General features: G+C 50.2%; 96 protein-coding genes and 1 riboswitch (1 of these 97 running past the window's edge). Of the genes, 38 read left to right on the top strand and 58 right to left on the bottom strand.

From position 1 onward, the window contains the following. Positions 1 to 106: 106 nt before the first annotated feature. Positions 107 to 235, bottom strand: a riboswitch (TPP riboswitch). 83 nt (positions 236 to 318) lie between these two features. Beyond that, a complete protein-coding gene (locus CRO57_RS19235; RefSeq protein WP_097155111.1) occupies positions 319 to 1041 on the bottom strand; it encodes an autoinducer binding domain-containing protein in 723 nt (240 codons plus the stop codon). A 161-nt stretch (positions 1042 to 1202) separates the two neighbouring features. Further along, the gene (locus tag CRO57_RS19230) at positions 1203 to 1670 is read right to left on the bottom strand and encodes an Rrf2 family transcriptional regulator (protein WP_097155110.1); all 468 of its coding nucleotides are present in this window, start codon (positions 1668 to 1670) and stop codon (positions 1203 to 1205) included. 364 nt (positions 1671 to 2034) lie between these two features. Here CRO57_RS19230 and gcvA point away from each other — a divergent pair, with 364 nt between their 5' ends. The 8 genes from gcvA (at position 2035) to CRO57_RS19190 (ending at position 12691) form a co-directional block, all read left to right on the top strand. Beyond that, the gene (gcvA, locus tag CRO57_RS19225) at positions 2035 to 2964 is read left to right on the top strand and encodes a transcriptional regulator GcvA (protein ID WP_097155109.1); all 930 of its coding nucleotides are present in this window, start codon (positions 2035 to 2037) and stop codon (positions 2962 to 2964) included. 283 nt (positions 2965 to 3247) lie between these two features. Continuing rightward, entirely contained in the window at positions 3248 to 4435 is a 1188-nt protein-coding gene (locus CRO57_RS19220) for an acyl-CoA dehydrogenase (protein ID WP_097155108.1), read from the top strand. 163 nt (positions 4436 to 4598) lie between these two features. Beyond that, a complete protein-coding gene (locus CRO57_RS19215) occupies positions 4599 to 5822 on the top strand; it encodes a CaiB/BaiF CoA transferase family protein (protein WP_097155107.1) in 1224 nt (407 codons plus the stop codon). Positions 5823 to 6078: 256 nt separating this feature from the next. Continuing rightward, entirely contained in the window at positions 6079 to 7350 is a 1272-nt protein-coding gene (locus CRO57_RS19210; RefSeq protein ID WP_097155106.1) for an acetylornithine deacetylase/succinyl-diaminopimelate desuccinylase family protein, read from the top strand. Between the two features lie 87 nt (positions 7351 to 7437). Next, the gene (locus CRO57_RS19205; protein WP_097155105.1) at positions 7438 to 8922 is read left to right on the top strand and encodes an ABC transporter substrate-binding protein; all 1485 of its coding nucleotides are present in this window, start codon (positions 7438 to 7440) and stop codon (positions 8920 to 8922) included. A gap of 301 nt (positions 8923 to 9223) precedes the next feature. Beyond that, positions 9224 to 10177, top strand: a complete 954-nt coding sequence (locus CRO57_RS19200) for an ABC transporter permease (protein ID WP_097155104.1) — start codon at positions 9224 to 9226, stop codon at positions 10175 to 10177. Between the two features lie 4 nt (positions 10178 to 10181). Continuing rightward, entirely contained in the window at positions 10182 to 11057 is an 876-nt protein-coding gene (locus CRO57_RS19195; protein WP_244580156.1) for an ABC transporter permease, read from the top strand. Continuing rightward, on the top strand, positions 11054 to 12691 hold the full coding sequence (locus tag CRO57_RS19190) for an ABC transporter ATP-binding protein (protein WP_097155102.1): 1638 nt from the start codon (positions 11054 to 11056) through the stop codon (positions 12689 to 12691). Before CRO57_RS19195 ends, CRO57_RS19190 begins: the two co-directional genes overlap by 4 nt. A gap of 3 nt (positions 12692 to 12694) precedes the next feature. On the opposite strand, the gene pgi is transcribed toward CRO57_RS19190, so the two are convergent. Next, complete coding sequence (pgi, locus tag CRO57_RS19185; RefSeq protein ID WP_097155101.1) at positions 12695 to 14329, bottom strand: glucose-6-phosphate isomerase; 1635 nt, start codon at positions 14327 to 14329, stop codon at positions 12695 to 12697. 267 nt (positions 14330 to 14596) lie between these two features. Between pgi and CRO57_RS19180 the strand changes: the two genes are divergently transcribed. From CRO57_RS19180 to CRO57_RS19170, 3 genes are all read left to right on the top strand, one after another. Next, positions 14597 to 17722: an AsmA family protein gene (locus tag CRO57_RS19180; RefSeq protein ID WP_170956174.1), complete on the top strand. Its 3126-nt coding sequence runs from the start codon at positions 14597 to 14599 to the stop codon at positions 17720 to 17722. 451 nt (positions 17723 to 18173) lie between these two features. After that, positions 18174 to 19139 (top strand): arginase, encoded by a 966-nt coding sequence (rocF, locus tag CRO57_RS19175; RefSeq protein WP_097155099.1) that lies wholly within the window; start codon positions 18174 to 18176, stop codon positions 19137 to 19139. A gap of 100 nt (positions 19140 to 19239) precedes the next feature. Further along, positions 19240 to 19629, top strand: coding sequence for a methylglyoxal synthase (locus CRO57_RS19170; RefSeq protein ID WP_097155098.1), 390 nt, complete (start codon positions 19240 to 19242; stop codon positions 19627 to 19629). A gap of 279 nt (positions 19630 to 19908) precedes the next feature. Here CRO57_RS19170 and CRO57_RS19165 read toward each other — a convergent pair whose 3' ends face one another. The 4 genes from CRO57_RS19165 to CRO57_RS19150 form a co-directional block, all read right to left on the bottom strand. Continuing rightward, positions 19909 to 20346, bottom strand: coding sequence for a universal stress protein (locus CRO57_RS19165; protein ID WP_097155097.1), 438 nt, complete (start codon positions 20344 to 20346; stop codon positions 19909 to 19911). Next, a complete protein-coding gene (locus CRO57_RS19160; protein ID WP_097155096.1) occupies positions 20343 to 22955 on the bottom strand; it encodes a TRAP transporter permease in 2613 nt (870 codons plus the stop codon). The genes CRO57_RS19165 and CRO57_RS19160 overlap by 4 nt, the downstream gene beginning before the upstream one ends. Before the next feature lie 314 nt (positions 22956 to 23269). Continuing rightward, positions 23270 to 24235, bottom strand: a complete 966-nt coding sequence (locus CRO57_RS19155) for a TAXI family TRAP transporter solute-binding subunit (RefSeq protein WP_425291291.1) — start codon at positions 24233 to 24235, stop codon at positions 23270 to 23272. Between the two features lie 46 nt (positions 24236 to 24281). Beyond that, positions 24282 to 25100, bottom strand: a complete 819-nt coding sequence (locus CRO57_RS19150) for a MurR/RpiR family transcriptional regulator (RefSeq protein ID WP_210200943.1) — start codon at positions 25098 to 25100, stop codon at positions 24282 to 24284. 280 nt (positions 25101 to 25380) lie between these two features. Between CRO57_RS19150 and CRO57_RS19145 the strand changes: the two genes are divergently transcribed. Then, positions 25381 to 26700 carry an aspartate aminotransferase family protein gene (locus CRO57_RS19145; protein WP_097155093.1) on the top strand — a complete coding sequence of 440 codons (1320 nt, stop codon included), beginning with the start codon at positions 25381 to 25383 and terminating at the stop codon, positions 26698 to 26700. After that, positions 26700 to 27476, top strand: coding sequence for a beta-keto acid cleavage family enzyme (locus tag CRO57_RS19140; RefSeq protein ID WP_097155092.1), 777 nt, complete (start codon positions 26700 to 26702; stop codon positions 27474 to 27476). The genes CRO57_RS19145 and CRO57_RS19140 overlap by 1 nt, the downstream gene beginning before the upstream one ends. A gap of 61 nt (positions 27477 to 27537) precedes the next feature. Here the strand turns inward: CRO57_RS19140 and CRO57_RS19135 are convergent, their stop codons facing one another. After that, positions 27538 to 29850, bottom strand: coding sequence for a methyl-accepting chemotaxis protein (locus CRO57_RS19135; RefSeq protein ID WP_170956173.1), 2313 nt, complete (start codon positions 29848 to 29850; stop codon positions 27538 to 27540). Between the two features lie 228 nt (positions 29851 to 30078). On the opposite strand from CRO57_RS19135, the gene CRO57_RS19130 reads away from it, so the two are divergent. Together CRO57_RS19130 and CRO57_RS19125 are read left to right on the top strand one after the other, a co-directional pair. After that, positions 30079 to 31920: a type I secretion system permease/ATPase gene (locus tag CRO57_RS19130; RefSeq protein ID WP_097155090.1), complete on the top strand. Its 1842-nt coding sequence runs from the start codon at positions 30079 to 30081 to the stop codon at positions 31918 to 31920. Next, the gene (locus tag CRO57_RS19125; RefSeq protein WP_097155089.1) at positions 31917 to 33335 is read left to right on the top strand and encodes an HlyD family type I secretion periplasmic adaptor subunit; all 1419 of its coding nucleotides are present in this window, start codon (positions 31917 to 31919) and stop codon (positions 33333 to 33335) included. The genes CRO57_RS19130 and CRO57_RS19125 overlap by 4 nt, the downstream gene beginning before the upstream one ends. Positions 33336 to 33506: 171 nt before the next feature. On the opposite strand, the gene CRO57_RS19120 is transcribed toward CRO57_RS19125, so the two are convergent. After that, entirely contained in the window at positions 33507 to 34394 is an 888-nt protein-coding gene (locus tag CRO57_RS19120; protein WP_210200942.1) for a prephenate dehydratase, read from the bottom strand. A 92-nt stretch (positions 34395 to 34486) separates the two neighbouring features. Continuing rightward, complete coding sequence (locus tag CRO57_RS19115) at positions 34487 to 35242, bottom strand: 3-deoxy-manno-octulosonate cytidylyltransferase (protein ID WP_244580155.1); 756 nt, start codon at positions 35240 to 35242, stop codon at positions 34487 to 34489. A 262-nt stretch (positions 35243 to 35504) separates the two neighbouring features. On the opposite strand from CRO57_RS19115, the gene CRO57_RS19110 reads away from it, so the two are divergent. The 11 genes from CRO57_RS19110 (at position 35505) to CRO57_RS24415 (ending at position 48559) form a co-directional block, all read left to right on the top strand. Next, positions 35505 to 36029: a c-type cytochrome gene (locus tag CRO57_RS19110; protein ID WP_097155087.1), complete on the top strand. Its 525-nt coding sequence runs from the start codon at positions 35505 to 35507 to the stop codon at positions 36027 to 36029. Between the two features lie 252 nt (positions 36030 to 36281). Next, a complete protein-coding gene (gene pncA / locus CRO57_RS19105; protein ID WP_425291290.1) occupies positions 36282 to 36917 on the top strand; it encodes a bifunctional nicotinamidase/pyrazinamidase in 636 nt (211 codons plus the stop codon). 47 nt (positions 36918 to 36964) lie between these two features. After that, positions 36965 to 38257, top strand: a complete 1293-nt coding sequence (gene pncB / locus CRO57_RS19100; RefSeq protein ID WP_097155086.1) for a nicotinate phosphoribosyltransferase — start codon at positions 36965 to 36967, stop codon at positions 38255 to 38257. 14 nt (positions 38258 to 38271) lie between these two features. Continuing rightward, positions 38272 to 38742 (top strand): YbaK/EbsC family protein, encoded by a 471-nt coding sequence (locus tag CRO57_RS19095; protein WP_244580154.1) that lies wholly within the window; start codon positions 38272 to 38274, stop codon positions 38740 to 38742. A 175-nt stretch (positions 38743 to 38917) separates the two neighbouring features. Then, the gene (locus tag CRO57_RS19090; protein WP_244580153.1) at positions 38918 to 40900 is read left to right on the top strand and encodes an extracellular solute-binding protein; all 1983 of its coding nucleotides are present in this window, start codon (positions 38918 to 38920) and stop codon (positions 40898 to 40900) included. A gap of 42 nt (positions 40901 to 40942) precedes the next feature. Next, complete coding sequence (locus tag CRO57_RS19085; protein WP_170956172.1) at positions 40943 to 42871, top strand: extracellular solute-binding protein; 1929 nt, start codon at positions 40943 to 40945, stop codon at positions 42869 to 42871. Between the two features lie 168 nt (positions 42872 to 43039). Then, positions 43040 to 44155: a microcin C ABC transporter permease YejB gene (locus CRO57_RS19080; RefSeq protein WP_097155084.1), complete on the top strand. Its 1116-nt coding sequence runs from the start codon at positions 43040 to 43042 to the stop codon at positions 44153 to 44155. Positions 44156 to 44157: 2 nt separating this feature from the next. Beyond that, complete coding sequence (locus tag CRO57_RS19075; RefSeq protein WP_097155083.1) at positions 44158 to 45267, top strand: ABC transporter permease; 1110 nt, start codon at positions 44158 to 44160, stop codon at positions 45265 to 45267. 12 nt (positions 45268 to 45279) lie between these two features. After that, positions 45280 to 46923, top strand: coding sequence for an ABC transporter ATP-binding protein (locus CRO57_RS19070; RefSeq protein WP_097155082.1), 1644 nt, complete (start codon positions 45280 to 45282; stop codon positions 46921 to 46923). Positions 46924 to 46933: 10 nt separating this feature from the next. Next, positions 46934 to 47875: a 2-hydroxyacid dehydrogenase gene (locus CRO57_RS19065; protein ID WP_097155081.1), complete on the top strand. Its 942-nt coding sequence runs from the start codon at positions 46934 to 46936 to the stop codon at positions 47873 to 47875. A 36-nt stretch (positions 47876 to 47911) separates the two neighbouring features. Beyond that, positions 47912 to 48559, top strand: coding sequence for a hypothetical protein (locus tag CRO57_RS24415; RefSeq protein WP_141401278.1), 648 nt, complete (start codon positions 47912 to 47914; stop codon positions 48557 to 48559). Between the two features lie 9 nt (positions 48560 to 48568). Here CRO57_RS24415 and CRO57_RS19055 read toward each other — a convergent pair whose 3' ends face one another. The 3 genes from CRO57_RS19055 to CRO57_RS19045 form a co-directional block, all read right to left on the bottom strand. Next, complete coding sequence (locus tag CRO57_RS19055) at positions 48569 to 49471, bottom strand: C40 family peptidase (protein ID WP_097155079.1); 903 nt, start codon at positions 49469 to 49471, stop codon at positions 48569 to 48571. Positions 49472 to 49606: 135 nt separating this feature from the next. Next, the gene (locus CRO57_RS19050; RefSeq protein ID WP_097155078.1) at positions 49607 to 49957 is read right to left on the bottom strand and encodes a MarR family transcriptional regulator; all 351 of its coding nucleotides are present in this window, start codon (positions 49955 to 49957) and stop codon (positions 49607 to 49609) included. Between the two features lie 191 nt (positions 49958 to 50148). After that, entirely contained in the window at positions 50149 to 51522 is a 1374-nt protein-coding gene (locus tag CRO57_RS19045) for a leucyl aminopeptidase family protein (RefSeq protein ID WP_097155077.1), read from the bottom strand. A gap of 288 nt (positions 51523 to 51810) precedes the next feature. Here CRO57_RS19045 and CRO57_RS19040 point away from each other — a divergent pair, with 288 nt between their 5' ends. Next, positions 51811 to 52593, top strand: coding sequence for a tetratricopeptide repeat protein (locus CRO57_RS19040; RefSeq protein WP_097155076.1), 783 nt, complete (start codon positions 51811 to 51813; stop codon positions 52591 to 52593). Positions 52594 to 52719: 126 nt separating this feature from the next. Here CRO57_RS19040 and CRO57_RS19035 read toward each other — a convergent pair whose 3' ends face one another. From CRO57_RS19035 to CRO57_RS18995, 9 genes are all read right to left on the bottom strand, one after another. After that, positions 52720 to 53691: a type II secretion system F family protein gene (locus CRO57_RS19035; RefSeq protein ID WP_097155075.1), complete on the bottom strand. Its 972-nt coding sequence runs from the start codon at positions 53689 to 53691 to the stop codon at positions 52720 to 52722. 61 nt (positions 53692 to 53752) lie between these two features. Then, complete coding sequence (locus CRO57_RS19030) at positions 53753 to 54757, bottom strand: type II secretion system F family protein (RefSeq protein ID WP_097155074.1); 1005 nt, start codon at positions 54755 to 54757, stop codon at positions 53753 to 53755. Between the two features lie 122 nt (positions 54758 to 54879). Then, a complete protein-coding gene (locus CRO57_RS19025) occupies positions 54880 to 56322 on the bottom strand; it encodes a TadA family conjugal transfer-associated ATPase (protein ID WP_097155073.1) in 1443 nt (480 codons plus the stop codon). 26 nt (positions 56323 to 56348) lie between these two features. Further along, entirely contained in the window at positions 56349 to 57656 is a 1308-nt protein-coding gene (locus CRO57_RS19020) for a CpaE/TadZ family protein (RefSeq protein WP_097155072.1), read from the bottom strand. Then, entirely contained in the window at positions 57653 to 58393 is a 741-nt protein-coding gene (locus CRO57_RS19015) for a CpaD family pilus assembly protein (RefSeq protein WP_097155071.1), read from the bottom strand. Before CRO57_RS19015 ends, CRO57_RS19020 begins: the two co-directional genes overlap by 4 nt. 11 nt (positions 58394 to 58404) lie before the next feature. Beyond that, positions 58405 to 59877: a type II and III secretion system protein family protein gene (locus CRO57_RS19010; protein ID WP_244580163.1), complete on the bottom strand. Its 1473-nt coding sequence runs from the start codon at positions 59875 to 59877 to the stop codon at positions 58405 to 58407. Then, entirely contained in the window at positions 59877 to 60650 is a 774-nt protein-coding gene (gene cpaB, locus CRO57_RS19005; RefSeq protein WP_097155070.1) for a Flp pilus assembly protein CpaB, read from the bottom strand. The genes CRO57_RS19010 and cpaB overlap by 1 nt, the downstream gene beginning before the upstream one ends. Positions 60651 to 60919: 269 nt before the next feature. Further along, complete coding sequence (locus CRO57_RS19000) at positions 60920 to 61495, bottom strand: A24 family peptidase (RefSeq protein WP_141401277.1); 576 nt, start codon at positions 61493 to 61495, stop codon at positions 60920 to 60922. A 163-nt stretch (positions 61496 to 61658) separates the two neighbouring features. Next, a complete protein-coding gene (locus tag CRO57_RS18995; protein WP_097155068.1) occupies positions 61659 to 61832 on the bottom strand; it encodes a Flp family type IVb pilin in 174 nt (57 codons plus the stop codon). A 457-nt stretch (positions 61833 to 62289) separates the two neighbouring features. On the opposite strand from CRO57_RS18995, the gene CRO57_RS18990 reads away from it, so the two are divergent. The 3 genes from CRO57_RS18990 to CRO57_RS18980 all read left to right on the top strand — a co-directional run bounded on the left by CRO57_RS18990 (position 62290) and on the right by CRO57_RS18980 (position 64239). Further along, the gene (locus CRO57_RS18990; RefSeq protein ID WP_170956171.1) at positions 62290 to 62766 is read left to right on the top strand and encodes a pilus assembly protein N-terminal domain-containing protein; all 477 of its coding nucleotides are present in this window, start codon (positions 62290 to 62292) and stop codon (positions 62764 to 62766) included. 364 nt (positions 62767 to 63130) lie between these two features. After that, complete coding sequence (locus tag CRO57_RS18985; protein ID WP_097155066.1) at positions 63131 to 63679, top strand: TadE/TadG family type IV pilus assembly protein; 549 nt, start codon at positions 63131 to 63133, stop codon at positions 63677 to 63679. Positions 63680 to 63696: 17 nt separating this feature from the next. After that, positions 63697 to 64239 carry a TadE/TadG family type IV pilus assembly protein gene (locus tag CRO57_RS18980; protein ID WP_097155065.1) on the top strand — a complete coding sequence of 181 codons (543 nt, stop codon included), beginning with the start codon at positions 63697 to 63699 and terminating at the stop codon, positions 64237 to 64239. Positions 64240 to 64259: 20 nt separating this feature from the next. On the opposite strand, the gene CRO57_RS18975 is transcribed toward CRO57_RS18980, so the two are convergent. After that, positions 64260 to 65333 carry a phosphate/phosphite/phosphonate ABC transporter substrate-binding protein gene (locus tag CRO57_RS18975; RefSeq protein WP_097155064.1) on the bottom strand — a complete coding sequence of 358 codons (1074 nt, stop codon included), beginning with the start codon at positions 65331 to 65333 and terminating at the stop codon, positions 64260 to 64262. Between the two features lie 112 nt (positions 65334 to 65445). Between CRO57_RS18975 and CRO57_RS18970 the strand changes: the two genes are divergently transcribed. Then, positions 65446 to 66060, top strand: coding sequence for an HAD family hydrolase (locus CRO57_RS18970; protein WP_097155063.1), 615 nt, complete (start codon positions 65446 to 65448; stop codon positions 66058 to 66060). A 60-nt stretch (positions 66061 to 66120) separates the two neighbouring features. Here the strand turns inward: CRO57_RS18970 and CRO57_RS18965 are convergent, their stop codons facing one another. From CRO57_RS18965 to CRO57_RS18875, 19 genes are all read right to left on the bottom strand, one after another. Next, a complete protein-coding gene (locus tag CRO57_RS18965; RefSeq protein WP_097155062.1) occupies positions 66121 to 67626 on the bottom strand; it encodes a phosphomannomutase/phosphoglucomutase in 1506 nt (501 codons plus the stop codon). A gap of 93 nt (positions 67627 to 67719) precedes the next feature. Further along, positions 67720 to 68256, bottom strand: coding sequence for a retropepsin-like aspartic protease family protein (locus tag CRO57_RS18960; protein ID WP_097155061.1), 537 nt, complete (start codon positions 68254 to 68256; stop codon positions 67720 to 67722). Positions 68257 to 68444: 188 nt separating this feature from the next. Further along, the gene (gene upp, locus CRO57_RS18955) at positions 68445 to 69074 is read right to left on the bottom strand and encodes a uracil phosphoribosyltransferase (protein WP_097155060.1); all 630 of its coding nucleotides are present in this window, start codon (positions 69072 to 69074) and stop codon (positions 68445 to 68447) included. Between the two features lie 120 nt (positions 69075 to 69194). Continuing rightward, complete coding sequence (locus tag CRO57_RS18950) at positions 69195 to 70220, bottom strand: adenosine deaminase (protein ID WP_097155059.1); 1026 nt, start codon at positions 70218 to 70220, stop codon at positions 69195 to 69197. 71 nt (positions 70221 to 70291) lie between these two features. Then, complete coding sequence (locus tag CRO57_RS18945; protein WP_097155058.1) at positions 70292 to 71533, bottom strand: phosphopentomutase; 1242 nt, start codon at positions 71531 to 71533, stop codon at positions 70292 to 70294. Positions 71534 to 71572: 39 nt separating this feature from the next. Beyond that, a complete protein-coding gene (gene deoA, locus CRO57_RS18940) occupies positions 71573 to 72883 on the bottom strand; it encodes a thymidine phosphorylase (protein ID WP_097155057.1) in 1311 nt (436 codons plus the stop codon). After that, positions 72883 to 73641 carry a deoxyribose-phosphate aldolase gene (gene deoC / locus CRO57_RS18935; RefSeq protein WP_097155187.1) on the bottom strand — a complete coding sequence of 253 codons (759 nt, stop codon included), beginning with the start codon at positions 73639 to 73641 and terminating at the stop codon, positions 72883 to 72885. Before deoC ends, deoA begins: the two co-directional genes overlap by 1 nt. Positions 73642 to 73660: 19 nt before the next feature. Next, positions 73661 to 74479 (bottom strand): purine-nucleoside phosphorylase, encoded by an 819-nt coding sequence (locus tag CRO57_RS18930; RefSeq protein ID WP_097155056.1) that lies wholly within the window; start codon positions 74477 to 74479, stop codon positions 73661 to 73663. Then, the gene (gene cdd / locus CRO57_RS18925) at positions 74480 to 74914 is read right to left on the bottom strand and encodes a cytidine deaminase (RefSeq protein WP_097155055.1); all 435 of its coding nucleotides are present in this window, start codon (positions 74912 to 74914) and stop codon (positions 74480 to 74482) included. Between the two features lie 13 nt (positions 74915 to 74927). Beyond that, positions 74928 to 75899: an ABC transporter permease gene (locus CRO57_RS18920; protein WP_097155054.1), complete on the bottom strand. Its 972-nt coding sequence runs from the start codon at positions 75897 to 75899 to the stop codon at positions 74928 to 74930. A gap of 18 nt (positions 75900 to 75917) precedes the next feature. Further along, positions 75918 to 77033 carry an ABC transporter permease gene (locus tag CRO57_RS18915; protein ID WP_097155053.1) on the bottom strand — a complete coding sequence of 372 codons (1116 nt, stop codon included), beginning with the start codon at positions 77031 to 77033 and terminating at the stop codon, positions 75918 to 75920. Then, positions 77030 to 78571, bottom strand: coding sequence for an ABC transporter ATP-binding protein (locus CRO57_RS18910; RefSeq protein ID WP_244580161.1), 1542 nt, complete (start codon positions 78569 to 78571; stop codon positions 77030 to 77032). Before CRO57_RS18910 ends, CRO57_RS18915 begins: the two co-directional genes overlap by 4 nt. 556 nt (positions 78572 to 79127) lie before the next feature. Next, complete coding sequence (locus tag CRO57_RS18905) at positions 79128 to 80126, bottom strand: BMP family lipoprotein (protein ID WP_210200941.1); 999 nt, start codon at positions 80124 to 80126, stop codon at positions 79128 to 79130. Positions 80127 to 80559: 433 nt separating this feature from the next. Next, positions 80560 to 83019, bottom strand: a complete 2460-nt coding sequence (gene hrpB, locus CRO57_RS18900; protein WP_097155050.1) for an ATP-dependent helicase HrpB — start codon at positions 83017 to 83019, stop codon at positions 80560 to 80562. Positions 83020 to 83094: 75 nt separating this feature from the next. Further along, on the bottom strand, positions 83095 to 83748 hold the full coding sequence (locus tag CRO57_RS18895; protein ID WP_097155186.1) for an ATP-binding cassette domain-containing protein: 654 nt from the start codon (positions 83746 to 83748) through the stop codon (positions 83095 to 83097). Between the two features lie 69 nt (positions 83749 to 83817). Next, on the bottom strand, positions 83818 to 85503 hold the full coding sequence (locus CRO57_RS18890) for an ABC transporter permease (protein ID WP_342068287.1): 1686 nt from the start codon (positions 85501 to 85503) through the stop codon (positions 83818 to 83820). Positions 85504 to 85658: 155 nt separating this feature from the next. Further along, a complete protein-coding gene (locus CRO57_RS18885) occupies positions 85659 to 86852 on the bottom strand; it encodes an ABC transporter substrate-binding protein (RefSeq protein WP_097155185.1) in 1194 nt (397 codons plus the stop codon). A 324-nt stretch (positions 86853 to 87176) separates the two neighbouring features. After that, complete coding sequence (bfr, locus tag CRO57_RS18880; RefSeq protein WP_097155048.1) at positions 87177 to 87662, bottom strand: bacterioferritin; 486 nt, start codon at positions 87660 to 87662, stop codon at positions 87177 to 87179. A gap of 261 nt (positions 87663 to 87923) precedes the next feature. Further along, positions 87924 to 88244 (bottom strand): (2Fe-2S)-binding protein, encoded by a 321-nt coding sequence (locus tag CRO57_RS18875; protein WP_097155047.1) that lies wholly within the window; start codon positions 88242 to 88244, stop codon positions 87924 to 87926. A gap of 216 nt (positions 88245 to 88460) precedes the next feature. Here CRO57_RS18875 and CRO57_RS18870 point away from each other — a divergent pair, with 216 nt between their 5' ends. Beyond that, positions 88461 to 89207 (top strand): SDR family NAD(P)-dependent oxidoreductase, encoded by a 747-nt coding sequence (locus CRO57_RS18870; RefSeq protein ID WP_097155046.1) that lies wholly within the window; start codon positions 88461 to 88463, stop codon positions 89205 to 89207. A gap of 643 nt (positions 89208 to 89850) precedes the next feature. After that, positions 89851 to 90684, top strand: a complete 834-nt coding sequence (locus tag CRO57_RS18865) for a DUF2189 domain-containing protein (RefSeq protein ID WP_244580152.1) — start codon at positions 89851 to 89853, stop codon at positions 90682 to 90684. A 142-nt stretch (positions 90685 to 90826) separates the two neighbouring features. Here the strand turns inward: CRO57_RS18865 and CRO57_RS18860 are convergent, their stop codons facing one another. The 5 genes from CRO57_RS18860 to CRO57_RS18840 form a co-directional block, all read right to left on the bottom strand. Next, entirely contained in the window at positions 90827 to 94222 is a 3396-nt protein-coding gene (locus CRO57_RS18860; RefSeq protein ID WP_097155045.1) for an efflux RND transporter permease subunit, read from the bottom strand. After that, positions 94219 to 95700, bottom strand: a complete 1482-nt coding sequence (locus CRO57_RS18855) for an efflux RND transporter periplasmic adaptor subunit (protein WP_141401275.1) — start codon at positions 95698 to 95700, stop codon at positions 94219 to 94221. Before CRO57_RS18855 ends, CRO57_RS18860 begins: the two co-directional genes overlap by 4 nt. A 359-nt stretch (positions 95701 to 96059) precedes the next feature. Continuing rightward, positions 96060 to 97058 (bottom strand): Hsp33 family molecular chaperone, encoded by a 999-nt coding sequence (locus tag CRO57_RS18850; RefSeq protein WP_097155043.1) that lies wholly within the window; start codon positions 97056 to 97058, stop codon positions 96060 to 96062. 109 nt (positions 97059 to 97167) lie between these two features. Further along, positions 97168 to 98106: an ornithine carbamoyltransferase gene (argF, locus tag CRO57_RS18845; RefSeq protein WP_097155042.1), complete on the bottom strand. Its 939-nt coding sequence runs from the start codon at positions 98104 to 98106 to the stop codon at positions 97168 to 97170. A 20-nt stretch (positions 98107 to 98126) separates the two neighbouring features. Beyond that, on the bottom strand, positions 98127 to 99317 hold the full coding sequence (locus tag CRO57_RS18840; protein WP_097155041.1) for an aspartate aminotransferase family protein: 1191 nt from the start codon (positions 99315 to 99317) through the stop codon (positions 98127 to 98129). Between the two features lie 570 nt (positions 99318 to 99887). Between CRO57_RS18840 and CRO57_RS18835 the strand changes: the two genes are divergently transcribed. The 4 genes from CRO57_RS18835 to CRO57_RS18820 all read left to right on the top strand — a co-directional run bounded on the left by CRO57_RS18835 (position 99888) and on the right by CRO57_RS18820 (position 102238). Further along, entirely contained in the window at positions 99888 to 100403 is a 516-nt protein-coding gene (locus tag CRO57_RS18835; RefSeq protein WP_097155040.1) for a GcrA family cell cycle regulator, read from the top strand. A gap of 156 nt (positions 100404 to 100559) precedes the next feature. Then, on the top strand, positions 100560 to 101096 hold the full coding sequence (locus tag CRO57_RS18830; protein ID WP_097155039.1) for a L,D-transpeptidase family protein: 537 nt from the start codon (positions 100560 to 100562) through the stop codon (positions 101094 to 101096). 334 nt (positions 101097 to 101430) lie between these two features. Then, positions 101431 to 101883 (top strand): Hsp20 family protein, encoded by a 453-nt coding sequence (locus tag CRO57_RS18825; RefSeq protein ID WP_097155038.1) that lies wholly within the window; start codon positions 101431 to 101433, stop codon positions 101881 to 101883. Positions 101884 to 101974: 91 nt separating this feature from the next. Beyond that, entirely contained in the window at positions 101975 to 102238 is a 264-nt protein-coding gene (locus tag CRO57_RS18820; protein ID WP_170956170.1) for a DUF1150 family protein, read from the top strand. Between the two features lie 229 nt (positions 102239 to 102467). Here CRO57_RS18820 and ptsN read toward each other — a convergent pair whose 3' ends face one another. The 8 genes from ptsN to CRO57_RS18775 form a co-directional block, all read right to left on the bottom strand. Further along, positions 102468 to 102932, bottom strand: coding sequence for a PTS IIA-like nitrogen regulatory protein PtsN (gene ptsN / locus CRO57_RS18815; RefSeq protein WP_097155036.1), 465 nt, complete (start codon positions 102930 to 102932; stop codon positions 102468 to 102470). An 84-nt stretch (positions 102933 to 103016) separates the two neighbouring features. Then, positions 103017 to 103580 carry a ribosome hibernation-promoting factor, HPF/YfiA family gene (hpf, locus tag CRO57_RS18810; RefSeq protein ID WP_097155035.1) on the bottom strand — a complete coding sequence of 188 codons (564 nt, stop codon included), beginning with the start codon at positions 103578 to 103580 and terminating at the stop codon, positions 103017 to 103019. A 739-nt stretch (positions 103581 to 104319) separates the two neighbouring features. Next, positions 104320 to 105879, bottom strand: a complete 1560-nt coding sequence (rpoN, locus tag CRO57_RS18800) for an RNA polymerase factor sigma-54 (protein WP_097155033.1) — start codon at positions 105877 to 105879, stop codon at positions 104320 to 104322. A gap of 165 nt (positions 105880 to 106044) precedes the next feature. Then, complete coding sequence (gene lptB / locus CRO57_RS18795) at positions 106045 to 106779, bottom strand: LPS export ABC transporter ATP-binding protein (RefSeq protein WP_244580160.1); 735 nt, start codon at positions 106777 to 106779, stop codon at positions 106045 to 106047. Positions 106780 to 107013: 234 nt separating this feature from the next. Then, positions 107014 to 107622 carry an LptA/OstA family protein gene (locus CRO57_RS18790; RefSeq protein WP_097155031.1) on the bottom strand — a complete coding sequence of 203 codons (609 nt, stop codon included), beginning with the start codon at positions 107620 to 107622 and terminating at the stop codon, positions 107014 to 107016. Next, positions 107619 to 108404 carry an LPS export ABC transporter periplasmic protein LptC gene (lptC, locus tag CRO57_RS18785; protein WP_170956169.1) on the bottom strand — a complete coding sequence of 262 codons (786 nt, stop codon included), beginning with the start codon at positions 108402 to 108404 and terminating at the stop codon, positions 107619 to 107621. The genes CRO57_RS18790 and lptC overlap by 4 nt, the downstream gene beginning before the upstream one ends. A 195-nt stretch (positions 108405 to 108599) precedes the next feature. Further along, entirely contained in the window at positions 108600 to 109220 is a 621-nt protein-coding gene (locus CRO57_RS18780; RefSeq protein ID WP_097155029.1) for a ribonuclease D, read from the bottom strand. A 147-nt stretch (positions 109221 to 109367) separates the two neighbouring features. Next, complete coding sequence (locus CRO57_RS18775) at positions 109368 to 109997, bottom strand: TetR/AcrR family transcriptional regulator (RefSeq protein WP_097155028.1); 630 nt, start codon at positions 109995 to 109997, stop codon at positions 109368 to 109370. 174 nt (positions 109998 to 110171) lie between these two features. Between CRO57_RS18775 and CRO57_RS18770 the strand changes: the two genes are divergently transcribed. Beyond that, positions 110172 to 111101 (top strand): sterol desaturase family protein, encoded by a 930-nt coding sequence (locus CRO57_RS18770; RefSeq protein ID WP_097155027.1) that lies wholly within the window; start codon positions 110172 to 110174, stop codon positions 111099 to 111101. A gap of 25 nt (positions 111102 to 111126) precedes the next feature. On the opposite strand, the gene CRO57_RS18765 is transcribed toward CRO57_RS18770, so the two are convergent. From CRO57_RS18765 to CRO57_RS18755, 3 genes are all read right to left on the bottom strand, one after another. Beyond that, entirely contained in the window at positions 111127 to 112299 is a 1173-nt protein-coding gene (locus tag CRO57_RS18765) for a glycoside hydrolase family 5 protein (protein ID WP_097155026.1), read from the bottom strand. A gap of 6 nt (positions 112300 to 112305) precedes the next feature. Beyond that, positions 112306 to 113106: a WecB/TagA/CpsF family glycosyltransferase gene (locus CRO57_RS18760; protein ID WP_244580151.1), complete on the bottom strand. Its 801-nt coding sequence runs from the start codon at positions 113104 to 113106 to the stop codon at positions 112306 to 112308. A 109-nt stretch (positions 113107 to 113215) separates the two neighbouring features. Continuing rightward, positions 113216 to 115343 carry the 3' portion of a GumC family protein gene (locus CRO57_RS18755; protein ID WP_097155025.1) on the bottom strand. 560 nt of this gene lie beyond the right edge of the window, so 2128 of the gene's 2688 nt are visible here — the last part of the coding sequence; its start codon lies off the right edge, out of view — the gene reads right to left on this strand; the stop codon is at positions 113216 to 113218.

The following is a 115343-nucleotide window of genomic DNA, read 5'->3' as shown; positions in this document are numbered from 1 at the left end:
AGAGGAAACTGAAGATGTTTCTTTATGATCAGACTCGCCTCTTACTGAAACAAGATCGTTTGGTCTGACATAATAAAAGCAAAATCAGAAAATCCGGATGGATAGGTCCTGTATCGCTGCACCGTCCCTACGCCAGTATGAACTGGATCAGGTTCATAGGGTCACTGCGGTGCTTGTCCAACGGACATAGCTAGCAGACTCTCAGCTCCTTACCGGAACCCCCCTGGTGAATGCGCGAAACATGGAACAAAATGACGCAGCTGTCAAATCCAAGATTGCGCTCCGTCAGACGTTTGCAATAGTTGGTAATTTTGGGAATTAACTGATCAAACCCTGACGAAGAGCCTCCGCCACGGCTTGCGTGCGATTGACCGCCCCCAGTTTCTTGGCGGCTGACGCCAAATACCAGTCTGCTGTATATTGGGAGATGTTCAGGATCTGGGAAATTTCCCACGACGTTTTGCCGACCGATGTCCATTTCAGACATTCACATTCACGCGGTGTCAGCTTTTTCTTTGGCTTGTCAGGACTGCTTCGAAGCATGTCTCTTACCCGGTTATGGGCATAAATACCGACTAGATGCAGAGCATGCTTGTCATCGGGACTCAGCTCTACGCCATCTCCACCAAAGGACAGAGCCGCCTGAAAGGCACCGGGTCGATAAACCGGCACACAAAACCCGTCCGGCATGCCAATGGATGCTGCTTCATCCATCACCTGGCGCGCTTGTTTGGAGAGTCGGACCTTGGGGCCACCGACTTCACTCCATTCAAATGGAAGATGAGATGTTCGCACCCGTTCCACGACCGGATCGAAATCAATGAAAGACTGATCAAGATAGCGCACATTCCAATCCTCGGACCAGCCTTGCAACAAGATCAATTCTTCAAGGTTCTCACCAGTATCGGGAATGCCGCACATGATAAAGCCAGTATATCCGAAGTCATTGGATATGCCTTTCAACGCCTCAAGAACGCCATCGACCTGACTTTCATTCTCAATTTTATCAAGAAATCCAAAAATGCGATTCTGCAATTGCATGTCTCGCCTACCAACCAATCAGACCGGTCTGGAAACACAGACCTTATTCTGTAACAACTCATAAACTTGAATTGAAACAGCATAGCCAATCGGTTGGGCGCGGTCAAAAACCAAACCCTAAATTGCTTAATTGCGCACAAGCGCAACCTGGCGTGGTTTTTCTAGTTTAAGACAGGCTTGGCAGAAGCCTTGGGATCTTCAATATGCAGCAAATTGCGCATATCGCCTTCTTTTTGCGTCAGGTCAGCGAGCGTATATTTATCCAGCGCTTTCAAAAAAGCTTCCAGAGCATCATTGAGTGCATGGTTGAAATCACACATGGAGAGCAACGGACAATCGTAGCTGCCTTCATCAAAGCAATCAGCCAAATGGAAATTTTCCTCGGCTGCACGAATAATCTCACCCAAGGTGATGTCCTTAGGTTCTTTCGCCAGTTTCAAACCACCATTGCGTCCACGATGGGTGGTAATGAAGCCATTGGAAACCAGAATAGGCAAAATCTTGAACAGATGATATTCGGAGATATCATATACGCGAGCGATCTCGCTCACTTTGGCGAACTCTTCGCGCTTTGCTGCGCAATACATCAAGATGCGGACAGAATAGTTTGCCTGTTGCGTCAGTCTCATGGTTCAAAACTTCCCTATACGAATTCAAATCCTGCCTGCATTACGCAAGCCACTTGGTCCTGTGCTGATTTGAATGGTCTAGTCTTTATATAAAGGGCAAACGCTTGCAACGCAAATATGTCGCCCCCGTTTCTAATCAATTTAATGACAGAAAAGGCATTTGCAACTGATCAGGGTCAAACAAGCTATTTTTATAAATGTGAAATTAATTTAGCTGACCTTTGTCATGATCAATATACATGCCCTGCATGCCTTAAAATTTTGGTTCTTTGGTGATTTTCCCTCTTTTCATACGAAAAATCATTCTTTACGCTGTCGATCAATAACAAAATCTCCAATGCATCATAACAAAAGCACATGATCCATGCTGAAATATCTTCCCTCACTTAGTGCACTGCGTGCTTTTGAAGCCGCCGCTCGCCATCTCAGCTTCACCAAAGCAGCCAGCGAACTGGGAGTGACTCAAAGCGCCATCTCGCGCCAGATGCGAGCAATGGAAGATCTGCTGGGACTGCGTTTGTTTGAACGCACCGGCCATGGCCTTGTTCTGACCGAAGCTGGAGAGGTCTATGCCCACAAGATCCGCACCAAATTACAGGATATCGAAACCGCGACACTGGAATTATTGGCTTATCGCGGGCAAGGTGGCGAACTCACTATTGCATGCCTGCCCACATTCGGTGCGCGCTGGCTGGTTCCACGTCTGACCAAATTTACCGCAGCACACCCAGAAGTTCTCATTCATATCGTCACCAAGATTGAGCAGTTCGAGTTCATGGGTGAGGATATCGATGCCGCTTTTCATTTTGGTGAAGGTGCCTGGCCAGGAGCCCTGACCGACCCCTTGATGCCCGAATATATCGTGCCACTTGCTCACCCGGATCTTCTAAGGCGCAGGGATGAAATCGGGCTTGAACAACTGCTACTGGAGCAGCCTCTGCTGCAAGCAACCTCGCGCCCCAATCTGTGGAGCCATTGGTTCAATGTCACCGGGCATCATCATCCTAACCCCCATGTTGGCCCACGGTTCGAGCATTTTCATATGGTCATTCGCGCTGCGGCCTCCAAGATGGGTGTCGCACTGCTGCCACGATTTCTGGTTGAAGAAGAAATTGCATCGGGTGATCTGGTTGCGCTGGATAGCCACCTGACCCGTTCCAATGGCGACTATTATTTTGTCTATCCGCAGTCCAAACGTGCCAATCCCAATTTGCAGGTTTTCCGCACCTGGATCATGCGCGAGGCCATCAGCGCCAAAAAGGAAATCAACAAATTGAACAAGCATCAGGACTGATGCTGACACTCCTCAATCTATGCGACAGTCTATCCACCAATATGACACAAATGCATCACACGTCAGCTATACTGGCACAAAACAGTCAATTCTTGCCAATTTAACATAACCAAAACGCATGCACCCCTGAAATTTATTCGTTTCTCTTTGTCCTGCTGGATGGATATTGTGCCGTTAAGAACCATCGGAGTCACCTATCTGTCTGATGGATACATGATTGAGACGCATGCGTGCTATTCGGACTTGTCGCGCACGCCTTGCCAAACCGCTCTAAGGAAAAGCCATGTGCGCCAAACCACAATTCTCTTGGGACGATCCCTTCCATTTTCGTGACCAGCTGAGCGAAGACGAACGCATGATCATGGACGCGGCCCGTGCTTTCTGTGATGATCGTCTGATGCCTCGCATTCTGGAAGCCAATCGTCACGAAAAGTTCGATCGTGAAATCATGAACGAGCTGGGTGAGAATGGTTTCCTTGGCTCCACCATCCCAGAGGAATATGGCTGTGCTGGTGTCAACCATGTTGCATATGGTCTGGTTGCCCGCGAAGTTGAGCGCGTCGACTCTGGCTATCGTTCTGCCATGTCCGTGCAATCTTCCCTCGTCATGCATCCGATCTATTCTTACGGCACTGAAGAGCAGCGCAAGAAATATCTGCCGAAACTGGCAACAGGTGAAATGGTTGGTTGCTTTGGCCTGACCGAACCTGATCATGGTTCTGACCCTGGCTCCATGGTAACCCGCGCAGAGAAAGTCGATGGCGGCTACAAGCTGAACGGCGCGAAAATGTGGATCACCAACTCCCCGATCGCTGATATTGCCATTGTCTGGGCCAAGTCCGACGCCCATGAAAACAAGATCAAGGGCTTCATCGTCGAGCGTGGCATGGAAGGCTTCACCACGCCAAAGATCGAAGGCAAAATGAGCCTGCGTGCTTCCATTACCGGTGAAATCGTTCTTGATAATGTTCTGGTTCCTGAAGAGAACCTGCTACCAAATGTTTCCGGTCTTGCTGGTCCATTCGGCTGCTTGAACAAAGCGCGTTACGGCATTGCATGGGGCGTTCTGGGTGCTGCAGAATTCTGCTGGCATGCTGGCCGTCAATACACCCTTGATCGCAAGCAGTTCGGCCGTCCGCTGGCTCAGACACAGTTGATGCAGCTAAAAATGGCAAACATGCAAACCGAAATCACTCTTGGTCTTCAAGCCGCCCTGCGCGTCGGCCGCATGATGGACGAAGGCAATTGCCCTGTTGAGAATATTTCCCTGATCAAGCGCAACAACTGCGGTAAATCTCTCGATATCGCTCGTATTGCCCGTGACATGCATGGTGGCAACGGCATCTCCGACGAGTTCCACGTGATCCGTCACATGGTCAACTTGGAAACCGTCAACACCTATGAGGGCACCCACGACATTCATGCTCTCATTCTGGGCCGCGCCCAGACCGGCCTGCAGGCATTCTTCTGATCCTTCCTCATTGTGTGATCAGATCAGAGAGGCGGGATGTCTTTCCCCAAACCCGCCTCTCACTTTTTCCGGCCCGACTTTCCTGAGCCGGGCAATTCCTTTTCTCAGGTCAACTGTGCTCTCAATGATCCCAGTCCGAGCCTGACCATATTCAGGACCCGACATGACTGGCGCTCTTTCCCATATCCGAGTTCTCGATCTTACCCGTGTGCTGGCTGGCCCATGGTCTGGCCAAATTCTGGGCGATCTCGGTGCAGATATCATCAAGGTTGAGCGCCCGGGCGTTGGAGATGATACCCGCGGTTGGGGCCCTCCCTACCTGAAGGACAAGGATGGCAATGAGCGTTCGGATGCAGCTTACTTTGGTTGCACCAACCGCAACAAACAGTCCGTCACCATCGATATCACCAAGCCAGAAGGGCAAGCCCTGATCCGCGAACTGGTCGCCAAGTCTGATATTCTGGTTGAGAATTACAAGGTTGGTGGCCTTAAGAAATATGGCCTTGATTATGACAGCTTGAAAGCCATCAAGCCCGACCTGATCTATTGCTCCATCACCGGCTTCGGTCAGACAGGTCCTGATGCCACCAAAGCGGGTTATGACTTCATGATCCAGGGCATGGGTGGTCTGATGAGCGTGACCGGCCAACCAGAAGGCAGCCCGGGTGGCGAGCCGATGAAGGTGGGCGTTGCCCTGGCCGATGTCATGACCGGTCTGTATTCGACTATCGGTATTCTGGCAGCCCTCGCCTATCGCGATCAAACTGGCGAAGGCCAGCATATTGATATGGCTTTGCTGGATGTTCAGGTTGCAACCCTAGCTAATCAGGCGACCAATTATCTGGTTTCCGGCAAAGCCCCGACCCATATGGGCAATGCTCATCCCAATCTGGTGCCATACCAAACCTTCCCGACGTCAGACGCACACTTCATTCTGGCTATTGGCAATGATAGCCAGTTCGCCAAATTCTGTGCGATTGCAGGCCTTGATGATTTACCTGGCGATATCCGCTTCGATACCAACCGCCACCGCGTGGAAAATCGCGACGTGTTGGCCGCCAAGATTACAGCGGTGACTGCCGATAAACCGCTTGATTACTGGATGGAAAAACTGGGCAAAGCAGGCGTTCCTTGTGGTCCGATCAACTCCATTGATCGCGTCTTTGAAGAACCGCAAATCAAGCATCGCGGCATGGCTATTGAAGTACCAGCCAAAGATGGCAGCATGCAGCCCGGTGTCGCCAACCCGATCAAGCTGTCCAAAACTCCGCCAAGCTACAAGTCTGCCCCACCAGAGCTGGGCGAACATACATTGAGCGTGTTGGCCAATCTCCTTGGGAAAGATGAGAGCGAACTGGAAGCGTTAAGCTCGGGGAAGATAATTTAAGAATTGTTTTCTTCAGAGAGAATTGCTTGGAACAAGAACCCGCAAAAGGAAACCCTTCCTTTTGCGACGGCCGATAGGCAAGCGCGAAGCGTGCCCTCGCAGGCCTGAGCGCAGCGAAGAATAGCCGGCAAGAGAAAAAGAGCCTCCCTTTTACACATCCGATCCCGTTTCCACTCGACAAAGCTGATCAATTCACTCCATTCTGTTGACTCTATTTTGAAAACAGAGATTGGGACCAGCTAGAGGAATCCGGGTCATGGATAGCATCTTGCAGCGCATTGACGATAAGGAAGCAGATCTCATTGCGCTGACGCAAGATCTGATCCGCTTTCCCACGATCAATCCTCCTGGCGAAGCCTATGAGCCTTGTGCCCATTATCTGGGTGAGCGGCTTAAAAAACGCGGCTTTGATGTTCAATATGTCCGCGCTCACGGCACGCCCGGCGATAGCGATCAATATCCACGCATCAATATCATCGCTCGCAAGAAAGGCGGCCGCCCGGGCCCTTGTGTACATTTCAACAGCCATATCGACGTGGTGGAAGTAGGAAAAGGCTGGACCAAGGATCCTTTTGGCGGCGAAATTGCGGATGGCAAGATATATGGTCGTGGCGCCTGCGATATGAAAGGCGGGCTTGCCGCCTCCATCATTGCGATCGAAGCTTATATCGAAGCCAACCCGGACTTTCCCGGCGCGATTGAGATTTCCGGCACCTGCGATGAAGAATCCGGTGGTTATGGCGGCGTTGCTTATTTGGCTGAACAAGGCTTCTTTGCAAAAGACCGCGTTGATCATGTTATTATTCCAGAGCCTTTGAACAAGGACCGTATTTGTCTCGGTCACCGTGGTGTCTGGTGGGCAGAAATCGAGACCCATGGCCATATTGCCCATGGCTCGATGCCCTTTCTTGGCGACTGCGCTGTTCGCCATATGGGTGCGGTGATTGATCAGTTTGAAGAAAAGCTCTATCCGGCGTTGGCGGAAAAACGCACGGACATGCCTGTTGTGCCACCCGGCGCACGTCAATCTACGCTGAACATCAATTCAATTCATGGTGGCCAGTCGGAAGATTATGACGGCCTGCCTGCCCCATGTGTTCCCGATTCCTGCCGTATGGTGATTGATCGCCGTTTCCTGATCGAAGAACAACTGGATCAGGTCAAAGGCGAGATAACTAAGCTGCTGGATGAATTATCGGAAAACCGAGACAAATTCCGCTATGAGATCAAGGATCTGTTCGAAGTTCAACCGACCATGACCGACAAGGAGCAACCGGTTGTACAAGCGGTGAGTAGCGCAATCTCGGATGTACTGGAAACCCAGCCTGATTATGTAATCTCCCCCGGCACCTATGATCAAAAACATATCGATCGCATCGGCAAGCTGAAAGACTGTATTGCCTATGGGCCCGGTATCCTCGATCTGGCCCATCAACCGGACGAATATGTGGGCATTGAAGATATGCTCGATTCCGCTAAAGTAATGGCGAAAGCCATCCACAACCTGCTGAACGGGGATCAGCAGTAACCATTCAGGCTCACGCCATATAGAACACAAAACCCGTCAACTCCGTGCTGACAGGACAGGTCAAACTCAGGTCGGGAGGACCACAGGATGAAAACCATTGCCAAACTGACGACCGCATTTGCAACAGCTTCCTTGCTGCTCGCATCCACTGCGCTGGCGGCAAAAGATGACATCACCATCGGTGTCCGTCTGGAACCTCCACATCTGGATCCGACCGCAGGCGCAGCAGCTGCTATTGATGAGATCGTCTATGCCAATATTTTCGAAGGTCTGACCCGCATTGATCAGACTGGCTCTGTCAAACCTGCCTTGGCCGAAAGCTGGACCATTTCTGAAGATGGCAAAACCTACACCTTTACCTTGCGCAAGGGTGTTAAGTTCCATGATGGCAGCGATTTTGATGCATCTGACGTAGTCTATAGCCTTGATCGTGCCCGTGGTGAGAAGTCCGTCAATGCGCAAAAAGCCCTGTTCGAGCCAATTGAAAGCGTCACGGCAAAGAATGCCAACACGGTCGAAGTCAAGCTTAAGCGCCCAACCGGCAACATGCTGTTCAATCTAGGCTGGGGCGATGCCATCATGGTGGATCCGGCCAGTGCAGACGCCAACAAGACCAATCCCGTCGGCACCGGGCCGTTCAAATTCAGCAAATGGACCAAGGGCGATAGCATCGCCATCAGCCGTAACGATGCTTACTGGGGTGATCCGGCCAAGCTCAAAAACGCCACTTTCAAGATTGTAGGCGACGCAACTGCAGCGATTGCCTCTCTGATGGCAGAAGATGTTGATGCCTTCCCACAATTTACGGCGCCAGAAATGCTGCCACAATTGCAATCCGACCCCCGCTTCAAAGTGGTGATTGGCACAACTGAGGGTGAGACCATCCTCTCTACCAATAATGAAGCCGAGCATTTCAAGGATGTCCGGGTTCGCAAGGCCATGGCCCATGCCATCAATCGCCAATCTATCATTGATGGCGCCATGTTCGGCCAAGGCACCTTGATCGGCTCTCACTTTGCGCCACACCATCCGGCCTACAAAGACCTGTCCGGCGTCTATAATTTCGATCTCGACAAGGCCAAAGCACTGATGACTGAAGCAGGTCTTGAGAACGGCTTCAAGGCGCGCCTGCACCTGCCACCAACCGATTATGCTCAGCGTTCAGGTCTAATCATCGCATCCGATCTGAAGAAAATCGACATCGAGTTGGAAATCATCTCTGTTGACTGGGGCCAATGGCTGAAACAGGTCTTCAAAGGCAAGGACTTTGATCTGACCATTGTCTCCCATACCGAACCAATGGATATCGGCATCTATGCCCGTGATGATTACTACTTCAATTACAAAGATGCCAACTTCAAGGCGTTGATTAAAGAGTTGAATGCCACCAGTGATGAAACCAAACGCAATGAGCTGATGCAGAAAGCTCAAGAAAAGCTGAATGCTGATGCGGTGAATGGTTATCTCTTCCAGCTGGCAAAAACCGGTGTCTGGAATGCCAAGATCAAAGGTTTGTGGGCCAACAGCCCCGTTCAGGCCAATGATCTGACCGACGTGGAATGGATGGATTAATCAGGAATAGAAGCTCTCGCACAGATACCTCTCACGGCTAATCCAAGCTTCGCTTGGGCCTCCGAGGGGCGCAGTCAAGCTGCGGTCACCTATCGGTTCCCGGCGAAAATCAAGTCTTTTCGCCGAATTCTTTTCCCTCGATAGTCAGTAAGGGACAAGAACTCGCAAAAGGAAATCCTTTCTTTTGCGACGGCCGACAGGCAAGTGCGAAGCGCCCTGTCTGGAGCCCTGATCGAAAGATCAGGAATAACGTGAAGACGTCTTGATTACGTGAGAAAGAAATTAAGAAAGGCTGCCATTCATGCTTCTCTTTGCACTTCGGCGCTTTGTCAGTCTGGCGTTGACGCTTCTGGCAGCCTCTCTTGTGATCTTCGCCATCATGGAAATCCTGCCCGGTGATCCAGCAGAATTGATCCTCGGCATCAATGCGCAGGCCGATACCTTGCAAGCTTTGCGGCAGGAACTCGGCCTGCATCTACCCCTTCTCGAACGCTATTGGAACTGGATTACATCCATGTTTGCCGGGGACTTTGGCACATCCTACACCTATTCCGTCCCGGTGTTGGATCTGATCAGCGAGCGTCTGATCGTCTCGTTCCCACTTGCCCTGTTCGCCCTGACACTTTCGACCCTACTAGCCCTGCCCTTGGGGCTGCTGGCTGCAGCCTTTCGCAACAAATGGCCGGATTGGGGCATGATGGGACTGACACAGCTAGGCATTGCCGTTCCCAATTTCTGGTTCGCCATGCTGCTGGTACTGGCCTTTGCGGTCACCTTGCGCTGGTTCCCGTCCGGCGGCTTTCCCGGTTGGGAGGCTGGCTTTTGGCCCGGCATGAAAGCGCTTTTGTTACCGGCTATCGCCCTAGCCTTGCCTCAAGCCTCCATCCTGGCCCGCATCATGCGCTCCTCCATGCTGGATGTGATCCATGAAGATTATATGCGCACCGCCCGCGCCAAGGGGCTCAATCAGACCCAAACGCTGCTTCGTCATGGTCTACGTAATGCACTCATTCCGGTCATCACCATTCTGGGTCTGCAATTTTCCTTTCTGCTGGCAGGCACCGTCATCATCGAGAATGTTTTCTTCCTGCCCGGTCTTGGCCGTCTGGTCTTTCAGGCCATCACCCAGCGCGATCTGATCACCGTGAAAGCCGTGATTGTGCTGCTGGTAGCAACCGTCATCATCGTCAATTTCGTGATTGATCTGACCTATGCAGCAATTGACCCGCGCCTTCGCAAGAAAAAGGGGGCTTAGGCTGATGTCAGAAAGCATGTCTCAACAGAATGCCATCAGGGTCAATGCCCTGCGCTCGCCATCTCTGCTGATCGGCGGCCTGATCACCCTCGTCTTTATCACACTGGCGCTGTTATCCTTCGTTTGGACACCCCATGATGCATTGAGCGTCAATATCATGGAACGCCTGAAACCCATCAGTGGTGATTATTGGCTGGGTACTGATCAATATGGCCGCGATCTTTTCTCCATGATCATGCTCGGCGCTCGCAATTCCATTGCAGTGGCGCTTGTTGCCGTTGGTATTGGCATGGGACTGGGTGTACCCATTGGCACATGGGCTGCAGCAAGAGGCGGTTGGTTGGACGAAGCTTTGATGCGAACCGGTGATTTCATCTTCGCATTCCCAGCTCTTATCTCCGCCATCATGATCACAGCTTTGCTTGGACCTGGTGCGATCAATGCCATCATCGCCATCGGCATTTTCAATATCCCGGTCTTTGCCCGTCTTGCCCGCGGAGCTGCCCTCAGCCTTTGGACACGCGATTTCATTCTCGCTGCGCGCCTGTCGGGCAAGAATGCGGTTCATATCACCTGGGAGCATATCCTGCCCAACATCGCCAATCTGTTGATTGTTCAGGGCACCATTCAATTCTCTTTGGGCATTTTGGCAGAAGCCAGCCTGTCCTATGTAGGGCTCGGCACTCAGCCACCGATGCCAAGCTGGGGCAAGATGCTGTTCGAAGCCCAAACCATGATGGCTTTCGCACCACAATTGGCCATCATCCCAGGCCTCGCCATAATCTTCACCGTTCTGGGGCTGAACCTGCTTGGCGATGGCTTGCGCGATGTTCTCGATCCCAAGACCCGCCAACGCCAAGATGGGGATCTGCTATCATGAGCCTGCTCTCCATCCGTTCCCTCAATCTATCCATTCAGAACAAACCGATTCTGAACAACATCAATCTGTCTCTGGAAGCAGGTAAATGCCTAGGGTTGGTTGGCGAATCCGGTTCTGGCAAGAGCATGACTGCCCTTTCCATCATGCACCTGCTACCCCATCACAGTCATCTATCAGGTGCCATCACATTGGATGGAGAAGAGTTGACCAAACTGGATGAGAAACAGCTGTGCGAGCGACGCGGCGATCAGATGGGCATGATCTTTCAAGAACCCATGACCGCTCTCAACCCGCTCAAAACAGTGGGGAACCAGATAGAAGAGAGCTTGTTGCTGCATCGGGATATGACCCGAAAAGAAGCAGAGCAACACAGCCATCACTTGCTGGAACGGGTTGGCCTGTCTCCCGCACGCTATTCACCAAATCGCTATCCACATCAATTGTCCGGTGGTCAGCGCCAGCGTGTGGTCATTGCCATCGCCATAGCCATGCGACCGGCCTTGCTGATTGCTGATGAGCCCACCACGGCTTTGGATGTGACCACTCAGGCCCAGATCCTCGAGCTGCTCAAGGAGTTAATGGAGGAGGAGCAATCTGCCCTTTTGTTGATTTCACATGATCTGGCAGTGGTAGCTGATATGGCCGATCACATCGCCATCATGAAAGAAGGCGAAATTGTCGAACAAGGCCCGGTGCCACAGCTTTTCGACACGCTCAGTCATCCTTACAGCCAAAACCTGTTCGAAGCATCGACCCATAGCCCCATCCGCACCAAACCGCCTCTTTTTTATGATGATGCCGGTCTTTCTGCTGAAAACAGAATTCTCAGTGCCGACCAGATCGTACGGGACTATTCTTTGCCGCGCCAGTTCCCTTATCTCAAGAAGCGGCATTTTCGTGCAGTCAATCACCTTGATCTGGCCATCCATCGGGGGCAATCCATCGGACTTGTCGGAGAATCCGGCTGCGGAAAATCGACCCTTGCCCGCACATTGCTGGGACTGGATGCTCCGCAAAAAGGAAGCCTTCTGGTGGGGGATCATAATCCCTTTACTGCCCAAAGGGATGATCTAATCTCAGTGCGCAAGGATATCCAGATTGTTTTTCAGGATCCCAATGGTAGCTTCAACCCACGCCACCCGGTGGGACGCAGTGTAGCTGAACCCTTGCATCTGCATCGCCATAGTGTAAGTGCACAAGAGCGGGAAGAAAAAGTCGCGCAGGTCTTCAACCAAGTGGGACTGAATCCAAAACACGCCCATCGTTATCCGCATGAATTTTCAGGTGGCCAGCGCCAACGTCTTGCCATTGCAAGAGCTCTGATCACCAAACCAAAAATCATCATTGCCGATGAGCCTGTTTCTGCTTTGGATGTCTCCATTCGCGCTCAAATATTGGATCTGCTGACCCAGCTGCGCGAGGAGCTGGATCTTGCCTATCTCTTCATCAGCCACGATTTATCCGTGGTGCGCGAGATCACTGACGAAGTGCTGGTCATGTATCAGGGTCAGATTATCGAGCGCGGCAAGACGCGTGAGGTGTTTGACAACCCCACTCATCCCTATACCCAAAGCCTGATTGCAGCGGCTCCCAATCTGGAAGCCACCATTCAGCGACGCAGAAATTCGGCTTAACGATCAATCTGCTCGATAAGACATCAGGCGTTGGAAGACTGCAGGATCCTCCTCGCCCTTTTCCCCACTTTGAATAGAGCCGAGCAATCGATTGGCCATGACTTTGCCGAGTTCAACGCCCCATTGATCAAAGCTGTTCACGCCCCAGATCACACCTTGCGCGAAGACCTTGTGCTCATAGAGCGCAATCAGACGGCCCAGCATATGTGGCGTCAATTGCTCATAGAGCAACAATGACGTTGGGCGATTGCCCGCAAATGTGCGGTGCGGCGCAATACGATCAATCTTGTCATCACTCATCCCCTCAGCTGCCAATTGAGCACGTACATTTTCCTCGCTACGCCCAAAGGCCAAGGCTTCGATCTGCGCCAGACAATTTGCAAGCAGCATTTCATGCTGATCCTCTGAGGCATCGGTGGGTTTGGCAGCAATCAGGAAATCACATGGCACCATATCGGCACCCTGATGAAGGCTCTGATAAAAAGCATGCTGGCCATTCGTTCCCGCACTACCCCAAATCACCGGCGATGCTGGCCGGGAGATCGGTTTGCCATTCTGGCGCACCATCTTGCCGTTTGACTCCATGTCCAACTGCTGCAAGAAGGCAGGGAAATTTTCAAGCCGTTGGTCATATGGCAGAATGGCCTGGGTACCACACGCCCAGATGTTGCGATACCAGAGGCTGAGAGCAGCCATCATCATTGGCATATTCGCGCGGAACGGCGCAGTAGCGAAATGCTCATCCATTGCTCGGGCGCCAGAGAGGAATTCCTCAAAGCGTTCAGGCCCGATGGCAATAGCAACCGGCAAGCCAATCGCCGACCAGACTGAATAGCGACCACCTACCCAATCCCAAAATTCAAACATTCGTTCCGTCGATATACCAAAAGCCTGCACAGCATCAGCATTCGTCGACAAAGCTGCAAAATGCGCGCCGGGAGCATCCTCACCCAATGTACTCACAATCCAATTTCGGGCTGCTCGTGCATTGGCCATGGTTTCCTGAGTGGTGAAGGTCTTGGACGCCACCAAAAACAATGTTGTTGCCGGGTTCAAGTTTTCCAGACAATCACCAAGATGGGCACCATCCACATTGGAAACAAAATGCGCATTGGGACCATCCGTCCAGCCTTTCAAGGCCTGCGTGACCATACGGGGGCCGAGATCCGAGCCACCAATCCCTACATTGACGACATCGGTGAATGCCTCATCCGTATGACTTCGAATGGTGCCATCACGCACGCCTGAGGCAAACGCCAGAAAACGCTGTTTGACCTCCTCAACATCCTTGGTGACATTTTGACCGTTGACGCTCACTTCATCAACACCACCGCGCAAGGCCGTATGGAGGACAGCTCGATGTTCAGTTTCATTGATGATCTTGCCCGCACACATATCCGCAAAACGTCCTCGTACTTCCGCCTGTTCAAACAGGCTTTCCAGCAGAAGCAGAGTCTTGTCAGAAATACGATGACGGGAGTAATCGAGCGTTAAATCACCTTCCATTTCAATGGAATAACGATTGAAGCGGTAGGGGTCGTCTGCAAGAGCAGATCGTAGGTGAAACTTGTCAAAATCTGCACGGTGACGAAGCAAATCACCCCACAACACTTCCATAGATGCCATAGTCAACCTCATAAAACCGGGCGGGATCGCAAGAATCTCGAACCAATGAATGTTCTCGCGACAAACAGGTTTATCGCGCACTCCTACACCGGTTTCATTGAAAAGACATTACAGCGAGTATTATATCTCTTCTTTTTTCGGCAGGTAGCGCGTGTCTTCAGGCTCTGTTCAACCCAAACTCACCATACTTATGTTCTATCAGATAAGATGGGTTTGATTCGCGAGCTCTGCCTGATTGTCGGGGTGTTGACGACACAGGTCAAATGGGGAGGTCACACAATGCGAAAAATTTTGATCAGTCTTGCAAGTTTGACTGGAGCCGTGATTGTTCTGTTGCTTGTCGCTCCCCTGTTTTTGTCGACCGATCTTTTGAAAGAACAGGTGCAAACATTCGTCAAAGACCAAACTGGCATGACCTTGCAAATTGGTGGCGATGTATCCTTGTCCCTGATCACGGGACTGGAGCTCTCCGCCCAGACTGTCTCTCTTCAGGATCAGAACAACAAGCCCCTTTTTGATGTCGAAGAACTTGATTTCGCGCTTGCGCTAAGCCCGCTTCTGCAAGGCCAGGCAGATATTCGTGCCATAACACTGAATCGACCCACCTTTACCCTGGCTCAGAGCAAACCCTCACCAAAAGACGATCCAATCCGGGCATTGGCAGAACAACAGGATCAGCCAGCAAATGCAGGATCATCCTCTTCGGGTGACATTGATCTCTCATCCCTGCGCGTACAGCGTCTTTCATTGCGCAACGCCAGTTTGGTCTCGCTATCAGAGACAGGCGAGACCTCTGTCCTGCTAAATCAACTCGATGCTGATCTCTCCATCCCGGATTTCAACGGTCCGGCTATCTTGTCCGGCTCTTTGCTGTTCAAAGACAAAGAATTGCAACTCAACGGACAGATTGCGCATGTCTCCAATGCCATCAATGGAAAGGAAACCAGCTTATCCCTGATTTCATCCAGCGATCTGCATCAATTGTCACTGGACGCCAATCTGGCCCTGAAGAGCCCTACCATGCTAAGCGGCAATCTCAAGCTGCAAAGCCAAAAGCTCAAAGAACTCCTCGCCTGGTTAAGTGGTTCTGCTCCTGCGCTTCATGCCAACACAGCCCAGATCACCACATCCATCATTGCTGGACAACAAGAAGTCCAACTGCGCTCCATACAAGGCAAATTGGGAGAGCAGGGCTTTTCTGCCGCCGCCCGCTTCTTCACAGCACAAGGGGCTCAAAATCCTCTTCTACGGCTGGCGATGGATATTGATAGTCTCGATCTAGATCAACTGCTTGCTACATCCTCCACTGCCAAGCAACAGGCTGGCAACACACAAGCTTCCTCATCGAAAGACGCAGGATCATCGGCCAGAAATGTTCCCGATCTGTCAGCCCTCACTGCCTTCGATGCCACCCTTGATCTGCGCGCCAAACAGTTGATCACTCAGGGCATTCAGATCAACAAAGTCAAACTGCTGGCTACTCTCATCAATGGCAGGATGCGGGCCAATCTGGACCATGCCGCAGTTGCGAAAGGATCCATTGGTGCAAATCTGCACGGCTCGGTCAAGGATCTGATTTGGGAAGGGTCTTTGAAGGCCAACAAACTGGATCTTCCAATGTTGGCAAAGCTAGCGGGGCAGCAAAGTCCGGCTGAGGGCATGGTTTCGGCCGATATCAACTTTGCCGCCAGAGGTCTGGAACCGGATATCCTGAAAAAAAGCGCCAATCTGGCTGGCGAAGTAAACCTCACTCAAGGCAGAATCTCGGTCCCAGCCCTGCAAAGTGCCATTCCAAACAGGAAAAGTGGCGTGATTGACAAACTCTCTCTTCGCGCTCGTTTGCAGGGACTGGACAAACCTCTGGCTCTTTCCGGCCGTATGAACTGGAATGGCGAAACAATCACATATGACAGTCGCATTGGCTTGGCGGAAATTTTGGCCAATCAGGCGATCCCCGCGAGTGTGACTTTACGGTCCAATCCTTTGAATGCAAGCTTGTCCGGCCGATTTTCGCCTGACAATCTGAGTTTGAACGGGAGTAAAATTGCGCTGTCTTCTCCTTCCAGCCGCGCCCTGATGGGCTGGCTGGGTCAGGTGGTGAGCAAAGGCACTCCCAATGTTCCAATTAGTGTTCAATCCAATCTGGCCCTAAGTCCATCCAATACGTCGCTGGAGCAATTATCATTGAGCTTTGGCCAATCCAAGGGCAACGGTAATCTCAGCATCAATACAGCTGCCAAACCGGTGATCAGTGCGTCCCTTGCCTTCAACAAGCTTGACATCACGCCATTGATGGGCAATGGCACCGAGCAAGGCCGCACAGGCAGTGCCGCCTCCGGTAGTGGTTCGCGCAAGACATCCCGCTCGCAAGCAGCTCCAGATAACAGCCCAATCGACTTCTCCGGCCTCAATGCCATCGATGCAGATCTGAAACTCTCAGCCAATTCACTGATTGCGAAAGATATTGTGACCGGAAAAGTCAGTCTGGTCGCCCGCCTCAAAGATGGCCAATTGCAAGCCAGCCTGGATCAATTGTCACTTTATGAAGGCACCGGCACTGGCGGCATTAGCCTCAATGCCAAAGCTAAACCCGCCCAAATGTCCGCCAATTTCTCTCTTGGCCAAATGCAGATGGCATATTTTCTGCGTGATGCCGTTGGAATGAAATCCTTAAGTGGCCGAGGCGGCACTCAATTATCGCTGACCACAACAGGAGCCAGTCGGGCGGATTTGATCCGCAATTTGAATGGCACTACCAATCTTGCCATTCGTGATGGACAAATCCGCGGTATCAATATTCCGCAAATGCTCCGCTCCTTGCGTGGTAATATCTTGGAGGGTTGGGCCTCATCTTCAGCTCAAAATACAGATTTCAGCTCACTTCAGGCCAGCTTCATCATTAAAAACGGTATTGCTACCAATCAGGATCTTCAAATGCTCGGACCGCTGGTGCGCATGACTGGCGCTGGTCAAATCGATCTGGTCCATCAACGTATCAACTACAGAGCCACACCAAAATTGGTAACGAAACTCAGAGGTCAAGGTGGTTTGGTCAATGCAGATGGCGTACCGATCCCGATTATCATCAAAGGAAAACTGGCAAAACCTCGTATCTATCCGGATCTACCAGGCATTTTGGAAAATCCGCAAGCCGTTCTGCAAGGCCTGCGTAATCTTGGCGGAGCCGGGAAAGCAGCCGCCAAGGGTCTGCAAAAGTTGGACAAGAACATTTCCAAGGAGTTGACCAAGCAAGGTGAAAAGCTGGGCATTGATCTGAACAAGTTCATCAGACCAAAGGGCCAGCCCAATCAGCAGCAGGGGCAGCAAAATACCCAACCTCAGAAACAACAACCGGTTGAACAGCAGCTCTTCAACAGCATCACCAAAGGCCTGTTCGGGAATTAAGTTTATAGTTTTTTCTTAGCGGCTATTCCTCGCATCTGCTCGGGCCTGCGAGGGCACGTGCTTTTGTGCGAATCCTGATCCGAAAAGTCTGCAACTTTTCGGGGACGCGCAGTGTGCTTGCCTATCGACCATCGTAAATGGAAGGATTTCCTTTTACGAGTTCTTGTTTCTAGCAATTCTCTCAAGGAAGATGAATTCGGCAGAAACATAGGCTTCTGTCGGGAACCGATAGGTGACCGCAGCTTGACTGCGCGCCCTCGCAGGCCCTGATCGCAGGATCAGGAATAGCCGTGAGAGCAAAGATGACATTTTAATCAATCACAGCTTACAAATTGCCAGAAGTCTACGCATATTTACTCAGCTTGATGTCTTCATTTTCACATCTCAATTCGCTCTACTGAAAGCCAATCCCCAATGATCCAACAGAGATTGGCAAGAACAGGAAGCAGCAATGGCGAACCAGCAGCAAACAATCGGCTTACTTGGAATTCCCCTGCAGGACGGCACTCATGAGAAAGGTTGCCTGATGGGTCCCGATGCCCTGCGCACAGCAGGCCTTATCCAAACCCTGCAATCCATGGGCTTTCAAAGTCGTGATTACGGCAATGTACGGCCGCAAAATGCTGATGATGCCTTCAGACTCAGTGGCAACGCGCTGAATGCATCCGAAATTGCTGGTTGGACGCGCGCCATTCAGGCCAAAGCCGCACAAATGCTGCAAGATAACTGTTTCCCTCTCTTCATGGGCGGAGATCATGCACTATCCATCGGAACCGTTGCAGCATTGGCTGAGCACGCCAATGGTCAAGATCGCCCGCTTTATGTGCTCTGGCTTGATGCCCATCCCGATTTCAACAGCCCCGGAACATCCGAGTCGGGAAATATGCATGGCATGTCCGTTGCTGCTTTTTGCGGCCTGCCGGAACTGTCTGATCTTTTTGAACCAAAGTTAAATTGTCCGGTCGATCCAACCCATGTCCATATGATCGGTATCCGCAGCGTGGATGCTGAGGAACGCGTCCAGCTCAAAAAACATCAGGTCCATGTCAATGATATGCGCCTGATCGACGAGATCGGTGTCATGAAGCCCTTGCAACGCCTGATCGATGATGTGAAGGCCAATAATGGCCTGCTTCATGTCAGTCTGGATGTGGATTTTCTCGACCCTTCCATCGCCCCCGCAGTTGGCACCACTGTGCCTGGTGGAGCGACATTCCGCGAAGCCCATCTGATCATGGAACTCTTGCACGAAAGCGGTCTTGTTACATCTTTGGATATCGTGGAACTGAACCCCTTCCTCGATGAGCGCGGCAAGACAGCCGAACTCCTCACCGATCTTGCAGCCTCGCTCTTTGGCCGCAAGATCTTTGATAGGCCGACCCGCCACCACCGCAACACGATGGATAGGCATCACTAAACCAGCCCGTTGAGCAATCTGTCTTTTGCTTTTCAAAATCAAGTGTTAGGCTCATGCCCAAGTCCGAGAACCAAGCAAAGAAAAGCGAAAGACACTCTCAATGAGCGATAAGAAACTCCGCATCGCCCTCGTTGCCCATGATGCCAAGAAAGACAATCTGATCGAATGGGTCGGAGTGCATAGAGAAGCGCTTTCAAAAGCACAGCTTTTTGGCACCGGCACCACAGGCAAACGGATTCTCGATAATTTTCCAGAGCTGGATATGACACCACTCTTTTCCGGCCCTCTGGGCGGGGATCAGCAGATCGGCGCAATGATCGCTGAAAAAAAGCTGGAAGCTCTGGTCTTCTTCATCGATCCCATGTCGCCAATGCCTCATGATGTTGATGTCAAGGCGCTCACCCGTCTTGCAACCGTTTATGATCTTCCCATGGCAAACAGTCCATCAACGGCCAACTTTGTCATTCAGGGGCTGACACGACCTGACTGAATGAAGTGAACAAAATAATATTGTCAAGGAGAACCAAGGGGTTCTCTTGTTGACACCGCAATAAAAAACACAGCAACTAAAACGCCAAGGCATATGTCAAGTCATCCATGATCTCATCGAGGATCACTAACCTTGCGGACAGTCGGTCGGATCAACCCTTCGGAAATACCATGGCTGCATGTTCTTCCTTGGTATAGGGAGAAACGGCCGAGGGAAATCCATAAAAAAGCCGCTCTGGAATAGAGCGGCTTTTTTTATTTTTGAACTTTGCAAATGAGTCTAATTTTCACGCACCACATAGACCGAACATGTGGAGTGACGCACGACTCGGGCCGAATTTGGTCCGAGCAGATAGTCTTTCAAATCCGGCTTATGCGCGCCAATGACAATCAGATCTGCATTGGTCTGATCGGCCAGTTGCAGGATCTCTTCATAAATGGAACCAGCCGCCACGATATGGCGTACCTTTTCGTCCCATTTTGCCCCCAACACGCTGGTCACCATTTCATGAAGCCGCTCTTTGGCTTCCTTGACCGCCTGTTTCTGGAAATTTTCGTCGAAATAAGTTCCGACAAGATTCATTCCAAAATTCGGCACCACAGTCACAATATCCAACGATGCCCCATCCAGCTCAGCCAACTTGGCGGCTGTTTTCAGCACTTCCTCTTCGCTCGAGGTTTGAGAGATATCGACTGCACAAAGAATGGACTTGGTCATGCGTTTGCTCCTTCTTCCTTGCGTGCACGGCCTTTCTGAGCCATGTAGATGAGGCCCAGCAGCAAGAGCCCTGGAATGAAGATCAGTTCTTTAGGCAATTGCTCAGCAGATAGTTTGGCTGATTTGATCACCACCGGCTCATCCCCATAGAAATCAAAACTCTCCAACTTCTTGGAGAAAGCAGTACCTGGGAATGGTTCATCCAGTTTCAATTTGCCATCCTCTTCCAGAGTCGCAAGGCCCATGGCCTGAAGACGTGCTTCACCGCCCTGTTCCTTACCTGCTGTAAGAATGAGGGTGGTCTCCTTGATATTGCTGGTATCGAAATCCGGACCGGATACGATGACGCGCATTTCGTCCCCTTCGGCAGCATTTCCAAGGCTGGAAGCAAATTGAGAGGTTTCCACCTCGACATAAGGCGGTTGAATGCGATCCATGAAGAAGTCAGGACGGAAAAGCACAAATGCAATCAGGACAAGCGCAACAGATTCATAGATCCGGCTGCGAGTGACAAAATAGCCCATGGTACCGGCCGTGAAGACCAATATGGCTATCGTGGCTATTATGGCCACCAATATGCCCTGATACCAATTGACATCGATCAGCAACAAATCGGTGTTGAAGATGAAGACAAATGGCAAGGCCACGGTCCGAAGACTGTAGAAGAACGCCGTGAAACCGGTCTTGATCGCATCACCCCCGGATACAGCCGCCGCCGCAAAGGAAGCAAGCCCAACCGGTGGCGTCACATCTGCCATAATCCCGAAATAGAACACGAACAAATGCACCGCGATCAATGGCACAATCAGACCTGACTGCGCTCCCAGCTCAACCACAACGCCAGCCATCAGCGATGACACAACGATATAGTTGGCTGTCGTTGGCAAGCCCATGCCCAGAATGAGCGAGAGCATACCTACGAAGATCAGCATCAGAACCAGATTACCACCGGAAATGAATTCCACCAGATCTGCCATTACCTGACCGATGCCAGTCAGTGTCACCGTGCCAACGATCACGCCAGCAGTTGCCGTTGCCAGACCGATGCCGATCATGTTGCGCGCACCATCAATCAAGCCAACAACCATATCGCCAACGCCTTCCTTGAAGGCTTCGACGGTGCGGCTCTCACCACGGAAGATGGCTTTCAACGGACGCTGGGTCAGCAGAATGAAGAATAACAAAGCCGTTGCCCAGAATGCAGACAGACCAGGAGATTTCTGCTCGATCATCAGGAAGTAAACCAGCACGATGATCGGCAGCAGATAATAAAGACCAGCTTTATAGATCTCACCGATATCCGGCAATGTCACTTCCTTGGCATTTGGATCATCCGGCACCAGATCATCAACACCCGCTGCCATCTTAAGCAACACGATATAGGCAACAGCAACCATGGCTGCCAAAATCCAGCTGGAACCAGCTGGTACAAGCGCCACAATGGCCTGAACTGGGAATTTCACGCCGTAGCAGATTCCGGCAAACAGAGCGAAGAAGCCCAGCATTCCCATGACTGTGCGAGCAGTAGACACTGCCTTGTGACCGATCACCGGCATATTGCGCTTCACCGCTTCCAGATGAACGATATATACCAAAGCGATATAGGAAATGATCGCAGGCAGGAAAGCATGAGTGATCACTTCCACATAGGAGATGCCCACATATTCAACCATAAGGAAGGCCGCAGCCCCCATGACCGGTGGCATGATCTGACCGTTCACCGAAGACGCCACTTCCACCGAGCCCGCTTGCTCGGATGAGAAGCCAACGCGCTTCATCAGCGGAATCGTAAAGGTACCGGTGGTCACAACGTTTGCGATGGACGAGCCGGAAATCAAACCGGTCGCAGCGGAACCAACCACAGCAGCCTTTGCAGGCCCACCTTTCAGGTGACCAAGGGCACCGAAAGCCATTTTGATGAAATAGTTGCCTGCTCCTGCCTTATCCAGCAAGGCACCGAACAGAACGAACAAGAAGACAAACTTGGTGGAAACGCCCAGCGCAATGCCAAACACACCCTCGGATGTGATCCACATATGGCTCATGGCTTTTTTCAGCGATGCACCTTTCCAGCGAATGACTTCCGGTACCCATTCAGCGGATCCAAAGAAGACATAGACCAAAAAGATGGTTGCAATGATGGCCATGGCAGGGCCAAGAGCACGACGGGCAGCTTCGAACAGAAGCAGCAGGCCAGCAAGTGCAAACCATTTGTCCGTATCATCAGCCAGACCACCACTATCGACGATTTTCTGATAGAAAATGAAGCCATACAGCGCAATGAAAGTCGCCACGATGCCGAGGATCCAGTCTTGCAACGGGATATAATGGCGCGGGCTGTTTTTCAGCGCAGGATAGGCCATGAAGGCCAGAAAGATGGCGAAAGCCAAATGGATCTGGCGTGAATTGTTGATCAGATCTCCGGGCAATATGTAAAAAGAGACTGGAGAGGCCAGGATAACCTGAAACAAAGACCAGATCACGGCCAATGTGGCCAGCAACATGCCAACCGCACCAGCCGGATTTCGGGAGCCCGCGTCACTGGCCGCTACCAGTTCCTGCAATTCCTCTTCGGAAAGCGGCTGACCCTTTACATTCTTGTCAGTCATTAATTATTCCCCCTGATTGCCGATAATCGACAATCCCTCATGGCGGCTTGCCCGTGCACGGGTCAGGTTTCCTGTCCCGCCAACGACCTGTTCAAACGCCCTCAATACAAGGTAAGAGCCCACCCTGATAAGACAATCACACATCCCAAGCTCAAGACCCGTTTGTTAACTTTGGGTCTCATTGCATAAAGACAGGCGTTGAAGCCACAACTCATCCATTAATGCAAGAAGGGGCGACGATTGCACTCGTCGCCCCCAATATTTGCTCGTTCGTTGAAGTCCCTAGCCTCCAACGAGCGGACCGGAAAGGCAGATTATTTAATCCAGCCTTTTTCCTTATAGTATTTTGCTGCACCAGCATGCAGAGGAGCAGACAGACCAGCGGTTGCCATTTCTTCCGGTTTCAGGTTGGCAAATGCAGGATGCAGTTTCTTGAATGCATCGAAGTTTTCGAAGACGGATTTTACAAGAGTGTAAACGGTGTCTTCAGAAACTTTTGCAGAGGATACGAAGGTCGCACCAACACCAAAGGTGGTTGTATCATCTGGATTACCACGATACATGCCACCAGGAATGGTAGCAGAACGGTAGTAGCTGTTGTCAGCAATCAGCTTCTCAACAGCAGGGCCGTCTACGGTTACCAGAACGGAATCACAAGCTGTTGTTGCTTCCTGAATGGAGCCGGATGGATGGCCAACGGTATAAACCATTGCGTCAATCTGGTTATCACACAGAGCAGCAGACTGTTCAGCAGCTTTCAGCTCGGTAGCCTGTGCCAGATCAGAGGTTTTCCAACCCAGAGCTTCCATGAGAACTTCCATGGTGCCACGTTGACCGGAACCCGGGTTGCCGATGTTAACGCGCTTGCCTTTCAGATCCTGAACATTCTTGATGCCGGAATCAGCACGGGCAACAACGGTGAATGGCTCTGGATGCACGGAAAATACTGCACGCAGATCTTCGAACTTGCCTTTGTCCTTGAACTTGGAAGTACCATTATAAGCATGATACTGCCAATCAGACTGAGCCACACCGAATTCCAGCTCACCTTCGCGAATGGTGTTGATGTTGTATACAGAACCACCGGTGGATTCTACCGAACAACGAACGCCATGCTCTTTACGGCTCTTGTTAACCAGACGGCAAATGGCACCACCAGTCGGGTAATACACACCAGTCACACCACCTGTACCGATCGTGATGAATTCCTCAGCAAAAGCGGCTGGGGAATAAGCCACACCGGCAGCCAGCAAAGCGGCCGTCAATTTTACATTTTTCAACATGTGTTTCTCCCTAGAGTTGAAAAGTCGTTGTATTGGCGCTGGACTAACCTTCCCAGAATTCTCCCAGCAACCGATTGCGTCGCTCCACGTCCTCAATCCGTTGCCGCGCAGCAGCTCCAGCTCGAGCAACCAGCATTCCTACTAAAGTCTCAATTAGCATAAGAGTGGCAACATAAGAAGAGAAGAATTGCGGACTCTCGGATGGAATGATGAAAAATGTGGATGCAAATTCCAAAGCGGGACAACTGTAACTATCTGTAATAACAACTACATATACTCCAAGCTCGGCGGCCATCTTCGCAGCCATGATTGAACGGCGCGCAAATGGTGGCTTGGTGATAATTACAAGAGCGTCCCCTTTTTCCAGATCAGCGATCGCGGTACTCAAGGACGCTCCCATACGCCCGGCAATGCGCCAATCGGTGGTAAAAAAATTGGCCAAATAGGCAAAATATTCGACAATTCCAGTCGATGCAAAGCCGCCAAACAACACAACCCTGCGTGCATCAGTCAAGGTATCAGCGGTTTGTTCCAGACGCACGAGGTCACTGTCGGAGGCGACCTGCGAAATATTCGTCAAACAAGCATTGGCCTGACGATGCAGGAATGGCGTTTCACCTTCCTCGGCGAGATCTTGCAGCAATTCTGCTTTTTGAGAGAAAGTCACTCGAGATTGTCCAATCGCCTTGCGGCAAAGCTCTCGCAACTCCTCATAAGACTCAAAATCCAAAGAGCGGGCCAACCGAGAGAACGTCGCTGGTGCAAGTTTGGTGGTAGCGGAGATTGAGCGCAGGCTGCGCGTTGCCACTTCGAACTGGTTTTCCAGTACGAAGTCGGCGGCCAGACGCAACTTTTCGCTCAAATTGCTGTATTTGCCAGCAATCCGATCCTCTACCGATATTTCTTGCAGAGCCCTATCCTCCCGAAATGACGAAATAAGCTTTTCTGTGTGTTTTTTACCTCATTTCGCAACTTTCCTAAAGTTTCAGGTGTTTTATGTCTTGTCAACAGGTGAAACAAATGTATCTCTTACTTTTTACCGAACAAAGCAAGCAACTGGACACTGGTGCGGACAAAAGAGCCAGCCCCAAGCCCAGCCTTTCACACTGAAACAAGAACGGTCCAGCGACAGGTAGACAAACATGTCCCATCTATTTCCGAGACATACCAAGGCCAATAATCCCACGATCGAACACGGCGCTGGTGTCTATCTCTATGACACCAATGGCAAGAAATATTTCGATGGTTCAGGAGGTGCTGCTGTCTCCTGTCTGGGACATAGCGATCCGGACGTGACACAGGCAATCAAGGATCAGGTCGACCAAGTGGCTTTCGCCCATACGGGCTTCTTCACTTCCAAACCGGCTGAAGCATTGGCGGACAAACTGATCGAACATGCTCCTGCAGGTATCGAGCGCGTCTATCTCGTCTCTGGTGGCTCGGAAGCCGTTGAGGCTGCTTTAAAACTGGCTCGACAATATTTCATCGAGATTGGCGAGCCACAACGTCACAAGGTCATTGCCCGCCGCCAGTCCTATCACGGCAATACGCTTGGCGCTCTGGCAACAGGTGGCAATCTTTGGCGTCGCGAGCCCTTCTCACCATTGATGATTGAGACCAGCCACATCTCTCCTTGCTATGAATATCGTGACCGCAAGGAGAACGAGACTGCGTTTGAATATGGTCAGCGCGTTGCCAATGAGCTGGAAGAAGAGATTTTACGTGTCGGACCACAAGACGTGATGGCCTTCTTTGCCGAGCCGGTCGTTGGTGCTACCTCTGGCGCCCTTGCTCCTGTTGAAGGTTATTTCAAACGCATTCGAGAGATTTGCGACAAATATGGCATCCTGTTGATGCTGGATGAAGTCATGTGCGGCATGGGCCGCACCGGCACCCTTTTTGCCTGCGAGCAAGAGGATATCTCGCCTGATCTGATCACCATCGCCAAAGGTCTTGGCGCTGGCTATCAGCCGATTGGTGCCATGCTCTGTGCCGGTAAGATCTATGATGCGATTGAAAATGGTTCAGGTTTCTTTCAACATGGTCACACCTATATCGGCCACCCAACTGCTTCTGCTGCCGCCCTCGCCGTCATCACCAAGCTGACCGATGGGGGGCTTGTCGAGCGTTGCCGCAAAATGGGGGAAAAACTTCAAGCTGCGCTCAAGAGAGAGCTTGGTCAGCATCCGCATATTGGCGACATTCGTGGTCGTGGCCTCTTCATCGGCATCGAAGTGGTTGAGGATCGCGAAACCAAGAAACCTTTTGCTCCGTCCAAATCCATCAATAAAGCCCTCAAGAAAGCCACGTTCGAAGCGGGTCTCGCCTGCTATCCGATGGGTGGCACCATTGACGGCGTAAATGGTGACCATATCCTGCTGGCCCCTCCGTTCATCATGGAAGATGAGCATATAGATGAGATCATCGCAAAGCTCAAAATTGCGATTGAAGAGGTGCTCTAATGGCGTTGGCCAATATTCTGGTGGCCCCCAATGGGGCTCGCCGCACGCGCAAAGATCATCCGTCCCTGCCGGTGACCATTGAACAGACGGTGCAAACAGCCAAAGCCTGTTTTGATGCGGGAGCTGATGGTATCCATGCCCATGTTCGTGACAAGGACCAAAAACATCTGTTGGATGCAGGCCTGTATCGTGAGCTGCAAGCCGAGCTGACACTGAAAGTGCCCGATATGTGGGTGCAGATCACGACCGAAGCCGTTGGCATCTATTCTCCGGAAGAGCAGCGAGCCATTGTGCGCAACTCTGATCCTGAAGCCGTCTCCATCTCCATTCGCGAAATGCTAAGCGAAGGAGAAAATAGCGCTGTTTCAAAATTCTATTGGGAGCAGGCAGAAAAAGGCGTCGAGATTCAACATATTCTTTATGACGATCAGGACGCCGCCACGCTGGCAAGACTGATCAAGGATGAGACACTTCCAGCCACAAATCTGCAGCTTCTCTTCGTATTGGGGCGCTACAGTGTTGGGCAGGTCTCCAACCCGGACGATCTGCAACCATTCATGCAGAGCCTTGATGCGTTTGAAGGCATCGATCTGGATTGGGGATGTTGTGCCTTTGGACAGCAAGAGACCGAATGTCTCCTCGCCGCAATCAAAGCAGGTGGCAAGGCCCGCATCGGCTTTGAAAACAACCTGCATATGAAAGATGGCTCCATCGCACCAGACAATGCTGCCCGTGTGACAGAACTGATTACAGAGCTACGCGCCCGCTCACTCTAACAACAAAACAGCCATTCTCATCGGATGGCTGTTTTGTTTTCATGATAGCCTGATTGATTAGTCAGGCAGCGGTGTTTTGTTTCAATGTGATTTTTTCCAGAATTCGGCAACCGCACCGTTCGCCATTGTTCCAGACGACTTCCAGATCATAACGAAGCCCGTTGCGTTCAATTGCGAACCGTTCACCTTTTTTCACATCTTCAATGCCAGCAAGGGCAACACCGCCATCACTTTCATTGATCAGCCAGCCATTGATTGCCTGACCGTTGCGAACCACGCTCACATCTCCCTCAACAATTCGGCGGGTTGCATCCCTGCGATCATCAACATCCTTTTGAACATCTACAAGGAAATCGGCAACCAGATCAGTCAGACGACCAGTAACATCGGTCAGTTGCTCTGAAGCGGATCCAACCCGACCTGACTGATCACGGGTTTGTTCAATCGCTTGCGACACTACATTGACATTATCGGTCGCATATTGGCTACCATCGGCAGCTCTGCCAATACTCTCGGAAATCTCGGCTGTCGCTGCCGTTTGTTCCTCCACCGCAGCAGCAATGGCGTTGGTGACCTCCGATACATCATTGATATTGGAGCTGATTTCCTTGATGGATTGCACCGCCTTCGTGGTGGAGGTTTGAATGTCACCAATCTGAGCAGCAATTTCATCTGTGGCGCGCGCAGTTTGCGTAGACAATTCCTTCACTTCCGCCGCCACAACCGCAAAACCTTTACCAGCTTCACCTGCACGAGCCGCTTCAATCGTTGCATTCAAGGCCAGCAGATTGGTCTGTTCAGCGATTGCCCGAATCATCTCGATCACTTCACCAATCTTGTCTGCCCCTTCTGACAGCATGGAAACGCTGTCATTCGTGCTGTTCGCGACCTCGGTGGCATTGGTCGAGATACTCAATGCCCGATTGATCTGCTCACCAATTTCCTGAATTGATGCCGCCATCTGGGTCGCAGCAGCCGCTACAGTTTGCACATTGGTTGATGCCATACTGGAGGCCTCGTTCGCAGAATTGGCAGATTGTGATGCCTCATCCGCCAAACTCATCAAACCACTGGATGTCTCCGCCATCGCGCCGGTTTCATTTGTCAGGACACCGCGGACTTCATCAACGGAGCTTCGGAACACGGAGATCTGTTTCTGCATCTGATCCTGACGCATCACGTCCATATCCTGCTTCTGCAAAGCAATATCCTGCAGACGTACCCGCTCCAACGAGGCTTCGCGGAAGACCACAATTGCCTTGGCAATATCTCCGATATCATCATCACGCTCGGTATGATCAATCTCGAAATCCAGCTCACCACCAACAATCCGCGAGATACTATCTCTAAGATATTGCAACTGAGACGTAACCGAACGCACTTGGAAGACAACAGCGGTCACAGTCAGAACAAGCATCACTGCACTGGCCACCAACAACCACATGATATGGTTTTCCAAACCGGCCACATCGGCTTCCATCGCAGCTTCTGCCCGGTGAACCAGATCCTTGGCGACCTTGCGGATCTTGTCCTGGCGCTCAACACTGGCCTTGAACCATTCTGATCCCTCAACCATTTCCGCTTTATCGCTCAACGCGATGACTTGCAGCAGTTTGCGGATTTTTTCCACCTTGGCAACGGCCGGTCCGGCTACCACCTGATCAAATAGCGCGACCTGCTCTTTGAGCGCAACTGCCGAAAATTCCTTCAAATATGCAAGCTCGCCACCATAGGCTTTCATGAAAGCCACATAGGTCTGAAGATCGACCGAACCCGCTTTCTTTTGTTGTAGCAGGTTATAACCCAGGGATTTTTCAAGACTTCCTGCTTCCAACGCTTCCGTGAGGGCAAGATAGGGCACCAGTTCAGCACTGATCTCCGGAGAGGGACTGGCTTCAATTGCCAATGCGATCAGGTGCACCAATTCCTTGATCTCTTTTGTATAGTTTTTCTTGATTTGAGCGGTGGTCAAAGCCTGCTTGTCAACCGAGCTGCGGATCCCGTCTATCTCGTGAATCGCCTTGGATACATGCTTGATCTCAGAAAGCAGCCTTTTGTTGCTCAATTGCAACTGGGCTACATGATCATCAAATGTTTTGATGACTTGAGAGCTTTTCTGCCGTGCTTTTTTGACTTCAGGCATATAGGCGGGATCGAATTTCGATTCCACAAGTTTTGAGCTCTTGGCGCGCTCCACCTGAATGGCCTCAACCAAATCAAACGCATCCTCTGCCAAATAAATAAGTGGCTTCATTTGGTCATGGTGCGCCAATTCGGTATATTTCTCCCAAACAGCAATACCAGCAAATAGAAAAGCAGCAATGATCGGTACAAATACTAATGATGTAATTTGCAGTCGAATGGATTTTTTCATGTTCCCACCCTCTTTCAGTTGCATTAAAGAGTGCTGCAATTTCGTTTATGCAATCTTACCAAACATCATTTATGAGTTAGTTATTACTTATTTCATTCAATTTTTCCGCTTAAAATGCACATAATACAACCATACTTTTCATAATTTTGAGATACTTGCCGGACGAACCATTTATTAGAAGAATTCTGCTAGCCTGCACTCAATTCTGTTTTGCGTGAAAGCCCAGCAATGAAACATTTGGCCCTTTTCAAGCCTCTGATCATATTCTCCGTCATCTCCAATTTGCTCATGCTAGTGGCACCCATTCACATGACGCAAGTTTATGACCGCGTCTTGTCCTCTGGCAGTCAGGAGACATTGCTCTATCTGACCTTGATTGCAATTTTGCTGCTTGTTCTACTCGGTGCTTCAGAATCCATTCGTTCAAAACTCGCATTGCGTCTTGCTGCTCGCTTCGCAACTCAAAATGCTGATAAGCTATTTGCGAAACTCGCTGATCATCCAGCACAAGCCAATGGTCTGTTGCGGCAATTCTCCAGTTTGCGCGGTTTTCTTGCCGGACGATCGTTCGTCACACTTTTTGATGTTCCCTTTGTTCCCTTCTTCGTCATCGTTCTGTTCCTTGTTCACAGCCAAATCGGTTTCTTGACCTTGTTGGGCGCAGCAGCTCTCGGCACCATCGCTCTGTTGAACAAGACCAACATGGCTAACGCTCAGAACAATGCACAAGATCATCAAAGCAATGCCATGCAGTTCGCGTCCGCCGTCTTTGAGCGTGCGGAAGACATCCGCGCCATGGGCCTTATGCCAAGTCTGGCACAACGTTGGGGAGCAATGTTTGGAGCCAGCCTGAACGCCCATGATGAGGCCGGTTTTGGCAATGCATTCTATTTTGGCCTTTCCCGAGCCATTCGCCAAATCCTGCAAATCGGCATCATGGCCTGGGGCGGTTATCTGGTTCTACAAGGCGATATGTCTGCAGGCCTTATCTTCGCCGCCTCGATCATTTCCGGAAAGGTTTTGCAGCCCATTGAGCAAGTTATCGGAGGTTGGGACAATATCGCTCGCGCCCGCACGGCCCAAAGGGATCTGACTGCATTTCTGGAAAAAAATGCCACCATCACGGAACCAATTGCCCAGCCTGCTCCACAGGGCATTTTACAAGCTTGCAATGTCAGCTATCAGATAGATAGCTCCCAAGGCCCGGTTCAGTTGCTCAAGGAGATTTCCTTTACCATTGGGCCTGGTCAGATTTTTGCGCTGGTCGGTTCATCCGGATCTGGCAAATCCACATTGGCACGCATTTTGGCGGGTGCCATTCCGCCGAGTGATGGCGAAATCTGTCTTGATGGTTGCAACCAGGTCAACTGGCCGTCTGAGCAATGGGGTCAGTCGGTGGGATATATTGCGCAAGATATCATGCTCTTTCCCGGTACATTGGCCGAAAATATCTCCCGTATGGATATAGCACCCAATGAAGAAAAGCTGATGCAAGCCGCCAAATCAGGCGGAGTGCATAATCTCATCAATAGTTTCCCCGATGGCTATCAAACGCAGATTGGTCCGCAAGGCATACGCCTGTCCGGGGGTCAACGCCAACGTATTGCCTTGGCGCGGGCTCTCTATTCCAACCCTCAAGTGCTCATTCTGGATGAACCGAATGCTCATCTTGATCAGGAAGGCGAACAAAGCCTGATGCGTATTCTTTCTCAATTGCGCAAGCAGGGAACCGCGATCTTTCTTGTGAGCCAACGCCCTGCTCTGCTGCAAATTGCAGATACCGTCATGACGGTGAAAGATGGCAAACTTGCCAAGATTGATCGCCAGCAATCACCTGCTGTGAAGACTTCTTCAAACTCCGGAACATCTCAAACCAAGCCACAATCCGGCATTCCGAAGCCTCAAGGTCCTGCACGCATACATCGAGCAAGACCTCAACCTGAGACATCTACCAAAACGGGTGATGATCCAGCGCGCGGCTTTACCATCTCGGCCCTTGATCCGGAAAAAAAGCCCCCTAAACCGCGAAGACCGAGACTGAGTGAGATCATATCAGGAGACAAATCATGACCCATTCCTCTCCTGAAAACATCCAGATCAACCAGCCTGATCAAGGAACAACATGGACGTCTCAAGTTCGTCAGGATACCGGATCAATCCTGCGGAAAGGCTATTTTTATATCTTTGGCACACTCCTGATCTTTTGCCTTTGGGCGCTCTTCATGCCGCTGTCATCTGCCGTTATTGCCAATGGTCGCATCATCGCTGCGGGTCAGAACAAACTGCTGCAACACCCGACCGGCGGTGTGGTCAGCACCATTCTGGCCAAAGATGGAGACCTATTGGAAAAAGGCCAGATCGTTCTGGAAATTGCCCCTGAAGTGACCAAAGCTGAACTTGCCCGCCTTCAAGCACGCTTCAGTCTTCTGACCGCCCAAAAGGCGCGGTTTGAGGCAGAGAAAGTCCAGCATCTGCAAGCTGAGAAAAAGGCAACAACTGCCAAACAACCACCTTTACCACGCCCCAAGCCCGACCCCAATGCGAGGCGCAAACCAGTTCAAGTCGTTGTTGCCCAACCTGCCAATCCGCTCGCAAACTCCACACCAGTCGAGCAGGAACAAATGGCAGAATTTGAAGCTCGCATGGCTCGTTTTACCAGCGAACTTGCGTCCTTGAACAATCAGCACTCGGCCTTGCAAAGCGAATATACCGGCCTTGCTCCGCAGATTGAGAACCAGAAACAACTCGTCGGACTACAACAGGCAGAGTTGGATAAGGTCCGACCCCTGGTCAAAGAACGCTATATCTCCAAACGTCGCATGTTGGAAATCGAGTCCGGCCTGCTCGGCGCGCAATCGCGTCTCAATGCCCTGAAAGCACAAGAAGGGTCAACTCAGGCGCGAATGGAAGAAATTCAAAGCCGCATTGCACAGCTTAAGTCCTCCCGCATTGAAGAATACTCACGCGAGCTGGCCAGCATTCATACCGAGCTGAGCTCCATTTCGGAAGAAATCAAAGCAGCGGAAAAAGCGGTTTCCTATACCAAGGTGCGCGCACCTGTGGCCGGAATTCTGACCAAACTGGCAGCCCATACAGAAGGTGGCGTCTTGCGTCCGGGAGAAACCATTGGCGAAATTGTGCCTGTGCAATCCAATTTCCTGGTGGAAGCCCGGATCGCTCCGCAAGATGTGGCAAGTGTGCAAGTCGGCCAACCGGCAGAAATCGTCATTACGGCCTTCAATCGCCGTCTGGTCGATCCCTACCCGGCAGAAGTGCAGTATGTCGCTGCCGATTCCACGCTGGATGAGCAAACTGGCGAGCCTTATTTCTCAGTCCGCCTTGGCTTCGATACCACAAGCAGTGAGCAACCCATTCAAGCTGGCATGTTTGCCGAAAGCTATATTCAGCTCGGCTCGCGCTCTTTCTTTGGTTATTTGATGAAACCTTTGGCTGACTCTTTCCAGAAGGCCTTTCAGGAACGCTGATCGCGCGAAGCACCGATCCAGACACCATATCTCTCCGCTCACACCGAAGAGTTGGCAGAACACAAAAAAGCAGGCTCTGAGGCCTGCTTTTTCATTTGAAACTATTCTTTGACTCATTGTTCTGAAGCGAATTCTTATCCGAAAAGTGCTTCAACTTTTCGGGAACGCGCTTTAAATGCCGGGGCTTGGGCGCAGCTCCCGGTTTTCCTGCGGTTCCGCAATTTTAAGGCGATATTCGTGAGCGGGGTAGACACCCAGAACTTTCAGCTCTGCCGAGAAGAATTCAAGCTCTTCCAATGCCAACTTGACATTGGCATCGTTCGGATGTCCTTCAATATCGGCATAGAATTGGGTAGCGAAGAATTTGCCGCCAGTCTGATAGCTTTCCAGCTTGGTCATATTGACGCCGTTTGTGGCAAATCCACCCATAGCCTTGAAGAGGGCCGCAGGCACGTTACGAACACGAAACACAAGAGTGGTTATGACCGGGCCATTGCCTGCATCGGCCTTGATTGGATATTTGGAAAGGATGATGAAGCGAGTGGTGTTATGGTCTTCATCTTCGACATTGGGTTTCAGGATATCCAGATCGTAAATGTCGGCGGCAAGATCTGAGGAAATAGCCGCCTTGCTGGCATCTCCCCATTCCGCTATTTGGCGCGCCGAACCAGCAGTATCAGCCCCAATCACCGCCCTGACGCCCATATCCCGGATCACTTTGCGGCATTGCCCCAGCGCCATGACATGACTCTGGATGGATTCCACCTCATCAAGCTTGGTGCCACGCAAGCCAACAAGCTGATGATGAATAGGCAGGAAATACTCGCCAATGATGTTCAATCCGGATGTCGGCATCAGATGATGAATATCGGCCACCCGCCCGGCAACAGAATTTTCAACCGGAATCATACCCAGATCGGCTTCATCCTTCTGGATGGCATTGAAGCAATCTTCAAAAGTCGCCATGGGGAGTGCCTCAAACTCGGGAAACACATTATTGCAGGCAATGTGCGAGTTGGCTCCCGGTTCTCCCTGAAATACGACTTTCTTGGTGGACATGATTGCTGTTTCTCCTCATCAGTCAAGAAAAAAGGGCGACGGATGCCGCCCTTGTCATTGTGGTCTGCTCACTAATCAGACCAGTTCGAATGCTATTTAGACAATGCTTTGCGTGCCTTTTCAAGATCCTCTGGAGTATCGACACCCAATGGCACATCATTGACAAGGGCAACATCGATACGCATTCCCGCTTCCAGAGCGCGTAACTGCTCCAGTTTCTCACGCTTTTCCAGTGGACTTTCGGACAAATTCACGAACCTGTCCAGCGCGGAGCGACGGTAGGCATAAAGTCCAATATGATGGTAAAGCGGCCCATCCCCATAGGGTGCTGTCGCGCGCGTGAAATACAGCGCGCGCATCTGGCTATCCTTTCCACTCAGAGGACTTCCAACGACCTTGACCACATTCGGATTGGTCTTTTCATCCTCATCGGAAATATCGACTGCCAATGTTGCAATATCAACGTCCGGATTGCTCAGAGGCTCAAAGCAGGCGCGAATGGCATCGGGATCTATGGTTGGCAGATCGCCCTGTACATTCACTACAATCTGATAGTCACCGTTGGGATCGATATGTTCCAATGCTTCGAAAATACGATCAGAACCTGATGGATGATCGGGATTGGTGACAACTGCATCGCCACCGGCGTCACGAACAGCTTGGGCAATCTGATGGCAATCCGCTGCCACCACAACTGGACCAATATTGGCTTCCTTGGCGCGTTTCCAGACCTGGACAATCATTGCTTCACCTGCAATATCGGCCAATGGTTTGTCCGGAAGCCGGGTTGAAGCCATACGGGCGGGAATCAAAACTACTGCTTTTTCTCCATTCATTGACTGAGACATGTCAATTTCCCCCAGATTTTGATGAAAAGTGTCGTCAAAGGCATAAGTCTTGACATCTTATCCGCTATTCCTATGGACATTCATCCGTAAAAGCTAGTAGTTTCCGCTTAACTTACGCATGTGGGGCCAAGAGCGCTTTTTTGTCTCACTTTCATGTCTGGTTTTTGCCCTGTAAACAGGGCTCGTTGGCAAGACAGAATTGAGTTGCGCATACGCACACAGGCGGATCGAGACCCAGGTAAGGAACCCGGAGCAAGGACCAATGAATTTTTTCGAATTGAACAAGGCTTTTGGCGCATTGTTGCTGTCTTTGATCATCATGATGGTCATCGGCATGGTATCCAGTTTCATTTTCAGTGCTGATGCCCCAGAGAAGCCTGGTTTTGAAATTGCTGTTGCAAACAATGATGGTGGCGATGCAGCACCAGCCAAAGAAGCCGAGCCAGAAGTTGATTTTGCAACCTTGCTTGCTTCTGCTGATCCGGCTGCAGGTGAAAAACTGACCAAGAAATGCGCTTCCTGCCATACCTTCGATCAGGGCGGCAAAAACAAGGTTGGTCCAAATCTCTTTGGTGTTGTTGGTCGTCAGCCAGGCGGTGTTGATGGCTTCAAATATTCAGCAGCCATGCAGGCTTATGGCGATGGCAAGACCTGGGATGCCGATCAGCTGAACGGCTTCCTGAAAAAGCCAAAAGACTTCATCAGCAAGACCTCCATGTCTTTTGCCGGTTTCAAGAAAGACAAAGACCGCGCAAACATGATCAGCTATCTGCAGAGCTTGCAGTAAATATCCGAGATCATCATTGAAATTCAAAAAGCCGGGCTCCATGCCCGGTTTTTTTATCGGCATTTTAACTCTCTTGACGGATCGCCCACTTCTCTATATTTCTTTTGCTCGAATTGAGCATAATAAAGGATCGTGCGCATAATGGTAGTGAAGATATCAAGACGATCTGTCATGGTGGGAGGAACACTGGCCTCTGTCAGTGCCGGTGCACATTTTCTTACGATCAGCAGCAGCAAGGCTAGCAAGTCTGCCATGACACAAAATCAGGAAAACGAAGAGATGGACAAAAAATCAGAAGCCCTTATCGTTATTGACGTCCAGAATGACTTCTGCCCCGGTGGTTCTCTAGCCGTACCTGGTGGGGATGAAATCGTTCCCTTGGTCAATAAGATGATGACTGATTATGCAACCATTGTTCTGACCCAGGATTGGCATCCTGCCGGCCATTCTTCCTTTGCTACATCTCATGAGGGTAAAGTGCCTTTCTCAATGGTCAAAATGCCTTATGGCGATCAGGTTCTATGGCCCGATCATTGTGTTCAGGGCAGCAATGGCGCAGCCTTTCATCAGGATTTACAGACTGATCATGCGGATCTGATCATTCGCAAAGGCGCCAATCCGGCCATCGATAGCTATTCCTCTTTTTTCGAGAATGATCGAAGCACACCGACCGGATTGAAGGGTTATCTGGATATATTGGGCATCCGCAAACTGACCATCGTTGGCTTGGCCACCGATTATTGTGTACGCTATTCGGCTGTGGATGCCGCGCGCCTTGGATATGAAGTTGAGGTGATCCTGTCAGCTTGCCGGGCGATTGACCTTGACGGCTCGCTCAAAGCAGCCCTAGATGACATGCAAGTCCATGGTGTGAAAGTTCACAATTAGTCGTGAACAGATATTCGCCCACTGCCCGCCTTTAAGGAATGATGTCGATGACAGATCTAGCAACGCGTGTTTATAATCACAAATGGAAAATTGATCCCATTGTGCGTTCGCTGATTGATACTGATTTTTACAAGCTATTGATGGCGCAATCGGTGTTCCTGAACAAGCCCGATACGCGTGTCACTTTCAGCCTGATCAATCGATCCTCTCACATTCCACTGGCCAAGCTGATTGATGAGGGCGAACTGCGTGCGCAGCTGGATCATATCCGCTCGCTGTCACTCTCTCGCGGTGAAAGCACCTGGCTGCGGGGCAATACCTTCTATGGCAAACGCGCGATGTTCCGATCCGATTTCATGGAATGGTTCGAAAATTTGCGCCTACCGCCCTATCATCTGGAACGCATTGGCGATCAGTATGAATTGACTTTTGAGGGTGACTGGCCTTCGGTCATGCTCTGGGAAATCCCGGCCCTCGCTGTTCTGATGGAACTGCGCACACGGGCAGTATTGCACGATATGGGCAAATTCGAACTGCAGGTTCTCTATGCGCGCGCCATGACCAAATTGTGGGAGAAAGTAGAGCAACTACGCGATATTGATGGTTTGTTGCTGGCTGATTTTGGTACACGCCGCCGCCATTCCTTCTTATGGCAGGACTGGTGTGTCCAGGCCATGATGGAAGGCTTGGGTGACAAATTTGTCGGCACTTCCAACTGCCTGATTGCCATGCGCCGCGAAGTGGAGGCCATAGGCACCAATGCCCATGAATTGCCCATGGTTTATTCAGCCCTTGCCAATAGCGATGCAGAACTGGCAGATGCTCCTTATCAGGTCCTTCGAGACTGGCAGGAGGAACATGACGGCAACTTGCTGATTATTTTGCCTGACACCTATGGTACCGACGGCTTTTTGTCCAATGCGCCGGATTGGCTCTCAGAATGGACCGGAATCCGCATTGATAGTGGCGATCCGGCAACCGGCGCGGAAAAAGCCATTCAATGGTGGAATGAGCATGGGCAGGACCCTCGCAACAAACGCATCATTTTTTCTGATGGTCTGGATGTCGACAAAATCCGCGAACTTCATCAGCAATTCCATGGCCGGGCGCGGATCAGTTTCGGGTGGGGCACTCTTCTGACCAACGATTTCCGTAATCTTGTGCCCAATGACGCGCTAACTCCCTTCTCTCTGGTCTGCAAGGCCATCTCTGCTGATGGTCGCCCAACGGTGAAATTATCCGATAATCCAAATAAGGCTCTTGGCCCGGATGCCGAGATTGACCGCTATCGCCGTGTCTTCAATGTCGGACAGCAGGAAGCCATGGAGATCATTGTTTGAGGACGGATCAAACAGTGAAGAAATCCGACTCTCAAAAGCGCGTACAGGATGAAGCAGAAGCACTGTCGCTCGATATCGAAATCCGTGTGATGCCTCAATCCACCCGAACAGCACAAGAGGCAGCAGATGCCTGCGAATGTGAAGTCGAACAAATTATCAAGAGCCTGATTTTTGAGCGCAAAGACAATGAGGCTCTGGTGCTGTTGCTCATTGTCGGGCACAAGCAGGCTGATTTGAAGACTATTGCCGAGACCGTTGGCAGCGACTTGCAGCGCGCCGACCCTCGCAAGGTAAGGGCTGAGACCGGCTTCGCCATTGGTGGCGTTGTGCCTATTGGCCACAAATGCCCCATGCCGGTTTATATGGATCCGTCACTTCTGGATTATGATCTGGTCTGGGCTGCTGCTGGCAGTCCACAAGCTGTTTTTTGTGTTCAACCACATGCGTTGCGGAAGGCAATCAATGCCGTGATCTTGCCTTGCTGATATTCATCAGCTGACAGGTTTGCATTTGAAATTTACGCACTCATCCACAGCTAACAGCTTTGTGAACCCTATTTACCTGCTCACAAAGCTGTTTTCTTCGCTCACCATAATGTTGCTTAATTGGTAATTTGCTATTTGTTAGAGTGGTTTTCGATTTATTTGGAGGAGAAGCCCTGTGTCTTTAAAATTGCGCTCCGGCAATGCCCGCGTACAAGCTTTTGGTGTGACCAATCTCGCCCTTCTTGGATGTCTTGCTCTTGGTCTTGCATCAACCAGCATACCGGCTCAAGCCGTTGAGTTCGACACCTGGCTTCATGGCACCTCTTTGATGGGTGATGTCAAATATCCCAAAGGCTTCAAACATTTTGATTATGTCAATCCAGATGCTCCCAAGGGTGGCATTGCCCGACAAGCGGTAGCGGGTGGTTTTGACAACTTCAATGCAATTATTCCAAAAGGAGACCCTGCTGCGGGGCTGGGCAATATCTATGACACCCTGATGGCAAGCAGCTATGACGAGATCTCGACTGAATATGGCCTTGTTGCCGAAGAGATGTTGATCGGGCCAAATTATTCCTATGTCAAATTTCGCCTGCGCCCTGAAGCACGCTGGCATGACGGGAAACCGATCACCCCGGAGGATGTTATCTGGTCGTTCGAGAAACTGACCAGCCTCAGTCCGCAGCAACGTTTCTATTACAGCCATGTTGTCGGCGCTGAAATTACCGGAGAAAATGAGGTCACTTTCCGCTTCGATGAAGAAGGAAATCGTGAGTTGCCTCATATTGTCGGGCAGCTTCTGATCCTGCCAAAACACTGGTGGACCGGCACAGATGCAAAAGGTGAAAAGCGCGATATCTCTCGAGTTACCCTTGAGCCACCTTTAGGGTCCGGTGCCTACAAAATCGGTGAATTCTCACCTGGAAAATTCATGATCCTTGATCGTGTCGATGATTACTGGGGCAAGGATCTGGCTATCAATATTGGTTCCAACAATTTTGAGCAGCTCCGTTATGAATATTTCCGCGACAATACGGTCATGTTCGAAGCCTTCAAATCGGATGCCTATGATTTTCGTGTCGAAAACACAGCTCGTGTTTGGGCCAAGAGCTACGACTTTCCCGCTATCGAAGATGGACGGGTGATCAAGGAAGAATTTCCTGACCGTGCAAGTGGCGTTACGATTGGCTTCTTTCCCAATATGCGGCGAGAAAAGTTCAAAGATCCAAGGGTTCGCCAGGCCTTGAACTATCTCTTCAATTTTGAAGAGATGAACCGCACCTTGTTTTTCAATCAGTACAAGCGAGCCGGTTCCTATTTCTTTGGCACCGAATTTGCCGCGAGTGGAAAGCCCGATGCGGCTGAACTGGCTCTTTTGGAGCCCCTGAAAGACCAAGTCCCAGCGATTGTCTTCGAGGAACTGCCAGACCAGCCGAAGGTTGAGAGCCGTGAAGACATTCGCAGCAATCTCAAAAAAGCGCTTGAGCTGTTCAAGGAGGCGGGTTGGGAACCAAAAACAGAAATTGACAAAAGCAAGATGCCGACAGGTCTAGCCGGGTTTTGGCATTCCATTACCAGTACATTGGGCCTCAGCTCTGACCCAACCAGAAGTGTGATGCGTAATGAAAAAGGCGAAGCCTTCGAGATTGAATATCTGGTCTCCACTCCGTCCTTTGAGCGAATTGCACTACGCTTGCAAGCCTCGATGGAGCGCGTTGGCATCAAGATGACCATTCGCGTTGTTGACAGCGCACAATATGTCAACCGCCTGCGTAATCGAGACTATGATTTCATCTATGGTGGTTTTGCTCAGTCCCTATCTCTTGGGAATGAACAAAAAGGCTATTTTGGCTCCGCATCGGCTGATCGGGAAGGGTCTCGCAACTTTGGCGGCATCAAGAACCCGGCAGTCGATAAGTTGGTTGATGCCATTATCTTTGCTGACAATCGCAAATCGCTGGTCACCGCTGCCCGTGCATTGGACAGAGTTTTGCAAGCCAATCATTACATGGTTCCTGGTTGGACCAATGACATGACCCGTACCGCCCGCTGGAATCGCTTCGGTCATCCAAAAGACCTTCCAATCCTTACCGTCGGTTTTCCTACCATCTGGTGGTGGGACGAGGCCAAGGCAAAGTCCATCGAAGCCAAACAATAATCAATGCCAGTTCGACAGAACAGAACAAAGGATGAGACAAGAATGACGCGTGCAGCAGACAATCAAGACGAGGCTGAGCTTGTTCAAAGCCAAAAGCCTCAAGGCCAGTCCTGCTCACGTCCACACAAGTCTTTATCCCGAAGGCATTTTCTCTCCAGTGCCGCATTGGCACTGGTTTCGGGGATTTGCCTTGCGGGACGTCCGTTGGTCGGTTGGGCGTCTGATGCCCGCCATGGGCTTTCTGTCTTTGGGTCCTTGAAATATGGTCCGGATTTCAAAAATTTTGACTATGTCAATCCTGATGCGCCAAAAGGCGGCCGCTTTGTCTTTTCTGCCCCCAGCTGGAGCTATAATCAAAACCACGCGACCTTCAATACGCTCAATGGATTCGTGCTGAAAGGTGATGCACCACCTCGCATTGAACTGATATTTGATACCTTGATGGTGCGCGCCTATGACGAGCCCGATGCCATTTATGGGTTGTTGGCCAACAGCGTCAGTCTCTCACCAGATGGCAATCACTATCGCTTCACTTTACGTGATGAAGCCCTCTTTCATGATGGTAGTCCCGTCACAGCAGAGGATGTTGCCTTTTCCTATATGCTTTTGAAGGAAAAAGGCCACCCGGTCATTCGCACCAGTCTTCGTGATCTGATAGATGCCAAGGTCGACGGTAAGGATGCCTTGCTGGTCTTCTCCGGAAAGCAGGGTCGACAAACCCCAATGGAAGTGGCAAGCACCGTACCTGTCTTTTCCAAGGCTTATTACAGCAAAATTTCGTTCGACAAGTCCACACTTACACCACCAATTGGCTCAGGGCCGTACAGGATCGGGAAGTTCAAGGCAGGTTCATTCATCGAATATGAACGTAACCTTGATTATTGGGGCAAGGATTTGCCGGTCAATGTCGGTCAGAATAATTTCGATATTGTCCGATTGGAATTCAATCGCGAGCGTACAGCACTCTTTGAAGCCTTCAAGAAGGGTGACATTACCTATCACGAAGAATTCAGTTCCAAGGGTTGGGCAAAAAAGTATGATTTTCCCGCCATCAAGGAAGGGAAAGTCAAGCGTGTGGAACTACCTGATCGCACCCCATCCGGAGCGCAGGGCTGGTTTTTCAACACTCGCCGTGCAAAGTTCTCAGATCCCCGCACCCGCGAAGCAATCGCTCTGGCATTCGATTTTGAATGGTCGAACAAGAATTTGTTTTTCGGGCTCTATCAAAGAACCCACTCCTTCTTTGAACGCACCAATATGAAAGCGTCGGGAAAGGCTGATGGTAAGGTACTGGAGCTTCTGGAACCATATCGTGATAAGCTGGATCCATCCATTTTTGACGAGCCTTATACTCCACCAACGAGTGATGCTTCTGGTAAAGACCGCAAGCTTTTGCGCCGCGCCAATCAGCTCTTGCAAGAGGCAGGCTGGAAGCGAAATGTTGATGGTCTGGTGAATGATGCTGGTGAAGCCCTCGAAGTTGAAGTCATGGCCAATAGTTCAGCCTTCGAACGTGTCGTGACACCCTGGATCAATAATCTGGCATTGCTGGGCGTCAAGATGACTTTCCGGTTGGTCGATCCATCTCAATTTCAAAGCCGAGCCGATAGTTTCGATTTTGATCTTGTCGGACGTCGCTATTCTCTATCTCCCACCCTCTCCGATTCCATTCGCACTTTCTGGAGCAGTAAATCGGCCGATATCAATGGCAGCTATAATATTGCTGGTATCAAGCATCCGGTATTGGACGCCATGATTGACGCAGCTCTCGATGCAAAAACACGCGAAGACATGGAGGCAGCCGGGCGAGCAATCGATCGGATATGGAGAGCTGGTCACTATTGGGTGCCTAACTGGAACAAACCAATTCACACAATCGGGATTTGGGATAAATTCGGCTGGCCGGAAGAGCGTGAGAATGCAGATCCGGTGCTCGCCTTCTATCCCGAACGCTGGTGGTGGGAAAAATAGCATTTTGGGCCGTGAACTCCATGTTTTGTGCAAGGAATCCGAAACTATTTCATGGCTTTATATGGTTAACGACTTCTTGCCATGTTCGACCCGATTGAGGGACAAGCATGGCTGGACCTCAACGAGCGATAGATCGGGATAATCCGATCTTATTCATCAGGAGTGTTTATGGGCGCTTATATCTTGCGACGCCTGTTGCTGATCATCCCTACCTTGATCGGGATTATGGCCATCAATTTTGCTGTCATTCAGTTTGCACCCGGAGGGCCCGTTGAGAGGATCATCGCCCAAGTCACAGGCACCGATGTTGGAGCAACCGACCGGATTTCAGGTGGTGGCAATGATTTTGCCGGGTCGGGTACCAATCAAGGCGGTGGATCTGGCGGGGATGATCTGAACTCCAAATATCGCGGTGCGCAAGGTCTGGATCCTGAATTCATCAAGGAATTGGAGAAGCAATTCGGCTTTGACAAACCGCCGCTTGAACGCTTCCTGACGATGCTCGGCAATTATGCAACCTTTGATTTCGGCGACAGTTATTTTCGCGACATCAAAGTGCTGGATCTCATTCTGGAGAAAATGCCGGTCTCCATATCCCTTGGTCTCTGGATGACCTTGATCTCCTATCTTGTTTCCATTCCTCTGGGCATTCGCAAAGCTGTGAGTGATGGCTCCAGCTTTGATGTCTGGACCTCGGCTGTGATCATTGTAGGCTATGCCATTCCGGGTTTTCTTTTTGCCGTGTTACTCGTTGTTCTGTTCGCTGGTGGTTCCTTCCTCGACTGGTTCCCGCTAAGAGGACTGGTGTCCGACAATTTCGAGGACCTCTCTCTCTTCGAAAAAATCGTCGATTATTTCTGGCATCTTGCACTTCCACTCATTTCCATGGCGTTGGCAGCCTTTGCAACAACGACCCTTTTGACCAAGAACTCTTTCCTTGATGAGATTCGCAAGCAATATGTGGTCACGGCACGCGCCAAAGGCCTGACAGAACGCCAGGTCCTGTATGGTCATGTATTTCGCAACGCTATGCTGATCATCATTGCAGGCTTTCCCGGGGCATTCATTGGTGCATTCTTTGGCGGATCGCTTTTGATCGAAACCATCTTCTCGCTGGATGGATTAGGCCTCCTCTCTTTTGAATCGGTCATCAATCGTGATTATGCCGTCATTTTCGCCACCCTTTATATTTTCTCGCTCATGGGTCTGATTGTGAGTCTGATTTCCGATATCACCTATACCCTGATTGATCCCAGGATCGATTTTGAAAGTCGGGAGGTGTGATCATGGCTCTATTTTCAATGGAACTCTCTCCGATCAATCAGCGCCGCATGCAGAATTTCAGAGCCAATCGCCGGGGCCATATCTCGCTCTGGTTATTCATTGCCCTGTTTCTTCTCACTCTCGTTGCCGAACTGATCGCCAATGACAAGCCCTTGCTGGTTTCCTACAAGGGCGAGACACTATCCCCGCTTCTGGTAGACTATCCGGAAACCAAATTTGGTGGTTTTCTGCCAAAGACAGACTATCGCGATCCATTCGTGCAGGATGAGATCAATCAAAATGGCTGGATTCTCTGGGCACCAGTTCGCTATTCCTACAGAACAGTCAATCTGGACCTACCCACTCCTGCCCCCGCCCCTCCGAGCTGGATGCTGACCAGGCAAGAACGTTGTGCTCCCTTTGAAGCAGGCGTTGACGATATCAATTGCTCGCTTGGGAACTGGAACTGGCTGGGAACTGATGATCAGGGTCGCGATGTTCTCGCCCGATTGATCTATGGCTTTCGCATCTCGGTTCTATTTGGCCTGACACTCACCCTTTTCTCCTCGGTCATTGGCGTCGCAGCTGGCGCTGTTCAAGGTTTCTTCGGTGGTATGGTCGATCTGATCTTCCAACGTTTTATCGAGATCTGGACGTCTGTCCCCCAACTTTATTTATTGTTGATCATCGCTGCAATCATCACCCCGAGCTTCTGGATTTTGCTTGGAATTCTGTTGCTGTTTTCCTGGGTGGCGCTGGTTGGCGTAGTCCGTGCGGAATTCCTGCGAGCTAGAAATTTTGAGTATGTCGCTGCAGCCAAAGCCTTGGGGGTTTCAGACCGTACAATCATGATCCGTCATTTGCTGCCCAATGCGATGGTCGCCACTCTGACATTCATGCCTTTCATTCTCAATGGCTCAATCACAACATTGACGTCGCTGGATTTTCTTGGCTTTGGTCTCCCGCCTGGCTCACCATCGCTTGGTGAGCTGCTGGCACAGGGTAAAAAGAATCTGGAAGCGCCTTGGCTTGGCATTACAGGTTTCTTCTCCATTTCCATCATGCTGAGCTTGCTGATTTTCATTGGTGAGGCTGTTCGTGATGCTTTCGATCCTCGCAAAACCTTCCGATAGGAGAGAACAGAGATGAGCAAACAAGCCTCGAGCGCGCCTCTTTTGCAAGTTCGCAATCTGTCTGTTGCTTTCCAGCAGGATGGCAAAACAAACCTTGCCGTCGATAGGATCTCTTTTGATCTGGAGAAAGGGGAGACACTGGCTCTGGTCGGGGAATCCGGATCCGGCAAATCCGTCTCAGCCCTGTCAATTTTGAAGTTGCTACCCTATCCGGCAGCATCCCATCCAACCGGAAAAGTACAGTTTGATGGTCAGGATTTGCTGCAAGCGGACGATAAGACACTTCGTAGTGTACGCGGCAATCGCATTTCCATGATCTTTCAGGAGCCGATGAGTTCGCTTAATCCACTCCACACAGTGGAACAACAAATTGGTGAGGTCCTCTCCATTCACCATGGTATGAGCGAAAGTCAAAGCCGCGAGCGAGTTCTGGAACTACTCAATGACGTGGGTATTCGTGAACCTGAGAAACGCTTGAAAAGCTATCCGCATCAGCTTTCTGGCGGCCAGCGACAGCGTGTGATGATTGCCATGGCACTTGCCAATGAACCGGAGCTTCTTATTGCCGATGAGCCAACTACAGCATTGGACGTGACAGTTCAGGCACAAATCCTGGATCTGTTGCGAGAATTGCAAAAAAGCCATGGCATGGCCCTTCTCTTCATCACCCACGATCTGGGCATTGTCGAACGGTTGGCTGATCGCGTCTGCGTCATGACCGACGGCGAGATTGTTGAAAGCGGTGATACGGCTGAGATTTTTGCCAACCCTCAGCATACCTATACCCAGCATTTACTCGGGTCGGAACCTTCCGGCGAGGCGTTGGCTGTTGCAGATGATGCTCCAATCCTGCTCAAGACAGATGATCTGAAAGTCTGGTTCCCTATCAAGCGCGGACTGCTTCGCCGCACGGTCGGTCATATCAAGGCAGTGGACGGGATTTCACTTTCCATTCGAAAAGGGGAAACACTTGGTATCGTCGGAGAGTCCGGTTCAGGCAAAACCACCTTGGGATTGGCTCTTTTGCGTATGATTTCCTCCGATGGCCCAATTGTCTTTCAGGGCGATCCCATCAACAATCTGGATAGCAAGGCCATTCGCACCATGCGTGGTGACATGCAGATTGTCTTTCAGGATCCTTTTGGCTCTCTTTCTCCGCGCATGTCGATTGCCGATATCGTGGCGGAAGGGTTGTCCATACATGCTCCTGATCTATCAGCAGAAGAACAGGACCGCAAAGTCTGCCATGTACTGGATGAAGTGGGTATTGATCCTGAAACACGCCATCGTTACCCACACGAATTTTCCGGCGGTCAACGTCAACGCGTTTCCATTGCGCGCGCCATGATTCTGGAACCAAAATTCGTCATGCTCGACGAGCCAACCTCGGCTCTGGATATGAGTGTTCAGTCTCAGGTAGTCGATCTGTTGCGGGACCTGCAGGCTAGACATGGTTTGACTTATTTGTTTATCAGTCACGATTTGAAAGTTGTACGTGCCTTGTCAAATCGCGTGCTGGTTATGCGAGCTGGCAAAGTGGTTGAACAAGGCGATGTGACACAAATTTTCGATGCACCCCAAACTGACTATACCAAAGCTCTGATGGCCGCAGCCCTGCGGATGGAGGCGGCACCAGAAGGCATCGTGGCAGATTAGGATACCATCAATGACAATTGCTCTTTACACCAAAGGGTGGAACCAGAACCAATGGCTGGACCGTTTTCGGCAAATGTTGCCTAATCACGTCATCCGCAGCTTTGATGAGATCGATGACCCCGAGAATATTCGCTATGCAATGGTCTGGAAACCGGAACCGGGAGCACTTGCCCTGTTTCCCAATCTGGAAGTAATCTTCTCACTCGGTGCAGGGGTGGATTTTCTGCTGAATGATCCTGATCTGCCAGCGGTTCCCGTAGTAAGGGTTGTTGACACCGATCTCACCAATCGCATGAGTGAATATGTTGTGTTGCAATGTTTGCTACATCATCGTCGTAGCCTCTCCTATATGCGTTTTCAGCAGGCTGGTATCTGGATGGACCGCGAAGATGCTGCCGCAAAAGAAATCCGGGTTGGTCTTCTCGGACTTGGCGTTCTTGGCCAGGATGCCGCCCATAAGCTGTCCGTCATGGGATATGATGTAATGGGCTGGAGCCGGTCTCCCAAGACATTGGATGGCATTCGTAGCTTTGCTGGCGAACATGGTCTCGACGATATGCTTAGCCAAACCGATATTCTGGTTTGCCTGTTGCCTCATACGCCCGAAACCGAGGGAATGCTGAATCTTGATCTCTTCAAGAAACTCCCCCGTGACGGCGCATTGGGTGGTCCGGTTCTCATCAATGCTGGCCGTGGCAAGGTTCAGGTTGAACGTGATATCATGGAAGCCATGGATGAGGGCCTTCTGATCGGTGCTTCGCTGGATGTCTTCGAGGAGGAACCTTTACGGGATGGCAGCCCAATCTGGTCTCATCCCAATATTATTCTGACGCCTCACAACGCAGCTGCAAGTTCGGCAGGAGCGCTAACTGATTATGTTGTGAAGCAGCTGAAACTCCATGAGTCTGGCAAACCAATGGAAAGTGTCGTTGACCGTGCTGTCGGATATTAAGCATTGAAGCCAACACGCTGATGGATATGTGAAAGCATGAAAAACTCGTCCACACCGTTACAAAACCGGGTTTTGCCAACTGGAGAAATTGTATCGGCGTCTTTTCGTGGACACTTTACAGGCAATCGAGGCGTCTTGCCGTTTGATGCGACAGGCCGCCTTGGCCCATCACGCTGGAAGCATCAGCATTGGATCATTTGCACTCTACATCATCCTCGAGGTCGGTATCACGGACCGCAACCAGCTCGTGGATGGACCCCATTCTTTTTTACCGATGAAGCCGTTGGACTTGCAGCAGGTCACCGCCCCTGTGCCTATTGTCGACGAGATGCTTATGATGCCTGGCGAACTGCCTGGGAACAGACTTTTGGTCATTGGCCAGGACATAAGGAAGCCGACAAATACCTCCACAAAGCTCGTGTTACCCGCAGGAGAGAGCAAGTTCGCCATATAGCTGATATCGGTACTCTCCCCACCGGGGCTTTTGTCTTATTGCAGGGTCTGCCGCATCTCGTGCGGAAAGACGGTATCTGTTCATGGGAGAATGGGCAATATGGTCCCATTGTTCCACGACCAACTGGCCCGGTCAGTGTGCTGACCCCACGCCCCACTATATCGATCCTGCATGCTGGATTTAGGCCCGAATTCGCAGACGCGGCCAGTTCCGATCAGAATGACGTGTGATAGATCCGATTATTGTGGTGCTAATCGTCTGATGGATCGCATATCGCCATAGTCATGATTGGCGATACGTTCCAAAGCCCCTTCGAGCGGTTCGCTTGCCACGGCCATATGATGACCGTTAGCGTGAAGAAGAGTTTTGGCATCACACATGATGCCAACATGGCCAGGCCAGAAGATCAGATCACCTCTTTGCAAAGCTGGCAATTCATCGGCAAAATCCAAAGCTTCACCAGCGGATTTTTCCTGCATGGAGGCATCCCGCATCACTTCGATCCCTGCCATCCGGCAAGCCAACTGAACCAAACCCGAGCAATCAATACCCAAAGAGCTTTTCCCACCCCACAGATAGGGTGTACCGATCAGGCTTTCGGCTTCGGCGACAAAATCTTTAGATTTTTCCATGACAGGGCGTGCATGTTGAGTGACGATCCAGCCCTCCTGCCCTTGCAATTGAGGCAAGTTCAACACTTTTCGATAGGTCGTGCCTCTGGTTTCAATCGCTTCCCCCAGGACAACGCCGGCCCCTAGTGACAGGAAAGTCGATGCGGGTATTTTCAGATCCGGCTCGGGATAAACAAAGGTACGGGGCACACAAATATGGAATGTTGGCTCGCCTCCCTCTTCATTGCGGTAAGGACCAAGAGAATTGCTCGGCAGATAACCGACATAGCCGTCGCTTTCCTGCTGAACCCAGCTCCAACCATCTTCACGCTGCTCAAAGACACGAACGACTTCGCCGAGTAGTATCTGACTATCCAGTCCACCTTTCGGATCCGGTTCACGCTTAAGCGGAGCAATAGGTACCGCAATACGCATGATCGTCGGCTGGATGAAGTGTTCGGCTTCGACTTGCCCTTCAAGGCGGATATCGGCCAGATCGGAACGGTAGGCATTAAGAGATGGGTTCAACATCTGGCACTCCTTGAAATCAAACAAATCGCTTTTCAATGATTACATCGCGCTCCTGAAAAGTTGAAGTACTTTTCGCATAAGAGTTTGTTTCAAAGAAGGCCAGAAGCACGGTCCTGGACTTCCAGGACGCTGAGATCAATGGGGCAAATCAAGAGCAGACTTTGTGATCTTGTCGCCCAAACGCTCCACATAGAGCGCGCCTTCAACGGTACGCATGATAATGACGTTGCGTTTATCATTTTCATCACGGCGTCGATCAACCAATTTCATCCTGCCCATCGTATCCAAAGCACGTGTGATAGCCGGCTTTGTCACCCCAAGCTTTTCGGCGAGGCCTCGAACGGTATGAGGAGGTGGTTCCAGATAGACAGTCAGCAAAACTGTCATTTGACGTGCAGACAGATCTGTCTCTTCCTCGCGGACCAAGCCCAAGGTCACATCATGCCAAAGCTTCAATGCCTGGCTTGCGCGAAATTCAAATCCCATCCGTTCCCGTCAATCGCTGTTGCGGCGCACACCGGCTCGTTGGCTTAATTCGTGTTGCGCTTGTTTCGGAGCCGATTTTATTTAAGAACAAGATACATTGCGATGCAAGGAGACCCAGGATAAAGATGCACAAAATGCGTCTTTATCCTGAGTTCACAGTTAACAAAAATAATTAAGTCAATAAGTTAAGCTCAGGACCCATATCGTTTTCTGATCAAGGCGAAGAGTGTTCGGATACTTTGTGCCTCCCCGCCTTTTGGACGACTGGGCTGTGCTTTTGGCGCCCAACCATAAATATCAAAATGAACCCAGCTTTTCGCCTGATCTACAAAACGGCGCAAGAATAGTGCTGCTGTAATCGAACCGGCAAAGCCACCCGTGGAAATATGATTCACATCCGCAATTTCGGATGAAAGGTTCTGATCATAACCATCCCAAAGCGGCATGTTCCAGAGTGGATCACGATTGCTTTTAGCCAGCTCATTTATTTCACCAACCAATTCATCATCATCACTGTAAAAAGGCGGCAAATCCGGACCAAGAGCCACACGTGCAGCACCGGTCAAAGTTGCCATATCGATCATCAGGTCGGGAGCCTCCGTATCAGCCAGCGACATAGCGTCCGCCAGCACCAAACGCCCTTCAGCATCGGTATTGCCAATTTCGACTGTCAAGCCTTTATGGCTCTGCAACACATCGCCTGGCCGGAAAGCATTGCCAGCCACGGAATTTTCCACCGCAGGGATCAGTACACGCAAACGCACCGGCAATTTTGCGCTCATGATCATGGATGCAAGACCCAATACGTTGGCTGCCCCGCCCATATCCTTTTTCATCAAAAGCATCGCGGAGCTCGGCTTGAGATCCAACCCGCCAGTATCGAAACACACACCTTTACCAACCAGAGTTACCTTAGGGTTGCCTTCTTCCCCCCAAACCAGATCAAGCAAACGTGGCTTGCGCGTACTGGCACGCCCAACAGCGTGGATCATCGGAAAATTACGTTCCAACAAAGCATCGCCCTTGGTGACGGTAAGACCCGCACCATGGCTATCTGCAAGACCTTTGGTAATGGCTTCCAATTCATCAGGACCCATATCATTGGCTGGAATATTGATCAAATCGCGGGCAAGATTGGAGCCTTTCGCAAGAAGTTGGATCTCATCGCGATTGACCTGCTCTGGCCAATCCAGTTCCGGCATTTCCTTCCCGGCATCCTTATAACGATCAAAACGATAGCCTCCCAAATACCAGGCCAACACTGCAAGAGAAAGATCTTCAACCTTCCAGACCTCGGCACCATTTGCGTAATGGTAGGTGCCGACAGGCAGCTTGGTTGGCAAAACTCCCACGTCGAGTGGATTGCCATCTTTCTCATTCACCACTCCCAATCCGAACAGAACTTGTTCAATGGACCCATCAGAAGAAGGCAAAAGGCAGATCTGTCCTTTTCTGGCTGCGAAATCATGGGTTTTCGCCCAGCTTTGCGCCATGGGCGGAAGTGCCTCCAGTTTTTCATCCAATGTTTGGCTGGTCACAAAATGAATGGGAGTTGAGCTTGTCATAGAATGTCCTGTCGGCTGTTACCTCAAGATGAGGTGTAAATCGCGTGAATCGCAGCCTAAAGCAAAGTTTTTGGGAAGGAAATCCTTATGCAATTAGAAAGGCAACCACATTTTCCAATCCCACTATTCGCTGACTTTGCAAATTTCAGACTCAATATCGTTGCAATTTGCACGAATTAACCAAGCATTAGGGTTAACCATTTATTTCTGGAGGAAAGCATCAGGGTATTCGTACACATTGCGAGCCTTGATATCGCATGTGCATAGATCCGTTTTATGAGGTATTTCATGTCCGCTCTCACATCCATGCGGAAGTCTGCTCTGATTGCATCAGTTGCCATGGCTTTGATTGTTGGAGGATGTTCCTCAAAGAAAAAGAGTATCTCAACCAGTTCACATAATGGTGCTGGATATGCCAGTGAACAAGCTTTGATGGAATCCGTCACTTATTGGGAAAAGCGCTATAAGAGCAATCGCAATGATCGGGACGCAGCGCTCAATTACGGACAATCCCTAAGACATGTCGGACGTATTGATCAGTCCCTTGCTGTGCTGGAACGACTGGCAACACAAGCATCAAACGACAAGGTGGTTCTTGCTGCATATGGCAAGGTGCTGGCAGCAAAAGGGCGTTTCAAACAAGCCCTCGTCGTGTTGGACCGAGCCCAGAATCCAACAACGCCGGACTGGCGACTTGAATCGGCAGCAGGCGCAATCAATGATCAATTGGGCAATTTCGATGTTGCCCGCTCTTATTATGACAAGGCATTGTTGCTGGCCCCTGGCGAGCCAAGCATCCTGTCCAATTATGGTCTGTCATATTTGCTTGAAGGCAACTTGCCGTCAGCTGAAAGCTATCTGCGAGAAGCTGCCAAACATCCAAAGGCCGATAGTCGGGTCCGTCAGAATTTGGCGTTGGTCCTCGGACTGCAAGGCAATTTTTCCGAGGCGGAAAGAATTGCAAGAAGCGAGCTTTCCCCGCGACAGGCTGAGGCCAATATGGCGTACTTGAGAACCATGATGGCGGAGCGAGGCAACTGGAACAAAATCAAGAAAAAGAAGAGAAGCTGATCCACATCAACCTAGAGCATATTCCCGAAAAGTGCGTGCGGTTTTCGGTCAAAAATATGTTCAAGATTTTCAAATTTAAAGGGGCCTTCTGGTCCCTTTTTTGCTTCCTGATAAAAATCCGCTTTTCTATTTTGCAAAAAAGCTAAGAGCGGCAGGTCCCAGAACCACGACAAAGATTGCAGGCAGAAAGAAAAGGATCATCGGGACGGTCAATTTGGGTGGCAGAGCTGCAGCTTTTTTTTCGGCAGCACTCATGCGAGCTGTTCGATTTTCATCCGCCATAACCCGAATAGCATCACCAAGAGGCGTGCCATAGCGCTCGGCCTGGATCAAGCTTGTCATAACCCCGCGAACACCTTCCAGCCCAGTTCGATCTGACAGATTTTCATATGCTATCTTTCTTTCCTGGAGATAAGATAACTCTGCAGTCAAAAGGGTCAGTTCTTCGGCCAACTCGACGGATGAACTACCAATTTCCGAAGCAACTTTCTGGAAACCCAATTCTGCTGTCATGCCGGATTCCACGCAGATCAAAAACAAATCCAACGCATCCGGCCATGCTCGGTTAATGGATTGCTTGCGTTTGTCTGACAAGTTTTTGAGATAAAGAATTGGTGCATAATAACAAGCATATGCGAAACAGAAAGCCATGAATATTTTCATAAAAGGTGGCTGGTCAAGCTTGGCCAGAAAGAAGAGATAAAAAAGCGCTAGCAGAAGACCAGCTATCGGCCCTGCGATGCGGGCAAAGGTAAAGGTCATCAAATGGGCTTCACTGCGAAAGCCTGCCTGCTTCAGGCGATTTCGGGTTGCCTTGTCTGCAAAAGCATCACGCATGTTGAAACGATCAACGATTTGCATAACCAAGGCTTTCGGTTCCTGACGCAAAGAAATTCGCTCAGACTTACCACCAATATTTTGTGCCAATTTAGCTCGTTCGCGGGCGCGGATTTTCTCTCTCTCAATCGCTACCTGCTTCATGCGACCACTCAGCTCGTTCTTTTCGAGTAAAGGAAGAGCCACGGACAAAATGGACGCAATCACTGCTACTGCTGTCACAAGAGCGAATAGGGTATGTATATCTAGCAAACCACTCATAATCTGACCGTTTCTTTTTCGTTACTCAATTCTTTTCATTCTCCAGCTATATACGCGCCGTTCAAATGTCAAAATTGATCATATTTTTCATCATCCAGATGCCAATTCCCATCCAGACAAGAGTAGCTCCCATAACAATCCAACCCAATTCTTGTTTGAACAGGATCATGATGTAGTCCGGTGAAGTGAAGTAAGTCATCAGACCGATTACAAAAGGCATAATGCCAATAATTGCAGCGGAAGCTTTCGCCTCCATCGACATTGCACCAATTTTTTCCTTCATCTGTGCTCGCGCACGTAACACCTTGGAAAGATTGCCTAATGCTTCTGCCAAACTACCACCGGCTTGCGCCTGAATGGCAATCACGATTGCAAGAAAGTTTGTTTCCGATATTGGTATCCGCTCATGGAGACGTGGTAAAACAGCCGCCAATGAAAGGCCCATTGCCTGTTCGTCTACCAAACGCTGGAATTCTCCCGCTACAGGCTCTGCCGTCTCAGTTGCCGCAATGGAAATGCAATCACCCAGAGGCAAGCCGGTTTTGACGCCTCTTACAATTACATCGACAGCATTTGGAAACTCCTTGAGAAATTTGGCCAGCCGTTTCTTGCGACGGCGAGACAGCCAAAAATTGGGCAAGCCAATGAAACCGACAATTCCGATTCCAATTGAAACCAACATGCCCATACCGCCAATAAGTGCCAGCAAAAAACAGACAAATCCAGAGACTGCACTATAGATCATGAATTGCTTGGGAGAAATTTCCAAACCTGCTTGTGCGAGGCGAGAGGCAAGAGTGAGCTTCTTTTTCTTGCTCTCATTCTCCTTCTCTTCAATCTGTTTGAGATTATCCTCAATGTCCTTGCGACGATCAGCTGAAGCTTTCTTGAGCTTGGTATCTGCAATCTGAACGCGAGACATCTGAATTGCCTGCATACGTTTGTCCCGACCGGCTGTACTGGACAATTTGGGATAGAAAAGCCCCCATAAGATCCCGACTATGGATAAAACCACCAGACCAAACAAAGCCAGTGTCAGAACTGAATCGGATAAGATGAAATCCATTGATCTTTGCTCTTCCCTAGTATCGGTGCCAGTTTGCAGAGAACGAAACACCTGCAGTGAGATTTACGCTCTGATGAATTGAGACAATCGAGCATATTTGGTTGCCACAGGATTGCTCTGAATTAGAAATCATGTTTCTCAGCCGCTGCATCCAAAGCTGCCGCCAGATTGTTTTCCTCATTGTAATATCTTGCCCGCTCCCAAAAGGCCGGGCGACCGATACCGGTTGATTTATGTTGTCCAATCAATCGACCATTGGCATCCTCGCCCTTGATCTCGTAAACGAACAGATCCTGAGTGGTGATGACATCACCTTCCATGCCGATTACTTCGGTAATATGGGTAATACGCCGTGAGCCATCTCTCAAACGCGATGCCTGAACGATAACATCAACCGAACCGACGATCATTTCGCGAATGGTTCTGGCGGGTAGATTAAAACCACCCATGGTGATCATCGCTTCCAGACGGGAGAGAGCTTCCCTTGGTGAGTTGGCGTGCAAGGTACCCATGGAACCATCATGACCTGTATTCATGGCCTGGAGTAAGTCAAAAGCCTCAAAACCACGAACCTCACCAACGATGATACGCTCAGGACGCATACGCAGACAGTTTTTGACCAGATCCGTCATGGTGATCTGCCCTTCGCCTTCCAAGTTTGGTGGGCGCGTTTCCAATCGCACGACATGGGGCTGTTGAAGCTGTAATTCGGCAGCATCTTCGCATGTAACGATGCGTTCATCGCCTTCAATATAGTTGGTCAAACAATTCAGCAAAGTTGTTTTACCCGAACCGGTACCGCCGGAAATCACAATGTTACAGCGTACCTTGCCAATGATCTGCAGGATCTTGGCGCCTTCTGGCGAAATGGAGCCAAACTTGACCAGCTGATCAAGGGTGAGCTTGTCTTTCTTAAATTTACGAATGGTCAAAGCAGGACCGTCAATTGACAATGGCGGCGCAATAACGTTTACGCGAGAACCGTCCGGCAGACGCGCATCACAGATAGGACTGGATTCATCAACTCGCCGACCAACCTGAGACACGATCCGTTGACAGATATTCATCAATTGCCCATTGTCACGGAAGCGCACATTGGTCAGATATACTTTACCCGATGTTTCGATATAGGTTTTTTCCGCACCATTGACCATGATATCGGCAATGTCGTCACGCGCCAACAACGGCTCAAGAGGTCCATAGCCCAAGACATCGTTGCAGATATCGTCCAGCAAATCTTCCTGCTCGGCAATCGACAGAACAATATTTTTCAGTGCAATGATTTCGGAAACGATATCGCGAATTTCCTCACGTGCGGAATCTGAATCCAAGCGAGCCATTTGTGCCAAATCGATCGTATCGATCAATGCACCGAAAACAGAAGTTTTGATATCAAAGTATTGTTCAGACTTGGCACTTTGCTTATCTTCAATCGCTTCATAATTTTGTTCCAGTGGTTCGGAAGCAGGCTTAGGCTTCTCCATTGGAGCAGCAGGCGTGCTCGTCACCTTCATCTTGGGTGCCGGGCCACTCGCTTTTGCATCAGATCCGCGTTTTCCAAACATCACTCAAACACTCTTCTTAACAAGCATTATTTATTCTTGCCAAACCGTTGCAGCAACGGTGCCAGCAGAGATTTGCTTTGTTTTTGAATTTCAAGGCGTCCTGTCAAGCTCCCAGCAAGACCATCTAGAATCTCGGCGATCTTGGCTGTTCCACCCAACTCACCAATCATCTGGCCGTTATTTGCGGCCATACCAAAAGCCGCGGCATCGAAGCTGATTTCATAAAAATCTTCATATTCCAGCGCCGCAGCAAAATCCTTTGCCTTGATTTCAGGACGCTTTTGAATGCCTGTCTGATTGATAACCAATTGCGGTGGACGATCTGCATTGCGTTCCTGATTGATCAAATCCAGCATGTTTTTTACATTGCGCAGATTGGCCAGATCCGGCATCGCAGTAATGACGATATCATCGGATGCAAGCAAAAGCTGCTTGTTCCACCCGGTCCAAAGATGAGGTAAATCAAGGATTGTGTAAGGTGCCGAATTCTGGAGTAATTCCATCATATGAGAAAAGAATTCGCCATCAAAGTCGGTTGTATTGTCCAGAACCGCTGGCGCTGTCAGGAGGCTTAGCCGCTCCGAGCACTTTGTCAGAATTCTCTCCAGATATTGATCATCCAGTCGATCTGCAGCCTTAATGGCATCAGCAATTGTCTGAGGGGGGTCCTGATTGAAATCCAGCCCCGCAGTTCCAAAAGGCACATCGAGATCTGCAACGATCACATCCTGGCTCTGATGATGGGAAATAGACCAGCCAATATTATGTGCAACGGTCGAAGAACCTACACCACCCTTGGCGCCAATGAAAGCGATGGTACGACCGAGAGGAGCGGCATCGGGATCATTATAGAGTTCGCTCAAAACCATGATCAAATCATTGGGGGAGACAGGAGCTACTACATATTCAGAAACCCCTCGACGCACCAGATCTCGATAGAGGTGTACATCGTTGACATGGCCAATCAACACAACCTTGGTGCCTGCATCGCAAACATTGGCCAGCTGATCCAACTCTCCAATCAACTGATCGTAATTCTGAGTGGCTTCGAGAATTATCAGATTGGGTGTCGGCGCTTCATAGAAAAATTCCGTCGCTGCCGAAATGCCACCAGAAACCGCTTTCACATGCGCTCTTGCCAAGCGGCGATCTTGTTTGACCTCTTCAATCACCGATAGAATTTGTGGTGATTCACAGAATGCCTGAATTGAAATGCGCGGTAGTGGACGAACTTCCGTCAGGTCTTCATTGAGACCTGTGGAAAATTCATCTTCAAAAGCCTCATAGTCGGAATCGATTTCAAAGCCAGTGTTCGGAATTGGTTGTTCACTCATTGCTTGACCTCTGAGCTCGAGCCGATATTGCTACCCAAATCTTCTGACCAAGTCGGCTCCCCAGTGCGATATTTCTCGGTTTGCGCGGATCGACGGTTGGAGTCGCGCGGATCCCAACCACGGGGCTGGATCAGATCCTGCGGGTTGGCAACAGATGCAGCCAGATTCTTCTGGGTGGCACAGCCAAAATTATGATAAGAGCGATTGGACGCCTGTTTGCCGAAGTCACCCGGCCATAATCCGCATTCAGAAACCTTGGCCTCGACCTTCGGATAGGCAAGGCGAATGGGTGCGTCAATGCCATTGCCTGCCGAATAGGTGATGACATCAATCTGACTGGATTTGACACCCGAACGGAGCAATTCGGACCGCACCTTCTTGCTCATGTAACCAGCGGTGCTTTCGTTCTGAGATCCTGATGGCACCATCAATTGAATCACCGCAGCCCGCTCCAGATGAAACTCACGTGCATAAGCATGAATGGCAGAGACATTGGAAGGTGTCAGATTTTCACTGTGCACTCCAACGGGAATATCAATTGTCGAGGCGGATTGTTGCAAGGTAATAGGATGACGCAAGGTATACTCATCCGGATAAGCATCCCGTAAGGTCTGCTTCTTACAACCAACCAAAGCCAGAGCACCAAGAGTAAGGATCAGGGCACGGCTTGCCACTTTGCGGCGTGTCTGGGACGGCTCGGTCATTTTCTTTGACTTTTCGTTTCTATTCACGATCATCGACCTGCATCCTATTCATAGCTATAACCATACCGGCCATAATATTTCGTCCGTTTGCCAGCTTTGCCGGACAAGTCATATCTGCGATTAATCGCTCCAAGGAAATAACTGCTCGCATCGCTGGCGACGTCCAAGTTCCGCCCCGGATCTTCGAGTTTGGCGCGCGAAACCGGCTTCACCACATATGGGGTGATAAAAATGACCAACTCGGTCTGGTTGCGCTTGTAATCATTGGAGCGAAAAAGAGTTCCTAGAACCGGGAGATCCTTCAAGCCCGGAAAACCATCAATCGATTTTCGCACTTCATCACGGAGTAATCCTGCCATAGCCATTGTTCCACCCGATGGTAGCTCAATCGTTGTTTGAGAACGGCGAACCTTCAATCCAGGTATAGCCAGTGCGGAACCACCAGCACCGACGGTCACGGTTTCTTCTCTGGTCAATTCAGATACTTCCGTTTTCACCTGCAAACTGATGCGATTCTCACTCATCACGATGGGGCGGAAACCGAGAGCAACACCGTAGGGTTTGAACTCAATTGTGATCTTGTTATCTTCCAAACCTACCGGTACAGGAAATTCACCACCCGCCAAAAAATTAGCCCGCTCGCCCGAGATCGCTGTCAGATTTGGCTCGGCAAGTGTTCGAACCAAGCCATTGCGTTCCAACGCTCTAAGCTGGGCTTGAAATCTGTTACTTCCACTTCCGAGTGTACCTAGTAGATTGGTGCCGGACAACGCTGAGGTATTTGTCGAAAAGTTGTTGGCCACTGCTCCTGCAAGATTGAAGATACCCCTATTGATTGCATAACCAGTATCAATTCCCAACTGCTTGAAAACATTACGTTGAACTTCTGCAACAGTTACTCGTAGCTGGACTTGTTCGCGGGCGGAAACGGAAATGTAGTTGGACACCTTTTTACGATCACCAATATAGTTGGCGGCCAGATCCATGGCTTTTTCCGAGTCCGCGGGCGACTTGGCAGTACCAGACAGGATAATCCCCTCACCGACACCTTCAACTTTAATGTTGGATTTCGGAATCATCCTACGGATCAACGATGTCAAAGATTTGCTATCACGAGCTACATTGATCTCGAACGAGGCGATCTGTGCACCTTGCCCATCAAACAATATAACATTGGCTTGTCCAACGGCCATTCCGATCAGGTATACTCTCCGCTCCGAACGTACCACGGCATCTGCAATTGCCGGGTTGGATACAAGAACATCTCTTACATCACGAGGTGTTTCAATGACAATCGACTTGTTCAAACCCAACGAAATATGCCGGCCATTGGCATTTGCCGCCTGTAAGCGCATTGAGGAGCCAGCCATTGCTGGCGATATCTGCATTGCCGAACCAAATATAATCAAGGCGACGAGAAGGACAGCTTGTATCCCGGCAAATTTGAGAGGCCGGTGATCTTTGAGCTTGTTGAAATTAATCAATCCATATGACATTATTTTACGCTCCCCTCTCATCACTGCCGAACCGTTTTCTTGGTGATAACACCAGATCGTACCATTACGATGGTACCGCTATCGGTTTGCTCCTGCTCGCCGTCACTTTCCGCATCTTCCAATGACCGTAGAGCAAGAGAGAGTTTGCCTTGAGTTTGCGCTGTTGCCAGAATTTCGCTTTGCTGTGGTAGAAGCTCCAGAGTGGCGGTCTCTCCTACGACAACCTTCTCACCATCTTGTTCTTCGACATTCTGATCAATCGCCAGCACACGAATGTTTGTCAGGATGGTCTCGGATGAAACGCCGTTATCGCTTTCCTCAGTCAGGATTACGTCCACACGATCTCTTGGCAGAATGAAACCACCGGCGCTGGTCTCTGCTGAAATACGCGTGGCAATTGCGCGGCGCCCTTTTGGAAGAATGGCAGACATGAAACCCTGACCAGCCATAGCAATCTTGCCATCCTTAATCGGTTCGCCTGCGGAGAAAGAACTGCGAACAACGGCTCCGACCAGGTCGCTAGCCGCAAGTGGGCGTTCATCTTTGCGTATATAACCCGTAACTGCACTTTCTGACGGCCACTTGCGCCACATGAAATGCTCAGCTGTCAAGCTTGTACCTAAGGGAATGTCATTGGTTGCGGTCAAAACCTCTACCACTTCCATAGCAGGCTGAGATACTTCAGCCAGCTCCTCAGATTGTGGAGCGGGGGCAGTCATGGATCGCGCCAGAATCATGGCAATCAATCCAGCCAATACAGCTACAGCAATGACGGCAATACGCGCTACTCTCATTTTTCCATTCCAAATGGTTGTACGCCCGTCCCAGCACCGGGCGCAGTGCTTTTCTGGGGTTAGTGTTCACCAGTTATGGTTAACGACAGGTAAGCGCTTTTGTTTAATTTGAAATTAATTTTGCAATTTGCAGCAATTACATCTTCAGCTGAATAACCGTGTTCTTCGAATTCTGATCATCCTCATCACAACAAAAAAGGGCCTTGCGGCCCTGATCATTCTCACTACTACAGCTGAACTTTATTTATTTCACGAAAGAAAAATTGCCTTCAGGTTAGCATTTCAATACCTTGGCGCATCCAATCGGAACCGGAGTATAGATGCATGCCTGATGCAGCCAGTGCAATGCCATAAGGTATTCGACTGTTGGTATACAAACGAGAGATCCATTCGATAGAAGTGAAAGCTCCAGGTAAAGGCCGGGATCTGACAACTAAAAAGAAGATTGCCAAGATTGCACCATAGATCGATGCCAGAGCAAGAAAAGCAATTGTCATATGAGGCCCAAGCCATAGGGCTGCCACCGCAGCAAATTTGGCATCGCCACCACCGATCGCATTGACCTGCCATAAAATAAAGCAGCCCCCCAGAACAATCAACGCAGTCCATAGATGAGGCAATGTGTCGTCAACCCCCATATCTACACCCCAAGCAAAAAGTGGAAATGCACATAACAAGACAAGCGCTACTTTGTTTGAAATTCGCATAGAGAACAGATCTGAGCTACCTGCATAAGCAAATACCAAGGGTGCAAACAGCAACAAGGCCCAACCAAATACCGCTTCAAACATACCACATTCCTTATTCAACCGCTTAAAGTACTTGTAACGTTTGCTCCAGCCCACGATGACATTGAAAGTTTACCAAAGACTTTATGAGTAGATTTATAACTCTTTGAATTATAAATATTAATTACAATTTCTCAGATACAAAAAATGGAAGGCTGCCATAGGCAACCTTCCACTTTATTCTCATGGCAACATTGTTGCCAAAAGGTCTTGACGATGCTTATACAGCAGCCGCGCCAAGTGCAGTACCAATACGGTTGAACAGTGCGGTAATCGCATCTTCCAAGGTACCCGCAGCAGCTACAATGCCGACACCAATCAGGCCAGCCAACAGAGCGTATTCGATAGCGGTTGCGCCAGACTCATCGTTCAGAAAACGTGCAAAATTCTTCATTTTGGACTCCTAAAATTCCATATTTGACAGCTCTTCCGTCCGGAGGCTTGTTTTTGTTTCGCCCCTCGAACAAGATCATTTCTAGCTGACAATTATTGATAACAAGTTAAACCCAACTTGATTTTAGTTTTTAAAATTCATCATGAAGTCTATAGTTAATTTTTTGATAGCAATCAACTTTCTCAAAACTTCATTCATACTAAGAATATATTAGTTAATAATAAATTATTACTAAATAACACCAAGATCTATATCTATTTAAATTTTAAATATTCTACAATATGTTTTATAATATAATATTTAAACTGCATATAATATCAGCAATCGGGCAGATGTGATCTATTGATGGCCAACGCGAATGGCTTCAATCAAAATGGTTTAAGCCTTCCTTCACCATTTTTTTCCATCATGGGCGACAATTATTCTATTCCTTAGACCAATTTGATGGATGTATCGGATGAAAATCCTCGCTCGCTTTCTTGCTCTGAGTCTGTTTTGCAGCCTTCTTCCTGTTTCTGCAAAAGCAAATCAGGAGACAGGAGCCATTCAAGTCAAAGTTGATCGGGCCAAGGTGATGAAGATTGCTCGGCCCGCCTCGATGATTATTATTGGGAACCCCGCTATCGCCGATGCTACTATTAAGGACAGCCAGACGCTCATCATTACTGGCAAAAGATACGGCACTACCAACCTTATTGTTCTTGATAGCGCCGGAGAGCCAATTGCAGATGAAGTTTTGACCGTATCATCTGACCGTAGTAGCTCGGTGGTCGTCTATCGTGGTGCCAAACGTAGCACTCTTAACTGTAGTCCGGAATGTGATCCGGTTTATCGAATTGGTGACGATCCTGATACTTTGAGCAATTTATCGCAGCAATTCTCACAGCATTTTTCAGATGCAACATCTGATCCTGCACAAATTGATGGCGAATAGGAATTCAACTCACTATATATAGGTCTTGTCTGGAAGATCATTTCCCCAGAACCATTTTTCCTCTTCTCGCTTTTAAAGAGCGGCGTTGTAGGTGGTCTGGTAGTATCCTGTTAACCAGTTTTCCCAACAAAACTGAAAGGTTTCTCGGCCAATATATGGCTCGTTGAAACGTGGATGCTGTATTACTGCACATACATCTCTTGCAGCATAAACACCTCCCCGTTTAAACAGCATATCTGGGGTCGCCTTTCCGCTGTCATGTTACTTATTTTCTGAATGGTTCCAGATCTATATTCGCTAGCCAAGCCTTCTGCTGTCACATTGCACCGCTGGAGATTGGCTAACTAGAACAGGATTGCTGCTCATGCGCCCGAACCGAATGTTGAGGATATCTCAGCTGGCAAAATTGCGCCACCGCTTCGTAAAAGACGAGAAAGGTGCAACCGCAGTTGAGTTTGCCATGATTGGTGCTCCTTTTTTTGCACTCATTGGCCTCATGCTGCTAGGCGGTCATGTTTTGTGGATCTCTCAAAGCATGGATACATCTATTCAATCTGTCAGTCGTCAGATTAGAACTGGCCAGGCACAAACAGCGGGAATGGGATTAGCCCAGTTTCGAAATGCTGTTTGCAGTAACGTCGCCATGTCTGAAAATGATTGTCGAGCAAACTTGATCGTTGACGTTCGACGTTTTGATGCACCGGAAGACATCAATTTCAATCCTCCAAGGAAGAACGGATCAATAGATCAAGAAGGCGGTGCGTTCCAGATAGGTGATCGAGAAGATTACGTTATTGTCAAAGTCTATCTCGCTGTCGAGTATTTCTCCCAATTGGCAAACTTGTTTGGAACGGGCCATGATCTGGATTTCCATTTAAGCGCTACTGCGGCGTTTCGTAACGAACCATTCTAATGCAGTGAGGCTTGAATATGTCGATTTTTTCTCCAATTTTGTGTTGTCTGCGTCAATTCCGCAAGGATGATCGAGGCATTGCGGCTACGGAGCTGGCGGTTATTCTGCCTGTGATGGTGGCTTTCATTTTCACATCATGGGAATTGTCCATGGTTTATCTGGTGAAGAAACGCACGGATCATGCTGCAACGGTTCTGGCAGATTTGACAACCCAATCGGACGTCATTTCAAACGCCACTTACAATGGATATGTAGAAGCTGTTGAAGCGGTTATGTATCCCTTCAATGATCAAACATTGAAGTTGCACTTGATCGGTGTATCCGTTGATTCCCGGAGCAGAGTTCGCCTTGCCTGGCAACGAACAACAGGTGGTGGTACCGGTTTGGGCGTAAATGCATTGCCAGCAGGATTGAGAGTCCCTAACAGTTTCTATGTCATTTCGGAAACCGAGGTAGCCTATAAACCCAGCTTTCTGAGCGGTATAACTGGAACAATCGATCTCAAGGACAGTGCCATCATGGTACCGCGTCTAACCACGAGTGTTGCCAGCACCAACTAAGTTGCGGGCTCGCACTGTCGCTAATTGGTTGTAGCTATATCCAGCAAGGGCGCATAATCTTTAAGCTGGACAGATCGATACCCACTTGCATGATAGCGCTCCACTGCGTCATAGGCATCCGGGGCATCCTTGACCATTGCCATAAGCATCGTGGTCAAACGTGCTCTGTCCTCCTTGGACATATCGCTGTGCACAGCATGCGGACTTGGTGGCACCGGACGTGATTGCCAGATGGTAATGAAGTCCGGATCTCCCAAAGTTTTACGCTTCTTCGCCAAACCGTCAATATAGGATGCCACTGCTCCCGGAGCGGTCAACAAGCTATGATTGTAGGGCGTGGAAGACCAAACCAATGCCGCATCCACCTCTCCCTTGAACAGTCTTTCGAGAGCCAGTTCCGGTTTTTTCTCAGCCACCACTTCAGCTAGATCAATCGTCGGATCCAAGCCAGCGAGGCGCAACTCATTCATCGCCATATGATAGGGCACTGCAGCTTTGGTAGACGATAGAGCCAACTTCTTACCTGTCAGATCTGACAAGGACTTGATATTGCTGTTCTGCTTGACCACCAGCACCATGAAGGTACCATTGTGACCATTGTCGAGAACCGGTGCCACCAGCGGCAATACACACCCACAAGAGGCATAGGCCTGTGCAAAGGCACTGGCTGGATAATAGGCATAGTCAATCTGTTTGGAAATATGAGCCAAAACCAGCGCTTTGGCCGTTGGAAAGGCTATGATTTCGACAGGACGCTGAAGACCAGCCACCATATATTTTCGAAATGGTTCAATCCGTGCCTGCAAGTAGGCAGCACCACGAGTGGCAACCAGACCGATTCTCAGAATTGAGGGTTGGGCTTGTTGGGACAATTCTGGCAAGATTTGACTTTGCACCTGATCCGGTGATTGCGCCTGAACGACTGGCAGAAGGAATTCACCCTTTTCATTTTCATGATTAGGTTGGGTCACCTGCTGCTGGTTCTGCTGGCTATGGCTTGCGGTCAGCAGCAGCAGATTGCTGACGATAAAGGCAATCACAATCTGAAAAAGGACTGAACGAAGGCGACTGGTGGCCTGAAACATCAAGGGCATTCGTATTTCCAAACATTGAAAGCGATGTTCGAATCATTAATGCCATAATGAGGTCATATGACGATGGGATCAAACTGGTCTTATCATTGCTTTGTATGAATCAGGAGTATCCATGTCTGCGCCAATCTCTGCCATTATCTTTGATATCGGAAATGTCCTGATCCAATGGGACATGCGACTGTTATATCGAAAGCTCTTCCCTGATGAGGAAGCTATCAACCGGTTTATCGACGAGACTGACTTATGGGCCTGGAACCTTGAGCAAGATCGTGGACGAGATTGGAACACGGCCGAGGAAGAACTCGTTGCACGCGCCCCACACTATGAAAATGAAATCAGAGCTTTTCGCTCCCGTTGGCATGAAATGGTGCCAGGTCCAGTTTCGGGCACCGTTGCCATCAAAGAAAGCCTGAAAGAACAAGCTGTTCCGCTTTATGCAATTACCAACTTTGCCTCTGACACATTCATCGAGACACAGCAACGCTTCCCTTTCCTCTATGAGTTTGAAGATATAATTGTCTCAGGGGAGGAAAGGCTGATCAAGCCCGACAAAGCCATCTATAATATGCTGTTGCAAAGAAACGGATTGCGAGCAGAGGAATGCCTCTTCATTGACGACAGTGTTGCCAATATCGAAGGAGCAAGACAGGTCGGACTGCAGACACACCATTTCATCAAGCCAGAGCTACTCGGACAAGACTTGCGCACCCGTGGCTTCCCCATCTGAGTGCCAAAATGCAAAAAGGCGCTCGAGGAGCGCCTTTTCAAGAAAGCTATCAGACTGATACTAGCCTTTGAGGGTCTGATTGTATACTCCGACTTCAGGATTCTCGCGCAGAACAGCATCGACTGCTTCAAACATCTCCTCCAGACGCTGCTGACTTGCAGGGCTCTCGATCACCACCACAATTTCAGGCTTGTTGGAGGAGGCTCGAACCAGCCCCCAGGTGCCATCTTCGACCGTCACGCGAATACCATTGACCGTGACCGCATCGATGAGTTTTTGGCCACCAAGGCTTTCACCCGCTTCGACCATGCCTGATAGTTTGGCTACCACCCGATCCACCACTTCATATTTGATCTCATCAGCGCATTTGGCCGACATGGTGGGTGAGCCATAGGTTTTTGGCAGATCGCTATACAGATCACTCATACTCTTGTCCGAATTGCGATCCAGCATATCGCAGACAGCTAACGCAGAGAGAATACCGTCGTCATAGCCACGGCCAATAGGTGCGTTAAAAAAGAAGTGACCGGATTTCTCAAAACCCACAATGGCATTCAAGTCCGTTACTCGACGTTTGATATAGGAATGGCCGGTTTTGAAATAATCGGTCACTGCACCATTGGCGTTCAATACCGGGTCCGTCTTGAACAAGCCAGTTGATTTGACATCCACCACAAATTGCTTGTTGTCATGGATTGCCGAGATGTCGCGGGCCAGCATAACACCAACCTTGTCAGCAAAAATCTCGTTACCTTTTTCGTCGACGACACCACATCGATCCCCATCACCATCAAAAGCCAGGCCGACGTCAGCTCCGGTTTCCAGTACCCGGTCTCGAAGCGCATGCAGCATCTTCAGGTCTTCCGGGTTCGGATTGTAATTGGGGAAGCTATGGTCGAGGTCGCAGTCCATCTCAATCACTTCACAACCAATGGCTTTCAGCACATGTGGAGCAAAGGCCCCGGCAGTCCCATTGCCACATGCGGCAACAACTTTGAGCTTGTTCTTGAGTTTAGGGCGATTGGCCAGATCATCCATGTAACTTTTGGCAAAATCCTCGACAATTTCCAGACCACCGCCCTCGCGTATTTCCTGCTGACCATTCAGCACCACATCCCGCAGCATCGCCATTTCATCGGGTCCAAAAGTCAAAGGGCGATTTGCGCCCATCTTGACGCCGGTCCAGCCATTTTCGTTATGAGAAGCAGTGACCATGGCAACAGCCGGACAATCCAGCGCAAACTGAGCGTAGTAAGCCATGGGAGACAGAGCGAGACCGATATCCTTGACTTTGCAACCAGCTGACATAAGGCCGGTGATCAAAGCCATTTTGATAGATGCGGAATAGCCGCGGAAATCGTGCCCTACAATGATGGAAGGTTCCACGCCCAGCTTATGCAATACGGTGCCAATACCAGCTCCAAGAGCCTGCACACCCATCAGGTTCAGTTCTTCTCCAAACAACCAGCGGGCATCATATTCCCGAAACCCGGTTGGTTTGACCAAGGGTTTGGTTTCGAACTCATAAGTGTTGCTCTTGATGGAAGCCGATGGCTTTGGAAACATGAAAAGTTCCTCTCTGATACGAACTGGTCCGCAAGATATAAGCTAAAGATTATGAATACAGGCTTACAACAATCCCGCTCTGTGTTGAATATGCTAATTTTCCAGAATGAGCCGATTGCGTGATAGTTCAAAGCGTTTGAGCTTTTTCAGGAATGTCATACCCAACAGGCTCACCTGCAATGTGCCCTTGGGTGCAATCATGGCTTCAATATTGTCTTCCCGGATCCCCCCCAGCTCAATGGTACGCAGTTTCACCCGGGCAGCTCTTCCCTCACCATTGGCCGTTTGCACTCTGATCGTGAAATCCGAAGATCTGGGATTCAGACCTATCTTGCGAGCATCTTCATAGGAAAGAACAACGCTGGAAGCACCTGTATCCACCAAAACCCGAACCGAGCGTCCGTTCACCCGGGCACGTGTCAGGAAATGTCCCCGACTATCTGCTTTCAATCGCAGTCTCCCGGGGGAAGAGGAAGATCTGGCTTGATCCCGGTTGGTCTCGGTTCTGACGGCATAAGTGCTAGGACCCGGATCGTTATAGCCATTGGTTTCCATGAAATTCGTGACCAAATGAGGCATGTAGGAGAAAATGCCGATAGCAAGCCCCGCAAGAATAATCAAACGCACCATTTTGCCTACTCCTTGTGTTGGCAGGCAGCATGATGGAAAAGCGCCAAGAAGGAGTAAAGGGAAGGAGGCTGGCGACTGAATGAAGTGCTTTTTTTGAAATCTAAAGTAAACAAGGCCTGAAGGATCTGCTCCTTCAGGCCTTGTATTAGGACGTAGACTTATAAATCTACCCTGTCAGATAATTTGGCTTATTTGGTGCCATACATGCGGTCACCCGCATCACCAAGACCAGGAATGATATAATTCTTCTCATTCAATTTTTCATCAATGGCTGCTGTGATGATTGGTACATCCGGATGCGCATCAGTGAAAGCTTTCACGCCCTCTGGAGCTGCCAGAAGAGAAACAAATCGCAAATTATGGGCACCGCGCTCTTTCAGTTTTTCGATGGCCAGGATAGCGCTGTTGGCGGTAGCCAACATCGGATCAACTGCAATAACCAAACGGTTTTGCAGGTCTTCCGGCGCCTTGAAATAATATTCGACAGCTTCAAAGGTCTTCGGATCACGGTAAAGGCCAACATGAGCAACGCGAGCGGATGGCACCAGATCCAGCATGCCTTCCAAAAGACCGTTCCCAGCACGCAGGATAGATGCAAAGACCAGCTTCTTGCCAGCAATCATCGGCGCTTCCATTTCCATCAAAGGTGTTTCGATGGTTTTGGTGGTCATTGCCAGTTCGCGGGTGGCTTCATAGCAGAGCAAATGAGAGATCTCGCGCAGCAAACGACGAAAACTGGCGGTTGACGTATCCTTATCCCGCATGATGGTGAGTTTATGCTGAACCAGCGGGTGGTCTACGACTGTTACCTGTTTCATTGCGCCCAAGTCCTTGTCATTTTGATATCTGATCTTATTCCTTGTCTTTAGCCCAAGCGCTCCCCTGCCTGCAAGCTCCAGAAGCAGGAGAGATAGGGGCTTATGCGGGGTTTTCCGCCGTTATTTTACACGTTCACACAAGGCACAACGAGTTGTCTCATCGAGATAGGCGGCCTGCAGGGATCTTTTAGTGAAACCGAGCATTGTCGTTCGGTCCCATCCCTTGATTTGCGCCATAGCATCATAATCCTCACCAATGGAGGTATGGAAGAACGGAGGGTCATCCGACGAGATAGTTGTCTTGATCCCCGCCTGTATCAATTTATCGATTGGATGATCTTTGCGGCTATCATAAAGGCCAAGCGAGACATTGGAGCCGGGACAAACTTCGAGAACGATATTCTCATCAACCAGTCTCTTCATAAGATCTGTGTCCTCGCTGGACCGGACACCGTGACCAATGCGATCAACGGGCAAATGATCCAACGCATCAATAACACTTTCCGGACCACCAAACTCCCCTGCATGGGTCGTACATTTCAAACCAGCTTCAGTCGCAATTTCATAAGCAGGTGCAAAAGCTTTCTGGCTATGCATGCGCTCATCCCCACCCATACCAAAACCGGTTACCAGTGGATGAGGCCTATTTGCAACGGTATTGGCGACACCGATTGCTTTTTCCGGCCCCATGTGACGCACGCAGGTCACAATGAAACGGGCCTCAATTGGAAAGCCATCTTTCTCGCTCCGGGTTTTGGCACGTTCATAACCCTCGGCTACGCCTTCCAACAGATTATCATAGCTCATGCCCATCAGCGCAACATGATCGGGAGAGATGAAAAACTCGGTATAGAGACATCCTTCCTCTGCATTGCGCTTGAGATAATCTTCCACCAGATCGGCATAATCTTCTGGCGTACGAATGACGGCTGCCACTCGGTCCCAACATTGCAGAAAGCTGGTGAAGTCGGTCCAAATATACGAACCATTATCGTCGATGATATCGTCAAGGTTTGCCCCATGACGCGCTGCGAGTCTGCGCACCAAGTCAGGATAGGCAGCTCCTTCCAAATGGCAGTGCAATTCCGCCTTTGGCAGCTTTTGACCTGTTGGTTCATAGCTCAATGAACTCAGCTTATTTGTCATCCGATTTTCCTTTTTCTTATCTTGGATGATGGATAGAGAAATCCCGGCGAGATGCCGGGATTATCTTTGCTTCATGCGTTCAGGAACGATGTCCCGTGCTTGCCGGGTGCAAGCCCCAGATGGTCGGCCACAGTCTCGCCTATATCGGCAAAGGTTGCTCGACTACCGGCATATCGTGCCTTGATACCCGGGCCGAACATCATCACTGGCACCTGCTCACGGGTATGATCTGTTCCCGGCCATGTGGGATCGCAGCCATGATCTGCGGTAAGGATCACCATATCCCCATCACGCAACACAGCTTCCAGCTCCGGAATGCGCTTGTCGAAATATTCCAACGCAGCCGCATAACCTGGCACATCGCGACGATGGCCATAATGCATGTCAAAATCGACCAGATTGGAGAAGACCAGATCACCGTCCTTCGCCATCTCAATGGCTTGCAGCGTGGCATCAAAGATATTGGGATTGCCCGTTGCTTTGATTTTTCTGGTTACACCCTGATGCGCAAAAATATCGGAGATCTTGCCAACCGATATGACTTCTCGCCCTGCTTCATTTGCACGATCCAACAGGGTTGGTTCCGGTGGAAGAACCGAGAAGTCCCGGCGGTTGCCGGTTCGCTCGAAGTTGGCAGGACTATCGCCTATGAAGGGACGCGCAATCACACGGCCAATATTGTAAGGTTGAACCAGCTCATAAGCCGCTTCACAAATCTCATAGAGACGGTCAAGGCCAAAATGCTCTTCATGCGCTGCGATCTGATAAACCGAGTCAGCCGAAGTGTAACAGATCGGCATGCCTGTACGGATGTGCTCTTCGCCAAGCTCATTGATCACAATAGTACCAGATGCATGCTTATCACCCAGAATTCCCGGAAGTCCGGTCTTCTCCAGAAAAGCCTTGGTCATTTCAGGAGGAAAGGTTGGCTCGGTCTCAGGGAAATAACCCCAATCGAAGGGAACCGGAACACCTGCAATCTCCCAATGACCGGAAGGCGTATCCTTGCCCTTTGAAATTTCTGACGCGTTTGCGCACAAACCGTCAATCTCATCGCCATGGTTCAAGTTGGCCGGACGTTCACCGCAAGCCTTTTCAGCCACCAAACCAAGACCGTAACGATCCATATTGGGTATCTGCAGCGGCCCCGAACGCAATTCATCCTTATCACCATCGCCCTTGGCGCAGGCAGTTGCGATATGGCCCAGAGTATTGGAGCCTGTATCGGGATGGTTTGGATCACCATATTGAGCAGCATCGGCAGCACCACCAATGCCGAAACTATCTAGTACCAGAAGAAATGCCCGTGCCATGATGGCACCTCCTTCTATTGGGTTTTGACAGGCTCTTTTCTAGCCTGTGATTGTTTCATAAACCGCACGGCTATCGATCTTGCTTTCGCCAATCTGATAGGCCTGTTGCACCATTTCCATAGCGCGTTTCACCTGATCATCAGTGTGGGCATAGACCCGGGCAATCGGCTGGTCTTGTTCAATCTTGTCGCCAATTCCAGCGAGATTGTCCAAGCCAACGCTGTGATCAATTTCATCACTAGCCTTGCGGCGACCACCACCAAGCTCAACCACAGCAATGCCAATCCGACGGGTATTGATCGCCTCAACATAACCGGCTTTTGGGGTGATGATATCGACGACCTTTGGAGCCAAGGTTAGATATTTATCCATCTTCTCTACAAAGTCGCCCGAACCGCCCAAGGCAGTCACCATATGGGAGAATTTCTCAGTTGCCGCACCCGAACGATAAGCATCTTCCATTTTGGAAACGCCATCTTCGAATGTCTCTACCAGCTTTGCGATGCGGAGCATCTCCGCTCCAAGAGCGACCGTGATTTCCCAGTTACGTGGATCAATATGATCCCCTGTCAGGAAGTCCACTGCATTTTTCATCTCAATGGCATTGCCGGCCGCAGTTGCCAGTGGCTCATTCATGTCTGTAAGCAGAGCAGATGTTTCCACGCCAGCACCATTGGCAACAGTGACCAAACTCTTGGCAAGGATCTGACTTTGCTCGTGGCTTGGCATGAAGGCACCAGATCCGGATTTCACATCCAGCACCAGGCCATCGAGACCTGCCGCCAGTTTTTTGGACAGGATGGAAGCCGTGATCAGGTGAATGCTTTCCACTGTCGCTGTGACATCGCGAATGCCATAAAAGCGCTTATCCGCCGGGGCCAAATCCGCCGTCTGCCCGATGATAGCACAGCCGACTTCTTTGGTGACTTTGCGAAAGAGTGCATTGTCTGGTTGGGTGACATAGCCCGGGATGGAATCAAACTTGTCCAATGTACCACCGGTATGGCCGAGGCCGCGACCAGAGATCATGGGAACATAGGCACCACAAGCCGCCAATGCCGGAGCCAGCATCAGAGAGACATTGTCCCCTACACCGCCGGTGGAATGCTTGTCCACCACAGGTCCGTTCAGCTCGGACCAATCCAGAACGACGCCGGAATCGCGCATGGCCAAGGTCAGCGCGACCCGCTCATCCAATTCCATACCTTGAAAATAGACAGCCATGGCAAGAGCGGAGATCTGGCCTTCCGAGACGCCACCATTGGTGATGCCATCAACGAAGAACTGGATTTCGTCCTTGTTCAGACGCCCGCCATCGCGTTTTTTACGAATGATTTCCTGAGCGAGCATCAATAGCCCTCCCCAGCCTGTTCTATCTTACCTTCCATCGCGGCAAGCAAAGCATCCAGAACGCCAGACGCACCAAAACGGAAAGTCTCAGGCTTGGCCCAATCTGCACCCATATATTTGTCAGCGATAGCCAAGTAAGCCCCTGCATCTTCCAAGGAACGCACGCCACCAGCTGGCTTGAAACCAACCGAACGACCGCTTTGGGCAATGGCTTCGATCATGACTTCGGCAGCTTCTGGCGTAGCGTTGACCTTGACTTTGCCAGTGGAGGTCTTAATGAAGTCAGCACTTGCTTCAATGGCCATATCGGACACTTCGCGAATGATCGCTTCGTCTTTCAGCTCACCCGTTTCCAAAATGGTTTTCAGCTTGGCAGGGGCTGGAATGGCTTCACGCACACGAACAACCATGGTCTCGGTATAACCCCGACGACCCTCAAGCCAGCATTTGTAAGGCACCACCAGATCAATCTCGTCTGCACCATCAGTCAGAGCCTGTTTGGTTTCTTCGACCACACCTGCAACATCTTCGCCGCCAGCAGGGAAGTTGACCACGGTGGCAATCTTGATGCCGGTGCCGTTCAACAGTTCCTTGGCTTGTGGAATGAAACGTGGCCAGATACAGATTGCTGCCGTATTGCCATAAGGCGTTTGCGCCTTGGCGCAGAGTGCTTCGATATCAGCAGGCGTACAATCGTCATTCAAATTGGTCAGATCCAAAAGAGAGATGGCCTTTTGGGCAAGCTCTTGGTCTGTCATGCTCATGGTCTTTCTTCCTTTAAATCTTTGCCTTATTGGCCAGATAGGCCCGGATTACTTTTATCAGTTTCACAGCACCGATGGGGCCGACTTCCTTGGTTTCTTCATGAGACAATTCCGTGCCGCTCATGCCAGCGCCATAATTGGTGATGGTAGAGACCGCGCCCACTTTCAGCCCCATCCAGCGCGCCATGATGACTTCTGGCACCGTGGACATGCCAACAGCATCAGCGCCGAGCATACGGATGGCTCGAATCTCGGCAGGTGTCTCAAAGCTTGGACCGGAGAACCATGTATAGACACCACTTTTCAGATCAACGCCTACATCGACCGCTGCCCGAGTTAAATTGGCACGAATGGAGGCATCATAGGCTTCGGTCAGTCCAACGAAACGATCTTCGCTTTCAATACCGATCAGTGGATTACGGCCGGACCAGTTGATGTGATCGTCAATCAGCATCAACTCGCCTGGTGCGATTTCTTCGCGCAGAGAACCTGCAGCATTGGTCAACAATATCTCCTCGCAGCCCAGAGCCTTAAGAGTTGCAAGCGGAACTTCCATCACACGTGCATTGCCAGATTCATAGAAATGCGCACGGCCAGCGAGGATCGCAACTTTCACACCCATCAAGGTGCCAACAATCAACTCTGATGCATGAGACGAGACTGATGAGACTGGGAATCCGGGCAAATCGGCATAAGGAAAACGCACCGCATTTTCTACCTGATCAGCCAGAGAGCCGAGACCAGACCCCAGCACCATACCGATTTGGCAAGAGCCGGGAGCTTTTTCCATTACGCGATTTGCGGCATCGCGCGCCAAACCTTGCGTGGTCATTTAAGCATCTCCTTCCAGATTGAAAGCGGCTGGAAGCAACTGGCCCAGCGTGAATGAGGATTTTATGCCACCTGGATCTGCGGCATGAATGATTGTGTTCGTCGTGCCGAATTCGCTGATCCGTTGACGGCATCCTCCACATGGTGTGATGGGAGGATCTAGTTCTGCTATCACCACCAATTCCACGATTTGGCGATCAGCACCACTTTCCGCTGCCATGATCATGTGGGAAATTGCGGAGGTTTCGGCGCACCAACCTTCGGGATAGGAGGTATTTTCTATATTGGCTCCTACATGGACTTTATCGGATGCAGTGCGCAAGGCGACCCCGACATTGAAGCGCGAATAAGGGGCGTGGGCCTTGTCACGAGCTTCCACTGCCATTTGGAATAGCTCAAGGGTTTGAGGAGTGACCTCAATTGCATTGTCTGTCATGTCAGCCTCGATTCTAGCGTTCTTTGGTGTAGGCCACGCCACCAGCCTTTGGTGGAATTGCCTTGCCAATGAAGCCCGCAAGCAGGACCACAGTCAGGATATAAGGCAGCGCTTGCATGAATTGAACAGGCACTTCACCAATAACCGGAAGCACTGTGCCTTGGGCACGGATCGCAACAGCATCGAGGAAACCAAAGAGGAAGCAAGCCCCAAGGGCATTGATCGGTTTCCATTTGGCAAAGATCAGCGCCGCCAAAGCGATGAAACCCTTACCTGCGGTCATATCCTTGGAGAAACCCGCAGACTGGGCAATGGACAGGTAGGATCCTGCAATACCGCAAAGAACACCTGTGATCATCACCGCTTGATAGCGCAGAGCAATCACGGAAATACCAGCCGTATCCACTGCACCGGGATTTTCACCAACAGCACGCAAACGCAAACCAAAGCGGGTGCGATAGAGGATCCACCATGTCAATGGAACTGCAGCAATGGCAGCATAGACCAGAAGGCTATGGCCAGAGAGTAGTTCCGAATAAAACTGGCCGATGATTGGCACATCCCGCAAGCTTTCAGCGAATGGCAATTCGATAGGACGAAAGCGCGCTTCGTTTGGTAATTGTGGCGTCTTGCCACCCATGCTGAACCAAGCCTGACCGAGCAGGGCTGTCAAACCAGCGGCTACAAAGTTGATGGCGACACCAGAGACAATCTGGTTGCCGCGTTGGGCGATAGATGCATAGCCATGGACCAAAGCAAGCCCGACAGAAACCGCGATAGCAGCTAACAATCCAAGCCAAGCGGAGCTGGTGATATAAGCAACGGCCCCTGCTGCAAAGGCTGCACCCAACATCTTGCCTTCCAAGCCAATATCGAAAATACCAGAACGCTCGGAGTAGAGCCCCGCGAGACAGGCCAATAGCAGAGGCACCGACAAACGTAAGGCTGAATCAAGAATCAGGGTGAAGGTTTCCAGAAATTCCATCGTTTCTCTCCTTCTCCCTTAAACCGCGCCAGCGGCGATTGGCTTGCGGACGAAAATCTTGATCAAGGCAGGACGGAACATATGCTCCATAGCTCCGGCAAAAAGGATAACCAGACCTTGAATTGAGATGATCATATCACGGGTAATTTTTGGCATCTCGAACGCCAGTTCAGCGCCGCCCTGATAGAGCATGCCGAACAGGATTGAGGCCATGATGATGCCCACTGGATGGGAGCGCCCCATCAAGGCCACCGCGATGCCCACAAAGCCATATCCCGCAGTAAAATCAAGCAGCAAACGATGCTGAGTTCCCATCACTTCATTCAATGCCAGCATGCCGGCCAAGGCACCTGAAATCATCATGGTGACGATGGTCAGTTTGGAGACATTCATACCGGCATAAACAGCAGCATTGGGATTGGTCCCCATGGTACGGATGGCATAGCCAAGACGAGTACGCCAAATCAGCGCCCATACCATCACACAAGCTACCAACGCCACGACAAAGGACAGGTTCAGCGGGCTGTGTTCAATCTTGATGCCAATCCATTCCAGAACTTCATGCACAAACGGAAGACGGCCTCCTTCAACGAAGGTGCGGCTTTCCGGCTGCATGGAACCAGGTTGCTTGAGGATATTTACCAAGAGATACGCCATCACCGCTGATGCGATGAAGTTGAACATGATGGTGGTGATAACGATATGGCTACCACGTTTGGCTTGCAAATAGGCAGGAATGGTTGCCCAAGCTGCGCCGAAAAGTGCGCCTCCCAGCAAAGCAAACGGGAAGGTCATCCACCAGGGGATATAATGATCAAGCGCCAGACAAGCGAGTGCGACGCCGAGACCAGCGAAGTAGGCCTGACCTTCACCCCCGATATTGAACAAGCCTGCATGGGCAGCTACTGCCACAGCAAGACCGGTGAATATGAAATTGGTGGTATAATAGAGTGTGAAGCCAATGCCTTCGCCGTAACCGAGGGAGCCCTGTACCAGCCAGTAAACCGCTTCCAACGGATTTTCACCAATCAGGAGCACCACAAGTCCTGAGACCAGCAAAGCCGCAGTCAGGTTCAATAATGGAATGAGGCCATAATCAACCCATTTGGGAAGTTTTGCCAAAGGAGCACTCATGATGGCTCTCCTTCTTTTTGGGAGGCTTTGTCATCTTCTTTGCTGATACCAGCCATCATCAAACCCAATTCGCCCTCAGACGCAGAGCCGTCACGTTCACCAACAACCTTGCCGGCAAACATGACCAGGACTCGGTCGGACAGAGAACGAATTTCGTCCAGTTCAACGGAAACCAGAAGGATAGCTTTCCCTGCATCACGCAGCTGGATGAGGCGCTTATGGATGAACTCAATCGCACCTATGTCTACACCACGGGTTGGCTGACCAACCAGCAGGATGTCTGGATCGCGTTCCATTTCGCGAGCCAGAACCAGTTTTTGCTGGTTGCCACCTGAGAAATTGGCAACCTTGAGGTTCGGATCCGGTGGTCGGACGTCAAAATCGTCCATATAGGTTTGCGTTTCTTCGAGAATGGCGCCCAGATCCAGGAACATGCCGGAGCCATATTTGTCGAGATCCTGATAACCAAGGATCATGTTTTCCGTTGCCGGGAATTTTGTCACAAGGCCAGTACGGTGGCGATCTTCTGGCACATGAGCCATTCCGCGATGACGCAACTCGTTGGCATCAGCTTTTTGCGTCACACCGATTGGATCATCATTCAGCAGCACACGGCCAGAACTTGCTCTGATCATACCAGCAATGGCTTCCATCAATTCTGATTGGCCATTGCCGGAGACACCTGCGATTCCGACAATCTCACCTGCACGCACAGAAAAGGAAACATCATCCACCAGTGTCACGCCACGTTTATCGGTGACAGTCAGGTTCTCAACCTTCAGGATTTCTTTACCCGGTGTGGCCGGCTCTTTCTCGACGCTCAGCAGCACATGCCGTCCAACCATCAATTCAGCCAGCTCTTCGACAGAGCTTTCCGCAGTCTGGACTGTCGCGACCATTTCACCGCGGCGCATGACGGATACTTCATCGGTGATGGCCATGATTTCGCGCAGCTTATGAGTGATGAGCAGGATGGTTTTACCCTGATCACGCAATTGCTCAAGAATTCGGAACAAGTGATCAGCTTCTGCCGGTGTCAAAACACCGGTCGGTTCATCAAGGATAAGGACATCAGCTCCACGATAGAGCGCCTTGAGGATCTCGACCCGTTGCTGCAAACCAACGGGGAGTTCTTCAATCAAGGCATCCGGATCAATATCCAGAGCATATTCATCTGCCAGGCGCTTCAATTCGTTGCGTGCCCGGGACATTCCACCAGCAAGCGTCCGGCCGCCTTCAACACCCAGAACGATATTTTCCAACACACTGAAGTTATCGACCAACATAAAATGTTGATGCACCATGCCGATACCGATTGAGATTGCTTTCTGACTGTCACTGATCTTTTCCAACCGACCGTTGATATAGATCTCACCAGCATCCGCTTGATAGAAACCATACAGAATGGACATCAAGGTCGATTTACCTGCACCATTTTCGCCGATGATGCCGTGAATGGAGCCCTTCTTGACGGTCAGATCAATGTTGCGGTTGGCATAAACCTGCCCAAACCGTTTTTCAATTCCGACCAACTGAATGGCTGACTGATCATTGCGCGCCCCGGCCTTATGTGCCTGTGCGGGGAGCCGGGGGGAGTCGGTAGAGTTGGCATGCTCACTATCCAAGGCTTAGTTCCCTATTCTTCAAGACATTGCCAGCGATCCTTGAATCACAAGCAATGCTTTAAGTTTTCGTTTTGAAGCGAGTCCTTGTCCGAAAAGTGCTTCAACTTTTCGAAAGGCACGCCCTAAGCCCGTCGTCCCACTGGATCCAGTTAACCTGTCTAGCGCTGCACTTGTCTGCTCTGGCAATGCCAGAAGCACATGTGCCTTATCTGGTCCGCTTGTCAGCCATTGGCAAAGTGCGGAAATGTGTGGATGTGAAGAGCTTGTCAAACCTTTTTCTCTCATTTCATCGCAAAGAGGAAATGATCAGAATTTTGGTTTCGGCTCGAAAAAAGCGAACAAGAATTCCGCGATTTTTCCGAACTTCGGTTTGCCAAAAGCTTTAATGACGGGCAACCCAGACGGGTTTGTTCGTCATCATAAAATAAAAAGACGCTCCGAAATTGTATTTCGGAGCGTCTTGTTTATCTTAATATGGGCATGTGTTATCTGCACGATAATCGTGAACAACAATCTTGCCTGCAATGATGTCTTTGGTAGCCTGCTCGACAGCGGCACGCATATCATCAGAGATCAAAGGCTTGTTGTTGCTGTCATCCGCCCAGGCAACGCCATCTTCAGCCAAACCCAGAACATTGATGCCAGCGGACCATTTGTCATCAGCCAGATCTTTGAATGCATTGTAAACAGCAACGTCAACGCGCTTGACCATTGAAGTCAGAACTTTACCCGGATGAATGCCATTCTGATTGGAGTCAACGCCGATGCCGAGTTTGCCAGCATCTGCTGCTGCCTGCAGAACGCCAGCGCCGGTGCCGCCAGCTGCGTGATAAACAACGTCAGCACCGCGGTCGATCTGAGATTTTGCAAGCTCGCCACCTTTCACCGGATCATTCCATGCCGCGCCGGTGGTCCCAGTCATGTTTTCGAACACTTCAATTTTAGGATTGGCTGCTTTGGCACCTTGCTTATAGCCGCAAGCAAATGCACGGATGAGCGGGATATCCATACCGCCAACGAAACCGACCTTGTCAGACTGTGCAGCTTTGGCAGCCAACAGACCGACCAGATAGGAACCTTCATGCTCCTTGAACACAACAGAGCGCACGTTTGGCAGATCAACAACCATGTCGATGATGGCAAATTTGGTGTTCGGGAATTCCGGCGCTACTTTCTTCAGAGCTTCGGCCTGAGAGAAGCCGATCACAACAATCGGATCGTGACCTTTTTTGGCAAAACGACGCATGGCCTGCTCGCGCTGGGTGTCGTTCTGAAGCTCGAAATCCTTGTAGGCAGTGCCTGTGTCTTTGGCGTATTTATCAGCACCTGCATAGGCGGACTGGTTGAATGACTGGTCATTCTTGCCACCGAGGTCATAGACCACAGCAGGTTTGATTTCTGCAGCAAGCGAAGGCGCAGCAACCATCATAGTCGCAAGCGCTGCAGCACCGAAAAACTGACGCAACATAAGCATCCCCTTCATAAATGTTATGATTCTATTTCCATAATCATCGATATTGGAGCCATATCGTCTCCTATGCGCCCTATACAGATCGATCGACTCGCAAGATCTGTCAGTTCACCCAAAAACAATACGGCCCAAACTTCAACCTTAGTCTTGCACGGTCTAGCGCTCTTTGCAGCCAGAATCTTTGATTTCCACCATGGAGGAATGATTTTTGTTGTTTTTTGCGTAAGAGAGAATGATTTGGCGGTTTTGAGCAATAAATTTGCACCTCACCGATATGATTTCACGCTCATATCGCTGCTGAAATGCTATCATTTGATCTTTAAATTCGCACAGATGCACAATTTTTGACCTAAAATAGGCATCATCTTTCCGGTAAATCCTGCGACTCTTTTTCAGTTGATAACCTATAGATCAGGTCCCAATCGCCCTCTTATTTCCGAGGCTTTACTCTTCTTGTTGCTTCTGCTGCCAGGGGATCATCAGGCCAAACATGCTTTGGATATTGCCCCTTCATATCTGCCTTGACCTCTTTCCAGCTTCCCCGCCAAAAGCCAGGTAGGTCTCTCGTCACCTGTATTGGGCGTTGAGCCGGAGAGAGCAAATGCAGAAGCAGCGGGATCTGTCCGTTCAGAATCGTGGGATGCTGATCCAAGCCAAACAGTTCCTGCACACGTACGGCCAGCACCGGACCATTCTGCTCCGCATAGTCGATTGGAATTTTGGAACCTGTGGGTACAACGAAGTGGCTTGGCAACAAATCATCCAAACCGGACAGCTTCTCGTAAGGCAATTGTGCCTGCAAGGCTACCTTCAAATCCCCAGATGTCAGCTCGTCGACAGCCATTTTCCCGGCAAGGAATGGCTGCAACCAATCTTCCAGTGTGTCGAGGAGAGCCTGATCTGAAAAATCTGGCCAGCCCTCTTCTCGTGTAGATGCAAATAGAACGCGCCCTCGCCAACGTTCCAGTTCCTTGGTGAAAGGAAGCGCTTTCGTACCTTTGCGGCGAATGGCATCAATCAAGGCTGTCTGCAGCGCTTCGGGCGATGGGTTCTTGAGCTTTTTCTCTTCCAGTACCACTTTGCCAAGACAGAGCTGTTGGCGTGCCCGCACGCTATTGCTCTGCCTGTCGAACTCGACCTGCTCTCGTTCTTCAAAATGATGACCAAGCTCGGCTTCGATCTCGGATCTGGTGATCGGTGTCGCCAAGGTTATGCGCGCCTTACTGGCAGCGCCCTGCAAATCTGCAACCACCAGAAACTGGTTGGCATTGAGAGGATCATCTTCTTGCAGTATTCCACCACGGCCAGAAGCCAGCAGATAGCCCCCCTTTGCACCGCGTCGCATCGCAACGCGATCAGGATAGGCGAGCGCCAGAATACGGCCCGCTTCCTCAATTCTAACTGACCCTGCTGGCTTACCACTCATCCAGCGTTTGGCGAGAGATTTGATCTGTTTGGCATTGTTCAACCGGTTTGATTGTAAATCCTGCAACAGGCGGCGCAGGTCATTGTGACGTAAACGCCCGCCTTCACTCAGTAACGCAGCGATCAGACAGGCGAGATATTCGTAACCCTCTCCCGTTGCCGTAACAATCATATGGCCGAGGCGTGGAGGAACAGGAAGCCGAGCGAGCTGTTTGCCGTGATCGGTCAGACTACCTTCCTCATCCAATGCGCCCAAAGATTGCAACAGTTTGACCGCCTCAATCCAACCGGCTTTTGGAGGTAAATCAAGCCAACGCAGGTTCTCTGGATCCCTCTCTCCCCAAACGGCAAGATCAAGTACCAGGCGAGACAGATCGGTTTGCAGTATTTCGGGTGGCTCGAAAGCAGGAAGCGCTGCCATCTGGCCTTTGTCCCATAAGCGATAACAGATACCGGGCTCGGTTCGCCCAGCGCGACCTTGGCGCTGCTCTGCGCTGGCGCGCGAAACACGCACCGTTTCAAGTCTCGACAGACCCAATCCGGGCTCAAAATGCGGACGTCGAACCAGGCCGCTATCGACAATAATGCGCACCCCTTCGATTGTCAGTGACGTCTCGGCAATGGACGTTGCGAGAACAATCTTACGCTGTCCCGACGGTGCAGGTTGAATGGCTCGATCCTGCTCTCGACCTTCCATTGCACCGAAAAGTGGGGCGAGCAAACATTCTTTTGGGATTTTGCCGCTCAATCGATCATTCACGCGCATGATCTCCGCTTGGCCGGGCAAGAATACCAAAACAGATCCTTGCTCTTCTGCGATTGCTTCCAGAATAGTGGTGCAAACGCCATCTTCCAGACGATCTCTTGGCTTGCGCGGTCGGTAGCGTGCTTCAACCGGAAAAGCCCGCCCCATGCTTTCAATCACTGGTGCGTCACTCAGCATGGAAGACACCCGTCCACCGTCCAGCGTGGCCGACATGACCAAGATACGCAGATCATCGCGAAGAGCTTCCTGTGCATCCAAAGCAAAAGCAAGGCTCTTGTCGCCATCAAGATTACGTTCATGGAATTCATCGAAGAGAATAGCTGCAACCCCATCCAGCGATGGATCTTCAACGATCATGCGTGCAAAGACGCCCTCCGTTACCACTTCAATGCGGGTTTTGGCGGAGACACGGCTTTCCATGCGCACTCTATAGCCGACACGCTCTCCCGACTTCTCACCAAGCATCGACGCCATGCGGCGGGCGGACGCCTTGGCAGCCAAACGGCGCGGCTCCAGCATGATAATTTTGCCGTCTTCTTCCTTGCGCCATGGCTCATTCAGCAAGGCAAGCGGAACACACGTCGTTTTACCAGCTCCAGGAGGAGCAATCAGTACTGCCTTGTTGCCGTCCAGCATCGATGTTTTCAATGCAGGAAGTGCTTCCAGAATGGGCAATTGAGGTAAAGATATTTCGGCCATAACCTCGCCTACCCGTCTGCCTTTCACAAAGCAAGGAAAAAGATTGTCTGTTTCGTGTTCGGATCGCGCCTCGGCTTACCGCCCGAGATCAATCAAAGGCCCGGCTGCGGCTTTGGCATCTTCCTCATCGTGGGTGACGAGCAGAATTGGAACACCTTGTGCTTTTGCCTTATCAAACACCCATTGACGCATTTGCGCGCGTAATGATGCATCGAGTTTGGAGAATGGCTCATCCAGCAGCAACGCTTGCGGCTGTGAGAGTAGAACCCGGGCCAGTGCCACCCGTGCTTTCTGACCACCGGAAAGCGTTGCTGGATCCCGATCATAAAAATCAGCTAAATTGATATCTTTCAGCGTGGCACAAACCCGCTCTTTCCGCTCGCTCCCCCGCGCATCCTTCGCGAGACCAAAGAGCAGGTTCTGGCCAACAGAGAGATGAGGAAAGAGCAACGGATCCTGAAAGAGGATGCCAATCTTTCGCTCATGGGCTGGCAGCGCGCAGATATCGCAGCCATTCAGCATTACCTTACCTGAAGCCTTGAATTCTGATGCCAGGAAACCACCGATATAGGCAAGCAAGGTAGATTTTCCAGACCCCGAAGGACCCATGATGGTAGCAATCTGACCGGGTTTCACATCCAGTGAGACCGACAACAAGGACTTGCCATCCAGAGCAATGTCGATCTGGCTGAGTTGCAAACCGGAAGCAACCAGCTTGTCCTGCACCATTTCTGTCGCGATGGAAGGATCGATCATATCGAATGTTTCTGATTGGGTCATGCTCTTCTTTCCAACGGGCTAATGATGATGCGGGCTCATATCACGCCGGTTACGGTGGATCCAAGCAGGCAATGCAATGGCCAAGGCAAAGCCCACGAATGGCAGGATCATTTGCATAATGGCATAAATCCCGATGATGCGCCTGTTACCGCCGGATGAGAGCGCAACGGCTTCTGTCGTGATCGTTTCCCATCTGCCGCCACCAATCAGCACAGTTGCCAGATATTGACCGATGGATACTGCAAATCCCACAGCTGCCGCTGTCATGATAGGTCGTAGGAGAAGTGGCAAGCGAATACGGAAGAAAATTTTCCAAGGCTGAGCACCAAGGCTTGCTGCCAGTTGCGCATAGCGAGGCTCAAAATGTCGCCACGGGTCACCCAACGACAAGAAGACATAGGGCAATACGAAGACCAGATGAGAGAGCAGTAGGCCCAGAGCCGAATGCTCCCATCCCAACAACAAGAACAGCAATTGCAGTCCAAAGAGAAAAGCAACTTGCGGAATGATCAATGGAATATAGAGGAGCGTCAACGCCCCCTCCCCGGCCTTCTGGCCAGCTCTCGTTTCCTGTTCCAGACAAAGCAGCGTGATCACAAGGGCAATAATAGCGGCCAGCAATCCGATGCCAATAGAGTTCAGCAATGGTTCGGCAAGCATTGGCAATTGCTTGATCCAACTTTTCAGAGTGAAAGCCTGTGGCAAACTTTCTGGGAAGCGCCAGAAACCGGCAAATGACCAGACAAGCAAGCCCGCCAATCCCAGAATAAGAGAGAGAATGACGATAAGAACCAAGGTTCCCGAGGCCAACCGCCAAGCTGCATCACGCTGGAAACGCCAGCCACCGCCGACAAGAGCTTTGAAAAGGGTTGCGGTCAGTTTTTCGCCCAGCCACCAGACCGCCAAAGCAGCCAAGGTCACAAACAACTGTAGAATCGCCCCGGCAGACGCCAGAAAGCGATATTGCAGATCCGGATCAGACATCCAGCGCACCAGTTGGACCGCCAAGGTCGGAGGATTGGTTGGGCCAAGAATGAGGGCAACATCCACTACAGATGTTGCGTAGGCTATGACGGCAAAAACCGGCAACCTTATTTGTTTGTAGAGACGTGGCCAGACCGCGAATAACCAACTTGCCATCGGACCATAGCCAAGAGTCTGGGCAACCCTTGCATTGCGTACAGCATCCACTTGTGGCAAGGCGGCCAAGGTCACCAGAAGCAGGAACGGCAATTCCTTGGTCGCAAGACCTGCAATCAAAGCCAGGCCTTCCGGATCTTTTGGAAAGAGCCAATCAGGCGGACGTGTCCAACCAGTCAGTTCTGGCGACAGAAAGCGAACGATCCACCCAGAAGGTGCCAGCAGAAAAGCGAGCCCGAATGCCGTCGCAGCATGAGGGATCGATAAAAGTGGTGAAATCAGAAGCTGAATGAAGGAGAAAAAGCGAGTGCCACTCCAGGCACTGATCAGCATCACGACCAGACTTAGGGACAAGAATGTCGTGATCAGTCCTGACGAGAGGCTCAACCAAATGGAGCCGGACAATCCCGGTGTTTGCCACAATCTTGCAAAATGACCGATTGTCACTTCTTCCCCGCCCAATGCTGGCAAAAAGCCAAAGGCTGGAGCCAGTGAGCCAGCAAGGCCGAACAGAATTGGCCCTAGCATAAGGCCAACAGCCAACATGGGTGCAAATTGAAGCAAGAGCCTTTTGATCCTTTTCAGATCTTCTCATCTAGTTTCAGCTTAGCGCCGAACACACTCTTCTGACAGGGTAAATCGAAACCCGATAGCCGGTTGGAATGGGCCATCGGGTTCAAATTCAGTCCAGCTATTCGACAGTTATGAAAGGCAACAAATTACTGGGCCCCGTAACGCTTGGTCCAATCCTTCTCGATACGCTCCATCCAGCTGGCATGAGGCTCTGGCAATGCCTGACCAAACTCCTCCGGCTTCAGAGTAGCAACACCCAAGTCCAGTGTATCAAAACGCGCTTTGTCTTCACTTTTCAGGCTCGCTATGTTCAAAACGGTCGGATCACCCCAGACATTTGGATCTTGCTTGCGTGCCTGTGCCTCAGGCGACAGCAGGAAGTTAGCGACAATGAAGGCACCAGCCTTGGCATTTGCGTTATAGGGAATGGCCACGAAATGGCTGTTGCCGATGGTACCATTCTCAAACACGAAGGAACGCACACTGCCTGGCAACTCATTATTTGCAATTGCAGAAGAAGCAGAGCCAGGATTGAAGGTAAAAGCGATATCAATCTCACTGTCGGCGAGCATGGTTTTCAAGCTTGTGACATTTTCAGGAAATGCCTTGCCCTTGCGCCAGAGAACCGGGTTGAGTTCATCAAGATAGGCAAACAGCTTTTCGGACACTGCTTTGTAAGTTTCTTCCGTAACCTGTTTGGACAGAACGGTAGCATCCGGTGCCAGTTCCAATGCGATCTGCTTCAGGAAAGTCGAGCCGATGAAATCTGGTGGTTTTGGATAAGCAAAACGACCGGGATTCTTCTTGGCCCAATCAAGCAAGGCGGTTGCAGACTTCGGAAGATCTTTGGTCACTGCGCTATCGTAATAGAAGGATAGTTGAGCCATACCCCAAGGACTTTCAAGACCATCTGTTGGCACGGTAAAGTCTGTGGTCAGGGTCGGCTTTCCCTTGATATCTGCATATCGATAATTGGGCAGATCCGGTGCCCAAGCTTGCGGCAAAAGCAGACCTTTTTCCTTCATGGAGGCGAAATTCTCGCCATTGATCCAAACCAGATCAACCGAACCGCCTTTATCCTTACCTGCAGCTTTCTCTGCTACCACCTGACTGACAACGTTGGCAGTGTCACTCACTTTGACATGCTTGAGCGTTACGCCATATTGTTTCTTCACCTCATCGCCAATCCAGGCAATATAGTCATTGATGCGATCGCCGCCGCCCCAGGCATGCCAATAGACTGTCTGGCCTTTGGCGACGTCCTGAACCATGGCCCAGTCTTTTGCAGATATCAGATTGGCGTGACCATCCGCCAGAGCGAGCGGACTTGCTACCAGCATGGTACCCAATGCAAGACCAGACAATCCAGCCAGTAAATGCCGGCGGCTAATCCTGGAGCGTTTGATATCAGATGAGCTGACATTCATTGAGCGGGAAACCATTGCAAATCCTTTATGTTGTTCGGTATCGAGAAACATTTCTGCCTTTGTTTCAGCTTTGTCGTCACGCCGTCAATTCACATTCCTTTGAGTGAACGGTGAGATTGGGGAAATTGCGACCTTTTCAGGCCTTTTCCAAGATCAGGGTAAATGCCTAGGCATGGATACAAAAAAAGCCTCGCATCGTTCCCAATGCGAGGCTTTGATCTATCAGGATGCCAGACCTTAATCGCCAGCACCAGCATCTTCGGCCTGTAGTTGAGCATATTTCTCGTTGCCCAGCTGGGCAAGCAGATTCAGCTGGGTTTCCAGGAAATCGATGTGACCTTCTTCATCACCAATCAATTCTTCAAACAGCTTCATGGACATGAAATCACCCGCCTCATTGCAAGCCTTGCGCGCTTCCATATACAATTCACGGGCAGAGATTTCAGCCTTCAGATCACTGTCCAGAATTTCTGAAATAGACTGGCCAATCATCAGCGGATCAAGCTGCTGCAAGTTTGGATGACCTTCAAGGAAAAGAATACGCTCAATCAACTTGTCTGCATGTTGCATTTCCTCGATGGATTCTTCACGCCATTTGGCAGCCATTTTCGTGTAACCCCAATCATCCAGCAGGCGATAGTGCAGCCAATACTGGTTCACTGCGGTCAGCTCATGGCGCAGAGCCTTGTTCAAAAATTCAATTACCTTTGAATCACCCTTCATGACGGTCCTCTTTCAATGTCTGTTTTATTTAGCACGAACCCGTTGGCCTACGCCGCTTTCGCTCAAGATTCGTAAATTAGAATAATTCTAAACTAATCTTATTGGATGTTAAGGTCAATGCATTTACGAGAAAATACGCTGCCAGTATCAACCAAGCGTAGCAAACGTGATTGAAATCCTTGGAGATAACGCCTCCTGAATATGCAAATCCGTATTCTCAAACTCTTTTCGATAGCTGGCCTTGGAAGCAATCCGAAAAATTCATGAAAAACCCGGACAATCGTTGGGTGCAGCTGTAAAGCGTCTTTGCCGCAAACGGTCCAGATCTTCACGATGCGCTATGGTCACTTCATGGCCAAGATCCAGCAGAAGTGCCTCAATCATCGGGCGGCAACATCCACATTTGGCCTTGCATCCACGTCCGCGATAGATCTGGTTTGATCTTAGAGGCTTACCAGGATTTTCGTCCGCCAGTTTCTGTGCGATCTCACGTATTTCGTGATCGGTGATATGATTGCAATGGCAGATGATCATATTGGACCCAATTTTTTCTCTTGCTGACCCTTTGCGGCCAAGTCCCATGCGAGCTATAACTCAACCGGACGCACTTTCCCTTGTGTTAGATCAAGCTTATCAGGGCTTGTCCGTATGACAAAGAAATGTAGTCTTTCAAAATCAAGTTTCCAGTCCATAAGATACAATTGTCTTGTGACTAAAAGAGAAATGTTTGTCCAGCACACTTTTATGCTCGCAACCGGACTGGCATCATCCTATCTATAGGGTGAAAGGATGTGCAGTATGTCAGACACTGAACGCAAAACTCTGGTTTTGACCGGCGCCAGCCGCGGAATTGGTCATGCAACCGTCAAACGCTTTTCGCAAGCAGGATGGCGGGTTATCTCCTGCTCCCGGCACCCGTTTTCCGACAAATGCCCATGGCCCATGGGGCCGGAAGACCACATCCAGATTGATCTATCAGACCCGGATAATCTGGGTGTTGCAGTAGGCGAGATCAAGGATCGACTGAAAACAGAAGGTGGGCGTCTTCACGCTTTGGTCAATAATGCCGCAATCAGCCCCAAAAATAGCGAAGGGCAACGCCTTGATAGTCTTGAGACTCCCATGCATTTGTGGCGGCAAGTTTTTCAAGTCAATTTCTTCGCGCCCATCATGCTGGCTCGTGGCTTGTTCGACGAATTGAAAGAGGCGCAAGGCTCTGTTGTCAATGTTACGTCTATTGCCGGCATGCGCGTGCATCCTTTTGCCGGAACCGCTTATGCCACATCCAAGGCTGCTCTTGCTTCATTGACGAGAGAAATGGCCGCAGACTTTGGCCCTCACAAAATCCGTGTCAATGCCATTGCACCCGGTGAAATCGATACCTCCATTCTATCACCTGGAACCGACAAGATTGTCGAAACCATTCCATTGCGCCGTTTGGGCCTGACATCCGAGGTTGCTGACACGATTTATTATCTGTGTTCGGAGAGCGCTTCCTATGTCTCCGGATCGGAAATCCATATCAATGGCGGTCAACATGTCTAAGCTACTTTAACCATCAGCCTTTGTCGGGACTTCCAAAAGCCTGCCATATCAAGATTTGGCGGGCTTTTTTCATGACTTCATTGGATAAACTTGGCACTGCGATATCTATTTTCGCTTTTTGACAATTAGACAAACTCTCTTCATTACGCTGGGGAAACGAGAAACAAATTTTCTCAAATCGGCATTTAAGCTCAGACTCGAGCGAATTTATTTTAACTTTAGATCTAGATTAGGGGAAAACTCGTAAAAAACTATGATGCAGTGCATATAAATCCGTATTTCAGATGCTGTAAATCTGTTATTCGCGCAGTTTCAATCAACTTGGAATTCCTCTCCATGCGGACTAACAAATTGAAACATGATCATAATTTCTCATGATTGGGCACTAAGTCATTTGAATTTTTCGTAAGACGGTTGCAATGTATGCGATACATACAATGTCAAAATTTCTCTCCTTGTGGAGCAAAAATCCCGAACTTATCCTGCGCTGCGTCATAAAAAGCGCATTTTGAGACATTGTGTCGCACTCCATTCTCGCTAACATAGATCTCAGGACCTTTGGCATTTTTGCCAATTCAGAGGATCTGTCGTCCAGCGCATTGAGCGGAAAAAGACAGTCCCGCAGACAGGTAGGAGAGGGATTTTGAGTGAAGCAGTAGAAGGCACAACCCTTTCAACGACGCAGCATGAAGAGCATGCCAGACCCAAGATCAAACCGATCATTCGTAATATTTCATCCGAAGATATTTCCGCAGCTTTGAGTGCGGGTTTTCGTGATTTTCAGGAAAATTTCAAATTCAGCCTGTTTTTCGGCCTGTTCTATGCCGTCGGTGGCTGGATCATGATCTGGTTTTTGACGGGATTGGACCTTCCTTACCTCGTTTATCCCCTGGCCTCAGGTTTTGCACTGATCGCACCTTTCGTCGCCGCAGGACTGTATGAAGTCAGCCGTCGCAAAGAAATGGGTGAAACCATGGAATGGGGTGGTATCCTGGGTGCGATATTCTCCAAGCGCGGAAAAGAATTGCGCTGGATGGCCATTGTCACCGGCTTTGCTTTCATCATCTGGATTGATATTGCGATTTTCCTTTATGTCATCTTCTTCGGATTGCAGGAAATCAACATCTCCGATCTTTTGGGTGTTGTGATTGGATCTCCACGCGGCGCTCTGTTCCTTCTGGCAGGGAATATTACCGGTGCCATTCTCGGCATGGCAGTTTTTTCGATCACCGTGGTGGCTTTTCCGCTACTGCTTCACAAGGACGTTGATTTTGTCACCGGCATGATCACATCCGTTCAGGCCGTTCTGAAGAACCCCAAAACCATGATCAGCTGGGCTGCTTTTATCGCCGTTATGCTCGCTGTATCCCTTGCGTCATTCTTCGTCGGCATAATCGTGGTGTTGCCCTTGCTTGGTCACGCAACCTGGCATCTCTACAGACGCACTGTGAGCTTTGAAGGCGATGAAGAAGCCTGATTTTGCTTCTTGTCGAACGGTGGGCATGGTGCCAGCTTCCCACATGTTGGTACCATCAGGCGACGATGATGCGGCAACGTGGGTAGAAAGAGCCAGGATAATCTTGGCTCTTTTTACGTGTCAGAATTCCTGCGACCTATATTCAGGCTTGACTGCCTGAATTTGCTGACCCGGCTGGATGGATCATTCGCTTGATAAGATGCTTGATATCGCCACCAATGCCAAAGAGGGTCGGCACCAAAAACAAAACAAACAATGTTGCTACTGCCAGACCAAAGACGATGGTCACCGCCATTGGTTTCAAGAATTGCGCTTGGGTAGAGGTTTCAAACAAAAGCGGTGTCAGTCCGCCCAATGTTGTAAGAGACGTCAACAATACTGCCCGGAAGCGGTCACAACTTGCTCCGATAGCTGCATCCATCAGGCTTTCGCCATGAGCCAAGCGTTCATCCAGTCGACTGACCAGAATAATCGAGTCATTGACCAGAATTCCCGACAAGCCTAGCAAGCCTATCATCGACAAAATGGTCAGATTTATTCCGATCAGATAGTGCCCCAATACCGCACCTACGAAGCCGAATGGAATGATCAGCATGATGGCGAACGGGCGAGTATAGGAAGCAAAGACCCAGGCCAGAATGATGTAGATAACAGCAAGCGCGATCAGGACACCGACCTGCAAGTCGGCAAAAGCTTCTTTGCGCTCCTCGTCACGGCCTGCAAAGGCATAGTCGATACCATGTTTGACAGCGATTGCGGGCATCAGCTCCTCACCCAGCTTGGCAACAAGATCCTGTACGGTGATGACTTTGGAATCCACATCTGCAGTGACTGCGATGGTGGTTTTCCCGTCTTCACGCTGAATAAGCGAGAAACCCTGGCTTTCTTGCAAGCTAACGACTTCGGTGATCGGCACATATTGACCGGAGGGACTTTTCAGCCAGATCGATCGAAGATTATCTACATCCTTGCGGCTCACTTGCTGCAAGACTATATCCACTTCTTCATCCAGAATGGCCAATTTGCGTGCGGTTCGACCCTCCAGGAGATCCCGAACCTGATCGCTGACGCTCTGTGAGGAAAAGCCAAGAGCAGCACCACGTGGTGTCAAACTGAGTGTAAGCTCCGGCTTGCCATATGGCATATCATCGTCAATCTCGGAAATGCCGGCATAAGAGGTCAAACGCTCGCGCACATCCAGTGCCGCCGTTTTAAGGGCCGATGGAGATGCACCGAAAATCTTGATATCCAGATCTGCACCCGGTGGACCACCACGTTGACCCCGAATGGAGACATTTTTCAAGCCCGGAATCTTTGGCATAGCCTTATTCAGAGCCCGTACCATGGTACGTGTGCGCACTGTCCGAACTTCGGATGCGGTCAGACGCAGCCGGATGGAAGCCACATTGTCAGCCGTTGTTCGGCCCGATTGGCCAAGAGTAGTAAAGGCTGCTTCGACCAGCTTTTCGCCCTGCCCCAACCTGGCTTCGGTCTCATAAACCGTTTTGTCAATCTGCTTGATAATGTCCAAGGCCTCGGATTCCAGAATACCGACATTGAACGTGACAGACATGTTGACGGTTTCTGACTCGGGCGACGGGAAGAAGACAAAGCCAAGGCGCCCTCCCTTCAACAAACCGACCATCAACACCAATGACGCGATGCAGAGGACTATAGTGGTATAGCGCCAGGCATAAGAAAGCGTAACCAGACGATGGAAAGGACCGTCCCGAAGAGCTGCAAATCCTGCATCGAAACGTCTTCGCAACTTGCCTTGCTTCAAGCTCGCGTTTGCTGCATGCCCCTTGGCAAGCTTCTTACGCTCCAGATGATTGAACACCAACTCCAGAATAATGGCAAAAGTCAGCGCGAAACCCGCCAGAACGAATAAAGCTGTTTGCTCCGGCATAACGGAGTGCAAACTTGCCCATGACTGTTCGATCAAACCGCCAAACTTTGCAGCCAGGCTTTCGGGAATGACATAAAATCCCATCAAGACCAATGAAAGCCCTATGCCGACAACACTCACTCGCTTGACCGACCAGCCACGATGATAGGACGGGGTCAAGGAATGTGCCAAATGGCCAGGTAGAATGAAGAAACATTCGATCAGACTGGCTATGAGCACCGCGATCACGACGACAGGCAGAACCGCCATCATCTTGCCGATGGTATCACCAATAATGAAAATGGGTGCAAAGGCGGCTATGGTCGTTAGTGATGCGGCCGCCACCGGCATCAACATTCGCATTCCGCCATTCTCGGCCGCGACAGGCCCGGGATCGCCATTGGAAAACCGGGTCGCTGTATCCTCAGCAACCACAATTGCATCATCGACAATGATTCCCAGCATCATGATGAACGCAAAAAGGGAGATCATGTTGATGGTCTCTCCTATCAGGAAGAGGACCAAGAAAGCGGCCAGAATGGCAACCGGAATCCCTGCTGTCACCCACAAGGCAATCCGGGCGTTGAGGAAGATTGTCAAAATGATCACGACCAGCAGAAGACCTGACCCTGCATTCTTCACCAACAGCAAGATGCGATCTGTCAGATATTCGGCACGTGCATCATATTTGATAACTTCCAGTGTCTTTGGCAGGGTCGGAGTGATCTCCTGTAAATAGTCATCCACGATAGCAGCAGCTTTGAGGCTATCTGCCGTTGGTGCGCGCTGGACCGTGAGCTGAATGGCTGCCCGTCCTCCGAGAATTCCGCGAACCTGGTCGGGATCAAAACGACGCTCGATGCGTGCAATCTCATCCAGCTTGACACGGGAACCATCTTTCTGGGAAATGATCTCGATATTGCCAAGATCTTCCGGATTTTCTTCTGCCCCCAGCGTGCGAACCTGTTTCTCGATTCCATCATCAATGGAGCCGGATGGCAGATCACGGCTGTTGGAGCTAATTTGGCCAGCAATATCCTTGACCGTCAAATTCAGGCGCCGCAGATCGTAATTCTGCAGGCCGATAAAGAATTCTTCGTCACGCACCCCTGTGAAATCAACCTTGTCGATACCACGATCCAAGAGATCATCACGCATTCGTTTGGCAAATTCCTTTAAGGCTCCTTCTGGAAATGGTCCTGTCAGAATAAGTCTGACCACACTGTCACGAAACTGAAAATAAGAGACTTTCGGTGTATCTGCCCCATCCGGTAATGTAGAGATCCCATCAACAGCCGCCTCGACATCGCTCAAGGCGATTTGCATATCGGCTTGCGGATTGAAATCCAGCACTACCGAGCCATAGCCTTCACGAGCGACAGAGTCGATTCCCTTCACGCCGTCAATAAAACGCACCTGTGGCTCGATAATTTCCAGAATATTGGCTTCCACATCTTCGGCGCTTGCTCCATTCCAAGTGACTGCCACGCGGATCGCATCGGTATCGATGGTCGGGAAAAATTGGCTATTCATCTTCGAAAGGGAGAACAGGCCAACGATGATCATCAGCACCATCAACAGATTGGCAGCGTTGGGATGACGAACAAAAAATGAAACCGCGCTTTTCTTGCCTGAATCAAACCGGCTCATGATTGCCCCCCGGTTTTATCGATCTTTTGTTGTTTCCCGTTCGAGCTCTTATCTTTATTCCCTACTGGTCGAACTTTCTCCTTTGCAAAGCCTGTTGCTTTCAGATCAGGTATGACAATTTTCAAACCATCGCCAGCCTCTGCAATACGGGTAGTGATGACCTGTTGTCCGACCCGCAGACTGGATGCATCAACCAGAACTTCTTCCCCGAGATAGGCCTTGATTGCCACTTTTTCCGATTTCATCCGCCCTTGACCATCTACCAAATACAAAAGCTTATCATCATAGACTGCCGCCTGAGGCACACGGATTACATTCTGGTAGAGCTTGTCCGGGACTGACAATTCAACAAATGTGCCCGCACGAAGGGCCGAACGCCGGTCAAGGCGAGCATACACCTGGATGCCACCATTTGTGGCATCAATCTCCGGTGTAATTCTTGAGATGGTTGCACTATGGGTCTGGCTGACATCACCCAGTTTCCAGACAACCGATATGGCACGTCCTACCAAATCGCTCTGATCCGAGATCAGGCGGCCATATTGTGCATCTGATAAGGTGAAACGCACATCCATCTGCTCTGGATCATACATGGTTACCAAAGCATCATTTCCGGAAACATTGCGCCCCAGATCAACATTCTTCTTCTGAACCAACCCGGTGAACGGCGCCTTGAGATCGGTATTGGCGAGATTCCGGTTTGCCTGATCCAGGCGCCAGTGTAGCCGTTCGGAATTGGCGAGCTGTTGTTCAATCCTGGCTTTAAGAACCGTCAGATTGTTGCTGCGTGCTTCCATCACCTGTTGACGCTGGGAAAGCACCAATTTGCGATTTTCCAATGATTGCTGTGTAAGCGACCCCGATTTTGCCAATTTGTTGGCTCTTTCCAGATCACGCTCCGCGAATTCCGTCTGCTCTTTCAGGCGCTCAAGAGCAGATTCTTCGGATTTGATGGTTGCGCGTGTTTCGGTGAGCTTGGCTTTTGCCTCATTCAGATTAGCTCGGGCTTCGCGCACTGCACCCTCATAATCAAAGGCGTCAATTCGCACCAGAGCTTCTCCCTCCGAGAGAACCTGCCCTTCCGCAAGCCCTGGATTGACCCAGATGACTTCACCTCCCACAAGAGCACGCAGTTCAACCGTACGAGCAGCAAATACTGTCCCAAACAAAGATATACTCGGTTGATATTGGGTCGGAGTTACAGTTTTGACTTCAACTGCATAAGCCTCCTCGCGTGCAGCAAGCTTGCCGATATCAGGCTTGGAGCCGATCAATCCACGAAAGACAAATACCGTCACGGCTATCAATAAAATAGGCAGAACGATCCGAGCCACCCAGTTCAGGATCGATGGGTTTCGAATAGCTATGGATTGAGCTGGAACCGGTCCCTCTATCCGTGAAACACCACCTGCAGGAGCTGACCGGCGTGATGGATTGGGTAATTCTTGCGGCAAGGGGTGCTTGGGCTCATGTGTCACGATTAGTCTATCCAATAGCTGGGCAGGGCTCGGAAACCGTCACCAAACCAACTCTGTCGTGCTGTTTACGAAGCAAAGTCAGTAACGGATGCCTTTTCCGTTTCATACGATCAATTTGCGGACATTTTAGGTCCATGGTCCTGCTTAGTGGTTATCAGCATTCAGATAACCCGTTTGTTCTATTTCAAACCGTAAGCGGCACTGGGTCAAGTTTTCGCGGTCCGGTTTTACGCCGGAATTTTGTAACCAAGTGTCGCAACCTGTCGTGACTTGGATACAGATCCAAGTAATTGGAAATATTCAGACACAAAAAAGCCCACCAAAGGCGGGCTTTTGTTAATGAAAGCTTTATCGAACTCTTACTTCTTGATCCAAGGCTTGGGATCATAATGGTAGCTCACACCACAAAATTCGCATGTCACATCGATTTTGCCATCAACCACCATATCTTCGATCTCTTCACGCTTGAAGTTTGCCAGCATCGCCTCAATACGCTCATTGGAACAGCTGCATTGATGACGCACTGCACCCGCCTCAAAGACACGTGGCCCATTTTCATGGAACAAACGATAGAGCAATGTTTCAGCACTGACCTGGGGATCGACCAATTCGTGATCCTGAATGGTACCGATCAGAGCTTCCGTCTCACGCCAGGCATCTACTTCCTCTATCAGGGCTTCACCTTGCTTTTCAGGATCCGGGTGATCGCCGGGATGCAGATCACGATGCGGAATATCCTTTGAACTTTCAGGCAGATATTGCACCAGGATTCCACCAGCCATCCAGCTGGAACGAACCTTTTCATCCCCTTTGGCACTTTCCATCATCTGGCTAGCAGCAAGGCGCACAAGGGTTGGCAGCTGCTCTGATTGCATGAAATAGTCATGGGCAACAAGTTCCAGAGATTGACCGGTCAGCGCAACAACACCCTGGTAGCGGTTCATATATTGGCCCTGATCGATGGTCATGACCAGGTGCCCTTTGCCCAGCAGATCTTCTGGCTTTGTTTTGCCAGCTTCAATAAGGGCATTCAGTGCATCGGCATCATAGCGCACATAGGCACGAACCGCATCAGGAGCCGTGTAATCCACGACCAACACATTGACAGCTCCTTCACTTTGAACCTGAAGGATGAATTTGCCTTCAAACTTCAAAGACGATCCAAGCAAGGCGGTAAGAGCGACCGCCTCTGCCAGCAAACGATTGACAGCATCAGGATAATCGTGGCGCTCGATAATGGTTGTGACGGTTTCATTGAGATGCACCATCCGCCCACGCACATCGAGCCCGTCAATCTGGAAAGGCAAGATGCGGTCCAAGGGCTGCTGGGGCGCTTGATCTGTGCTGATTTGGCTCATGCTCAACCTGTTCTTTTGTAAACGGCAAAGGGCGGACGTGCCTATAGCCCATCCACCCTCGCTTTCAAATCCCAATATACCCGTTCGCACCGAAGCACGAAAGATGGGGTTATTTCAAATCATTGTTGGCCTTGTTGAAGCACCAGGCCAGCACACCTTTTTGAGCATGCAGGCGATTTTCCGCTTCATCAAAGACGACTGATTGCGGGCCATCCATGACCTCATCCGTTACTTCCTCGCCCCGATGAGCAGGAAGGCAATGCATGAAGAGGGCTTCATCGTTGGCCATTTCCATCAATCTGGTATTGACCTGATAGGGTTTCAAGAGGTTATGACGACGTTCTGCATCTTCATCACCCATGGATACCCATGTGTCAGTAATGATCAGATCAGAGCCAACCGCAGCTTCTTCTGCCGTATCACAGACTTCAATCTTGAGACCTTTGTCTTTCAGACGATTGATCTCATCCATGCCGGTCATGAGTTCGCTTGGGACTGCAACGCGAATGGTGAAGTCGAAATGCTCCGCAGCATGCAACCAGGACACCAGAACATTGTTGTAATCCCCGACCCAAGTCACAACCTTTCCATCCAATGACCCACGATGTTCTTCATAAGTCATGATGTCGGCCATGATCTGGCAAGGATGGGAATAATAGGTCAGCGCGTTGATAACCGGCACCGTGGCAGTCTTTGCCAACTCACACACTGCCTCATGGTCCAACATACGGATCATGATGCCATCAACGAAGCGGGAGAGAACCTTGGCCGTGTCCGAGATGCTTTCGCCACGGCCGAGTTGCATTTCCTGACCGGTCAACATAAGCGGCTCGCCACCCAGTTCCCGCATTCCGACATCAAAAGAAACACGGGTTCGAGTGGATGGCTTGTCAAAAATCATCGCAAGCGTTTGATCTTGCAAAATATCCGAGCGACGCTTTGTCTGACGCGCTTTTTTGATGCTGTGGGCCGTTGCAAGAATATCCTTGATATCAACGGTATCCATACCTTCGATATCAATGAAATGACGGACTGGATTGCTTGTCATTGTATCAATCCCCTCTCTTATCAGGAGGCAGTCTGTGCGTCTTGCAAATCAGCAAGGGCAGCATTCAGGGCCGAAATGGCAAATTCAATTTCTTCCTGACCGATGGTCAGAGGCGGCAACAGGCGCAATACATTGTCTCCCGCGGGAACAGCCAAAAAGCCATGTTCACGTGCTTTGGCAAGGAGCTCTGTGGGGGTATTCTTGCATTTGATGCCAAGCATCAAGCCTTCACCACGGATGGTCTCGATCTGGTCTGGATATGTATCAGCAAGCGCAGCGAGCTTTTGCTTCAAATTCAGTCCGTTGCTACGAACCTTCTCCAAAAAACCGTCTTCCAGCACGACGTCAAGAACCGCGTTGCCGACTGCCATAGCCAGCGCATTACCGCCATAGGTGGAACCATGAGTGCCTGCAATCATGGCTTCTGCCACTTTTTCGGTTGCAAGGCATGCACCGAACGGGAAGCCACCACCAATTCCTTTGGCAACGCCCATCACATCCGGTGTGATACCTGCCCATTCGTGAGCAAAGAGCTTGCCTGTCCTGCCAACTCCGGTTTGCACTTCATCAAGCAAAAGCAGTGTTCCGGTCTCATCACACAAAGCCCGCAGCGCCTTCAGGAATGACGGATCGATTTCACGAATTCCACCTTCGCCTTGCAATGGCTCAAGCAAAATGCCTGCGACCTTGTCGCTCATCGCAGCCTTGACAAGCTCGATGTCTGGTTTTGCCAACATTGTAAAACCTGGAGCCTTTGGCCCGAAACCTTCGAGATATTTTTCCTGACCGCCCGCCGCGATGGTTGCAATCGTTCTGCCATGGAAGGCACCGTCGAAAGTCAGGATTTCATAGCGATCCGGCTGACCATTTGCATAGTGATAACGGCGTGCGGTTTTGATCACACATTCCATGCTTTCCGCACCGGAATTGGTGAAGAAGACCTTGTCGGCGAATGTAGCCGCGCAAAGCCGCTCTGCCAGTTTTTGCTGGAGAGGATTTTCGTAAAGATTGGAGACATGCCAAAGCTTGTCCGCCTGATCCTTCAAGGTAGCGGTCAGGTGCGGATGGGTATGACCCAGGGAGTTCACAGCTACACCTGCCGCAAAGTCCAGGAATCGTCGGTTATCCTCCGTTGTCAGCCAAGCTCCTTCACCCCGAACAAATTTCAGATCAGCACGCGCATAGGTAGCAAACAACGGATTTTGTGTCATTTCTAGATTCCTCGTCCCAAGGTCTTGGTCTCCCAAAAAGGTCAGAATAAAAAAAGCCGCGGAAAGTCGCGGCAAGAAGAAGGCATTCTTTTGCAAGAAAGTCTGGTATTTGTCAATCAACTAGTTGTTCATACCAAAGCTCAAGGCAAATTCAGCAGATTATAGCGATAGCAAACTAACAACTTTATACGCAAACACCACGCGCTTCGTCGCCTTTTTTTGATATCTAGCAAGCAACATTCGCTCCGCTCATGATGCCATCTCATTATCCAAAGGCATTGCACAGGTTATCCACAAATTGATCACAAATTTTCCCTGAATCGCAAAATATCGCTTGGAGCAACAGTGAAGGCCGCAAAACGATTCGGAATTCTGGGGAAAAGGACCATTTTGATTCGTCAGGATGTTGCGACGATGCGTTTGCATATAGTAGTTTACAAAGTGTTAATCACTATATCTCGTGCGGCAAACATATACATTGGAAAGATAACACAGCTCTTGGTTGCGAAAGCTTCGCAAGAGGACGGGTCTGTTTTGTCATCTTTCACAGTCTAGACGGAGGCTCCTAGAATGTCTTGGACTGACGAACGCGTCGAATTATTGAAGAAATTATGGGCAGACGGCCTAAGTGCCAGTCAGGTAGCAGCGGAACTTGGCGGAGTTACGCGCAATGCCGTTATTGGCAAGGTTCATCGTCTGGGTCTTTCTGGTCGTGCAAAAACGACCACCAGCACCCAGCGCGCCCGTAGACCACGCAATCAGGCAAGCCGTCCAACACGGCAGGCTCCCAGCAATCCTGCACCCACTGTTGGTGCAACAGCCTTGAAAGCGGATACCAAACCACAATCGGCTCCACAACCTAAAGTAAAGGAAAAGCCTCAGCACGACGCTGTTGTTGTTCCTATCTCCAAACGGGCGTCCATCCTGACCCTTACGGAGAATACCTGCAAGTGGCCAATTGGTGATCCTGGTGATGGCGATTTCCATTTCTGCGGATGCAAATCCGAGGCCGGATCGCCATATTGTGAATATCATTCTGAAATTGCTTATCAGCCAAATGCTGATCGTCGTCGCAAACGCGCGTAAGTTTCATATTTCAGTCACAATCAATAAAAAGGCCGTGTTCATATGAGCAGCGGCCTTTTTATTTTGCACCTGTAACAGATCATCGGGTGAAGCCTAATTTGAGCCATATTGGCAACTCATAAGCGGAGTTGGACTTTTCTACTCCATGGCTATCTCATGTTGCGCTTTCGTCTCTTTGTTTTCTTTCTTGCACTGTCTTTCAGCTTGGCTGCCGGCCTTGTTTTCTGGCTTTGGCCGCAAGCTGTCGCCGCCCCCACAATGGTAACCGAGAAGCAGCAAATCGATAGCATCGTCATCGAAAAAGCCAAGCGCAAGATGAAGCTCTATCGTCAAGGACAGCTGTTCAAAAGCTATGACATAAAACTGGGCTTTACCCCCAAAGGTCAGAAGACAAGAGAGGGAGATGGCAAGACACCAGAAGGTGACTATCTGATCAATCGTCGCAATGCCGGTTCGAAATTCCATCTCTCGCTTGGGCTGAATTATCCCTTGCCTGCCCAACGGGCCAACGCAAAAGCCAAAGGCGTTGATCCTGGTGGCGATATATTCATTCACGGTCAGCCAAACTGGATGTCAGAATTACCAGCCCTTGCCCATGATTGGACGGATGGTTGTATTGCCCTCACCAATCAGGGAATTGAGGAAATCTGGCGCCTGACACCAATTGGTACCAAGGTCAGTATTCGGCCCTAGTGTGGTGGAATTGAAATAGGTATCATTTGTCTGCAGGTTCGTTTGCCTATTTCAATTCCTGAAATCACGCTGGAAACATTATCTGCTCGTCACTCGAATCCAAAGTTCGTTCGGTGCTCACTAATCGATGTGACGAACTTTGGATTCGAGTGATGAGTGAGGCCGAACGCCTTGCTTTTGCCACAAGCAAAATCCTCCCTTGAAGCGCAGATCAATGCACCCCATATTGATACAAAGTCAGATGCTTCTTGAAGGTCTGATCGAGGGCTACTCCCTCCTCAAGATGGGACTGATTATTCTGTCTTGACGTGTCGCTTAAAATAGAAGGGCCGTTATGTCTCGAATTTCTGCTTTTTCCAGCCCGTTCCTTTTGGGTTTCGATGAAGTTGAGCGCGTGCTTGACCGGGTCACAAAAGGGGCAAATGAGGGTTACCCTCCTTACAATATCGAACGCATTGCCGCCAATGAGAGTCAGTTTCTGGACGGACGCATGGAAGGCGGCGATATTTTGCGTATCACCCTTGCTGTTGCAGGCTTTACCCGTGATCAACTGGACGTATCGCTGGAAGAGAGCCAATTGGTTATTCGAGGTCGTCAGGTCGAAGACCAGGATCGCCATTATTTGCATCGCGGCATTGCTGCTCGGCAATTTCAGCGAGCCTTTGTGTTGGCTGAAGGTATAGAGATTCTCGGGGCAGAACTGAAAGACGGCCTGCTTTCCATTGATCTTGCTCGCCCGGAACCAGAAAAAGTCATTCGAAAAATTGCAATTGACGTGAAGGACTGATAAACCAGCCACGCTTTTGGGCATGCTCAGCAAACCAATCATCCACGATGATTGGAATGAGCTGCTCTTGACGTCATCCAGGAGAAAGCCAATGACTGACGATTCCGCATATGAATCTGAAGAAAATTATGACGGCATGGAATCCATCATGCTGGAGCGACGCATGGCTTACATCCGCCAAGTAAGTGTCGAGGAAGTCTCGGAAATGTTCCCTGAAGCACCGGATCTGCCGCAAGATCAGGAATTATGGGCACTTCTGGATATACAGGGCCATCCCATTGCCTTGGCCAATTCCGAGTCTGCGGCCAAACTCAGCGCCATGCGCCATGATATCGAAACCGTAAGCGTGCATTAATTCGCTCACGGCTATTCCGGCGGCTAGCCGCCGGGCCTACACGGGTGCGCAGTCATGCTGCGGTCACCTATCGGTTCCCGAATGCAAATGCGTTCGAATTCTTCATGATTTAAAAATCTTGCCTGCACTCATGGCTATTCTGGCGGCTAAGCCGCCGGGCCTACTATGTGGGCACAGCGTTCGATAGATATCAAATTTCGGATAAATCTTTGAGCTAGTACGGCCTACGTCAGGCCGCGTCTGACCGTTCCATCTCACAAAGAACGGCCCGGATGGCATCACTGTCGGTTGCCGAACGCAATTTGGCAAGGGTATCCGGGCTGCGTAGAACGCGGGCCACCCGCGCCAATGCTTTGAGATGATCTGCTCCCGCCCCTTCAGGTGCCAAAAGCAGAAAAACGATATCAACCGGCTGATCATCCAGAGCTTCATAATTGACCGGTTTGTCCAGAACTGCAAAAATGCCCCAAAGACGATCCAATTCAGCCAATTTGCCATGGGGAATTGCGACCCCTTGACCAACTCCGGTGGAACCCAGTCTTTCACGCTGGAGCAGTTTATCGAAAATCTGGCGCTGCGGAAGACCTGTGAGGCGCGCTGCTTTTTCAGATAGCTCCTGAATGACTTGTTTTTTGCTGCTAGCCTTGAGCAGAGGCACAATGGCATTGGGAGCAATAAGATCGTTCAGTTCCATGAAACTCTCATGTGTAGCAAACGCCTGGGGCGTACATTTCTTAAAAAGGCCCCTCCAATCGGGAAGGGCCTAATGTTCCGGCACTTATTTGGCGAGGGTAGGATTGACCCAACCAATATGACCATCTTTGCGTTTATAGACGATATTGATGCCATCGTCACCAGCGTTACGGAAGACCACAACCGGTGCGTCAACCAAGTCCAATTCCATTACGGCATCGCCTACAGACATGGCACGAATGGGAGAAGTTGATTCAGCTATCACGACTGGAGTGAAATCTTCAGCCACTTCCTCATGTGCATCTGGATGTTCCAAAACACCATAAGCAGCTTCAATAGCCAAGTTCTTTTCGTTACGATGGTTTTTTAGCTTGCGTTTGTAACGGCGCAGACGCTTTTCGATATGCTCTGCTGCCAGCTCAAAGCTTTTCTGCGGATCGCCATCCGATCCACTTGCTTGCAACACCATCCCGGTATCAAGATGCACGACGCAATCACTCTTGAAGCCAATGCCTTCCTTTTCCAAAGTCATATGGCCGGAAAAGCTTCCGTCAAAATATTTTTCAACACTCTCTGCGATACGTGCTTCTGCATAGTTGCGTAGAGACTCCCCTACATCCACTTGCTTGCCAGATACTCGAAGTGTCATAGAACCCCCTAATAATTTGGGTCAAAGAAACGGTCACATTATCCATTCTCATCAAAAGAATGGCCAAGGCCCTGACATATGTCATTTGGGCCAATTAGACCACAAGCACCACACATCAGACCACAGCAAAGCATAAATACCCATTTGGCTGGACGGGGCCATACAGCGTTTTTTGCCCTGCATCCAATCCTTGCGGCTGATGCATGTAGGCTTTTCGCTGCCAAATGTCAATGTCGTGAAATTTTGTCTGGTGCATATGGCCAGTGTGCCAAAAAATTTCCAATTTGGCCAGAAGCCAGCGCATATTTGGTTAGGAAAGCCCTTTCTTCCAATCCTTATCCACCGGGCAAAATTATTGAAAGAAATGGTAAAATTATAATTTCAAATTGTTATAAAATTACTCACATGCATTTTGGCAGAGCCAAGCCTACGGAGATCTTCCCCAGAAGCTAGGAACGAATCAAATAGGGATAAACACTTAAGCTTCACATTGCCTTTGATATGCATATTCCGAAAGGACAAGGACAAGAATGGAGATATAATAGCTTCAGTAAGGGAATCACCCTATTGGGCTGTTGGCCTTCTATCAGAACATCCGAAGACAAGCTGGTCACCAAAAAATGATCAGCATCTTCTGTCAATAAGGTATCTGAACAGCGCAACCTGCCTGTCTGTCGCTCTTTTCAAGCCATATTCAGAGTACCTTGATGCCAGATTCGCCAGATTGATGGTGTATATCCTAACCAAGAGCTGCTTTTTTCTCGCGCCTTCTTTGTACCGAAGATTGGATATTCATAGCTTCACGATATTTGGCAACGGTTCTGCGAGCGATGTCGATGCCTTCGTCACGAAGTAATTTCACCAATGCATCGTCTGAGAGAACCTTTTTGACATCCTCTGCGTCAATTGCTTGACGAATACGATATTTTACCGCCTCAGCTGAATGACTGTCTGCTCCACCTGTAGCGGAAATGGCCGATGTAAAGAAATATTTCAGCTCAAATACACCCCGATTGGTCGCCATATACTTATTGGAAGTCACTCGACTGACCGTTGATTCATGCATCGAGATCGCATCTGCTACCGTCTTCAATGTCAAGGGACGCAGATGTGTTACGCCATAAGCGAAGAATGCATCCTGCTGTCGGACAATCTCGGTCGCTACTTTCAAAATTGTCTGCGCGCGTTGATCCAGACTCTTCACCAACCAGTTGGCATTTTGCAGACAATCAACCAGAAATTCTTTTTCCCGACTGTTCTTGGCTGAATTACTGATCTTGGAATAATAAGTACGATTGACCAGTACACGCGGCAGGGTTTCACTATTCAATTCCAGCTTCCAACTACCGTCATTGTTCTGGTGCACAAAGACGTCGGGAATCACGGGCTGAACTGTTAATTGCCCAAAAGCACTTCCCGGTCGCGGATCCAGCGCACGAATTTCCATTATCATTTCGCTGAAATCGTCATCATCAACATTGCAGAGCTTTTTCAACGTCAGGAAATCACGCTTTGCCAACAAATCCAAATTATCCAGCAAAGCTTCCATTGCCGGATCAAAACGATTTCTATCTTTGAGTTGAAGCGCCAGGCATTCTGCCAGTGAGCGTGCAAAAACACCACAAGGCTCAAAAGTTTGCAATACGGAGAGAACGTCTTCCACTTCCTTCAACTCAGTACCCAGCCGATTGGCAACCAGCGTCAAATCAGATTTCAGATATCCCTGTTCGTCCAATTCATTGATCAGGAATTGCCCGATAATCCGTCCCCTGGTCTCAGCAATGGATGTGATCAACTGTTCCTCCAGATGATCCGACAGACTTTCTGTGCCTGCCAAAACCGCCTCAAGATCGAAATCAGGATTGGCACCACCATTGCGAGTTGGCGTAGACATCCATGGATCGTTTAACTGTGGTCCGTCACTTTGGTTTGGGCGATCATTGTCATCGGGAAAAACGTTATCAAGTCGAGCATCCAGATCCTGATTGATCGCTTCAGTATGATCGGCAGCCTTTTCGCCCATCTGATCCGCAAGATCCGGTGTAGCATGCACTTCGTCTCCCGTAGCGTGTTCTGCAGAATTCTCAGCTTGATTGGCAATGGGCGCCTCTTGACCAAACTCAGCCATCGCATTATCCGTCTCCGGCTGTTCGAGCAACGGATTGCTTTCAAGCTCTTTCTGGATATGCGCGGTCAGTTCCAGATTGGACATTTGCAGCAACTGAATAGCTTGCATCAGTTGCGGTGTCATGACCAGAGACTGGCTTTGTCGAAGGTCTAATCTGGGCGTCAATGCCATGAAAACTGTCCGCTACAAGAGGCTGTACCAATTTTGGTATGAGTCTTGCTTATCACTATAGCAGCCTGACACAGACATGCACAAATTCTAACTCTGCCTACTAGTCCATTGTCTTAAAACGGCCTAAAGCCGGTGTTAAGTCATTGGAAAACTAGGAAAAGAAAACTACATGGTAAAGCTCTCGCCGAGATAGAGACGACGGACATCTGGATTGTCGATGATCTCTTGAGGGCTACCATTGGTCAGAACATTCCCTGAATGGATGATAAAGGCCCGATCAATCAAAGATAGCGTCTCGCGAACATTGTGATCGGTGATGAGAACACCAATCCCACGCGCGGTGAGATGACGAACCAATTGCTGGATATCGCCTACCGCAATGGGATCAACGCCGGCGAATGGCTCATCAAGCAGCATGAAAGAAGGACGAGAAGCCAGCGCACGGGCAATTTCCAGGCGACGGCGCTCACCACCGGACAAGGCAATGGACGGGCTTTTACGCAAGTGAGTGATGGAGAATTCTTCCAGCAGCTCATCCAGTTGCTCTTTGCGCTTCTTGCGATTTGGCTCGACAAGCTGCAGGACAGCCATGATATTCTGTTCAACATTCAGCCCACGAAAGATGGAAGCTTCCTGTGGGAGATAACCGATACCCAGGCGGGCACGGCGATACATTGGCAACTTGGTGATGTCATAGCCATCAAGGGAAATAAAGCCCTTGTCCGGACGCACCAATCCCGTGATCATGTAGAAAACCGTGGTCTTACCCGCACCATTGGGACCCAGGAGACCCACAGCTTCTCCGCGCTGAACTGATAGCGATGCAGACGTCACGACCGTGCGGCGTTTGTAGCTCTTGCCAATATCGTGGACAGTCAACCAACCCTGACCATCCTGCATGCCAGATTCATCCGGGCCGGAAACTGGCTCCAGATTGCTCCCGGAAATCTGAGATGGCTGCGCTGACACGTTCATTTTCACCTTCTTGAATCTGCTCCACGCTTGGAGACTGTCAATTGCCTGAATAAAGGCTCTTGGGTCTGTTGTCGAGCCTCAATGCAATCCACATTGTCTCTCAAAATCAAATGAGATACAGATAAAGCGATATTTGAGGAGCAAAATGGGCGTCAGGCCCTATTTGGGACGTCTATTGGGAGTGAACAAGCCCTGTACCCGGCCTTTTTTCTGACCTGCAGCATTAGCCGGTGCTGCTGAAGCAAGTCTCGCAGCGCCAGTGCGCATATCAATGAACAGCTCTTTCCCACGCAGTACGTTCTTTCCCTGGGTCAGCACCACATTTCCCGACAGCGTGATCTGCTCCTTGGTCATATCGACAAAGGCACGATTGCCAGTCGCCTTCTGATCTTTTTGAGAGACGATTACCCCGCCATTCGCTTCAAGACGCGTAATGGACTGCGCCGTTCCGGCCCCACCCCCGGAATAGTGGATGGTCAGGGTTGAGGTATTGAGTTGCGTTTCCCCCTGCTTGGCAATCACGTTCCCCGTAAAGATTGCAACCTTTTTCTTGTCGTAAATATCAAGCTGATCTGCTTCCACCTCAATCGGGGCATCCGGATCCGTTCTAAGACCCGAAGCGACGTCCGCCATACCTTGCGCCTGTGCAAGACTGGGAGTGAGGAGCCCGCTACATAGAATGACAACAACAAACACCATTGATGCATGATGAGCCCAGGCAGATGGCAGTTTCAAAGGCTTGCAAATATGGGATAAAGCTTCGATCATCGCTCTTCTGCTTTCAATGTGGCATCTGGCTTGGCCTTCGAGGCATCCTTGTGCTTATTCAGCATACTGGCATCAATACGAAGCTGTACTCGGTTCTTGAAACGCAGTTGATCGCCATTATCGATCACTTCCAATTGCTCTGCCCCCAGTCGAACATCACCGGAAGCAATTGTCACAGGACTGGTGGTAATCATGTAGCCACGCTTCATATCAACCTGTGCCCCTTCGGTTGTCATGTCATAACCAAGAGAGGATCGCACGTCGACGTTGCCGGTCAATTCCAAGGTTTCCTGCTCCTGATCGAACAGACCAGAGAGCGAGGTTATGGTCACCCATTGATCCTTCTCATCATTCACTCGAGCTGAAATCTGACGCAGATTGATGATGTGAGGCGTTGCCACCTGCTGAACAGCTTCTTCTGCAATCACCTCATAAGCACGACCCTTGGAAAATCCATTGAGCTTGGGATTTGCCATTGTCAGCTCTTCCTGCTCGAAGTTACTTTCCTTCAGCGCTTCCTGAACCGGCGCGGGATCCGGCTGATTATGCAGGACCCACGCAATGAAACCAACAATCCCGACAAGAACGACCAGCGGCAAAGACCATTTCAGAATCTTCACACGCATGGAGTGACGGCGTGCGCTGCGAAATGCCCTTTCCTGCTCTTCAGCAGATATAATTGTCGGACGTGTCGCAAGGTCCTCCCTGGAAGGCGGGACGCGCAGATGACGTGTCGGGCCACTGCCTCGTGCTGGTGACGAATATGTCGGGTCTTGCTGCATGGGCGCCTTTTGCCTGTTCCGTTGCCAGCATGAACTGCATATCGAGGCCAGAAAACCGGCTACTCTGTGTAAAAGCCCGCAAATATTGCGGGCTCTGATCATTCCGTCCTGTTCACTTAGCTGCCAAAGGCGGCAGGAATAGGATCAGAACAAAGATCTGTCTGCCATTCTCAGGACGAGAAACGACCACCCATCTTAGGAATGTGCAAAGATGTCTGTATCCGGCCAACCCGCCAGATCCAGTTTTGAGCGCGTCGGCAAATAATCAAAAGTAGCCTGCGCCAGTTCCTTGCGCCCTTCGCGAGACAGACGTGCCCTGAAGATGCCCATCAAACCATGGAGATACAGGACATCTGATGCTGCATATTTCTTTTGCGCATCGGTCAGCATATCAGCACCCCAATCAGAGCTTTGCTGCTGTTTGGAAATATCAACATCCAGAAATTCTCTGCAAACATCCTTCAAGCCATGGCGGTCTGTATAGGTACGGGTCAGTTTGGATGCGATCTTGGTGCAGAAAACCGGGCTCGGCATCACACCGAAGGTATGGTAGAGCACAGCTAGATCAAAGCGTGCAAAATGGAAGATCTTGGTAATCTTGTCATTGCCAAGCAGGGTTTGCAGGTTGGGTGCATTGGTCTGACCCTTTTCAATCTGGATCAGATCGGCACTGCCATCCCCTGGTGAGAGCTGAACAACACAAAGCCTGTCACGCAAGGGATTGAGCCCCAGGGTCTCAGTATCAATTGCGATGGCAGAGACACCATCATAGTGATTGAGATTTGGCAGGTCCCCTTTGTGCAGACGAATTGTCATGGATATGCTCTTTTTTCCTTGTGATTGGCCATGCAGCTTATGGCGAACCAGATCTGTTGATTTTATGTCCCAACCTTACGGGCTTCCTTGTCAGCTCACAAGAGAGCGCACGGGGTAAAGGCGGAAAAAAACGCACCTATTTACGCTTTAATCCCCATGGTGATCTTGCAATTGCCCGAGCAAAAGTCTGGCGGATGCCTCACAATCTTTCTGAAAGGTGCTGCGCAGATGCGAAAGCAGCGAAAGAGAGTCGGCATTGAAATAGATTCCCAGCAATCCAGTTGCAATGATCGAGCGCTTTTGCGCTTCACAATCCGGGAATGCCTGTGTCAGTTCAGCTTCCAGCAAGTTTTCAAAATTCTCGACCCATTCCGCCAGAGACTTGGACAGATTGGCATATTTGGGTGCAACCGAGATGAGAGCGTTGGCCACCAAGATCAACATGCTGTCGCTATGATCGGGAGAAAAAAGCCAAGTGACCAATTGGTCAAGGCGTTCTGGCAATTCAGTATCACTCGATCTGAATGATTTGGAAACTGGCAATGCCTCGACCATATCCTTCATGACTTCCGCTGAACGAGTAAAGAACCGTTCCTGAAAGGCTTCAAGAAGATTGTCTCGATTGCCAACATGGTGACGGATCAGAGCACGTGCCAAGCCCGCTTCCTTGGCGAGAATTTCGAGCGTTGTTCCCTCCACGCCGAATTTCGCGATGCAAAGCTCATAGGCATCCAAAATTTCCTGGGTTCTTTTTTGTTTGGTACTTGGTCGCCCCATTCTCTCAATCCCTCATCGTTCTGCGCTCAAATTCAGTTTGTCTTGTTTTGATGCGAACTTTGCTGACAGACATATCCGAGTTCTTCTTTATTTTCATTATTGACAATAAACCTTGTGATATCTAATTTATTATCAAATTTGATAATTTATCTCAACCAACCAATGAGACTTCCAATGCAATCCTGGTTCGAGAATTTCCGGACACATCGGTTTGAAGATACCCAAATCTACCAATGGGAAACTTTGATAGACGACTGGTTTTTTGTCGCAGCAATCACTTTTCTGGGATTTGAGCTGATCCGGCTTCTGGTCAAACAGAAAATGAGCTGGACCACCATCGGCGATGTCGGTGTCAACTTTCTGACCCTGACTGTTCATGTTGGAATCATACTGTTCACAGGCGGTGTCTATCTCGGAACGCTTTACTGGGTCCATCTGAATGCCAGTTGGACCTTCCTTCCCAACAATTGGTGGACTGTTGCATTGGTTATCCTGCTGGCTGATTTCGCCTATTATTGGGAACATCGCGCCGCTCACAGGATCGGACTAGGTTGGGCAACTCATACCGTTCACCACAGCTCACCCTATTTCAACATCTCAGTTGCCTATCGTCACGGGCCACTGGACGCAATCTTCGGCCTGCCATTCCTGATGCCCATTGCTCTATTGGGTTTTGATCCGGCGCTTATTCTGTTTGCGGTGACAATCGTACAGCTGTTTCAGACTGCTTTACATACCGAAACCATCGACAAGCTTCCCTCTTTCATTGAAGCGATCTTCAATACACCGTCACACCACCGAGTGCATCATGGCTCCAATCGCCGTTATATCGATAAGAATTATGCCGGCATTCTGATCATCTGGGACCGTATGTTCGGCACCTTCGTGCCGGAGGAGGAAAAGGTTGTTTACGGGGTCAATCCGCCCATCAATAGCCTGAATCCGCTCGTGGTATTTGGGCATGGTTTTGCGAAACTGGCTCGCCAAATGTGGAATGCGAAAGGGATAACAGCCAAACTGAGTTATTTGATCCAACCTCCTGGATGGCAACCAGCCTCTGCGGCATCAGACAAACCAACAAAGGCGATATCTGAGAAAAGTTAAACGTGTGGCCCGATGAAATGGCGTATTATTTCCTGTCTAACAGAGCTTTCAGTACCATTTCGTCGGGCACTTTTTCAGGATAGGCGATCAGTCCAAATCCATCTGAGAAGTCCCAATGGGTCCAGCCAAGACACACGTCTTCAGCTCCCTTGGTGACGGCTTCCAACCAGCGCAATCTTGATTTTGTATCAACCGCATGGGTCAGCACGCCAAACTCGTTGACCAGAACCGGTACCTCGTGACGTTTGGCCCATTGCCCTACTTTTCGCAGATCATTGGCCACCCGCTCACTTGTCCATGGTTCGCGTGTGGTGTTCTCGATTTCAGTGATCGCCGCCTCTTTACCCAATTGCCGCAGGTCTGCAATTTGTGCCTGCACAGCTCCATGCTTTCGATGAAGCGGAAATGGAAGAAAGGCGATATCCTTTAACGGACTGTTATCATCCCACGAAATGGCCTGATGGGTAAAGGGAAAGGGATCGTAATAGTGAACGGCATAGATCAGCTTCTCACCCTTCAAGGGTTGGGCACGAGCCAGAACTTCGTAGCGTTGAAAAAAGGCCGGGCCGACGATCAACCATGTCTCCGGCCAGCTGCTTCGTAAATGATCTACGAGCTCTTGCGCCTGTTGCCACCATACATCTTCGGCGGGTGCCGGTTCATTCAGAAGCTCTAGCAGAAGGCGGGATGGATCCTTGTGTTTCAATGGCAGTTTTTTTAGATGCCTGGTCATCACATCCCAAGCAAGGACAAGCTGATCATAACCGACTCCAGGATCACGCTCATGCATCCTCGCAAAATCGCCACCAGGATGCATATCAAGACTTATAACAAAGCCCAAATCCTGTAATCGAATAATCGCACTTTCCAACTCTTGCAAATATTGCCGCTTGATCTGCTCATCAGAAAATGCAGGCATAATCTGCTCGCCATCGATCGGCAAGCGTAAATGGGTCAAGCCTTGCTTTTGAAGGCTCAGCAACATCTCATTCGATGGCTTGAAACCATCATAGAGGGGGGACCAGTTAGGAAAGTTCACGCCGCGAGCCAAGCGCTCGAACAGATCGCCTTCAGATTGTTCATAACCGGCAAAACAGAGAGATGAGTTGGCAGTTTGAGCCTGAACTGGAGGAGATTGCATCAATGTCACTGCCAGGCAAAGCAGGGTGATGACGAAACTTTTCCCGATCCAGTGCATGTCTGATCACCGTGAACGCGTAAGCAAGAGCAACAAGGCATGGGGGTTGGTGGTCAAATACCGCCAAGCCAGACGCTTGGGCTCCAACCAGGTGCGATAGGCCCATTCCAGACCCCAGTTCTGCATCCATTCGGAAGCGCGTTTGTTACGACCAGAGAGGAAGTCAAACAAACCGCCGGATGTTTTGATAACACCCACATTGGTCAGTTTGTGGCGGTTGCGCACAATGAAACTCTGCTCCAATGGTACACCCATGCCAATCCAGAGGATATCTGGTGCTGCTGCATTGATCTCGGCCAAAACGTCCTCTTCCTGATCCGGTGAGATATAGCCATTGCGAAAACCGGCAAATTTCAGATTTGGATAGGCTTTTTGAACATTGGCGACGGCGGCTTCAATCACGTCCTGAGCCGCCCCCAGAAAATAGAATGTGACATCTTGTTTCTGTGCCAAATTCGCGGTGTTGTGCACCAGATCAGTGGTCGCGACACGCTCCGGCAAGCCCGTTTCACACATCAGGCGGGAGAATTTCACCATCGGCTCACCATCGGCATGGATGATGTCCGCTTGTTCAAACAAAGTTCGAATTTCTGGCTGGGCAGCACACATGGAAAGAACCTGACCATTGGCCGACGTCACATATTGCGGTGGGCGGTTCTGCCCCCTGTATCGCAATGCCGTCTCAATCATATCCCGGGCCGCACTGTCACAGCTGGCGACTGTGATGGGCAGACCGCCCAAGGTGATTGCTTGATTGACCATGGTCTTCTTCTTTTCCTGTCGATGGATGTCCAACTGCTCCGACATCCAGAACCAACACCCGTTGCGTGATAGAGTATCATGCAACCGTGCCCTTTCAGTTAAACCGCTTGGTTAACCGTTCCTTTGTTTGTGACAGCAAGGAAAACGAAAGCCTTCAAACGCGATCCAGAACCAGAGCGCCATCGGCATCCATTGCCCAATCTTGCCACTCCGACAGGTCTTGATGGTCCAACAATGTTTGATCCAATACCGCTATAACAGCGTCAAACAGATCCACCATATCGTCCACCTCTTCTTGCGGCAGGTCAGTTGGTGCAACCACAATGACCAATCCGTAACGCTGCTCACAAATTTGCATCAAGTGTGCAAATTGCTCGCTTTCCAGCGCATGGATACTCCAATGCATATCCTCATGAGCGAAACTGTGTACAGGGCCAACGGTGAAATGAATGACATCATGGTCATCATATTCCTGCAGACCAGACCAAGGATCATCCTCTTGCACTCCAGCAATTCCTTGCTGTTTTCGATCCGGGGCCTCAGACAAAGTCACCAGAACGGGACGCTGCCCTGATTGGATTGCATAATCCCTCAACACATCCGCTACCAGATCCTGCGCCCTTTCGGACGAGAACGAGGCAAGAAGAACAGACCGGAAAGCCTGACTTTCAGAGCTCCGCAAAAAACTGTCGATGTGGTTGAAGTTATCTTTCAAAAGTGCCGACAATTCAATATTTCGCCGCAAGACATTGTCAGCAAGGTTACGGATTGTTGAATCTTCCATCCGGCCATGACTGCGCAATTTACCATAGATATCTTGCGGGATGCCAAAGAGAATACCATCATCACTCTCATAGGGACCGGACGGATAGAGTGAATGTACATTTTCGCCATAAGCCTCATGATGTGAATTCAACGCTCCAAACTCGGCATCGGAGACGCTCCGCATATGGCTTTGAGGTCCAATATTCCTACGTTGTGACCGACCCAAGTTACGCAAGCTCGGATGGTTGGGTTCATCTTGCATTCGTTGGTAAACTCGTGGCTGATATGAGCTATGCTCGGGCTGCTCACCGAGGGAATACACCGAGTCCATTCCATCAAATTCATCCGTTGTTTCAATGAATTGATCAGAACCGACATGAAATTCGTGATCAGCATACCGCTGATTCACTGTTCTCATTCTCTGTTTCTTCTGCGCGTTCTTTTCTGCGATTTGACGCTCAATTGCAGCACGACGTCGAGGCGACAGCGACTTGTTTACCAATGGATGCCGTTGTTCCCGTTGCTCGGCCCACCGAGCCATTGTCATTTCTTGATCCTGCTCGCCCTCGTGAGGCCATTCTTCCTCACCTTCCATTTCCTTCTCGGGAATGGATGAATGACGGGCACGTTTTTTGGTTGCCTGAGCCGATCTGCGTCGCCCTGAAGCGGCAGCTGTCATGCTCGCAGCCCGGGCCGAAGATGGCGTGGAAAATGCCTCGAGGATCAATGCGGTTATCAATCCCAGAATTCCGCCCAGAACTGCCAGAATAGGTATAACCAGCTTTATGGAAGGCTTATTGGATTTGAGCGGCACCGTCGCAGCAGACGCAATTTTTGCTTCATCGCTTTGAAGACGGCTTTGTTCGTCAGTAACCTTGTATCTCGCCAAAAACTGCTCATACAAATCCCGATTGGCCTTGGCTTCACGCTGCAAGTTGACAAGTTCAACGGATTGCTTGTTTTGCCGGATGGCACGGGAGCGAGCATCAGCCAATTGGCGCTGTACGGAAGCACGTTTGGCCTTGGCTGCTTTGTAAGCCTGACCCGCCTGCTGCACCAAACGCCGTTTCTCGCTCTGTACTTGCCCGGCAATGATGCGCTGCTGTTCCTTATTGGCCATGATGCGCGGATGACGAGCACCCAAAGTCTGGTTCAGTTCGGCAGCTTGTCGACGTAATCGGCTTTGCTCTTGCAACAGCTGGTTGAGATTGAGAAATTGATCTCCCTGACCACTGGAGCTGGAGGCTGGCACACCATCACGCTTTGCCTGATCAAAACGTGCTTTGGTATCCTCAACTTCAGTTGTTGCATTCGACAGCTGGGTCACCAGAGATGTCAGCTGCTGGTTATCCAATGTGCTTTGGTTACCGGTATCGACTATGCCTGCTTTTGCCTGATAACTGGCGACTGCATCTTCTGATTTTTTCAGATTTGTGCGTAACAAAGTAAGCCGCTGGGATAACCATTCTGCCGCCTCGGTGCTGGCATCCAGGCGATTATCATTGATCTCATTTATA

It is taken from the genome of Cohaesibacter gelatinilyticus, from assembly GCF_900215605.1.
GTDB lineage: Bacteria > Pseudomonadota > Alphaproteobacteria > Rhizobiales > Cohaesibacteraceae > Cohaesibacter > Cohaesibacter gelatinilyticus.
Note: the sequence above shows the minus strand (reverse complement) of the source record. Positions and strands in the feature narration are given on the sequence as shown.

Excerpts from the sequence above, each read along its gene's own strand:
- CRO57_RS19125 (WP_097155089.1), top strand. The coding sequence starts at position 31,917 with ATGACCCATTCCTCTCCTGAAAACATCCAGATCAACCAGCCTGATCAA.
- CRO57_RS18945 (WP_097155058.1), bottom strand. The coding sequence starts at position 71,533 with ATGGCACGGGCATTTCTTCTGGTACTAGATAGTTTCGGCATTGGTGGT.
- CRO57_RS19025 (WP_097155073.1), bottom strand. The coding sequence starts at position 56,322 with ATGTTTGGAAAACGCGGATCTGATGCAAAAGCGAGTGGCCCGGCACCC.
- CRO57_RS19190 (WP_097155102.1), top strand. The coding sequence starts at position 11,054 with ATGAGCCTGCTCTCCATCCGTTCCCTCAATCTATCCATTCAGAACAAA.
- CRO57_RS19210 (WP_097155106.1), top strand. The coding sequence starts at position 6,079 with ATGGATAGCATCTTGCAGCGCATTGACGATAAGGAAGCAGATCTCATT.
- lptB (WP_244580160.1), bottom strand. The coding sequence starts at position 106,779 with ATGCAGGATGGTCAGGGTTGGTTGACTGTCCACGATATTGGCAAGAGC.
- CRO57_RS19040 (WP_097155076.1), top strand. The coding sequence starts at position 51,811 with ATGTCCGCTCTCACATCCATGCGGAAGTCTGCTCTGATTGCATCAGTT.
- pgi (WP_097155101.1), bottom strand. The coding sequence starts at position 14,329 with ATGAGGTTGACTATGGCATCTATGGAAGTGTTGTGGGGTGATTTGCTT.
- CRO57_RS19120 (WP_210200942.1), bottom strand. The coding sequence starts at position 34,394 with ATGTCCACCAAGAAAGTCGTATTTCAGGGAGAACCGGGAGCCAACTCG.
- CRO57_RS19135 (WP_170956173.1), bottom strand. The coding sequence starts at position 29,850 with ATGAAAAAATCCATTCGACTGCAAATTACATCATTAGTATTTGTACCG.
- CRO57_RS19020 (WP_097155072.1), bottom strand. The coding sequence starts at position 57,656 with ATGAGTGAACAACCAATTCCGAACACTGGCTTTGAAATCGATTCCGAC.
- CRO57_RS19055 (WP_097155079.1), bottom strand. The coding sequence starts at position 49,471 with ATGTTGAACCCATCTCTTAATGCCTACCGTTCCGATCTGGCCGATATC.
- CRO57_RS18860 (WP_097155045.1), bottom strand. The coding sequence starts at position 94,222 with ATGAGCCGGTTTGATTCAGGCAAGAAAAGCGCGGTTTCATTTTTTGTT.
- CRO57_RS18770 (WP_097155027.1), top strand. The coding sequence starts at position 110,172 with ATGCAATCCTGGTTCGAGAATTTCCGGACACATCGGTTTGAAGATACC.
- CRO57_RS18960 (WP_097155061.1), bottom strand. The coding sequence starts at position 68,256 with ATGGTGCGTTTGATTATTCTTGCGGGGCTTGCTATCGGCATTTTCTCC.
- CRO57_RS19160 (WP_097155096.1), bottom strand. The coding sequence starts at position 22,955 with ATGACTGACAAGAATGTAAAGGGTCAGCCGCTTTCCGAAGAGGAATTG.
- CRO57_RS19145 (WP_097155093.1), top strand. The coding sequence starts at position 25,381 with ATGTCCCATCTATTTCCGAGACATACCAAGGCCAATAATCCCACGATC.
- CRO57_RS19215 (WP_097155107.1), top strand. The coding sequence starts at position 4,599 with ATGACTGGCGCTCTTTCCCATATCCGAGTTCTCGATCTTACCCGTGTG.
- CRO57_RS18915 (WP_097155053.1), bottom strand. The coding sequence starts at position 77,033 with ATGAGTGCTCCTTTGGCAAAACTTCCCAAATGGGTTGATTATGGCCTC.
- CRO57_RS19075 (WP_097155083.1), top strand. The coding sequence starts at position 44,158 with ATGGCTCTATTTTCAATGGAACTCTCTCCGATCAATCAGCGCCGCATG.
- CRO57_RS19050 (WP_097155078.1), bottom strand. The coding sequence starts at position 49,957 with ATGGGATTTGAATTTCGCGCAAGCCAGGCATTGAAGCTTTGGCATGAT.
- rocF (WP_097155099.1), top strand. The coding sequence starts at position 18,174 with ATGGCGAACCAGCAGCAAACAATCGGCTTACTTGGAATTCCCCTGCAG.
- CRO57_RS19115 (WP_244580155.1), bottom strand. The coding sequence starts at position 35,242 with ATGTCTCAGTCAATGAATGGAGAAAAAGCAGTAGTTTTGATTCCCGCC.
- CRO57_RS19130 (WP_097155090.1), top strand. The coding sequence starts at position 30,079 with ATGAAACATTTGGCCCTTTTCAAGCCTCTGATCATATTCTCCGTCATC.
- CRO57_RS18830 (WP_097155039.1), top strand. The coding sequence starts at position 100,560 with ATGTTGCGCTTTCGTCTCTTTGTTTTCTTTCTTGCACTGTCTTTCAGC.
- CRO57_RS18825 (WP_097155038.1), top strand. The coding sequence starts at position 101,431 with ATGTCTCGAATTTCTGCTTTTTCCAGCCCGTTCCTTTTGGGTTTCGAT.
- cdd (WP_097155055.1), bottom strand. The coding sequence starts at position 74,914 with ATGACAGACAATGCAATTGAGGTCACTCCTCAAACCCTTGAGCTATTC.
- CRO57_RS19235 (WP_097155111.1), bottom strand. The coding sequence starts at position 1,041 with ATGCAATTGCAGAATCGCATTTTTGGATTTCTTGATAAAATTGAGAAT.
- CRO57_RS18980 (WP_097155065.1), top strand. The coding sequence starts at position 63,697 with ATGTCGATTTTTTCTCCAATTTTGTGTTGTCTGCGTCAATTCCGCAAG.
- CRO57_RS18820 (WP_170956170.1), top strand. The coding sequence starts at position 101,975 with ATGACTGACGATTCCGCATATGAATCTGAAGAAAATTATGACGGCATG.
- cpaB (WP_097155070.1), bottom strand. The coding sequence starts at position 60,650 with ATGAGAGTAGCGCGTATTGCCGTCATTGCTGTAGCTGTATTGGCTGGA.
- hpf (WP_097155035.1), bottom strand. The coding sequence starts at position 103,580 with ATGACACTTCGAGTATCTGGCAAGCAAGTGGATGTAGGGGAGTCTCTA.
- CRO57_RS18920 (WP_097155054.1), bottom strand. The coding sequence starts at position 75,899 with ATGGAATTTCTGGAAACCTTCACCCTGATTCTTGATTCAGCCTTACGT.
- CRO57_RS18765 (WP_097155026.1), bottom strand. The coding sequence starts at position 112,299 with ATGCACTGGATCGGGAAAAGTTTCGTCATCACCCTGCTTTGCCTGGCA.
- CRO57_RS18995 (WP_097155068.1), bottom strand. The coding sequence starts at position 61,832 with ATGAAGAATTTTGCACGTTTTCTGAACGATGAGTCTGGCGCAACCGCT.
- CRO57_RS19080 (WP_097155084.1), top strand. The coding sequence starts at position 43,040 with ATGGGCGCTTATATCTTGCGACGCCTGTTGCTGATCATCCCTACCTTG.
- CRO57_RS18790 (WP_097155031.1), bottom strand. The coding sequence starts at position 107,622 with ATGATCGAAGCTTTATCCCATATTTGCAAGCCTTTGAAACTGCCATCT.
- CRO57_RS19140 (WP_097155092.1), top strand. The coding sequence starts at position 26,700 with ATGGCGTTGGCCAATATTCTGGTGGCCCCCAATGGGGCTCGCCGCACG.
- CRO57_RS18885 (WP_097155185.1), bottom strand. The coding sequence starts at position 86,852 with ATGCTGGTAGCAAGTCCGCTCGCTCTGGCGGATGGTCACGCCAATCTG.
- CRO57_RS18835 (WP_097155040.1), top strand. The coding sequence starts at position 99,888 with ATGTCTTGGACTGACGAACGCGTCGAATTATTGAAGAAATTATGGGCA.
- lptC (WP_170956169.1), bottom strand. The coding sequence starts at position 108,404 with ATGCAGCAAGACCCGACATATTCGTCACCAGCACGAGGCAGTGGCCCG.
- CRO57_RS18985 (WP_097155066.1), top strand. The coding sequence starts at position 63,131 with ATGCGCCCGAACCGAATGTTGAGGATATCTCAGCTGGCAAAATTGCGC.
- CRO57_RS18850 (WP_097155043.1), bottom strand. The coding sequence starts at position 97,058 with ATGAGCCAAATCAGCACAGATCAAGCGCCCCAGCAGCCCTTGGACCGC.
- CRO57_RS19220 (WP_097155108.1), top strand. The coding sequence starts at position 3,248 with ATGTGCGCCAAACCACAATTCTCTTGGGACGATCCCTTCCATTTTCGT.
- ptsN (WP_097155036.1), bottom strand. The coding sequence starts at position 102,932 with ATGGAACTGAACGATCTTATTGCTCCCAATGCCATTGTGCCTCTGCTC.
- deoC (WP_097155187.1), bottom strand. The coding sequence starts at position 73,641 with ATGACAGACCAAGAGCTTGCCCAAAAGGCCATCTCTCTTTTGGATCTG.
- upp (WP_097155060.1), bottom strand. The coding sequence starts at position 69,074 with ATGAAACAGGTAACAGTCGTAGACCACCCGCTGGTTCAGCATAAACTC.
- CRO57_RS18990 (WP_170956171.1), top strand. The coding sequence starts at position 62,290 with ATGAAAATCCTCGCTCGCTTTCTTGCTCTGAGTCTGTTTTGCAGCCTT.
- CRO57_RS19035 (WP_097155075.1), bottom strand. The coding sequence starts at position 53,691 with ATGAGTGGTTTGCTAGATATACATACCCTATTCGCTCTTGTGACAGCA.
- argF (WP_097155042.1), bottom strand. The coding sequence starts at position 98,106 with ATGACAAGCAATCCAGTCCGTCATTTCATTGATATCGAAGGTATGGAT.
- CRO57_RS18895 (WP_097155186.1), bottom strand. The coding sequence starts at position 83,748 with ATGGTGCAGGACAAGCTGGTTGCTTCCGGTTTGCAACTCAGCCAGATC.
- CRO57_RS19165 (WP_097155097.1), bottom strand. The coding sequence starts at position 20,346 with ATGACCAAGTCCATTCTTTGTGCAGTCGATATCTCTCAAACCTCGAGC.
- CRO57_RS19085 (WP_170956172.1), top strand. The coding sequence starts at position 40,943 with ATGACGCGTGCAGCAGACAATCAAGACGAGGCTGAGCTTGTTCAAAGC.
- CRO57_RS18870 (WP_097155046.1), top strand. The coding sequence starts at position 88,461 with ATGTCAGACACTGAACGCAAAACTCTGGTTTTGACCGGCGCCAGCCGC.
- CRO57_RS19205 (WP_097155105.1), top strand. The coding sequence starts at position 7,438 with ATGAAAACCATTGCCAAACTGACGACCGCATTTGCAACAGCTTCCTTG.
- CRO57_RS18775 (WP_097155028.1), bottom strand. The coding sequence starts at position 109,997 with ATGGGGCGACCAAGTACCAAACAAAAAAGAACCCAGGAAATTTTGGAT.
- CRO57_RS18965 (WP_097155062.1), bottom strand. The coding sequence starts at position 67,626 with ATGTTTCCAAAGCCATCGGCTTCCATCAAGAGCAACACTTATGAGTTC.
- CRO57_RS19170 (WP_097155098.1), top strand. The coding sequence starts at position 19,240 with ATGAGCGATAAGAAACTCCGCATCGCCCTCGTTGCCCATGATGCCAAG.
- CRO57_RS19065 (WP_097155081.1), top strand. The coding sequence starts at position 46,934 with ATGACAATTGCTCTTTACACCAAAGGGTGGAACCAGAACCAATGGCTG.
- CRO57_RS18875 (WP_097155047.1), bottom strand. The coding sequence starts at position 88,244 with ATGGGACTTGGCCGCAAAGGGTCAGCAAGAGAAAAAATTGGGTCCAAT.
- bfr (WP_097155048.1), bottom strand. The coding sequence starts at position 87,662 with ATGAAGGGTGATTCAAAGGTAATTGAATTTTTGAACAAGGCTCTGCGC.
- rpoN (WP_097155033.1), bottom strand. The coding sequence starts at position 105,879 with ATGGCATTGACGCCCAGATTAGACCTTCGACAAAGCCAGTCTCTGGTC.
- deoA (WP_097155057.1), bottom strand. The coding sequence starts at position 72,883 with ATGCTCGCTCAGGAAATCATTCGTAAAAAACGCGATGGCGGGCGTCTG.
- gcvA (WP_097155109.1), top strand. The coding sequence starts at position 2,035 with ATGCTGAAATATCTTCCCTCACTTAGTGCACTGCGTGCTTTTGAAGCC.
- CRO57_RS18780 (WP_097155029.1), bottom strand. The coding sequence starts at position 109,220 with ATGACAATTCGTCTGCACAAAGGGGACCTGCCAAATCTCAATCACTAT.
- CRO57_RS18950 (WP_097155059.1), bottom strand. The coding sequence starts at position 70,220 with ATGACAAATAAGCTGAGTTCATTGAGCTATGAACCAACAGGTCAAAAG.
- CRO57_RS18840 (WP_097155041.1), bottom strand. The coding sequence starts at position 99,317 with ATGACACAAAATCCGTTGTTTGCTACCTATGCGCGTGCTGATCTGAAA.
- CRO57_RS19180 (WP_170956174.1), top strand. The coding sequence starts at position 14,597 with ATGCGAAAAATTTTGATCAGTCTTGCAAGTTTGACTGGAGCCGTGATT.
- CRO57_RS18975 (WP_097155064.1), bottom strand. The coding sequence starts at position 65,333 with ATGCCCTTGATGTTTCAGGCCACCAGTCGCCTTCGTTCAGTCCTTTTT.
- CRO57_RS24415 (WP_141401278.1), top strand. The coding sequence starts at position 47,912 with ATGAAAAACTCGTCCACACCGTTACAAAACCGGGTTTTGCCAACTGGA.
- CRO57_RS19030 (WP_097155074.1), bottom strand. The coding sequence starts at position 54,757 with ATGGATTTCATCTTATCCGATTCAGTTCTGACACTGGCTTTGTTTGGT.
- pncB (WP_097155086.1), top strand. The coding sequence starts at position 36,965 with ATGACAGATCTAGCAACGCGTGTTTATAATCACAAATGGAAAATTGAT.
- CRO57_RS19110 (WP_097155087.1), top strand. The coding sequence starts at position 35,505 with ATGAATTTTTTCGAATTGAACAAGGCTTTTGGCGCATTGTTGCTGTCT.
- pncA (WP_425291290.1), top strand. The coding sequence starts at position 36,282 with ATGACACAAAATCAGGAAAACGAAGAGATGGACAAAAAATCAGAAGCC.
- CRO57_RS19010 (WP_244580163.1), bottom strand. The coding sequence starts at position 59,877 with ATGAGAGGGGAGCGTAAAATAATGTCATATGGATTGATTAATTTCAAC.
- CRO57_RS18930 (WP_097155056.1), bottom strand. The coding sequence starts at position 74,479 with ATGACCACGCAAGGTTTGGCGCGCGATGCCGCAAATCGCGTAATGGAA.
- CRO57_RS19015 (WP_097155071.1), bottom strand. The coding sequence starts at position 58,393 with ATGATCGTGAATAGAAACGAAAAGTCAAAGAAAATGACCGAGCCGTCC.
- CRO57_RS19045 (WP_097155077.1), bottom strand. The coding sequence starts at position 51,522 with ATGACAAGCTCAACTCCCATTCATTTTGTGACCAGCCAAACATTGGAT.
- CRO57_RS19230 (WP_097155110.1), bottom strand. The coding sequence starts at position 1,670 with ATGAGACTGACGCAACAGGCAAACTATTCTGTCCGCATCTTGATGTAT.
- CRO57_RS18970 (WP_097155063.1), top strand. The coding sequence starts at position 65,446 with ATGTCTGCGCCAATCTCTGCCATTATCTTTGATATCGGAAATGTCCTG.
- CRO57_RS19070 (WP_097155082.1), top strand. The coding sequence starts at position 45,280 with ATGAGCAAACAAGCCTCGAGCGCGCCTCTTTTGCAAGTTCGCAATCTG.
- CRO57_RS18760 (WP_244580151.1), bottom strand. The coding sequence starts at position 113,106 with ATGTCGGAGCAGTTGGACATCCATCGACAGGAAAAGAAGAAGACCATG.
- CRO57_RS19195 (WP_244580156.1), top strand. The coding sequence starts at position 10,182 with ATGTCAGAAAGCATGTCTCAACAGAATGCCATCAGGGTCAATGCCCTG.
- hrpB (WP_097155050.1), bottom strand. The coding sequence starts at position 83,019 with ATGGCCGAAATATCTTTACCTCAATTGCCCATTCTGGAAGCACTTCCT.
- CRO57_RS18905 (WP_210200941.1), bottom strand. The coding sequence starts at position 80,126 with ATGTTGCGTCAGTTTTTCGGTGCTGCAGCGCTTGCGACTATGATGGTT.
- CRO57_RS19200 (WP_097155104.1), top strand. The coding sequence starts at position 9,224 with ATGCTTCTCTTTGCACTTCGGCGCTTTGTCAGTCTGGCGTTGACGCTT.